This is a genomic window from Streptomyces sp. NPDC104381 (genome assembly GCF_055583745.1).
Map to the genome: position 1 here is coordinate 116,796 of NZ_JBVJNK010000003.1, position 112,257 is coordinate 229,052.

Here is a 112,257-nt window from a genome sequence, read left to right on the forward strand (position 1 = left end):
GATACCGGCGGCCGAGGCCCGGCGCAGGAACTCCTCCTGCGGGCCGAACCGTTCGGGCAGCCGGGCGATGATGTGCAGACCCGCGGCGATCCCACTGACCTCCGTCCCGGGGAAGTGCGCGTCCAGCGCCCCCGTCATCGCGTCGCGGCGCTCCCGGTACGCGCGCTGGCAGCGGCGCAGCTGCCGGTCGTAGCCGCCGCCGGTGACGAAATCCGCCAGCACCGCCTGGTCGACCGACGGATTGCCCAGGTCCATCGTGCGTTTGCGGGCGACGATGTCGTCGGTCATCGACGCCGGGGCGATGAGCCAGCCGAGCCGCAGCCCCGGAGCGAGGGACTTGCTGACCGAGCCGGTGTACACGACGCGCTCCGGGTCCAGACCCTGCAGCGCCCCGACCGGCGCCCGGTCGTAGCGGAAGTCGCCGTCGTAGTCGTCCTCCATGATCACCCCGGAGGTGCGCCGGGCCCAGTCGAGCAGTTCACCGCGCCGCTCGGAGGAGTACGCGATGCCGGTGGGGAACTGGTGGGCCGGGGTCGTGACCACGGCGCGCACGCCGGAGCGCAGCAGCGGTCCGACCGCCAGCCCCCCGTCGTCGAGCGGCAGCGGGACCGCCGTCAGGCCGGTGGAGGCGAACAGCGAGGCGTGCTCGGGGCTTCCGGGGTCCTCGACACCGACCGATTCGGCGCCACGCTCGCGCAGGACGAACCCCAGCAGCGTCGTCGCCTGGGCCACTCCCGAACACACCACCAGCCGCTCAGGATCCGCCACGACACCGCGGCGCCTGGTGAGGAGGGCGGCCAGCGCCACCCGCAGCTCAGGCAGACCGCGCGGATCCGGGTAACCGAGGGAGCTGTGCGGCAGCCGGTCCAGGACCGTCCGATGAGTCGCGGCCCAGGCGGTCCGGGGGAAGAGGGCGAGGTCCGGGGTGCCCGGACGGAAGTCCACCCGCGCCCCCGGCGCACGCGGTGACAGATCCCGTGCCCCCCGGGCGGCGGGACGTACCGCACCGCTCACCCAGGTGCCCGACCCCCGGTCGGCGCGGAGGTAACTCTCCGCCGTCAGCTGCTCGTACGCCTCCGTCACCAGGCCGCGTGACACCCCGAGATCGGCGGCGAGTTGCCGGCTGGCGGGCAGTCGGGTGCCGGCCGGCAGCCGGCCCGAACGCACGGCGTCGCGGAGCGCCGACCGGAGCGCGCGTCCTCGCCGGCGGGCGGGGGCGGAGGCGGCGGGAAGCAGCAGTTCCCAGGCGGCGGAGGCGTTGCCGTCCTGCGCGCTGCCGTCGCGCGAGGGCGGGCCGGATTGCGAGGTGGCCGGCGGGACGGGCGGAGGAACGGCCGGACCGGTCGGATTGGTCCCCGAAGACGTCATGGAAGTGGACCTTAAACGGGACCGGTCACCGGCCTAGCGTCGCCCTCATGAACGCAACTCCCTTGCGCGGGGCCCTCCTCGCGGCCTTCGCCTGCACCCTCGTGGGCGCCTCCTTCACGGCGAACAGCGTCCTCGGCGACTATCCGTACGCGGGCGGCCAGGCACTGCGGTACGGGCTGGCCGTCCTGCTCCTCCTGCCGCTCCTGCCCTCCGGCGGGCCCCGGCCCGCCGTCGCCCTGAAGGCCCTCACCCGAGGGCAGTGGGGCCGCCTGGCCGCCCTCGCCGCGATCGGGATGGTCGGCTTCAACCTGGCGGTCCTGGCCGCGGAACGCACGGCGGAACCCGCGGTACCGGGCGTGCTCGTCGGCTGCGCCCCCATCGTCGTCGGCGTCCTCGTGCCCGCCCTGGAAGGGCGCCGCCCCGCCCGGGCCGTCCTGTACGCGGCCGGTCTCGTGGCCGTCGGCGCGTTCACCGTCCAGGGCTGGGGCCGCACCGACCTGGCGGGTGTCCTCTACTCGGTGGGCGCCCTGGGCGGGGAGGTCGGCTTCGCGGTCCTCGCCGTGCCGGTGCTGCGCCCGCTCGGACCGAAACTCCTGTCGGCGACCGTGTGCGCCGTGGCCGCCGCGGAATCCGTGCTGCTCGGTGTCCTGCTCGACGGCGGCGGCTTCCTGCGGGTGCCCACGGCGGGGGAGGCCCTCGCGCTGCTCTGGCAGGCGGCCGTGGTCACCGTCATCGGCTTCGTGTGCTGGTACAGCGGGATGCGGCGGATCGGGGCCGAGCGCGCCACGCTCTTCTCCGGGCTGATCCCCGTCTCGGCCGCGCTGACCGCACCACTGGCCGGCACGGGGACGTACGGCGTGAGCCAGGGCGCGGGAAGCCTTCTGGTCGGCCTGGGGGTGGCGCTGGGCTCAGGCGTGCTGCGCCGGGGCGGAGGCAGCGGCAGGACGGCGGCTCGTGTCGAGGATGACGCGCGCCACGGCGGCGGGGTCGTCGTTCATCGGGACGTGGCCGCAGCCGGGAAGGCGCACGAGCCGCGCCCCCGGTATCGCCCGCTTGGCCCTGACGCCCTGCCGGGGTACGAGCAGACGGTCCTTGCTGCCCCAGGCGATGCTGACGGGAACGTCCGGTACGTCGTCGGTGAACTCCACGGCCCGGCCCGCGTCGAGAGTCTCCCGGAAACCCGTGGCCTCGCGCAGGGCGACCGTCTCCGACACGACCGCGCCCGGTGAACGGCGGCCGGGGCGCGCGTAGATGGTGCTGGTCAGCACCGTTCGTCCGGATGAGCTCCGGGAGAGCCGCTCGATCACCGGCATCGGCATCGAGAGCGCCGCCCCGCGCATCGCCCGCAGCACTCCGAAGGCGTAGCGGCGCTCGCTCCGCGTCCAGAACCCGGCGGGGGAGAGCGCCGTCACCGACCGTACGAGCCCCTCACGGCCCAACTCCAGTGCCAGCAGACCGCCCAGGGAATTGCCCGCCACATGCGGCCGTACGACGCCGAGCGCGTCGAAGAGCGCGCCGAGCACCGGGACCATGGTCCCCAGGTCATGCGTGAGCCCCTGGGGGAGCGCCGGTGACGCGCCGAATCCGGGCAGGTCCACCGCTATGACGTCCCGTTCGAGCGCCAGGATGCGCAGGACCGGATCCCACGCCTGACGGTGGTGGCCTATGCCGTGCAGCAGCACCAGCGGCTCGCCCGAACCGGACCGCTCGTACGACACATCGACCGTACGACGCCCTGCCGGAGAGCCGACTGCGAACGAAACCGTGGTGGCCATGCTGCTCCTCGGGACGGTCCTGCCGGGCGGCGAGGCGCGGACGGAACGAGACGCCTCGGCACGCCCCGTCAGCTCCCGCACCCATGATTACCGCCGGGTAGCCTGGAGTTCAAGGGCGAGCGCGATTCCCGCTGGACACCCTCGGGCGCGTCGGCTGGGATGGAAAAGTGACTGCCGACACCGTGACCGAGCTCTTCGAAGAACACCGGCCCTTCCTCACCGGGGTGGCCTACCGCATGCTCGGCCGCGTCGCCGACGCCGAGGACGTCGTGCAGGAGGCCTGGCTGCGCTGGTCGTCGGCGGAGCGGGAGGACGTGCGGGAGCCGAGGGCCTTCCTCGTACGGATCACCACGCGTCTGGCCATCGACCGGCTGCGCCACCTGAAGTCCCGGCGCGAGGCGTACGTGGGACCGTGGCTGCCCGAACCCGTGGTCACCGAATTCGGCCCGGCCGTCCCCGACTCAGCGGAGCGCGCGGTGCTCGCCGACTCCGTGTCCCTCGCCGTACTGGTCGTGCTGGAAAGCCTCTCTCCGCTGGAACGTGCCGTCTTCGTCCTGCGCGAGGCCTTCGGCTTCCCGTACGCGGAGATCGGTGCCGCCCTGGACCGGTCCGAGGCCGCGGTACGGCAGCTCGCCGGCCGGGCCAAGCGTCATGTGGAGGAGCGCAAGCCCCGGTACGACGTGGATCCGGCGGTGCAGCGCGATCTCACCGAGCGCTTTCTCGTCGCCGCTTCGGGCGGCGACCTGGAGCAACTGCTCGCCCTGCTGGCACCCGACGTGCGCCTCGTCAGCGACAGCGGAGGCAAGGCGAAGGCGCCGAGGCGGATCATCGAGACCGCCGACAAGGTCGGCCGCTTCCTCATCGCGGTGAGCGGTGAGCGGTCGCCCCGTACGGAGGTGCGGATCGCGGAGCTCAACGGCAGCCCCGCTCTGGTGTTCAGCGTGGACGGCGCGGTGGACGCCGTCTTCCAGGCGGAGGTCGGCGACGGCGTGATCCGCTGCGTCTACATCCACCGCAACCCGGACAAGCTGACCGGTCTGCACCTCGGTTAGGGCCTCCGGCCCACACCCCGCCCACGAGCCCCATGGTCGCCAACGGCCGTGGGGCTTCGTGTTGCCGTGGCTCACGGCCGCGCGAACGTCCCGTGAACGCTCTGCGGCAGGACGCCGTTCCGCTGCGTGACGGACGAGGATTGGTCTCGGGGATTGGTCTTGACCAAGGTGGTTCGCCGCCCTAAGGTCTGAACGATAAGGCAGGAACCTTTAATAAATAACGTCGCGGAAAACAAGCCACCGGCGGATGCGGAGGACAGGGTGGGGACCACGCAGCTGGAATCGGTGCAGGAGCCGAAGTACTGGCACCTCAAGACCGTGCTCAGTGAGGCACTCGACTCGGACTTCGCGGTCGGAGAGGTCCTGCCCAACGAGCGGGACCTCGCGGCGCGCTTCGGCGTCGCCCGGGCCACGCTCCGTCAGGCGCTGGAGCAGCTCGAACTCGAAGGAAGGCTCCAGCGACGGCGCGGTGTGGGCACGACCGTCGCCCCGCCCCGGGTGGGCGTGGCCGTCGCCACCGCACAGCACGGCTGGGCGGGAGGCGACACCGACGAGGCCTGGCAGCCCGTCGGGTGCACCGTCGACACCGCTCCCGCCGCGGTCGCCGCCATGCTCGGCACGGAGGCCGGGGAGTCCGTGCACGTGGTGCGACGCATCCGTGTCGCCCAGGGTCAGGCCGTCGCGGCGGAGCTGGTGTACGTACCGACGTCGTCCGTGCCCGAACTCTCCGCCATCGAGGCGGCGTCCGGGCCCGCCAGGGCGCGTGGGGTCCTGAGGGAACTGCACCGCCTCGACCTGGACGGGCAGGACCGCTCGGTCGAGCTCGGTTCGGCCCGCGCGGACGACGCCAAGGAACTCGACAGGCTCCCCGGGGCCCCGGTCCTCGTGGTCACCACCCGGTACCTGGCCGCCGCCGGCACCGCGGCGGTCTCCGTCGCCACGTACAGGGCCGACACCTGCCGGCTCACCTTCGGGGATTCCGGCGCGCTGGAGATCAGCCACGACGATCAGGAGCGCAAGGCCTCGTGAACGAACCCGCGCAGGCCTCGCTTTCCACGGCCTCGCGGACCCTCACACCCTGAGGCTCCCGCCTACCGGAGCCCTGCGGCCCGTCGCTCTCAGCGGCGGGCCGTCACCGTGCCGTCCACGGCGAAGAGCTGTTCCTCGACGTGGTCGAGCGCCAGCCGCAGCGCGCCGGTGGCGACGGCCGCCTCCCCGAGGAGCGACAGGGTCACCCGGGGCGGCCGCAGGCAGTATCGGGCGAGTTCGTCGCGGAGCGGATCGAGAACTCCGTCCAGTCCCGCCGCCCAGCCACCGATCACCACGAGCTCCGGATCGAGTGCCAGCACCAGCGCCGCGACATCGTGCACGAGCCGCTGGATGAACCGGGCGACGGCGGCCTGCGCCCCGGCGTCGCCATGCTTGGCCTTGGCGAAGACCGCGGCGACGGCGTGCTCGTCGAGGGGGTCGAGCGGGGTGTCCGTCGTGGAGAGCAGGTGTTCCGGTGTGACATCGCGGCCGAGGAGGTGCAGCGCGCCGATCTCCCCGGCGGCGCCGCCGAACCCACGGTGCAGCCGGCCGCCGATCAGCGACCCTGCACCGGGACTCAGGCCCGCCAGGACGAAGACGATGTCATCGGAATCGGTCGCGGCGCCCTTCCAATGTTCGGCGACGGCGGCGGCGTTGGCGTCGTTCTCCACCAGGACGGGGCACCGGAAGGAACGCCGGAGCCTTTCGCCCAGCGCGAGACCGGTCCAGTCCGGCAGCGCCGTGCCCAGCCGCACCGTGCCGTCGGCCTCCACGATGCCGGGGCTTCCGACCCCGACCGCCCGCAGGCTGCTCCGCTGTACCCCGGTGCGCCGCAGCACATCGGCGATCATGCCCCTGACCTGGTCGAGCCTGTCATCCGCGCAGGCGGTCTCGGAGACGTCCCGTGAACCCGCGCCGACGATCCGGCCGTCCAGTCCGGACAGCAGGGCCGAGACCCGGTGCGGCCCGATCTCGATGCCCAGCAGGTACCCGGCCTCCGCACGGAACCTGAACCGCCGGGCGGGCCGCCCCTGGCGCCGGGCCCCGCTGTCGTCGGGCAGAGTCTCCACCACCAGGCCCGCCCCGATGAGCCCCTCCACGACACCTTCGACCGTGGGACGCGACAGGCCGGTGATCCGGGTCAGGTCCGTGAGCGTGGGCGAATCCGCCCCTCGCAGGGCGTGCAGCACCACCGCGGAATTGATCCTCCGCAGCAGAGACGGGTCCCCACCGGTCAGCCGGCCCACCGTGTGTCCTCCCAGGTCGTGCCCATGTCTGCCGGATCGTACTCGCTGGCCCCGGCCTCGGCGACCGGCAACCGGAGACCGGCAACCGGAACCGTTTCCGGAGCGGACAGCGGCCCCGGTCAGCGTGGGGCGACGAAGCCGGACTCGTAGGCCGCGATCACCGCCTGTGTGCGATCCCTGGCCGCCAACTTCGCCAGCACCGAGCTGACATGTGTCTTCACGGTCTCCACCCCCACGACGAGCTCGGCGGCGATCTCCGCGTTGGAACGGCCCCGGGCCATCAGACGGAGTACCGCCGCTTCGCGGTCGGTGAGCGCCGCCCGGTCCATCGCCTCCCGCGCCTTGCTCGTCCCGTAGTTCGCGGCGAGCTGCCGGACCGCGGCGGGGAACAGCAGGGACTCGCCCTCCGCCACCAGCCTCACCGCGTGGACGATCTCCGCGGGCCGGGCCCGCTTGAGCAGAAAACCGTCCGCCCCGGCCCGCAGCGCCTCGTACACGTACTCGTCGTTCTCGAACGTGGTGACCACCAGGATCTTCGGCGGATCGGCAACAGTGCGCAGCACCACCCTGGTCGCCTCGATACCGTCCATCAGCGGCATACGCACGTCCATGGCCACGACATCGGGCCGGAGGCGATTGACGAGAGGGATCACTGCCGCACCGTCCGCGGCCTCGCCCACCACCTCGATGTCGTCCTGTGCTTCCAGGACCGCGCGGAGTCCTGCGCGCACCAGAGGTTCGTCGTCGACCAGAAGTACGGTAACCGGCATCCGGTCAGGGTATGCGGTCCAGCGGAAGGGTCGCCGACACGATCCATTCCCCTTCGTGGGGGCCGGTTCTGGCCCTGCCGCCCAGCAGAGCCGCCCGCTCCCGCACACCTCGCAGCCCGCTGCCGCTTCCCGGGCCACGGGAGGACGCCGCAAGAGGGTTGGTCACTTCGAGCTCCAGCCTTTCCTGCGCCACGGCGATCCTCACCCGTACGGGAACGGCGCCGGCGTGACGCAGCACATTGGTGAGCGACTCCTGCAGGATCCGGTAGCCCTCGCGGGACACCGGGCCGGGCACCAGGTCCAGTGGCCCGGTCATCTCGACGTCCAGCTTCACTCCGGAGCCGCGGGCCGAATCCAGCAGCCGGTCGGCCTCCACCAGGGTGGGGCGCGATCCGACGGGACGGTCGGGCGACTCCCTCAACACGCTCAGGACACGCTCCAGATCGTCCAGCGCGGTGCGCCCCGTCTCCTCGATGGCGGCGAGGGCACGTGCCGTGAACTCCGGGTTGCCCGCCGTCCTGGCGGCCCCCGCCTGCACCACCGCCACCGTCAGCGCGTGGCCGATCGAATCATGGAGCTCACGCGCTATCCGGTTACGCTCCAGCAGTTGTTCGGTGCGCTCCTCCAAGGTGGTCAACCGCTCGGTGGGTGACGGTCCCAGGAGCCCGCGCGCGGCAGCCGTGGCCACCTCACCGCACAGGATGACCCACCCGAGCAATAGGAGAATCGGCAGGGGTGCGAGCAGAGCACACAGCCACCGCACACCGAGGAAGTCCGTCAGCCAGTTCACGCTTGGATCCGCACCGGCCGCGACACCGATGAGGTCGAACGTGGTGGTCGGCAGCCACACGGTGGCGAAACCCGCCGCGACGGTGAGCAGCAGCCTGACCTCGAGCCAGGCCACGGTGCGCCAGCGGTCGGCCCATGTCTCCGCGGGGGTGGAGGAGATCGAGGGGTCCGGCCGGCCGCGTTCCCCGGGCGTGAGGAGAAGCTGCGCTTGTATCCCTTCCACGAGGCGGATCGAGGGCAGGAGCCCGGCCGGCACCGCGAACACGAAGGGCATCGGCACCCATGGTGTGTCGATGGCGATGAACATCCACACGCTGACGCCCGCCGCCGGAATGAGCAGATGCAGCCAGCGGCTGTACGTGACGGGCGCGGCCAACGGCCGCAGGAAGTGGCGCATGCCGCCATCGTCTCAGCGTGGGGCGGCTGGCGGCTCCCCCGAGCGAGGGAGACCAACCACCCTGCCGGGGGAGGCCACAGACGATGGCCGGGAGCCAGGCTTGGCCCATGACCAGTATCGACGTCCACGGACTGACCAAGGACTACGGGCCCACACGCGCCGTGGACCAGCTCACGTTCAGCGTGAGGCCGGGCCGCGTGACCGGCTTTCTCGGCCCCAACGGCGCGGGCAAGTCCACCACCATGCGACTCGTCCTCGGCCTGGACCGGCCCACGGCCGGCAGCGCCACCATCGGCGGAGTGCCGTACACCTCGCTGCGCAACCCGCTGCGCCGGGTCGGGGCTCTGCTCGATGCCCAAGCGGCTCACGGATCGCGCACCGCACGTGACCACTTGCTCGCGCTCGCGGTGAGCAACGGCATAGCCGGCACCAGGGCCGACGAGGTTCTGGAGGAGACGGGGCTGGCGGCGGTCGCGAGACGGAGGATCAAGACGTTCTCCCTCGGGATGCGGCAACGCCTCGGAATCGCGGCCGCGCTCCTCGGAGAGCCGGACGTGGTGATGCTCGACGAACCGTCGAACGGGCTGGATCCGGAAGGCATCATCTGGATCCGTGAGCTGATGCGCGGCATGGCACGCGAGGGCCGCACCGTCCTGGTCTCCAGCCACTTGATGAACGAGACCTCCTCGTTCGCCGACCACCTGATCGTCCTCGGGAGGGGACGGCTCCTCGCCGATCTGCCCATGCGGGAATTCCTCGACTCCCAGACCCGGCCCGGCGTCCGGTTCCGCACCAGCGAGGCCGCTCGGCTCTGCCAGGTCCTGATGCGCAGGGGATTCATGCCGGTGCAGGAGGACGACGGGGGCTGGATCGTCGACGGGGCCAAGGCGGAAGAAGTCGGAGCCGCAGCCGCTGCGTCCAACATCCCCCTGCTGGAACTCACCGATCTGCACACGACCTTGGAAGAGGCGTATCTCACCCTCACCACGGACGAGGCCCAGTTCGCAGCCGCTTCGTCGCCCACCGCACACCAGGAGGTCCGACCCGCGTGAACACGTCGACGACGGCGGTACTGCACTCCGAATGGATCAAGATCAGATCGGTGCGGTCCGTATCGTTCTCACTGATGGCGATATGCGCCGCCACGCTCGCCGTCACGGTGCTCGCGTTCGCCACCGTGGGGCAGGCGGAGGCCGACAGTCCCGACTACGAGCCCCTGTTCTCCGCCTTCTACGCGCTGAACTTCGGTCAGATCGCGGCCATATGCTTCGGGGCCACGGCTCTGTCCTCGGAGTTCCTGAACGGCGCTCTGCGCATATCCTTCTCGGCCGTCCCCCGACGGGGTCTCCTCTACGGAGCCAAGGTGTCGATGGTCGGTGGACTGGCGCTCGTCATGGGGCTGGTCACCAGCTTCGCCACCTTCCTGGTGGGGCAGATGTTCATGGGAGAGTACGCGATAGGTCTGGGGGACCCCGGAGCGCTCCGCGCCTCGTTCGGCGGTGGTGTCTACCTCGCGCTCATCGCCCTGTTCGCCGCAGGTCTGACGGCAGTGCTGCGCAGCGCCGTCGCCGTGCTCAGTACGCTCATTCCCTTCCTGCTGATCGTCTCCTTCGTCGTAGGGGACGTCGCTGGAGACATCGCCCGGTATCTGCCCGACCAGGCAGGCCAAGCAGTGCTCCATCAGAACCCGGAGGGCAGCCTCGGCCCGTGGACGGGCCTGGCGGTGACCGCCGGTTGGGCCGGGGCCGCCCTGCTCGCCGGCTGGTGGGCCCTCCGGACGAGGGACGCCTGAGCGGAGGGAGGGAAAGACCCGGCGAAACGCCATGTGTCAGTGCGGGGAGGTTTACTGACGGTATGACCACCGCACATCACCTCCGCCTCATCGACGGGATGCGCACCGAGGACTTTCCCCCGGAGCGCGGTCCGTCGGGCTCGGGAATCAGCGGACCTGGCTACCACACGGCGCTCCTCCTCGGCGAGGACGACCGCGAGGACGGAGACGAGGCGGACCGCCTCGAACTCCGGGCGCAACGCCTGGCGGAACACGACGCCCTGCTCGCGCTGCTCACGCTGCGCTGGGGGGAACCGCAGCTGGTCAGCCTGTGGAGCGCACAGGAACGGATGATGGCGGGGGAGGTGATCGCCGAACCATGGGCCGACCCCGTCGCGAGTTGCGGGCATCTTCAGCTCTGGCGGGCGGATGACAGGTGGATAGCAGTAGTGCTCTACCTGGAGGAGGACGGTCCGGGCTGCGAGTTGGGCGTGGTGGTCACGGTGATAGACCCGCCCTGAGAACGGCTCAGCGCGCGGCGCCGTTCGTACTGGCCGGAGACCGGACGCGGATCTATGTCCGGGCCTGTCGAGGGGCGGTCCCGTCGACCGCTGCCGACAGACGGGCGTACTCGTCCGCCATGGTGCTCACGGTCCAGTGCGCGTTCAGCCCACTCGGGTTGGGCAGCGCCCAGACGCGGGCGCCGCCGATCGTCCGCTCCTGCGGGCCGATCCGCGCGCGCCGGTCGCCGAAGGCGGTGCGATAGGCGGTGACCCCCACGACCGCCAGCCAGAGGGGGTTCAGTCGCTCCACCTTGGCCGACAGCACTTCTCCGCCCTCACGGAATTCCTCCGTGCTCAGCTCGTCCGCCCGTGCCGTGGCTCGGGCCACCACGTTGGTGATGCCCAGGCCGTACTCCAGGAGCTGGTCCTGCTCCGAGGGTTTCAGCTGCCGCGCGGTGAAGCCCGACCGGTGCAGCACCGGCCAGAACCGGTTGCCGGGGTGGGCGAAATGGTGCCCCGTGGCAGCGGTCATGAGGCTCGGGTTGATTCCGCAGAACAGCACACGCAGGCCGCCCGCGACCACGTCGGGGACGACGCGGTCGCGGGCGGCCAGTAGCTCTTCGGGGGTCATCCGGCGAGTGAGCCGGCCGTCAGAGGATGGAGCCGGGGGCGTACGCCGCGGCTTCCGGGTGCTGCTTGGCAATCTCCTCGATCCTGGACACCAGTACGGCGACCTGATCGCCCGCGGCACCGGTGAACGAGAGCTTGTCCGCCATCAGGGCATCGAGCTGGGCTCGGTCGAGCGGGATGCGCTCGTCGGCGGCCAGCTTGTCCAGCAGCTGGTTGCGCTCGGCACCCTGCTCCCGCATCGCGAGCGCCGAGGCGACCGCGTTCTCCTTGATGGCCTCGTGCGCGACCTCGCGGCCGACCCCGGCCCGTACCGCGCCCATCAGCACCTTCGTCGTGGCGAGGAAGGGGAGGTAACGGTCCAGCTCACGCGCCACGACCGCGGGGAACGCGCCGAACTCGTCGAGCACGGTGAGGAACGTCTCCAGCAGACCGTCGAACGCGAAGAAGGCGTCCGGCAGCGCCACCCGGCGGACCACGGAGCAGGACACATCACCCTCGTTCCACTGGTCACCCGCCAGCTCGCCCGTCATCGACGCGTAGCCGCGCAGGATCACCATCAGGCCGTTGACCCGCTCGCAGGAGCGCGTGTTCATCTTGTGCGGCATGGCGGACGAGCCGACCTGGCCCGGCTTGAAGCCCTCGGTCACCAGCTCGTGCCCGGCCATCAGCCGGATCGTCTTGGCGACCGACGAGGGCGCGGCGGCCAGCTGGACCAGCGCGGTGACGACGTCGTAGTCGAGGGAGCGGGGGTAGACCTGCCCGACGGAGGTGAAGGCGTGCGCGAAGCCGAGGTGCGTGGCGACACGCTGCTCCAGGTCGGCGAGCTTGTCCGCGTCGCCGCCGAGCAGGTCCAGCATGTCCTGCGCCGTGCCGACGGGTCCCTTGATGCCACGCAGCGGGTAGCGGCCCAGCAGGTCCTCCAGCCGGCCGTACGCCACGAGCAGTTCGTCCGCGGCGGTGGCGAAGCGCTTGCCCAGGGTCGTCGCCTGCGCGGCGACGTTGTGCGAACGGCCCGCCATGACCAGCTCGCCGTACTCCCCGGCCAGCTTGCCGAGCCGCGCCAGAACCGCCACCGTGCGGTCGCGCATCAGCTCCAGCGAGAGCCGGATCTGCAACTGCTCGACGTTCTCGGTGAGGTCCCGGGAGGTCATGCCCTTGTGGACCTGCTCATGGCCGGCGAGGGCGTTGAACTCCTCGATCCGGGCCTTCACATCGTGCCGGGTGACCTTCTCTCGCTCGGCGATCGAGGCGAGGTCGACCTGGTCGATCACGCGCTCGTAGTCGGCAAGCGCGGCGTCGGGCACCTCGATCCCGAGGTCCTTCTGAGCGCGCAGCACCGCCAGCCACAGCTGACGTTCCAGCTTCACCTTCTGCTCGGGGGACCAGAGGACGGCCAGCTCCGTAGAGGCATAGCGGCCGGCCAGGACATTGGGGATGCGAGGCTTCGCAGACACAGCAGTCACGTGTCCGAAGTTTACCGGGCGTCCCTACGGGTTCCGAACCGTCCACGGACTGTAGGAACCTCCAGGTCAGGGGATATGCGTCACCCCTCCGTCGTACCCCCTGTCACGCCCCCGCCGCACCGCTGCTGCCGGACTTCTCGTGCGGTCCGCCCGGAGGGGACACGACCGACTGCCCGCCTTGACCGGTACGGACAGGAAGCCCGCGAAGCAAGGTCTCGAGGAACGCCTCGAACGGCGGCTCTTCGGGTCCGCTCCCGGCGGCCGCCAGCCACCGCACCACCCCGACCCCGAACACCTGCCAGCTCAGCTCGGCGTCCTCCTGTCCCGCACCGGCAGCCCGGAACGCCGCGACGGCCCGCTCCCGCAGTCGCCCGAACGACTCCGGGTGGTGCCGGTGCGGGCGAGCGACATGAGCGGCGTACCCCGGTACGGTCAGGAACTCGTCCCGCATCGAACGGGCGAGCCGCGCCAGCCACTCCCGCCAGTCGCCGGGCCCCGGCTCTCCCTCGGGCAGCAGCCGCTCGACCATGACCTCACTCACCAGATCGAGCACGCCGTCCCGATCGGCCACCCACCGGTACAGCGACGAGTGCGACACCCCGAGGCGGGACGCCAGCTTCCGCATGGTGAGCGTCTCCATGTCACTCCGCAGCGCGGCCTCGACGATCAGTTCGCGACTGAGGCGCGCGGGCCGCCCGGGCCCGTTCGTGGCCGTGTTCTTCGCCTTCGTGGTCATCGCGGCAAGGCTATCGATTCGGGGAGCGATGGAACCGGGTCCTCGGCCGTGACGTGCAGGCCGTCTGTTCCACGCTGCGGCTCGCGTCTCCAGTGCCCGCCCGGTGACCCAAGCGGCCCGAAAAATCGTGGACCGTCCGACCCGTCTCGGCCATCATCCTGCCGTGACCGCCTACCTCGAGTCCGAGCGGCCTGATCCTGCGCCCCTTCGCCACCGCTGATGCGGACCTGCTGATCGAGCTGGACAGCGACCCGGCGGTGATGCGCTACCTGACCGGCGGTGCTTCGACCCCGCCGGAGGAGGTCCGCGACCTGGTCATCCCCAGCATGCTCGCCGGCTACGAGCGCTGGGATCACCAGCTCGGCCTGTTCGCCGCGTACGAGAAGGACGGCGGCGCGTTCATCGGCTGGTTCTGCCTGCGTCCACTGCGCAGCGGCCCGCGCGAGGAGGCCGAACTCGGCTACCGCCTGCGTCAGGCGGCCTGGGGCCGGGGCTACGCCACGGAGGTCTCGCAGGCGCTGCTGACCAAGGGGTTCGCCGCGCTCGGCATCCGCATGGTCTGGGCCGAGACGATGACCGTGAACGGCGCGTCGCGCAACGTGATGGAGAAGCTCGGCATGACGCTCGCGGAGAGCATCCCCACGCCCGACGACATGATGGCGGTGGAGGGTTCCGAGCACGGGGGTGTGCGGTACGAGATCACGAAGGAGCAGTGGGAAGGGCGGCAGGCCCAGGCGGTGCGAGGCGCGGCAGGAACCCGCGCTGTCGGCCCCGCCGCGCTCCAACCCGCCGCTTCTCGAGCCGTCTGCCGGTCATATTAGTGACCACTGGTCGCTAATTCCTCTACACTCGCCCCCATGGATGCACGAGAGGCACAGTCGCGTGTGACAGCGGTTCACGAGATCGATGTGGCCGCGCTGCCCATACCCGAGGCCCAGGATCTGATCCTGCGTGAACTGCGCACCCTCACCGAACAGGCCGCCCCGTTCGTCGCCGTCCTGGTGATGCCCTCGCCGGAGGAACGCCCCGCCGGCGCCCCCGCCACCGACCGCATCCGCGCCCTCAAGGAGCTCCGCCCCGGTCTGACGGCCCACTGCCGGGGCCTCGCCTTCGTGGCGCCGGCCGACATCCCGGAGGAACGGGCCAAGGCGATCCACAGCAGCGACACACTCTGGGGCTGTCCGACGACGGCCACCCAGGATGCGGAGGCAGCGCGCGCCTGGGCACGGAGCCGGTGACCCCGGCGGACGGCGCGCCACTGTCGGAACACGCACCAGCCCGAGGCCCCAAGGGCCCAGGGGCCGCGACTGGCCCGCCCCTGTCCTTCAGGGCTTGGCGGCCACGAAGCCCCACTGGTCCACGGGCTCGCCCGTCACAGGCTCCTCCGGGCGCCACAGGCTGATCGACCCGAATCCCGGTTCGACGAGATCGAGGCCGTCCGCGAAGGAGCGCACGGTCTGCCGGGGCCGCGAGATGTAGGGCATCGCGCCGCCGTCGGCGTACTCGTCGGAAGCCGCCGCGGTCTCCTCGGTCTCGATGGTGTCGCACAGCATCAGGTAACTCCCGGAGGGGACCGCGTCGAGGTAGCCGCGCAGCAGGGCGGCGGCCTCACCGTCGTCGGCGACATGTCCCAGAGTGGAGAGCACCATCAGCGCCACCGGCCGGTCGAGGTCCAGCGTCGAGGCGGCCGCCCGGAGCACGGTTCCGGTGTCGCGCAGATCCGCGTGTACGTAGTCCGTGGCGCCTTCGGGGCTGCTGGTCAGCAAGGCACGGGCGTGGGCCAGCACGATCGGGTCGTGGTCCACGTAGACGACGCGGGCCGTGGGGGCGACGGCCTGCGCGACCTCATGCGTCGCGTCCGCCGTCGGCAGGCCCGTGCCGAGGTCGAGGAACTGCCGGATCCCGGCCTCCTCGGCCAGATAGCGCACAGCCCTGGCCTGGAAGCGGCGGGAGGCGCGGGCGATGTCGATGATCTGCGGATAGAGCTCCGCCATCGTCGCGCCCAGCCGGCGGTCCGCGTCGTAGTTGTCCCTGCCGCCCAGCCAGTAGTTCCAGACCCTCGCCGAGTGCGGCGTGCTGGTGTCGAACGTCTCCGCCGGGCCTTGGACGTCAGATGCGCCGCTCATGGGAACTCCCCGTTCCGGTGCCCAGGGTGTCCCTGTGCGAGGGACACCCATCCTGTCGCATCAGCCCGACGTCCCACAGCGGAACTGTCGAAGCCGTCTCAACTCGCGCCGACCCGCAGGCGGGAGCAATCTCGGCCGTCCGGCCGACGCGAGCCGGTCAGGCGGTCAGGCGGTCAGCAGGATGGCCGCCCACGGAGCACGGCGCAGGCCCGTCAGCCGTCCAACCGGCGCCACCCGGTCACCGGACCGGGCTCCGCCACGTCCTCCGGTGTGATCCAGAACGCCTTCCCCAGCCCCGCGTCGAACTGCGCGCCGGCCCGGCCGTCGCCGGACGAACGCCCGGTCAGGCGCCGGCCGATCCAGGGCAGCAGATGCTGCCGGGCGAACCGGACGTCGTCGATCCGTCGCTGTGCCCATCGCGCCGGTGCCGACTCCGGCATCGGCTTCTGCCAGTCACTCTCCGCGGGCAGCCCCAGCGTCTGCCAGACCGCCTCCGCGACCCTGCGATGCCCCTCGGCCGTCAGGTGCAGCCGGTCCACGTCCCACATCCGGGGGTCTCCCAGCGACGCCGCCCCGTACAGGTCGGTCACCACCGCGCCATGGCGCTCGGCGAGATCACCGACCAGCGAGAACAGCTCCTCCATGCGCGGACGGAAGCGTTCCATCACCGGGCCGTTCCGGCCGGGGCTGCGCATCAGCACCAGCGTCTTGCAGGAGGGTGCGAGGCGTTCCACCGCCTCCTCCAGCCGGCCACGGACCATGCCCATGTCGCACTTCGGCCGCAGGGTGTCGTTGAGGCCGCCCACGAGCGTGATCACGTCCGGCTGCAGCGCCGCGGCGATCGGCACCTGCTCGTCCACGATCTGGCCGATGAGCTTTCCCCGTACGGCGAGATTGGCGTACCGGAAACCGGGTGCGCCGGGCCCACCCGGCGTACGGGCGGCGAGGCGGGCGGCGAGGACGTCCGCCCAGCCGCGGTAGGACCCGTCGGGCAGCAGATCCGACATGCCCTCGGTGAAGGAGTCGCCGACCGCGACGAAACTGGTGTAGGAGGCATTCAATTCCATGGCGTTGTTGATCGTACCGCGACGCACCCCGTCCGCAGCGGCCACCGGAGTGCGAGGGAGCGGTGCGACGGGGAGGCGCGAAGGAGGCACGAAGGAGGGGCGCGGCACCGGGCCGCGCCCCTCCCTCCGTACTCCCTGCGTCCCTGTCACCGGGAGCGTGCGTCAGCGGGCCTGCGGCCTGCCCACCAGCTCACGCAGGACGTCCTCCATCGTGATCATGCCCGCCAGCCGGCCGTCCTCGTCGAGTACGGCCGCCAGGTGCGTACGGCTGCGCCGCAGCGCCGTCAGTACGTCGTCCAGCGGTGTCGCCGCCCGCACCCGGGCGATCGGCCGCAGGGCCGTCACCGGGAACGGCACGTCGCGCGGCATGGCGTCCAGGGCGTCCTTCACATGGAGGTATCCGATGATGCGCTGCTCGCTGTCCATCACCGGGAACCGCGAGAAGCCGGACTCGTGCGAGAGCCGCTCCAACTCCTCCGGCGTCGTGCCGACCCGGGTGTACAGCACCCGGTCGACCGGAAGGAGCACGTCCCGGACCGGGCGGCGGCCCAGCTCCAGCGCGTGGCGCAGACGGTCCGCCGAACGGTCGTCGACGAGTCCCGAGTCCTCGGCGTCCTTGACGAGGCGTGCCAGTTCGTCGTCGGAGAAGGTCGCGGAGACCTCGTCCTTGGTCTCCACCCGCAACAGCTTGAGCAGCGTGTTCGCGAAGGCGTTGATCGCGAAGATCACCGGCTTCAGCGCCCTGGCGAGGGTCACCAGGGGCGGACCGAGCAGCAGGGCGGTACGCGCGGGCTCGGCCAGCGCGATGTTCTTCGGCACCATCTCGCCCAGCAGCATGTGCAGGTACGTCGCCACGGTCAGGGCGATGACGAAGGAGATCGGGTGCACCAGTCCGTGCGGCACCCCCACCCCGTCGAAGACGGGCTCCAGCAGATGGGCGATGGCGGGCTCGGCGACGATACCCAGGACCAGCGTGCAGAGGGTGATGCCCAGCTGCGCCGCCGCGAGGAGCGCCGACACGTGTTCGAGGCCCCAGATGACGCTGCGGGCCCGCCGGTTGCCGGCTTCGGCCTCGGGCTCGATCTGACTGCGGCGTACGGAGATCAGCGCGAACTCCGCGCCGACGAAGAACGCGTTGACGACCAGGGTCAGCAGGCCGATGAAGAGCTGGACGGCGATCATCGTTCGTCCTCCGCCGGCTCGTCGCTGCCGGGAAGCGGCGCGTGCAGCAGCGCACGCGCGGCGCGGTGCCCCGAGGCGTCGACCACGTCGATGCGCCACCCCGTGAGCTCCACGGAGTCGCCGACCACCGGGATGCGGCCGACCTCCGTGGCGATCAGACCGGCCAGCGTCTCGTAGGGCCCGTCCGGGACCCGCAGTCCGATGGTGCGGAGCTGGTCCGTGCGGGCCGCCCCGTCGGCGGACCACAGGGTGCGGCCGTCCGCGTCCTCGCCGGCCGCCGCCAGGTCGGGTGTCTCGTGCGGGTCGTGCTCGTCCCGCACCTCGCCGACGACTTCCTCCACGATGTCCTCCAGCGTCACGACTCCCGCCGTGCCGCCGTACTCGTCGATGACGACGGCCATGGCCAGCTTTCCGGAGAGCCTGTCCAGCAGGCGGTCCACGGTCAGCGTCTCGGGCACGAGCAGCGGCTCGCGCAGCATGTCCGACACCCGCTTGCGGGGCCGCTGGTCGGCGGGGATCGCCAGCACGTCCTTGATGTGCGCGACGCCGACGACCGTGTCCAGGCTGCCCCGGTAGACCGGGAACCGGGAGAGTCCGGTGGCCCGGGTGGCGTTCGCGACGTCCTCGGCGGTCGCCTGCACCTCGAGGGCGGTGACCTGGACGCGGGGGGTCATCACGTTCTCCGCGGTCAGTTCGGACAGGTTGAGCGTGCGTACGAAGAGCTCGGCGGTGTCCGCCTCGAGCGCGCCCTCCTTGGCGGAGTGGCGGGCCAGGGCGACCAGCTCCTGCGGGCTGCGCGCGGACGCCAGCTCCTCGGCCGGCTCCAGGCCGAAGCGGCGCACGATCCGGTTGGCGGTGTTGTTCAGGTGGCTGATGAAAGGCCGGAAGACGGCGGTGAACGCGCGCTGCGGCGCGGCGACCGTCCGGGCCACGGCCAGCGGGGAGGAGATCGCCCAGTTCTTCGGGACGAGCTCACCGACGACCATCAGGACCACCGTGGACAGCGCGGTGCCGATCACGAGGGCCAGTGAGGAGGACACGCCGGGCGACAGCCCGGTCGCCTCCACCGGGCCCCGGATCAGCTTGGAGATGGACGGCTCGGAGAGCATGCCCACGATCAGGTTGGTGACGGTGATGCCGAGCTGGGCGCCGGAGAGCTGGTAGGTGAGGCTGCGTACGGCCTTGAGAGCTCCCGCCGCACCCCGTTCACCCCGCTCGACGGCCCGTTCGAGGTCGCCGCGCTCCACCGTGGTCAGCGAGAACTCGGCCGCGACGAAGGCACCGCAGGCGAGGGCCAGCAGGAGCGCCACGAGGAGCAGGAGCACTTCGGTCATCGGTTCACCTCCGTCCCATGATCGGGCAGGGGCAGGAGGACCGCGCGATGTCGGCGGTATCGACTACTGGGGGGCTCGCCCATGGGCGGACGCTCACACCTTTCGGAAGGGTCGGACGGTCGAGGATCCATAGTAAAGGATCGGCAAAATGCCCTGGGTGGCGGACGGCTTGCGGAGGGTCATGGCCCTCTGGAGGCGCCGGAGGCGGTCACAAGGACTTGACCCAGCGCCGCCAGTGGTCCTCGCGATGGTAGCCAGCCGCGCCCCACGCGTGGTGGGCCCGCTCGTTGGACTCCAGGACCATGGCGTCGACCCGTCGCCCGCCGAGCGCTACGAATCGCCGCTCCGCCGCGTCCAGGAGCGCGGTCGCGATGCCCTGCCTGCGGCAGTCGGGGTGCACGGCGAGCCGGTACGCCGAGCATCGCCACCCGTCGAAGCCGGCTATGACGGTGCCGGTGATCAGTCCGCCGCGCTCCGCGAGGATCAGCGCCTCGGGGTCCCGTGAGATCAGCCGGGCCACCCCTTCGTGGTCGTCGGTGATGCTGGTGCCCTCCGCGGCCCGGCACCAGAAGTGCAGCACGGCGTCGATGTCGGCGGGGGTGGCGTGGCGGATGTCGAGATCGGTCATGTGCCGAGCCAATCAGAGCGCCCCGGCGAACGGCGAACCCCTTTCGCGCCGGTGCGCCCGCGCCGTCCCGCTCCCCTTGCGGGTGCTAGCGCACTCGCGCTAGCGTGAGGGCGTGCCCAAGACTCAGCTGAACGTCCGAGTGGATGAGGCCACCGCCGAGGCGGCGCGACAGCGCGCCCTGCAGCGGGGGATGAGCGTGAACCGCTACATAGAGGAGCTCGTCAAACGGGATGCGGGCGAGGTGGGACACACCTTCGTCGAAGCCGCGGCCGACTTCATGAAGCAGTACGAGTCGGTGTTCGCCGAGGAGTTCGGCCCGGAGCGCAAAGGCACCCGTTGAACCTGCAGATCGACCTTTCCTGGCTGCTCATGGTCGCCGAGCACAAGACGCCCGGTGATCCGCAGGTCGTCGACTGGGGTGCGCTCGTCGCCGCCGTCAGCCGGCACGAGGCGGAGATCTTCGGCAGCCCCGTCTACAGCGACCCGCACGCGCGGGCCGCCGCCCTGTTGCAGCTGCTGCTCCATGTGCCCGCGCTGGAGCACTCCAACGCGATGTTCGCCTCCGCCGTCGCCTACGGCTACCTCGTCGCCTCCGGGCTCAAGGTCATCACCTCTCCCGAGCAGGTGCGCGACCTCGCCCGGCTGGTCAAGGAGGGCAAGGCCGACGTCAGGACCATCGCCGACGAGCTGCGCCGCTGGAGCCTGTGACCCGCGCTCCTCAGCCGGCCTCCGCCGCACGGTCCACCACGGCGGACCTGCGGGCCACGCCGAGCACGCACGGGGAACTCGGCAGCCGCACGCCACGGGCCGGGATACGGAACCTGCGGTGGACCCCCAGCTCGAAGCCGGCCTCCTCGATCGCCGCGAGCGTGTCCCGCGCGGTGTGACAGCCCCCGAAGAGCAGCGGCCACACGGTGCGGTCCGCCGCCCGCTGCGCCGTCGCCAGCGCCCGGCCGGGAGCCAGGGTGTGCTCGAAGAAGCGCAGCTCACCGCCCGGCCTCAGCACCCGCTTGATCTCGGCCAGCGCCCGCGGCAGGTCCCGCACGGTGCACAGGACCAGCGAGGCCACCGCCGCGTCGAACGCCTCGCTCTTGACCGGCAGGGCCTCCGCCGTGCCGGGCACCACGTCGACCGGCACCTCCGCGTGGAGTCCCGCCCCGGCCGCCATCTGCCGCAGGCTGCGTTCGGGCTCGATCGCCACCACCTCCGACACGGATCCGGGGTAGTGCGCGAAGTTGAGACCGTTGCCCGCGCCGACCTCGATGACCCGGCCGGAGAGGCCGCTGAGAAGCTCGTCCCGACGGTCGGCCACACCCCCCTTGAGGTCGGCCGCCACGCTCATCCGGGCGTAGAAGCGGGCGAAGACCGGGTGGTGCACCGCGTCCCGGGGGACTGGTGCGCTGCGCCGAAGCATGATCGGACCTCCTCGGAGGGCACGTGAATACGGCTCTCCTCGGATTCTCCCCCGTACGGGCCCCGCTCAGCCGCTCAGCCGGCGGTTCGATTCCCGCCGAGCTCCGGTGCCAGCCAACCCGCCGCCCGGGCCCGGAAGTCGGCCGGGTCCAGCGCCCCCGCACCGGCCGGTACCGCGCCGAGCAGCGGGACGCCCGCGGAGACCGGAAGGTCGTCGACGTTGCACCGTGAGGCCAGGTCCGGCTCGGCGGGCATGCTCCCCACCACCACGCCGGGGCAGGCGAGCCCGCGCGCACGCAGCGCCTCGGTCGTCAGCGCCGTGGCGTTGAGCGTGCCCAGACCCGCCGGGGCCACCACGAGCACGGGCGCCGCCATCAGCCGCGCGGCGTCCGCGAGCGTGGCCCCCTCTGCGTCGTAGCGGACCAGCAGCCCGCCCGCGCCCTCGACCAGCACCAGGTCGTGCTCGGTCGCCAGCTTCTGGGCCGCCTCGGCGATCTCGTACGGACGTACGGGGGCGAGGCCCGCCCGCCGTGCCGCCGTCTCCGGGGCCAACGGCTCCGGGAAACGGGCCAGTTCGACCGCCGTCACATGGGAGCCGGCCAGCCGCGCCACCTCGGCGGCGTCCCCCGGTTCACCCGGCGCGAGGCCGGTCTGGGCGGGCTTGAGCACCGCGACCCTCAGGTCCCGGTGAGCCGCCGCCACCGCCGCGGTCACGATCGTCTTGCCGATCTCGGTGCCCGTACCGGTCACCACGAGGACCGTCATCTCATCCCTCCTTCGCCGCGGCGCACACGGCCCGGCAGATCCGTGCCACATCGTCGTCCCCGGTCACGTACGGCGGCATCGTGTACACGAGATCGCGGAACGGGCGCAGCCACACACCCTCGCGGACCGCGGCCCGGGTCGCGGCCTCCATGTCCACCTCGTGATCGAGCTGTACGACGCCGATCGCGCCCAGCACCCGGACGTCCCGTACACCGGGCAGACCGGCGGCCTCCGCCAGCCCCTGGCGCAGGCCCGCTCCGATCCGCTTCACCTCCAGCTCCCAGTCCTGGCCCAGCAGGAGGTCCACGGAGGCGCAGGCGACCGCGGCGGCGAGGGGATTGCCCATGAACGTCGGCCCGTGGGCCAGCACCGGCACGTCCCCGCTCGAAATGCCCTCCGCCACCCGCGAGGTGCACAGCGTGGCCGCCAGCGTCAGATAGCCGCCGGTCAGCGCCTTGCCGACACACATGACATCGGGTGACACCCCGGCGTGGCCGGCCGCGAACAACTGCCCGGTGCGGCCGAACCCCGTCGCGATCTCGTCGAACACCAGCAGTACGTCGTTCGCGTCGCACGCCTCGCGGAGCACGCGCAGATAGGCGGGGGAGTGGAAGCGCATCCCGCCCGCCCCCTGCACCACGGGCTCCACGATCACCGCGGCCAGCTCATCGGCATGGGCGGCCACCAGCTCGCGCAGATGGCGCGCGTACGCGTCGTCCGGCTCGGCGTCGAAGCCGTCCGGAGGGGCGTCCGCGAAGACCTGCCGGGGGAGCGAGCCCGACCACAGCTCGTGCATCCCGCCCTCGGGGTCGCACACCGACATCGGCTGCCAGGTGTCCCCGTGGTACCCGCCGCGCCAGGTCATCAGCCGCTGCTTGGCGGGCCGTCCCGCCGAACGCCAGTACTGCAGGCACATCTTCACCGCGACCTCGACGGAGACGGATCCCGAGTCGGCGAGGAAGACGTGCCGCAGCGGCTCCGGAGTGATCTCCACCAGCCGGGTCGCCAGCCGGACGGCGGGCTCATGGGTGAGCCCGCCGAACATCACATGGCTCATCCGGTCCAGCTGGCCGCGGGCGGCCTCGTTGAGCACCGGATGGTTGTAACCGTGGACCGCCGACCACCAGGACGACATGCCGTCCACCAACTCGCGTCGCCCGTGGGCGGGTTCGGCGAGCCGGAGACGCACCCCGGACGCGGACTCCACGACCAGCGGCTCCTGCCGGCCCGGCATCGGGCCGTAGGGGTGCCAGACATGGGCCCGGTCCAGGGCGCGGAGTTCGGCGGGGCCGAGCGGATCAGGCATTGGGCGCGAGGTCCGTCCCGGCACCGCGACGGCGCACCGCCACCAGATCCGTACGCGCAGTCAGGGCCTCCGACGGTTCCGCGGCGGCCACGGGAGCGACGGCCTCGGGCGCCGCCTCGGGGGCATCGCCGCACGGTCCGCAGGAGCCCTCGTGCGAGCCGCAGCCGCCGCCCGCCGGAGCCCGGTGCTCGGGAAGCGTCGTGGTGTCCGCCCCCTCCACCTCGAACCCGGCGTCCTTGATCATGTCGAGGTCGGACTGGCCCGACTGGCCCTCGGTGGTCAGATAGTCGCCCAGGAAGATCGAGTTGGCCAGGTTCAGGGCGAGCGGTTGCATCGAGCGCAGATGGACCTCGCGCCCGCCCGCGAGCCGTACCTCGACGTCCGGGCAGACGAACCGGACCATCGCCAGGATGCGCAGGCACCGCTGGGGGGTGAGGTGCCACTCCTTGGCGAGCGGGGTGCCCTCGATCGGGATCAGGAAGTTCACCGGCACCGAGTCGGGGTCCAGCGCGCGCAGCGAGAACACGACGTCCACCAGGTCGGCGTCGGTCTCACCCATCCCCGCGATCAGCCCCGAGCACGCCGAGAGCCCGGCGGCCTGGGCCTGCTGCACGGTGTCCACCCGGTCGGCGTACGTGTGGGTGGTCGTGATCTCCCCGTACGTCCCCTCCGACGTGTTGAGGTTGTGGTTGTACGCGTCGGCGCCCGCGGACCTCAGCCGGTCGGCCTGGCCCTGCGAGAGCAGCCCGAGGCACGCGCACACCTCGACGTCCTCGTGCTCCCCCTTGATCGCCTCGATCGTCCGCGACACCCGGTCGACGTCCCGGTCCGTCGGCCCCCGGCCGCTCGCCACCAGACAGACGCGCTTGGCGCCACCGGCGACCCCGGCGGCGGCGGCCTTCGTGGCCTCGTCCGGCTTCAGCCAGGTGTACTTGAGGATCCCCGCCTCGGAACCGAGCCGCTGCGAACAGTACGAGCAGTCCTCGGGGCAGAGCCCGGACTTCAGGTTCACCAGATAGTTCAGCTTCACGCGCCGCCCGAACCACTGGCGGCGTACCTTTCCGGCAGCCGCCACCACGTCGAGCAGTTCGTCGTCGGAGGTCGCCAGCACGGCGAGCGCTTCGTCACGGGTCGGCAGTTCGCGCCGCAGCCCCTTGTCCACCAGCGTATTCAGCAGGTCCATGGCGTTGATCCTGACGTACGGCACCGCCATCGGCCAAGGAGGAACCGGACAGTTAAGGCTGCCGATGCTGTGGGTATTGCCACACCCTGGCCTGTTGCGCACCCGGTTAGGGTCTGTGAGCTGCCTACAAAAAGGGACCCGCCCATGCCCTACGCCCCGTTCGACTGGATCGACGACGAGGCCCGGCGCCGCGCCGACGCCGGACTCGTCCGGACGCTCCGCCCCCGGCCCGCCGGGACGGAACTCCTGGACCTCGCGAGCAACGACTACCTGGGGCTGAGCCGGAACCCCGAGGTCACCGGCGCGGCCGCCGATGCGGCCCGGACCTGGGGCGCGGGGTCCACCGGCTCGCGGCTCGTCACCGGCTCCACCGCGCTGCACGCCGAACTGGAGCGGGAACTCGCGGCGTTCTGCGGGTTCGAAGCGGCACTGGTCTTCTCCTCCGGTTACGCGGCCAACCTCGCCGCGCTCACGGCGCTCACCGGACACGACGCGTTGATCGTGTCCGACGCCGGCAACCACGCCTCGATCGTGGACGGCTGCCGGCTCTCCAGGGCCGCCACCGCCGTCGTCCCGCACGCGGACCCCGAGGCCGTGCGCAAGGCGCTCCTCACCCACGACGGACCGGCTCTGACGGTGACCGACTCCGTCTTCTCGGTGGACGGCGACGCGGCCCCGCTCGCCGGACTCGCCGACGTCTGCCGCGAGGCGGGCGCGGCCCTTCTCGTCGACGACGCCCACGGGCTGGGCGTCCTGGGCGAGGGCGGGCGCGGCGCCCTCGCGGCGGCCGGACTGGCGGGCGACGAGGGCGTCGTCGCCACACTCACCCTCTCCAAGTCCCTCGGGAGCCAGGGCGGGGCGGTGCTCGGCCCCGCCCGCGTCATCCAGCATCTGGTCAACACGGCCCGTACGTTCATCTTCGACACCGGTCTCGCCCCGGCCGCCGTCGGCGCGGCGCTGGGCGCGCTGCGTCTGCTGCGCCGCGAACCGGACCGCGCGGCGAGGGCCGGGGCGGTCGCCGCCGAGCTGCACGGCCGGCTCACGGCGGCCGGGCTGACCGCGGTGCGCCCCGACGCCGCCGTGGTGTCGGTCCGCGCCCCCTCCGCGGAGTCGGCGGTGCGCTGGGCCGCCGACTGCCGCGCCGCGGGTCTCGCGGTGGGGTGCTTCCGCCCGCCGTCGGTGCCGGACGGGATCTCCCGGCTTCGGCTGACCGCCCGCGCCGACCTGACGCACGATCAGATCGCGGCCGCCGTGGGCACGGTCGTCGCGACGGCACCGCTGTCCGCCAGCTGAACGGGCGCTCGCCGAGGAGCGGAGCCGCGGTGGACCCGTGTCCCCTCCGGGCGTGAGGCCGGCGCGCGGGAGCGGGGACGGGGTTCACCGTAACGAGCGACAGATATATGCATATCTTGGTGGATCGCCGTCATCGCGGGCGGCATCGGTGGCACTCTGGCGCGAAGCACAATCCAGGCTCGGTCACAGGCCGGTCGGGCCGGGAAAGGGACGGCGTCGCCATGGCAGACCATCAGGAAGCATCCGTCACCCTGCCGAGCGATCCGGCCTCGGTCTCCACGGCCCGGAGACATGTGGCCCGGGTGCTCACCGAATGGGGCCTCGCCGAGGACGGCGACACCGCGGACACCGTCCGGCTGATCGTCTCCGAACTCGCCACCAACGCGGTCCAGCACACCTTCGGCCAGTCGCCCACCTTCACGGTGGACCTCCGTCTCGACCGGGACGTGGAGCTCTACCTCGGCGTGACGGACAGCCACCCGCGCCGGCCCCAGCGGCTGCCCGCCGCCGTACGCCAGGACAACGGGCGCGGCATGGTGATCATCCGGGCCCTGACGAAGGAGCACGGCGGCCGGCTGAGCGTCAGTCCCACCGCCGACGGGGGCAAGACCGTGGCGGTGGCCCTTCCCTGGCCGGTTCCCGCCCAGGCCTGACGCGGCGGACGCGTGCCGGCCGCGGGAGCGGGGCCCTGTGCGGAGCGGCTCCCGGATGGATCGGCCCCTGCGTGGAGCGGGCCGGTCCTCAGCCTGCGGAGGCCCGGCCGAAGCCGCTGCGCAGCAGCGCCATCAGCGTCGTCGCCGCCGGGGTGTTCCGGTCCCCGCGGTGCACCACGGAGATCGTCCGCCGGAATGCGGCGGGTTCCAGCCGCCGGACGGCGAGTGGCGCCGGGGACATCGCCGCCACCATCTCCGGCACCACCGCCACGCCGATCCCCGCACTGACCAGGGCGCAGACCAGGGCGTAGCCGGGCGACTCGCACACCACCGCCGGGGTGGCACCCGCCTCGGCCAGCGCCCGCTCCACCCCGCGCCGCGGCGGATGGTCGGGGGCGCTGCTGATCAGCGGACGGCCCGCGAGTTCGGCCACCGGCAGCGGGCCGCCGCCCTCGGACAGCATCTGCCCGAGCGCGGTGACCAGCACCAGCTCCTCGACGAGCAGCGGCTCGGCCGACAGCCCGGCCGGCAGCGGCTGGGGAGCCGCGGGCTCGTACGCATGGGTCAGCGCCAGGTCCACGTCACCCGCCGCCACCGCGGTGACCCCGGCGGGCGGCTCGTAGTCCGTGACGGCCAGCTCCACGTCGGGGTGGGCGCGCCGGAAGGCCGTGAGCACGGGCGGCAGCAGATGGATCCCGGCCGTCACGAACGTACCGACGCGCAGCCGGCCGCCCGACAGCCCCGCGAGCCCGGCCAGCTCGTGCCGCGCCTGCTCCATCTCGTCCAGCACGCGTCTGGCCCGCCCCGCCAGCAGCTCACCCGCCGCCGTCAGCCGTGCCCCACGGTGATGGCGGACCAGGAGCGCGGCCCCCGCCTCCCGCTCCAGCTTGGCCAGCTGCTGCGAGAGCGCGGGCGCGGTGTAACCCAGCCGCGCCGCCGCGCGCGTGATCGAGCCGGCCTCGGACACCGCCACCAGCGCGGCCAGCCGCGTCGGGTCGTACATTAAGCATTCCTTTCGGCAGACCCAGAATATTGCAAGTACATGCTAAAGGGCCTGAGCGGCCAAGGTGGACCCATGGACGCACAACTGCTCGCCTTCGTCGCCGTCGCCGCGGGAATGGTGGCCCTCCCCGGCGCCGACTTCACGGTCGTCGTACGCAACGCCCTCGCATCCCGGCGGTCCGGGCTCGCCACCGCGGTGGGGGTCGCCGGAGGGCTGCTGGTGCACACCGCGCTGGCCGCCGCCGGACTCGCCGCCGTCCTCGTGACGATGCCCGTCCTGTTCCGCACCGTGCAGCTGCTCGGCGGCGCGTACGTGCTCTACCTGGGGCTCAGCGGTCTGTACGCGATGTGGCGCCGGGCGGCCACCACCGGCGCGGGCGCCGAAGCCCAGGAGGAGGACCCGGGCCGGGCGCTGCCGGGACTCGGACGCTCGCTGCGCCAGGGCTTCCTGACCAACGCCCTCAACCCGAAGGCCCCCGTGCTCTTCCTCAGCCTGCTGCCCCAGTTCGTCCCCGAGGGGCGGTCGGCGCTTCCCAGGACCCTGCTGCTGGCCTCGGTGGTCGTCGTGCTCGCGCTCGTCTGGTTCTCCTCGGTGGCCCTGCTCGTGGCCCGGCTGGGGCGGTGGCTGCGCCGGCCGCGTGCCTCCCGCGCGATCGAGGGGGGCAGCGGCACGGCGCTCACCGCGTTGGGGCTCGTACTGGTGACGGGCCCCCTGCTGCGCTGAACCGGAAGGGGGAGGGTGTCAGGCGACCCTCCCGTACCAGACGTTGCCGGACCAGATCTTCTCCAGCCGGACCACGGCGCCTGTCTTCGGTGAGTGCCAGATCTTGCCGCTGCCGGCGTAGATGCCGACGTGGTACACACTGCTGCCCGCATGGAAAAAGACCAGGTCGCCGCGTTTCCGCTGCGACCTGGAGATATGGCGGGTCTTGTTGTACTGCTGCTGAGCCGTACGGGGGAGTTTCTTGCCGGCCTTCTTGAACGAGTAGAGCGTGAGACCGGAGCAGTCGAACCGATGGGGGCCGGTGGCTCCCCATCTGTAGGGCGACCCCTTCTTCGAGGCGGCGATCTTGAGCGCCTTCGTCGAATGGGTCGCGGCCTCGGCGTCGTTCACGAGACCGGGGGCCATCATGGTGGTGCCTACGGCGAATGTCAGAACCGAAGCCGTACCGACACGGGCGAACAGAGACGGGACATGAACCTGCGCAGTCATGCGCAACCCTTCGTCAGCCGCCTGTGAAGGATGACCTGTCGGGTTCGGGCTGGCGAAGTTGCCCGGCCGCGTGGTGCGGCTTCACCCCGAGGGCCGTCCGGTTGCCCGGCCGGCCCGTTGTGCTCGGGTCCTCCACTCCTGCCGATCCACTTCTGTCGACCAGGCATCCGGACGGCGGCAGGACTCGGCGTCCGCCCGGACCGCCCCGCCGCGGTGGCGGGGGCTTGTCGTCCCAGGGATCTTTACGCACGCACTGCCGGATTTCCTCGCTGAAGTGGCGATATGTGAGAGTCGTCACGACTGATCCGATCGGGTGGACGCGGCCACCCGGGAGCCGTGACGACCGGGCCGGACCAGCCGCGTACCAGCGGCGGAACAACGGATTCCGCTCAGCGTCCGCGCCCGTTGCGCAAGTTGGGCTGTCCCTCGGGCGGGGTAGCTTCTACGCCGATCGAGCGAGCAAAACTCATCGGCCCGCCGGGCGTGTCGAGAAGAGGCGCCGAAAGGCGGGTTCCGCGACCGGTGGTGAGGCGTTCAACTCGACGGCGCGGGTGGCACGGCGACCCGTGCGGCGCGACGCTCGCCGTCCAGCAGCCGCAGTGCCCTGGCCAAGGTGTCCGCGTGGATCTGCGATTCACCCCGCTCGTGCATCAACACCAGCGCGTCCCGGAGGGCGGCGGCCTTGGACGCGAGCGCCTGGGCCGCCCGGAGCGCCCCGTACGTGTCGCTGCCACGGGCGGGGTTGATGCGGCCGAGCTGGTCGAGCGCCTCCAGGTAGCGGTCGATGAACTCGGCCTCGGCGCGGGTCAGGGCGGGAAGCGGCGGGAACTGGGGTGGGAGCATCGGGCGTTCACCTCGCGGGTGCGGCGGCCGGGACGGTGCGCGGTTCTCCATGACGTGGTCCACCGGCCCGAACGCCGGGGCGGCCGGGGCGTCGAGGAAGGTGTCCCGTTCGATGTCGGCGCTGATCTCTTGTGGGGAGCGCCCGTGCGGTGGGCCGGCACGGCCGTGAGCGACAGGTGTTCGCGCGTCAACTCGCGGGCCCGGGTGCCGAGATCGGAGGGCAGGCCCCGCAGCGGCTCCTCGGGGCGGGTCGCTGAATGACTACCCGGGTGCCCGGCAGGGCATGTCGGCGGCCGGGGGCTCCTGCCCCGAGCCGCACCGCGGCGCGGGAGGGCGCGGCCGGCCCTGTTCGCGCACGATCGTGGCACGGCGGGAGCCGCGCCCCCGCCAGTCCGGCGAGGGCGCGGCTCGTCCGGGTGGTGTCCCGTCAGCCGGCGAGGGCGGGCTCGGGGTGCCCGGCGGAGGAGGGGGACGGAGCGTCCGGCTCCGGGCGCCGGCGGCCGCCGGCCAGTACGGCGGCCAGGCCGACGGCCGCCCACACGGCCAGGGTCAGCGCGCCGCCGCCCGCCGCCGCGCCGTCGAAGAACGCGACCGACCGCAGCAGCGAGCCGCCCGCCCCCGGCGGGAGCCACTGACCGATCGCGCCGACCGGTTCGGGCAGCAGCTGAGGGGCGCTCGTGACACCCGAGAAGGAGTTGCCGAGCAGCACCATCAGCAGCGCGCCCACACCGATGCCCTTCGGGCCGAGCAGGGTGGCGAGCCCTCCGACGGCCGAGGCGATGGCCAGCACGGTCAGCCCGATGGCGCCGGCCTCCGCCCACCAGTCACCCGCCACCACGCCCAGCCAGCTGTGGGCGATCGCGGTGGCCGCGACACCGACCAGGGCCGATGCCGCGACGAGGGTCACGGCCGCCCTGGCACCGCGCAGTCCCATGACGGTGACCAGCGCACCGGCGGCGACACCGGCCAGGGCCAGCGGGAGGATGCTCGCGCCGAGCGCGGCGCCGCGCGGATCGGCCTCGGGCGCCGCGACGACATCGGTGACCGGTATCGCCGTGCCGGCGGGGGCCGAGGCCTTGACCGCCTCGGCCAGCAGCTGGGCGACGACGGGGCTCGCCGCGGAGGCGGTCAGCAGCTGCGGGCCCTCTGCGGTGACGACGACGGCGCCGTATACGACCCGGTCCTCGATCGCGGCACGGGCCGCGGCCTCGTCGGCGTAACGGTGGATGTCGAAGGCGCCCTCGCGCTGTTCGAACCGGCTCTGCACCTGCTCGGCCGCCGGGGCGGTGCCCGCGACGCCCACGGGCAGGTCGCGTGGGGCGATCCGGGCGGCGGGCCAGGAGAACGCCCAGAGGCTGAGCGTCACGATCAGCGGGACGAGGAGGATGACCGCGAGCGCGCGGCGGTTGGGCGCAGCAGGCATGACGACTGCCTCAATTCAAAGAGAAGGATCGTTCGTTTTAGTTAAGGCGGCCACTGTCCCCCCGGGTCCGGACGCTTGTCAAGAAGGAACGTTCGTTTTAGATTGGGGCCATGGCACGCGTATCCCAGGAGCACCTCGACGCCCGCCGCCGGCAGATCCTCGTCGGTGCCGCGCACTGCTTCGCCCGTAACGGCTTCCACGGCACCTCGATGCAGGACGTGCTGAGGGAGGTCGGACTGTCCGCCGGGGCCGTCTACCGCTACTTCGCGGGCAAGGAGGACCTGATCGCCGCCATCGCCGACGAGGCGTTCGTCAGCATCCGGCGGGCCTTCGAGGAGGCCGCCGAGCTCACCCCGCCGCCCACCCCCGACATCCTGCTGGGCAGGGTGGTGCGCGGGGTCTTCGAGGACCAGGTGTACGGGATGGAGCGCCGCACGATCGCCGCGCTCATCGTCCAGGTGTGGGCCGAGACCATGCGCAACGAACGGCTGGCCAAGACCCTCGACGACGGCTACACCGGCATGCGCGCGGCCTGGGCGAAGCTGGTGGACGCCTACCGGGCGGCCGGGCTGATGCGCGCCGACGTTCCGGCCGACGACGTGGCCCGCACCCTGATCGCCACCGCCCAGGGATTCATCGCCCAGGAGGCGCTGTTCGGCGGGGTCGAGCCGGACGTCCTGGAGAACGGCCTGCGCGGCCTGATGTCCATGGATCCGTCAAGGATCAGTTAACGCGCCGGAAAAACTTCCGCCCTAACGTTCCATACCTGGTCGCGGAGCCCTCTTCACCGTTCAACAGAGTGTTGAAGGCGGGATAGGGTCCCGCTGCGCCCGGGGCAGGTACCGGGCGGGAGACGAAGAGGGTGGAAGCGTGCAACTGACTCCGCACGAACAGGAACGCCTGCTCATCCATGTGGCCGCCGACGTCGCCGAGAAGCGCCGGGCGCGCGGGCTGCGGCTGAACCACCCCGAGGCGGTCGCGCTGATCACGTCGCACCTCCTGGAGGGCGCCCGCGACGGCCGGACCGTGGCCGAACTGATGGCATCCGGCCGGAAGATCCTCACCCGCGAGGACGTCATGGACGGCATCCCGGAGATGATCCACGACGTCCAGGTCGAGGCCACCTTCCCGGACGGCACCAAGCTGGTCACCGTCCACGAACCGATCGTCTGACGGGGGAGCGGCCGATGATTCCCGGAGAGATCCTGTTCGCAGAGGGGCGGATCGCGCTCAACGACGGGCGCCCCGTCACCCGCCTCACCGTCCTCAACGCCGCGGACCGGCCCGTCCAGGTCGGCTCGCACTACCACTTCGCCGAGGCCAACCCCGGTCTGGACTTCGACCGCCACGCGGCCCACGGGCTGCGGCTGAACATCGCCGCGGGAACCGCTGTGCGCTTCGAGCCCGGCATCCCCGTCGACGTCGAACTCGTCCCGCTCGCAGGTCTGCGCACCGTCCCCGGCCTGCGCGGCGTCACCGGAGGTCCCCTCGATGCCTGAGCTCAGCCGTCCCGTGTACGCCGATCTCTTCGGGCCCACCACCGGCGACCGTATCCGGCTCGCCGACACCGACCTCGTCGTCGAGATCGAGGAGGACCGCTCCGGAGGCCCCGGACGGGCCGGCGACGAAGCCGTGTTCGGCGGCGGCAAGGTGATCCGTGAGTCGATGGGCCAGGCGCGGACCACCCGCGCCGAGGGCGCACCCGACACCGTCGTCACCGGCGCCGTCATCATCGACCACTGGGGCGTCGTCAAGGCCGACATCGGCATCCGCGACGGCCGGATCACCGGCATCGGGAAGGCCGGCAACCCCGACACGATGGACGGGGTCCACCCCGAGCTGGTCATCGGTCCCGAGACCGAGATCATCGTGGGGAACGGCAAGTTCATCACCGCCGGAGCCATCGACGCCCACGTCCACTTCATCTCGCCGACCCTCGTCGACCAGGCGCTCTCCTCCGGGATCACCACACTGGTCGGCGGCGGCACGGGACCGGCCGAAGGGACCAAGGCCACCACGATCACCCCCGGCCCCTGGCACCTCGCCCGGATGTTCGAAGCGCTCGAGGGCTACCCGGTCAACATCGGTCTGCTCGGCAAGGGCAACACGATGTCCCGCGAGGCCATGCACTCCCAACTGCGCGCCGGAGCGCTGGGATTCAAGATCCACGAGGACTGGGGCGCCACCCCCGCCGTCATCGACGCCTGCCTGGGCGTGTGCGAGGAGACCGGCGCCCAGCTGGCCATCCACACGGACACGCTCAACGAGGCGGGGTTCGTCGCCGACACCCTGGCCGCCATCGCCGGCCGGTCCATCCACGCGTACCACACGGAGGGCGCGGGCGGCGGGCACGCCCCCGACATCATCAGCGTGGTCTCGGAGCCCTACGTCCTGCCCAGCTCCACCAACCCGACCCGGCCGCACACCGTCAACACCATCGAGGAACACCTCGACATGCTGATGGTCTGTCACCACCTCAACCCGACCGTGCCGGAGGACCTCGCCTTCGCCGAGTCCCGGATCCGGCCCTCCACCATCGCGGCCGAGGACATCCTGCACGACCTCGGTGCCATCTCGATCATCTCCTCGGACTCCCAGGCGATGGGCCGTATCGGCGAGGTCGTCCTGCGGACCTGGCAGACCGCCCACGTGATGAAGCGGAGGCGCGGCGCCCTGCCGGGCGACGGCCCCGCCGACAACCACCGGGCACGTCGCTATGTCGCCAAATACACCATCAACCCGGCGGTGGCGCAGGGGCTGGACCGGGAGATCGGCTCCGTCGAGACCGGCAAGCTCGCCGACCTCGTGCTGTGGGACCCGGCGTTCTTCGGCGTCAAGCCGCAGACCGTCATCAAGGGCGGCCAGATCGCGTACGCGCAGATGGGCGACGCCAACGCCTCGATCCCCACCCCGCAACCGGTCATGCCCCGGCCGATGTTCGGCGCCGTGGGCCGGGCCCCCGCGGCCAACTCCCTCAACTTCGTGTCCGGGGCGGCCGTCGAGGCCGGGCTGCCCGAACGCCTCGGACTCGGCAAGGAGTTCGTGCCGATCACCAGCACCCGGGGCGTCACCAAGGCGGACATGCGGGAGAACGACGCCCTGCCCCGGGTCCAGGTCGATCCCGACAGCTTCGCCGTCACGATCGACGGCGACCCGGTCGAACCCGCGCCCGCCGCGGAACTCCCCATGGCCCAGCGTTACTTCCTCTTCTGAGGGCGGGACAGCACCTCATGACGACGCGCGCAGCCCTGCTCGTCCTCGCCGACGGCCGGTTCCCCGCCGGTGGCCACGCCCACTCCGGCGGCGCCGAACCGGCCGTCAAGGCGGGACGCATCCGCGACGCCCGGGACCTGGAGGAGTTCTGCCTGGGCCGGCTCCACACCACCGGGCTCACCTCCGCCGCCCTGGCCGCCGCGGCGGCCCAGGGCCTCGACCCGCTCGCCCTCGACGAGGCGGCCGACGCCCGGACCCCCTCGCCCGCCCTCAGGAACACCGCCCGCAAACTCGGCCGGCAGTTGATGAGAGCGGCCCGGGCCACCTGGCCGAGCGCCGAACTGGCCGCGCTCGCCGAAGCCCGGCCACGCGGCGCCCACCAGCCCGTCGTCCTCGGGCTCACGGCGCGCTCCGCCGGCCTGGAACCCGCCGACGCCGCACACTGCGTCGCGTACGAGACGGTCAGCGGCCCCGCCACCGCGGTGGTCCGCCTGCTGTCCCTGGACCCCTTCGAGGCCGCCGCCGTCCTCGCCCGGCTCGCCCCCGCCCTCGACCGGGTCGCCGGGCAGGCCGCCGAAGCCGCACGCCACGGCATCGACGCGCTGCCCGCCGCCTCCGCCCCGCTGCTCGACATCTCGGCCGAGGCCCACGCGGCCTGGCCGGTCCGCCTCTTCGCGTCCTGAACACGCGCCCCGCCCCACCGCCCTCACCAGGAGCCGCACCATGCACCTCGACCACACGCACACCGGTCCGGCCGCCGTCGGCGCCGACTCCACACGCCCCGACGGGACCCGCCGCGCACTGCGGATCGGCCTGGGAGGGCCGGTCGGATCCGGCAAGACGGCCACCGTCGCCGCCCTCTGCCGTGCCCTGCGCGACCGGATCTCCATCGCCGTCGTCACCAACGACATCTACACCCGCGAGGACGCCGCCTTCCTGCTCCGCAACGCCGTCCTGCCGCCCGAGCGCATCCAGGCCGTCGAGACCGGCGCCTGCCCGCACACCGCGATCCGCGACGACATCTCCGCCAACCTCGAAGCCGTCGAGGACCTGGAGGACTCCGTGGGCCCCCTCGACCTCATCCTCGTCGAATCGGGCGGCGACAACCTCACCGCGACCTTCTCCAAGGGGCTCGTCGACGCCCAGGTCTTCGTGATCGACGTCGCCGGCGGCGACGACATCCCCCGCAAGGGCGGCCCCGGTGTCACCACCGCCGACCTGCTCGTTGTCAACAAGACCGACCTCGCCCCCTACGTCGGCTCCGACCTGGGCCGGATGGCACGGGACGCAGCCGCACAGCGCGGTGACCTCCCCGTGGTCTTCACCTCGCTGACCGGCGCCGACGGTGTCGCACCGGTCGCCGACTGGGTCCGGGAGCGGCTCGCGGACTGGACCGCATGAGCGTCACGGCCACCGCCCGGATCACGGCCGCCGCCGACGGACGGGGATCCACCGCCCTCCCGGTCCTGGAGAGCGAGGGCCCGCTCGCACTGCGCCGGACCAGATCACCGGATCCCGCGTACGCCCGCGTCACCGTGGTCGGCGCGATGAGCGCCCCGCTGGGCGGCGACCGGCTCGCCGTCGAGGTCCTGGCCGGGGACGGCGCACGGCTGACCGTGGACTCCGCAGCCGCCACCGTGGCACTGCCGGGCGCCGGCCCGGACGCCGTACCCGCCTCGTACGACGTACGGCTCGGCGTGGGGGAGGGGGCCGAACTCCGCTGGCTCCCCGAACAGATCGTCTCCGCGTACGGCAGCGAACTCGACCTGACCACCCGGGCCGACCTCGCCGCCACCGCACGCCTGGTGCTGCGCGAGGAACAGGTCCTGGGCCGGCACGGTGAACGCACCGGCCGGCTCTCCACCCGCCTGACCGTCCGCAGGGCCGGGCGGCCACTGCTCGACCAGCAACTGGCGTACGGCCCGGGGGCCCCCGGAGGCTGGGACGGTGCGGCCGTCCTCGGCGGCCACCGTGCCGTCGGGCAGCTGCTCGTCGTCGACCCGGCCTTCGAGGACGGCCTCCCCGCGCCCAGGCCGCTCGGACCCCGCGCCGCCCTCACCCCGCTGGCCGGGCCCGCCGTCCTGGTGACCGCGCTCGCCGCGGACGCCCGGCTGCTGCGCGCCGTGCTGGACGAGGCGCTGGAGAGCCTGTTGAAGGAGACAGAACCGCTCCAGGAAGCGTGAGTTCGCTCAGCGGGACAGAGAGCACCGGTTATTGGTTCGGTAAAGAAACACGTGTACGCCCTGTTCTCAGCAACCTCACAGACGAAAGGATCCTCCTGGACTGATGAACCAACGCGCCGCCACCGTCGGCGCATCACGCAGGGGGAGGTTCCACTTGAGACGCACAGCGGTGCTCGGTTCGGCCGGCACTCTGATCGCGGGCACGCTCATAGCAGGGGCGATAGCCGCACCGGCCGCCGGTGCCGACAGCAGGCACCACGGCGACCAGGAGGCGCGCGGCGTCCAGATCGCGGCGGCCCGGGCAGCGAGGACCGGAATCGACTGGGCGGACTGCCCGGCGGACTGGGCGATCGCCGCACCCATCCAGTGCGGGTGGGTGAGCGTTCCGCTCGACTACGCCAAGCCGAACGGCAAGCAGGTCAAGCTCGCGGTCGACCGGCACGTCAGCACGGGCACGAAGAGCGAGCGCCAGGGCGCACTCGTCTACAACCCCGGCGGCCCCGGCGGCTCGGGCATGGCGTTCCCCAAGCGCATCGTCACCAAGAACCCGCTCTGGACGAAGACCGCGAAGGCGTACGACTTCGTGGGCTTCGACCCGCGCGGCGTCGGCCACTCGGCGCCGATCTCCTGCATCGACCCCCAGGAGTTCGTGAAGGCTCCGAAGGCCGATCCGGTGCCGGACAGCGAGGCCGACAAGCGGGCCCAGCGCAAGCTCGCGGCGGAGTACGCCGAGGGCTGCGCCGAGCGCAGCGGCGACATGCTGCCGCACATGACCACGCCCAACACCGCCCGCGACCTGGATGTCATCCGCGCCGCGCTCGGTGAGAAGAAGCTCAACTTCCTGGGCGTCTCCTACGGGACGTACCTGGGCGCGGTCTACGGCACGCTCTTCCCGTCGCACGTACGCCGCATGGTCGTCGACAGCGTGGTCAACCCGGCGAAGAGCAACATCTGGTACGAGGCCAACCTCAACCAGGACATCGCCTTCCAGACGCGCTGGAACGACTGGAAGGCCTGGGTCGCCAAGAACGACGCGGCCTACCACATCGGTGACACGCCCGAGAAGGTCGAGAAGGCGTGGCTGAAGCTGCGTGCCGAGGCCAAGAAGAAGCCGATCGGCGGGGTCCTCGGCCCGGCCGAGCTCATCGGCTTCTTCCAGAGCGCGCCGTACTACGACTCCGCCTGGGCGCCCACCGCCCAGACCTGGAGCGACTACCTGGGCGGCGACACCCAGGCGCTGATCGACGCGGCGGCACCCGACCTGTCGGACACCGCGGGCAACATCAGCGCCGAGAACGGCAACGCCGTCTACACGGCCGTCGAGTGCACGGACGCCAAGTGGCCCACCAGCTGGAAGAAGTGGGACCGCGACAACACACGGCTGCACCGGGACAACCCGTTCATGACATGGGCCAACGCCTGGATGAACCTGCCGTGTGCGACGTGGCCGGCGAAGCAGCAGACCCCGCTGGACGTCCGTACCGGCAAGGGCCTCCCGCCGGTGCTCATCGTGCAGTCCACGCGCGACGCCGCCACCCCGTACGAGGGCGCCGTCGAGCTGCACAAGCGGTTCAAGGGCTCCCGTCTCATCACCGAGAAGGGCGCCGGATCGCACGGTGTCACCGGTCTGGTCAACCCCTGCGTCAACGAGCGGGTGGACACCTACCTGCTCACCGGGAAGACCGACCGGCGCGATGTGACGTGCACCCCGCACGCCACGCCGACGCCGTGATCACCACCTGACGTGAGCGGGCGGCCGATGAAGTCCGGCGGCCGCCCGTTCACCCCCTCGGCCGGTGCGACGCGCGCTCACGCCTTCCCGTCGTACCGCTCCAGCCAGGCGTCCTCCGCCGCGTAGTCGAAGAGGCTCTCGCCGTAGCTCCGCAGCATCTTGGGGAAGGCCTCCCTCCAGTCCCGTCCGTCGAGCCGCGCGGCGAGCCACTCGACCGTCCGCGGCAGCGACTCGGCATACCCCGTCACCGGGCGGTAGCCCAACTCCCGTTCGGCGGAGGAGATGTCGAGGACCACGGGATGCGCGCCGCCCCACGGTGTCTCCCCGACGCCCCCCTCGGACGGCGGCCCCTCCATCAGTACGGTCCGGGTCTCCACACCCAGCACGGCGTCCACGGCCTCCGCCGTCCCGGCGACGGTCGGTGCCTGCGGATCCCCGGCGTTGAGGACCCGGGAAGCCGGCCGCCGGGCGGAGAGACGGATCAGCTCGGCGACGTTGGACACATGGACCGGGTGGAAGCGGCTCCGCCCGCCGTACGCCAGGACCCTGCGGCGGCGCCCGTCCAGCAGGCGCTTGACGAAGTACAGCTCGCGCGGGGTCCGGCAGTGCGGACCGTGCACCGCGCCCGCCCGGAGCAGTGTCACCGGCAGCGCGTCACCGGCCGCGAGCAGCTCCTGTTCCAGGGCGACCTTCCTCCTCCCGTACGTCGAGTCCCCGGGCACGACCGTGCGCTGGGTCTCCCGTATCGGCACGGGATACTCCGGGAAGCCGTCGGGCTCCTCCTGGGTGTCGAAACTCCGGCCCCGCTCGTCCTCGTACACTGCGGCGCTGGAGATGACCACGGCGGAACCCACCCGGCCGGCGAGACCGGTGAGCTGCGCGGCGTGTTCCCGGCCGAAGGCGACCATGTCGACGAGGACATCGCAGCCGTCGCCCAGCGCCGCCTCCAGCGCCCCCTTCTCCTCGCGGTCCAGCACGACGGAGCGGACGTCCGCGTCCCAGCCGTCGTCCCGGCCGCCTCCGCGCGAGACCGCGGTCACCTCCCAGCCGTCCTCGGCCAGGGCCCGCACCGCGGGCCGGCCCATCTGTCCCGTGGCGCCCAGTACGAAAGCTCGTCCTCTGCTCATACGGCAGACGCTACGGCGGCCTCACCGGCCGGACCAGGGTGATCGGCCCTCAGCAGATTCCCCGCTCAGCGTGGCCGGCGCGGGAACTTCCTGGACTCCTCGGCCTGTGCGGCCTTCTTCGCCTTGACCGCGTACTCGTCGACGTACTCCTGGCCGGAGAGGCCGAGGACGGCGTACATGATCTCGTCCGTGACCGCCCGGATCGCCGCCTTCTGGTTCTCCATGCCGGCGTAGCGGGAGAAGTCCAGCGGCTCCCCGAACCTGATCGTGACCCGCTTGATCTTCGGCACCTTCTGTCCGGGCGGCTGGATCTCGAACGTGCCGACCATCGCGCAGGGGATGACCGGGACGCCCGCCCTGATCGCCATCACGGCGACCCCCACCTTGCCCTTGTACAGCCGCCCGTCGTGCGAGCGGGTGCCTTCGGGATAGATGCCCAGCAGCTCGCCCTTCTCCAGCACCCCCAGGCCCTCGCGGATGGCCGCCTGCCCCGCCTCCTTGCCCGACCGGTCCACGGGGATCTGCCCGATGCTGTGGAAGAACGCCGCGGTCAGCTTGCCCTTGATCCCGGGGCCGGTGAAGTACTCGGCCTTCGCGAGGAACGTGATGCGGCGCTTGAGGATCGCCGGCATCAGGAAGTGGTCGGAGAAGGAGAGATGGTTGCCCGCGACGATGGCGGCACCGTCGTCGGGGATGTGCTCGAGCCCTTCGATGCGGGGCCGGAACAGCAGCCGGAGCAGAGGTCCCAGCACCGCGTATTTCAGGACGTAATAGAACACAGCTTCTCTCCTAGCCTTCCGGACCGGGCTGTTGGCCGCGTTCTGCCAGGTCGCGCACAGCGTGATGAACTCGTCGGCTCTTTCAGGTGATCGATCGTAGCCGTGTTACGGGTGTCTCCGGGAGGCCGTGTGCGGCGGGAGTCGGGCTCGCCGGCCTTCGCGGGGACGCTCCGTGCTGAAGGCTCATCCGAAACATCAGACGTCTGATCTTAGGTAGGGTCACCTCCAGGACCGTGAACCCAGGGGGCGAGATGGCCGTCGCGAGTCGGAGCAGTCACGGGGCGCCCGTGCCCGGCGACCTGCTGCCGACCGAGACCGAGCTCTTCCACGCGGCCGTCACGGCGCACTACGACCCCATCGGCAAGGCGCTCGGCGTGACGACGCCATGAATCGGAGACCCCACACACCATGCACACGGAACGACCGGTCGCCCTCGTGGGCGCGTACGCTGCGCTGCCCTCACGGCGCGCTGACCAGGAGCACTTCTACGAGGGCCTGGCCGGCCGGGGGCTCGCCGACGGGCTGGAACTCCCGTTCCGCGACGGCCTCGGTGCGGACGTGCGATGGCTGGCCGCACAGATGCGGGGCCGCTTCACCCGCTCGGTGATCACCCTGATTCCCGGCACGATGACGCGCGTCGGGGCCTCGGGCGCCTTCGGGCTCGCCTCGGGCGACCACGACGGCCGGCAGGCCGCGCTCGCCTTCGTCGGCGAAGCCCGGGCCGCCGCAGAGGAGTTGAACCAGCTCACCGGCGAGCGGTCGGTCTCCGCCCTGCACGTCCACACCGCGCCCTCGACGACCGCCGTGGGAGAGATGTTCGCCCGGTCCCTCGAAGAGATCGCGGCGAGCGCACCGGCCGGGGGCGCCTGGTCCACCCGGCTCGTCCTGGAACACTGCGACGTGTACACGCCGGCCTTCCCGGGCGAGAAGCGGTTCCTGTCGCTGGAGGAGGAGATCCCCCTCGCGCGTGAGGCCGGGATCGGCATCACCGTCAACTGGGGCCGCTCGGCGATCGAGGCGCGGGACCCGTCCCGGCCGCTCGCCCAGATCGTCGAGCTCGCCTCCGAAGGCCTGCTGGAGGGCGTCATGTTCTCCGGCGCCGGCCCCACCGCGAACCGGTACGGGGGACCGTGGGCGGACGCGCACCTGCCCCTCACCGAGGACGAGCCCACCTCCCTCATGGACGCCGAGGAGGTGCGCCGCTGTCTCCGCGCGGCCGGGGGCGCGCTCTCCTACGCGGGGGCGAAGATCCAGGCCCCCGGCGACGCCACGGTCGACGAGAGGCTCATGACGGTCGGCCATGTCATGCGGCTCCTGTCCGAACGTGGGACCGCCCCGGCGCCCGTACGGGGGTGATGGTCACCGTTTCGTGCGACCTGTCCCGTTCATCCGCCACACTGGGCCGAGGATCCGACGCCCCGACGCCGCCGCCGGCCGGACGATCGCGATCCAGGACCGGAGCCTCAGGAGACCGATGGCCGCAATGACCGCTCTCACCACGCTCTGCCCACCCCCGGGCAGAACCACGAACATCCACTGGGGGACCGTCGAGGCGAGCCTCGGCATGCCGCTGCCGCAGGACTACAAGGAGCTCGCCGACCGCTACGGGCCCGGAGCGTTCGGCGGCTTCGTCCACCTCTACCACCCGCACGGCGCGACGGAGTACACCGACCTCACCGGCCCCGTGCCCGGCCGGATCCGGGCGCGGCTGAGCAAGGACCGCGCCCAGGGCACGCACCCCGTTCCGTACGATCCCGAGACGCTCTTCGCGTGCGCCGTGACCGACAACGGCGAGTACCTCTTCTGGATCACGGACCCCGCGGCGGAACCCGACCGCTGGCGCATCGCGGTCAACCAGGCCCGTGGCCCGGACTGGTTCACGTACGACGGAACCCTGACCGCGTTCCTCGCCGCCGTCCTCGGCGGGCGGATCGAGGTTCCCCTGTTCCCGGCCGGCCTCCGCGGGAGTCCCGCCGGCTTCACACCGGCCCGCCCCGTCCCGCGGCAACCCGGCCCGCACCCCGCGCCCGTCCCCGACCACCGTCCCGTCGACACCGGGTCGATCCGCTCCTGGGCACGGGCCCTCGGTTACGACGTACCGCCTCGGGGGCGGATCCCGCTGGAGGTCAGGGAGGCCTGGGAACGCAGGAGCCCGAAGGGGTGAGGCCGGGACCGTGATCCCGCCTTGGCCTCGGCGCGGGTCAGTCCCGGCCGGACTCCGGACGCCGGGCGCGCCACACGAGGAGCCCGCCCGCGGTGCCGTACGCGAGAAGCACCGCGCCGGTCACCGCGTCCTCGCGCCGCTCCGACGACTGGACCCGCCGCTGCTGTTCGAAGGTGCGCGTGCCGAGCGGGACGTCGCCGTCGAGCACCGCGCACCGGGTGTCCCCGGGCCGCATGGGGCCCGGATGCTCCTCCCCGTCCGCGCGCACGTTCTCCCCCGGGCACACGATGTCGGTCGACGCCGTCAGCGCGCTTCCCAGGGTGGCCGCTCCCCAGAGGCCCGGCACGACGAAGAGGATCACCAGGACCACACTGTGCTTCACGGGACTCCTTCGCGCCGGATCCGGAACGGGAGGTCCGCGCCCCACCCCGACGCGACACCCCGGCTTACCGTACACACGTCCGAAACTTGACCTTGTCACCGTGGCAAGGTCTTCAGTGGGGCCGAGGAGGTGGTACCGATGACCCTGCCGACGCAGGACACGGATATGACGCGCGCCCTTCAGGGGCTGGAGGCCGACCGCCCGGCGGTGCGGCTGCGGGCGGCGATGGCGGTCGGCACGACGCCCGACCCCCGCTTCGTCGGAAAGCTCCTCGAACGCTGCGCGGCCGAACCCGACTTCCAGGTCCGCGAGATGCTCACCTGGGCGCTGACCCGCCACCCGGCCGCCGTGACGGTCCCCGCACTCGTCGGCGAGGTCCGCTCGGAGCATGACCAGGCGCGGAGCCAGGCCCTGCACACCCTGTCCAAGATCGGGGACCGGCGGGCGTGGCCGGTGATCACGCGGGCTCTGCTGTCCGACGCGGAGGACGAGGTGGCGCGGAGCGCCTGGCGGGCGGCGGTCGTCCTGGTGCCGCCCGGCGAGGAGGGCGAGCTCGCGGACACCCTGGCGACACAACTCGGCCGTGGCGGACGGGAGATGCAGCTGAGCCTCAGCCGGGCGCTGATCGCGCTCGGTGAAGCGATCCTGCCCGCCCTGCACACGGCGGCGGCGCACCCCGACCCCGGTGCACGCGCCCACGCCCTCGCCACGGAACAACTGCTGCGGGACCCGGACGCCGGTTTCGGCTTCGCGATCGAGGAGGCCAAGCGCGTGGTCGCCCTCGGCACGGACGGGGCTTTCGGTACGGACGGGGAGGACGGGGAGTAGAGCGTGCTGATCGGTGAGGTGGCGCGGCGGTCCGGGGTCAGCGCCCGCATGCTCCGGCACTACGAGTCGCTCGGGCTGCTGCGGCCGACGGGGAGGACCGGGGGCGGCTACCGGGAGTACACGCACGACGACATCGGCCGGATCTTCCACATCGAGAGCCTGCGGTCGCTCGGGCTGTCCCTGCGGGAGGTCGGCCGTGCGCTGGACGATCCCGGCTTCACACCCTCCGGGCTCGTCGAGGACCTGATCCGGGGGACCAGGGAGCGCATCGCGCAGGAGACGGAGCTGCTCACACGGCTCGGCAGGATCGGTGCCTCACGGCCCGCCGGCTGGGAGGACGTCCTGCGGACCGTGGCTCTTCTCCAGGGCCTGACGTCCGAGAGCGCGGGGCGCCGCCAGCGCGCCGCCCTGTCCTCGGTCGACGACGCCGTGCCGGTGGAAGCACTGGTCGAGGCGGCGTTGAACGAGGCGGACCCGCATGTGGCCGGTGCGTTCCGGTGGGCCCTGGCGCGATCGGGCGACGACGGACCGCGGCTGCTGGCGGAAGGACTCGCCTCACCGGTCGCCGACGTACGCAGGCGCGCCGTGCAGGCCCTCGCCGAGATCCCGGGGGACGAGGTGACCGTACTGCTGCGGAGCGCTCTCGCGAGCGAGGACCCCGCCGTCCGCGGACACGCGGCGCTGGCGCTCGGGGCGCGCGGGGAGGCCGAAGCGGTGCCGACGCTCCTCGACATGATCGTCGAGGAGATGCGGGACGTCGACGCGGCCGACGCGCTGAGCGCGCTGGCCGGTACGCCGGACCTGGCGGACCGGATCGCGGACGGCCTCGTCGGCCGACTCGCCCGTCCGGACGCCGGTCCGGCGGTACGCCGACGGCTCACCCAGGCACTGGCCGACATCCCGGGCGCAACGACGGAACGCGCCCTGGAGGAGCTGGCGCACGACGAGGACCGCGGGGTCGCGGTCACCGCGGCGTACCTCCTCGGGAGGCGCGCCGCGCGATGAGCGGCCCGCCCGCGCGCACCCGACTCCTCCCGGAAGGCCGGGACATGCCGCCGCGCCCCACCCGAAACCGGCGGGCCCGGAGTGTCCCGTGACGCCTCAGGTGTCGCGGGTGGCGACCATCCCCAGTGTGGCCAGCCCGAGGACCACCCAGCCGAACCAGAGCCAGCCGTTGCTCCCCAGCGCCACCGTGTACGCCGTCACCGCGACCAGCGCCCCGACGGTGAGCACTCCCATGGTTTTTGTGGATCCAGGCATGAGCGCACGCTCCTCACCCGGCCGCACGGCCGGTGAAGCCATGGTCACCCCTCGAGCGTGTCCGGCGCTACTGCCCGCGCGTCTGCAATGAGGCGAGATAGGCGTTGTACGCCTTCAGCTCCTGGTCGCCGTCCCGGTCGGCCGCACGGTCCGAGCGCTTCGCCGTGCGCTGGTCGGACCGGTACCACTGGAAGACCAGCGCGATCAGCACCAGTACCGAGGGGATCTCGCTGAACGCCCAGGCGATGCCGCCGGCCGCCGACTGGTCGCCCAGGGCATCGATGCCGAGCGAGGCCGGCGGATTCTCGTACGCCTTCACCATGGGCTGGCTCGCCATCATCAGGGCGATCCCGAAGAACGCGTGGAACGGCATGCCCGCGAAGAGCTCCAGCATCCGCATCACGTAACCGGGCCGGTGCGGCCCGGGGTCGACGCCCATGATCGGCCAGAAGAACACCAGCCCGACCGCCAGGAAGTGCACCATCATCGCGATGTGGCCCGTCTTCGACTCCATGAGGAAGTCGAACAGCGGGGTGAAGTAGAGCCCGTACAGGCTGGCGATGAACAGCGGGATCGTGAACACCGGATGCGTGATGATCTTCATGTAGCGGCTGTGGAGCAGCTTGAGGAGCAGCTCGCGCGGACCCGTCCGGTCCCGCCCCGCCACGGGCAGCGCCCGCAGGGCCAGCGTCACCGGGGCGCCCAGGAGCAACAGGATCGGCGACACCATGCTGATCATCATGTGCTGCACCATGTGCACGCTGAACATGACCATGCCGTAGTCGTTGAGACCCGTGCACATCACCAGGGCGATGGACAGCACACCGATGACGAACAGCACGATCCGGTTCACCGGCCAGCTGTCGCCCCGCCGGCGCAGCCGCACGACCCCGTACCCGTACAGGGCGAGCGCGACGGCGCAGCCGATCAGGAAGAACGGGTCCGCGGAGAACTCCAGTCCGCGCCCCAGCGTGAACGGCGGCAGATCCATGTTCATGCCGTGCCCGCCGTGATCCATCGCTTCACTCCCGCTGGGGTCGTCCCCGTTTCGTGCCGGTTGTCCGGTCCAGACTAGAACCGCCCCCGGCCGCGGGTGCGGCCGGGGGCGGTCCGGGGAATGTCGCGAGGGGTCAGAGCACGACCTGCGCCTCGGCGTAGCGCTCGGCCGGGACCGTCTTCAGGGTCTCCACGGCCGCCGCCAGCGGAACCATCGTGATGTCCGTGCCGCGCAGCGCCGTCATCATGCCGAACTCACCACGGTGGGCGGCCTCCACCGCGTGCCAGCCGAAGCGGGTGGCCAGGACACGGTCGTACGCCGTCGGGGTGCCGCCGCGCTGCACATGGCCGAGGATCACCGGTCGTGCCTCCTTGCCGAGGCGCCGCTCCAGCTCACCGGAGAGCTGCGTCGCCACACCGGCGAAGCGCTCGTGGCCGTAGATGTCCTTCGTGCCCTGGGCGAACTCCATGGAGCCCTCGCGGGGCTTGGCGCCCTCCGCCACGACGACGATCGCGAACTTCTTGCCGTCCGAGAAGCGCTTGCCGACCAGCGCGGTCAGCTCGTCGATGTCGAAGGGGCGCTCCGGTACGACGATGGCGTGCGCACCGGCGGCCATGCCCGAGTGCAGCGCGATCCAGCCGGTGTGCCGGCCCATGACCTCGACGATCAGCACCCGCTGGTGCGACTCGGCCGTCGTCTTCAGCCGGTCCAGCGCCTCCGTCGCGACGCCGACGGCCGTGTCGAAGCCGAAGGTCACATCGGTGGAGGCGATGTCGTTGTCGATGGTCTTGGGCACACCGACGATGGGCAGACCCGCCTCGGAGAGCAGATTGGCGGCCTTCAGCGTGCCCTCGCCGCCGATCGGGATGATCGCGTCCAGACCGAGGTCCGCGACATGGCCCCGTGCGCGCTCCACGCCGTCACGCAGGTGCGCGGGCTGGACCCGGGAGGAGCCGAGGATGGTGCCGCCACGGGCGAGGATGCCGCCGACCGCGTCGAGGTCGAGCTTGCGGTAGTCGCACTCGAGGAGGCCCTTCCAGCCGTCGTGGAAGCCGATGACCTCGTCGCCGTGGTCGACCACCGCACGGTGCACGACGGAACGGATGACGGCGTTGAGGCCGGGGCAGTCGCCGCCGGAGGTGAGCACACCAATTCGCATTGCCCGGGAAACCTTTGCAACGTGGGCCGACGCCGGACCACGTCGTCCGGTTGGATCCCCGCCACCCTACCGGCGCGGGGTGGCCGGACCGAACCCACTGTCCGACTGCTGGACGTCCACGGGATGTACACCCGCCACACACGTACGGACCGGCCCCCTCGCAGGGGCCGGTCCGTACGGGAGGGACACCTCAGGCGGGCTGCGTCGCCGCGGCGATCCGCTCGGCGCGCAGCGCCTCGTACCACCGGTCGTCGCTCGGCGGCAGGGCGTTCACGTCCAGGGCCAGCTTCAGCAGGTGGTCCGCGATCAGCGGGTTACGCGCCAGGACGGGCCCGTGCATGTAGGTGCCGAAGACCGTGTCGTTGTACGCGCCCTCCGTCCCGTCACCCGTGCCGTTGCCCCGGCCGAGACGCACCCGGGCGAACGGGCGGGCCGACGGACCGAGATGGGTGACGCCCTGGTGGTTCTCGAAACCGGTCAGCGGCGGCAGCCCCAGGTTCGGGTCGATGTTGCCGAGTACGTCGCCGACGCACCGCTCGCCCTCGCCCCGGGTCGAGATGACGTCGAGCAGACCGAGGCCGGGCTCGCGCTCGCCGAGGTCGTTGATGAACTCGTGGCCCAGGATCTGGTAGCCCGCGCAGACCGAGAAGATGATCGCGCCGTTCGCCGCGGCCCTGCTCAGCCCGCCGTCACGGCGCAGCCGCTCGGCGGCCAGACGCTGCGGCCGGTCCTCACCGCCGCCGATCAGGTAGATGTCGCCCGACGTCGGGATGGGCTGGTCGCTGCGCACGTCCACGCGCGACACGTCGAGACCGCGCTGGCGGGCCCGGCGCTCCACCACCAGGGCGTTGCCCTGGTCGCCGTAGGTGCTGAGGAGGTCGGGATAGACCCACACCAGCCGCAGGCTGTTGTTGCTCATGCTTCGTCCTCTCCGGGGGTTGCCCGCGCGGGGGTCAGTTGCCGACACGACGGCGCAGATCCTGGAAGGCGGTGTAGTTGGCGATGACCTCGATGCGACCGGGCGGGGCCATCTGGACGGCCTCGTCCAGCGTCTCGCAGACACGGAAGTCCAGTCCGGCCACCTCCAGCCGGACCGCGAGGTCCAGCTTGCGGTCACCGAGCACGAAGATCGGGTGACCGTAGAGCTGGGTGTAGTCGACGTCCCACAGCCAGGAGGTGTCCGTGCCGTCGGCGCCGCGCGCGTTGACCGAGAGGATCACCGGGGTGGGCGGCGGGTCGATCAGGGAAAACGTCTCGAGCCAGCCCGCCGGGTTCTTCGCCAGCAGGAGCCGGAGCTCACGGCCGAGGAAGGAGACCACGTCGTAGCGGCCCGCCACCGCCTGCACCTGGTACATGCGCTCCAGGGCGACCTGCGGCGGCACGCCGAAGACCGCGGCCACGGCGGCGGAGCTCGTGGCGTTGGCCTTGTTGGCCCGGCCCGGCAGCTGGAGGTGGATCGGCCACGCGGAACCGTGCGGGTCGAGGACGTAGTCGCCGTTCAGCGCCCAGCTGGGCGCGGGCCGGCGGAAACCGCACTCGCCGCAGAACCAGTCGTCACCGGGGCGCTGCATCACGCCGCCGCAGGACGGGCAGGACCAGGCGTCGTCCTTCCACGCCTGTCCCGCCGCCACCCACACCACGTTGGGGGAGGACGAGGCGGCCCACACGATCAGCGGGTCGTCGGCGTTGGCCACGATCACGGCCTTGGAGCCCGACAGGCCCTCACGCCACTTCTCGGCCAGCATCCGGGTCTCCGCCGCGCGGTCCAGCTGGTCGCGGGAGAGGTTGAGCAGCGCGATCACCTTCGGGGTGGTGTCGCGTGCCACACCCGCGAGGTACTTCTCGTCGACCTCGATCACGCCGTACCGTGCGTCCGAGCCGCCCGCCAGCGCGGAGGTGATCCCCGCGGGCATGTTGGCCCCGAGCGCGTTCGACACGACGGGCCCGGCGGCCCTGAGGGCCTCCGCGATCAGCCGGGTCGTGGTCGTCTTGCCGTTCGTCGCGGACACGAGGATCACGTCCAGGTGCTGCGCCAGCCGCCCGAGCAGGTCGGGGTCGAGCTTGAGCGCCACCCGGCCGCCGATCACCGATCCGCTGCCGCGCCCCGCAGCGCGCGACACCGCCGCCGCGGCCTTGCCCGCCGTCACGGCGAGCTTGGCCCGCGGCGACAACGGTTCCGTGTTGCCTGCCATCGTCCTAGATCCTCCTTGCGTAAGTCCGCGCCCAGCCTATCGATGTCCGGCGGGGCGACCGCACCTCGGCACCACGGGGAACGTGGAGGTCACGTGGAACGTACGCTTCTCCCCATGCGAAACCGCCCGATCCCCGGCAGTTCCGGACGCGTTCGTGCCATGAGTCTGCTCGGAGCCCCGGTCCTCCACAGCCCGTGCGACGACGTCACCGACTTCGGCCCGTCGCTCGCCCGCCTCGTGGAGGACATGTTCGCCACGATGTACGCGGCGAACGGGGTGGGGCTCGCCGCGAACCAGATCGGCGTCCCCCTCAGGGTGTTCGTCTTCGACTGTCCGGACGACGACGAGGTCCGGCACCTGGGCCACGTCGTCAACCCGGTCCTCGTCGAGGCCGACGGGATCACCGTACGCGGGGCGGAGGGCTGCCTCTCGCTCCCGGGCCTCGAAGCGGGCACCCCGCGCTTCGACCACGCCGTGGTCGAAGGCATGACCATGACGGGCGAGCCGCTCCGGATCACCGGCACCGGCTGGTTCGCCCGCTGCCTGCAGCACGAGTGCGACCATCTCGACGGCCGGGTCTACACCGACCGGCTGACGGGACTGCGCCGCTCCAGGGCGCTGCGTGCGGCCCGCAGGGCGCCGTGGGGACGTACGGCCGCGGACGGCTGACCCGGGACGGCTGCCGGGGGCGCTCAGAACCCCTGGCCGCCGGGCAGGTCGCGGGCCTCGGCCAGCCTGCCCCACAGCAGGTCGGCGAGGCTGCGTACGAGCTGTTCACGCGAGCACGGCCGGTCGCCCAGCCACCAGTCGCCCGCCGCGTGCATCATGCCGACGATGCCGTGACCCCAGATGCGGGCCATCTGCTCGCTGTCCGGCCCCAGGTCGACCCGCTCCGCGATGACCTTGCCCAGCTCCTCGCCGAGGCGGCGCAGCAGCGGAGCGGAGTGCCGGCCGACGTCGAAGCCCTGTTCGGGGGCGGGGGCCGCGTCGTCGGACGGGTGCATCAGGAAGCGGTAGACCTGCGGGCGCGCCTCGATCGCCGCGAGGTAGGTGTCCAGCGTCGCCTCGACCCGTTCGCGCCGCTCGGAGGGGGCGTCGAGCGCGGCCCGCAGGGCGCTCAGCAGGGCGTCGGTGTGGCGTTTGGCGAGCGCCCGGTAGAGGCCGCCCTTGTCGCCGAAGTGCCGGTAGAGGATGGGCTTGGTGATCCCGGCCTCCGCGGCGATCGCGTTCATCGACGCCTTCGGCCCGTCCCTGAGCACCACCCGGTCCGCGGCTTCCAGCAGCTCCCGGCGGCGCCGTTCGGCCGCCGTCCGCTGCCGTTCGGCCCCTCTTGCGGTCTCCATGTCGTTCTCTCCCGCCCCACCCAGCTGTCCTGCGATCTCGTCACGCCCGGGCAACGTAACACCCTGGTCCGCGCGGCGCGGAGAGGCGGGCTGAGCGGTTGACAGAGGCTACTTGCTGGTAACAGACTGTTGTTACCGCTAGTAACGGGTTTTCCGGAAGTGCATGGAGGGAACATGGCCGAGTTCACGCTCGAGCTCAACGACGACCAGAAGCAGGTCCGTGACTGGCTGCACGGATTCGCCGCCGAAGTGATCAGGCCGGCCGCTTCGGAGTGGGACGAGCGTGAGGAAACGCCCTGGCCCGTCATCCAGGAGGCGGCCAAGGTCGGGATCTACTCCCTCGACTTCTACGCCCAGCAGTTCTTCGACCCCACGGGCCTCGGCATCCCCATGGCCATGGAGGAGCTCTTCTGGGGCGACGCGGGCATCGCCCTGTCGATCGTCGGTACGGGCCTGGCGGCCGTCGGCGTCCTCGCCAACGGCACCGAGGAGCAGATCGGCACCTGGATCCCCCAGATGTACGGGGACGCGGACGACGTCAAGGTCGCGGCCTTCTGCTCCTCCGAGCCTGACGCCGGATCGGACGTCGCCTCGATGCGCACCCGCGCGGTCTACGACGAGGCCAAGGACGAGTGGGTGCTCAACGGCACCAAGACCTGGGCGACCAACGGCGGCATCGCCAACGTCCACGTCGTCGTCGCCGTGGTCGACCCGGAGCTGGGCTCGAAGGGCCACGCCTCCTTCATCGTCCCTCCGGCCACCCCCGGTCTCTCGCAGGGGCAGAAGTTCAAGAAGCACGGCATCCGCGCCTCGCACACCGCCGAGGTCGTCCTGGAGGACGTCCGCGTCCCGGGCCACTGCCTGCTCGGCGGCAAGGAGAAGCTCGACGAGCGCCTGGCCCGGGCCCGCGAGCGCGCCAGGTCCGGCGGCGAGCGCGTCAAGAACGCGGCCATGGCGACCTTCGAGGCATCCCGCCCCGCCGTCGGCGCCATGGCGGTCGGCACCGCGCGCGCCGCCTACGAGGTCGCCCTCGACTACGCGAAGACGCGTACCCAGTTCGGCCGCCCCATCATCGACAACCAGGGCATCGCCTTCCAGCTCGCCGACATGCGTACGCAGATCGACGCGGCCCGGCTGCTCGTCTGGCGTGCCTCCTGGATGGCGAGCGCCGGCAAGCCGTTCACCGCGGCCGAGGGCTCGATGTCGAAGCTCTACGCGAGCGAGACGGCGAAGTCGGTCACCGCCCAGGCCGTACAGATCCTCGGCGGCAACGGATTCACCCGCGAGTACCCGGTCGAGCGCATGCACCGGGACGCCGCGATCTACACCATCTTCGAGGGCACCAGCGAGATCCAGCGCCTGGTGATCGCCCGCACCCTGTCGGGGATGCCGATCCGCTAGTCACGGACAGCGGCGGGGCCGGACCGTACGCACGGTCCGGCCCCGCCGCCGTGCCGCTACCTCGGCAGCTGCGCCTCGATGGCCGCGACGACCTCGGGGGCGTCCGGCTCGGTGCGGGGGCGGATCCGGGCGACCGGCTCGCCGTCGGGGGAGATGAGGAACTTCTCGAAGTTCCACTGGACGTCCCCGGCCGTGCCCTCGGCGTCCTCCAGCTTCGTCAGCTCCGCGTACAGGGGGTGCCGGTTCTCGCCGTTGACGTCGGTCTTCTCCAGCAGCGGGAAGCTGACCCCGTACGTCGTCGAGCAGAACGTCCGGATCTCCTCCGCGGTGCCCGGCTCCTGGCCCGCGAACTGGTTGCAGGGCACGCCGAGCACGGTGAAGCCGCGGTCCGCGTACTCCTTCTGCAGCTTCTCCAGACCGGCGTACTGCGGCGTGAGCCCGCACCGGGAAGCGACGTTCACCAGCAGGACCGCCGAACCCTTGTGGGCACCCAGGGTGGTCGGTTCGCCGGTGAGCGTGCGGAGCGGGATGTCGTGCAGCGTCATGGGATGTCTCCTCGGTCGCGTGGCGTCCCCCTCATTGTGACGGCCCCTGCGACGGCGCCTGCCGCGGGTCCAGCGCCCGGTAGTAGAACGTCGTCGCCCTGAGCGCGCCGTACGGGTCCGCCGCGTAGTCCGGTACGGAGCCGCAGGGTGTCCACCCCGCCGCGCGGTAGAGCCGCTCGGCGTCGCTCCCCGTCTCGGTGTCCAGGACCAGCAGCGACAGCCCCTCGGCGGCGGCGGACCGTTCGACCTCGGTGAGCAGGGCCCGGCCGACGCCCCGGCCCCGGGCGGAGGGCCTGACCACGAGCTTGGAGACCTCCGCGCGGTGGCGTGCGTTGGGCATGGGCGCTCTGACCAGGCCGATCGTGCCGGCCAGCCGCTCGTCGTCCCGGGCGATCCAGACCTGGTGGCTCCCCGCCTCGACCGCGGCCGCCCGCTCCCGCCACCAGACGGCCGCGGCCTCCCGGTCCAGCGGGGCGAGGAACCCGACCGAGGCCCCGCCCTCCACGGACTCGACCAGCAGGGCGGCGAGCTCATCGGCGTACGTGATCAGTTCGGGGCCGGACACGGGGGCGATCTCGGTCATGAAGCGGGTCCTTTCACGTTCACGGCAGGACGATCATCAGTACGTAGCGGACCCGCGCCGGGCCCGGACAGCGGAAGTGCGAGGGGCCGCGCAGCCGGAAGCGCAGGCAGTCGCCCTCGTGCACGGTGTGCGCGGTCCCCCCGACGGTGATCTCGACGGTGCCCTCCAGCACCCAGATGTGCTGCTCGACGCCGGGCACCGGTGCGTTCTCGTACGACAGGGCGGCGCCGGCGTCGAGTGTTCCCTCGACGACCTCGGCGCGCAGGCCCGGGTGGGGCGGCGAGACGGAGCGCCGGACGAACCCGGCCCGCTCGTCCCGCCACACCGGCTGCCGCGCGGCCGGGACCAGCTCCGGGGGCTCGGCCTCCACCTCCGTCAGCAGCCGCGACATCGTGCGCCCGTACACCGTGCACAGCCGGCCGAGCACGGCTGTGGTGGGGCTCAGCTCCCCGCGCTCCAGCCGCGACAGGGTCGAGCGGCTCACACCGGCGTGGCGGGACAGCTCGTCCAGCGACCAGCCGTGCTCGGCGCGGAGCGCGCCCAGCCGTGCCGCGAGGCGGTCGTCCACGCTGTCGGGCGGAGCTGGCTCTCTCATATGCGGGATGGTATCTCTGTTTCGAGAAGGGTGCCGATCGGGTGATGCCGTGTCAGGCTGATAAACGGAACATAAGCCGTGAAGCGCCTCGGTCGAGCCGCTCATCGGCTGGACCCGAGGAGGCCGGCATGGCTGGAAGTGCGAGCGATACGAAGGCGGGGTACGACACCGGCCGAGGGAGCGCGGCCCAGTCGGGGTGGACCGTCTTCGCGGCGGTGATGATGATCTTCGGTGGGGCGATGGCCATCCTCGAAGGCATCGCCGCCATCGCCAAGGACGACCTGTTCGTCTCCACGCGCAACTACGTGTTCCAGTTCAGCCTCACGGGCTGGGGCTGGGTGCACCTCATCCTGGGCATCGTCGTCGTCCTCGCCGGCTTCGCCCTCTTCAGCGGCGCCCTGTGGGCGCGTGCCGTCGGTGTGGTGCTCGCCGGGCTCCTGGTGGTCGCCCACTTCCTGTGGCTCCCGTACTACCCGTTCTGGTCGCTGGTGCTCATCGCCATCAACATCTTCGTCATCTGGGCGCTGTGCGTGGGTCCGCAGAAGAGCGTTCGAGCCTGAGCACGAGCACGTAGGAGACCACCACCGCCACGATGACCAGCGGCATCACGGTGATCCCCTCGGAGCCCAGCAGCAGTGTGGCCAGCAGCACCGAAGTCATCGGCAGCCTCAGCATCGCCACGCACATGGCCCCGATGCCCATCGCGAAGCCCGACGTGGGGTCGAGTCCGGGCAGGTGCGAGAGCGCCAGCCCGCCCGCCGCCCCGATGAACATCGACGGGAAGATCGGCCCGCCCCGGAAGCTGCTCAGCGACGCGCAGTACGCGAGCCCTTTGCAGACGGCCAGGATCAGCAGGGTGGCGACCGACAGCCCCGCGTCCGAGGAGAGCAGCGGTCCGAGCGCGTCCTGGCCCGAGAAGAGCACCTGGGACGCCTCGTGGCCGGTGCTCTCCGCGTACAGGAGGGCGAGGACCCCGACGGCCAGGCCCATCACGACGGCGGACGACACCGTACGCCGTCCGGTGCGTTCCTGGAGCAGCAGGGCCAGCCGCTTGATCCCGGTCCCGGCGAGGGCGGCCGCGACCCCCAGCACGACCGCCCAGCCGAACGCGGCCAGGGTGGGATCGTCGGCGTGCGGGACACCGGGCAGTTTCAGGGAGTACGTCCCCAGCCCGGTCCACGAGCCCAGCCCGATGAAGATGAGTGAACCGATGCCGGAGGCCAGCAGCCCCGGGACGAGCACCAGGCCGAGCGTCATCCCGGCGAGCCCGGATGCCTCCATCAGCAGGAACGCGCCGAGCAGCGGAGAGCCCAGCAGGGTGCTGACGGCGGCGAAGCTCCCCGCCGCCGCCACCATCGCGGCCGCGCTCTGCTCGATGCGGGGCCTCACCAGGCGCACCGCGCAGACGGCCAGCCCGCCGCCCAGCGCGATGAGCGGTGCCTCGGGTCCGAGCGCCGCGCCCAGGGCCAGCGACGTCAGCGCGGCGAGCGCGATCCCCGGGAGTTCGACCGCCGCCGGCGCTCCCGCGTGCGACATGCCCTCGGCCGGGTTGCTCCCGCCCCGCCCAGGGAGCAGGCGGATGGTCAGGCCGGTCAGCAGACCCGCCAGGGCGAGCAGGGGCACCGGCCACCACGACGGTGTGCCGTCGAACCCCAGGGCCCGGGGCAGATCGTCGTAGGTCAGCGACTGGAGCTCATGGACGAGCGCCAGGAAGCCGAACGCGGCCGCTGAGATGGGGACTCCGAGCAGCGCGACCATGACCAGGAGGACCAGGTACTGCCGGGTGCGCACCACGGCGAGAGGGTCCGGGTGCCCGGTCCCGGGCGCTGCCCCGGCTTCGGCAGGCATCGTCATGGTCTCCTCGGTGTCGGATCCCGCCCGGGACAGGCCGTCCCGTCGTGATCCTCACGGTGATACCACGATGTTGCGTTCTGTCCGTGATGTACCCGCTGGTGGCGAGGCGGTGAATCCGGCCCCGCTAGGGCCTCTCGTTTGGATCATGCCGGGCTCGCGGGGTCTGGCACGCACATCTGCGGCGTTGTCGTCAGTCGGCAACGCTCCGCGTTGACTCCCTCCTCCGCCTTGCAGCTGCACGCACCAGACCCCGCTCCCTGATCCGGCCTGATCCAAACGAAAGACCCTAGCTCCCGCCCTCACCGGCCGCGGGAAGGCGGCCGGCGGCCACCGCGTCGACGAGTGCCCGGTGATCCCTCTCGTTCTGGTCGGCGTACCGCTCGGCGAACGCCTCCAGCGCCCGGTCGAATACCTCGCCGTGGCCGAGATAGGCCGCGATGGCGATGCGGTCGCCGGACCGCGCGTGCGCACGGGCCAACGTCGCCCCGCACAGCTCCCCGAAGGCACCCATGCCACGCGGCACCATCAGCTCCGGTTCCACCACGCCCTTCCAGTCGCGCAGTTGGCGTACGTAGAAGTCGCGGCGCTCTCCGTCGAACCCCTCGACCCGTTCCCAGCCCAGGAAGATGTCACCCGCGGCCTGCATCAGCCGCTGCCCCGCCACCACCCGCTCGCCCTGGTTCCGGTACGCACTCGCCCCGGCGTAGGGGGCGAGCACCGAGGAGTCCGCCTCCTTGGCCTGGAGGAAGAGCGGGTCCCCGCCGTCCCTGCCCAGCAGGAGGAAGATCCAGCAACGGGTCCCCACACTGCCCACGCCGACGACCTTGCGGGCCATGTCCACCGGCTGGAAGTCGGCGAGCAGGGACCGCCGGTCCGAGGGCAGACTCCGGCCGTAGCGTCGGAGCAGCTTGCGGAACTGCCTCTCCGTCGCGAGGCGTTCCGCATCGGGCAGCAGATCCGCGACGGGCACCACCAGCGGCGGATCCGGCGCGATGCGCACCCGCCCGCCGCGCACCTCGGTGAGCTTCGCGAACGCCTGCAGACTGTCCCGGGTACGGGCCCTCGCCGTCGCGCCCGCCACACGCTTCCGGCCCCTGGCGGCCAGCCTGCCCGCGGCCATGGCCTTGAGGCGGTCCTCGTCGGTCTTCGCGTACCAGACGTCGAGGTTGCGCATGTCCGCGAACCGGATCATGGACTCCCGGTACGCCCGTACGGTCGCCCGTACGACGCGCGCCCGCTCCTTGCCCGAGAAGCCGTTGGCGCGCCCCGCGATGACGAGACTGGCCGCCAGCCGTTTGACGTCCCACTCCCACGGCCCCGGCAGCGTCTCGTCGAAGTCGTTGATGTCGAACAGCAGATGACGTTCGGGGGAGGCCAGCAGCCTGAAGTTCATGAGGTGGGCGTCACCGCACAGCTGGGCCCTGATGCCGGAGACCGGAGTGTGTGCCAGGTCGGAGGCCATGACCGCCGCCGCGCCCCGGTAGAAGCGGAACGGTGACTCCGTCATCCGCCCGTACCGGAGGGGGACGAGCTCCCGCACCCTGGTCGCCGACTGCGCCTCCAGGAGGGCCAGCGGGTCCGGCCGGCCGGCGGGTGGCTCGTACGCGTCATGGCTGGACCTCGGGACCCGTTTGCGGGCCGCCCTGCCGAGCGCGGCCCGTTCCTCCGGCGTGGCGCCCCGTACGGCACGGAGCTGTGCGGCGCGTTCCTGGGGCATGGGGCGGCCCTCCTGACTGCGTCCGGGGCCGTGCGGCCCTCGTCTCCCATCATCCCGGGCGGGCGGCGTTCCGGCCGCTCGGCGACGGCCGCGCGCCCGGTCCGGCGGCGGGCGGCCCCCGGCCCTCAGGTCTGTCCGCCGCCCCGGCCCTGCCTCAGGCCCACGCGCCGCCAGATCGCCCGCTGGGCTCTGAGCGCGAGGGCCCCCACGACGATCAGCACGACGATGTTGACCAGGAGCTGGACGAGGGAACCCCATGCCTCCGGCCAGCCGGCGAAGGCCGTGGAGACGCTGATGGCGGCAGCCGCCGGGATGGTCGTCACCGAGATGAAGACCCCGAGCAGGGCGCTCGTACGGGCCTCGGTGAGCGACACGATGCCGACGACACCGGCCAGGGCGGCGACGGCGAAGGAGAAGAAGTTGGGGGTGTTGATCAGGTTGGAGACGGGCCGCAGCCCCCGGTCGAACGCCTCCGACTGGAGGCCGAAGCCGCGGATGAGCAGAGCGAAGAGAAGCGTGACCGCGATCGTCAGCAGGAAGCCCCTGAACAGGGCGGACAGTCCGGCGCGGACCATGCTCCGGTCCCTCCGGTCGAGCCCCAGGGCCACGGCGACGATCGCCCCGTACTCGGGGCCGACGACCATCGCGCCGACGATCAGGATCTGCGAGTTGGTCACGATGCCGACCGAGCCGATCAGGCCCGCGATGACCAGATAGAGGTAGAAGCTCGGCGCGTACCTCCCCCCGGACCTGATGCGTGCCTCCACCTGCTCCCAGACCGGCGTGCCGGTGAGAGCCCCGAGCCTTCTCGCCGCGCCTTCCGAGGCCCGCCCCGGAAAGACCATGTCGACCGGCTCGACGACCACGGACCCGAGGAGGTCGACCCGCAGGTCCCGCAGGCCGCGCAGGACCTCGTTCGCGGCCCCCGTCAGCACGTCGCACGCGACGGAGTCACCGTCGGGGTGGCGCGCGGCACCCCGACGCACGATCAGGTTCAGGACGTACGGATCGCTCGCCAGGAACTCCTCGACCCGCTCGGTGAGGTCCGGCGGGCTCACGGCACGGACATGGATCATGTCCACGCGGCACCTCCGCGAGGCCGGGAGATGCCGGAAGAGCGGTGCGTTTCAAGGGGGTATGACAGGGAACGGGCGGTCATGGACCGATACCTTCCCACAGCGGCACACGGTCCGGCGGGCGACCTGCGCACGGGGGCGCCGGTGTCGCGGGAGGAGCGGCCGACCGGTTCACCGCCCGGCTTGAGAGGATCTCCGTGTGGAGAACCCTGAGCCCTTTTCCGGCTTCCCCGAACCGCCGGCCGAGCCGGACCGGCCGGCGGTCCGCCGCCCCGTGCGCTGCGCCCTGTGCGGGCGCCCCCTCACCGGCACGGAGTCACGCCGGGCCGGGCTCGGCCCCGCCTGCGACGCCAAACTGCATCCGGCGGGCCCGGACATCCGGACCCGCCGTCATGAGGTCGACCAGGACCCGCTGCCCGGCACCTGAACGGCCCCGGGCGAGCGGGCTACACGCCGTCGAGGCGGCGGAACAGCCCCTCCTGCACCACGGACACCAGCAGCTGCCCCTGACGGTCGTAGATCCGCCCCCTGGCCAGCCCACGGCCACCCGTGGCGATCGGCGACTCCTGGTCGTACAGGAACCACTCGTCCGCCCGGAACGGCCGGTGGAACCACATGGCGTGGTCCAGCGAGGCCATGTCGAAGCCGCGCGGGCCCCACAGCGGCTCGACCGGGATCCGTACGGCGTCCAGCAGCGTCATGTCGCTCGCGTACGTCAGCGCACAGGTGTGCACCAGGGGGTCGTCGCCCAGCGGGCCGACCGCGCGCATCCACACCGCGCTCCGCGGATCCGCGTCCTTGATCTCCTCACGCGTCCAGCGCAGCCGGTCGACGTAACGGATGTCGAAGGGCTGGCGCCGGGCCATCCGCTCCAGGGCCTCCGGCAGACCGCCCAGGTGCTCGCGGACCTCGTCGGCGACCGTCGGCAGCTCCTCCGGACCGGGCACGACCCGGGCCGGCGGCAGCTGGTGCTCGAAGCCCGCCTCCTCGGGACGGTGGAACGACGCCGTCAGATTGAAGATCGTCCGGCCCTGCTGCACGGCCGTGACCCGGCGCGTGGTGAACGACCGGCCGTCCCGCACCCGCTCCACGTCGTAGACGATCGGCACTCCGGGACGGCCCGGACGCAGGAAGTACGCGTGCAGGGAGTGCACCGGACGGTCGCCGTCCGTGGTGCGGCCGGCCGCGACCAGCGCCTGGCCCGCGACCTGCCCGCCGAAGACCCGTTGCAGGGACTCCTCGGGGCTCCGGCCACGGAAGATGTTGACCTCGATCCGCTCCAGGTCGAGCAGGTCGACCAGGCTGTCGGCGGGGTTCGTCATGCGGTTCTTCTCCACTCTTCGGGCCGGTGCGGGCGGTTCGCCGTCACAGCTGGCCCACGGCCGTGACCCGGACGACCGCCCGGCCCTCCTCGTCGGAGGCCGCGAGATCGACCTCCGCACGGATTCCCCAGTCGTGGTCGCCCGCGGGGTCGGCGAAGGCCTGCCACACCCGCCACAGACCGTGCTCCTGGTCCTCGTCGATCTTCAGCAGCTTCGGGCCGCGCGCGTCCGGACCCGTGCCCAGGTCCTCGTGCGCGTCCCAGTAGGCGTCCATGGCCTCGCCCCAGGCGTCCTCGTCCCAGCCGGAGTCCGCGTCCAGCTCACCCAGGTCACGGACCCGGTCCAGCGCGGCCAGCTCCACCCGGCGGAACATCGCGTTGCGCACCAGCACCCGGAAGGCACGGGCGTTGGCCGTCACCGGCTTGACCTCGTCGGCCCGCTCCTGCGCCTGCTCGGCCGTCTCCACCTCCGGGTTGGCCAGCTGCTCCCACTCGTCCAGCAGACTGGAGTCGACCTGCCGCACCATCTCGCCCAGCCAGGCGATCAGATCCTCCAGGTCCTCGGACTTCAGGTCGTCCGGGATGGTGTGCTCCAGCGCCTTGTACGCGCTCGCCAGATAGCGCAGCACGATGCCCTCGGTGCGCGCCAGCTCGTAGTTCGACGTGAACTCCGTGAACGTCATGGCCCGTTCGTACATGTCCCGGATCACCGACTTCGGCGACACGGGGTGGTCACCGACCCACGGGTGGCTCGTGCGGTACACGTCGTACGCGTGCCAGAGCAGCTCGCTCAGCGGCTTGGGGTAGGTGACCTCCTGGAGCCGCTCCATCCGCTCCTCGTACTCGACCCCGTCCGCCTTCATCTGCCCGACGGCCTCCCCCCGCGCCTTGTTCTGCTGCGCGGCCAGGATCTGCCGCGGGTCGTCGAGCGTCGACTCGACGACGGAGACCATGTCCAGGGCGTACGACGGGGATTCGGCGTCCAGCAGGTCGAACGCGGCCAGCGCGAACGTCGACAGCGGCTGGTTGAGCGCGAAGTCCTGCTGGAGATCGACGGTCAGCCGCACGATCCGGCCCTCCGCGTCGGGCTTCTCCAGCTGCTCCACCACACCGCCGTCGAGCAGCGAGCGGTAGATCGCGATGGCCCGGCGGATGTGCCGCAGCTGCGCCCTGCGCGGCTCGTGGTTGTCCTCCAGCAGATGCCGCATCGCCTCGAAGGCGTTGCCCGGGCGGGCGATGACCGACAGCAGCATCGTGTGCGTGACCCGGAAACGGGAGGTCAGCGGCTCGGGCTCGGACTGGATCAGCTTGTCGAAGGTGGTCTCCGACCAGGCGACGAAGCCCTCGGGCGCCTTCTTGCGGACCACCTTGCGCTTCTTCTTGGGATCGTCGCCCGCCTTCTTGACGGCCTTCTCGTTCTCGATGACGTGCTCGGGGGCCTGCGCGACCACGAAGCCCGCCGTGTCGAAGCCTGCCCGGCCCGCACGGCCCGCGATCTGGTGGAACTCACGGGCGCGCAGGGTGCGCACCCGGGTGCCGTCGTACTTGGTGAGGGCGGTGAACAGCACCGTACGGATGGGGACGTTGACCCCGACGCCCAGCGTGTCCGTGCCGCAGATGACCTTCAGCAGACCCGCCTGGGCGAGCTTCTCCACGAGACGCCGGTACTTGGGGAGCATCCCCGCGTGGTGCACCCCGATGCCGTGGCGTACGTAGCGGGAGAGGTTCTGGCCGAACTTGGTGGTGAAGCGGAAGTTGCCGATCAGGTCGGCGATCTTCTCCTTCTCCTCCTTGGTGCACATGTTGATGCTCATCAGCGACTGCGCCCGCTCCACGGCCGCGGCCTGCGTGAAGTGCACGATGTAGACCGGCGACTGCCGGGTGTCCAGCAGCTCGGTGAGCGTCTCCGTGATCGGCGTCAGCCGGTACTCGTAGCTCAGCGGCACCGGACGCGTCGCGGAGCGCACCACCGAGGTGGGGCGGCCGGTGCGGCGGGTCAGGTCCTCCTCGAACATCTTGACGTCGCCGAGGGTGGCCGACATCAGGACGAACTGGGCCTGCGGAAGCTCCAGCAACGGGATCTGCCAGGCCCAGCCGCGGTCGGGCTCCGCGTAGAAGTGGAACTCGTCCATCACGACCTGGCCGATGTCCGCGTACCTGCCGTCACGCAGCGCGATCGAGGCGAGCACCTCGGCGGTACAGGCGATGACCGGGGCGTCGGCGTTGACCGAGGCGTCGCCGGTCAGCATGCCCACGTTCTCCGTGCCGAAGAGCTTGCACAGGTCGAAGAACTTCTCCGAGACCAGCGCCTTGATCGGAGCCGTGTAGAACGTGACCTTGTCCTGGGCCAGCGCCGTGAAGTGCGCACCCGCCGCGACCAGGCTCTTTCCGGAGCCGGTGGGGGTGGAAAGGATCACGTTGGCCCCGGAGACCACCTCGATCAGCGCCTCCTCCTGAGCCGGATAGAGGGTGATGCCCTGTGATTCGGTCCATGACGAGAAGGCCTCGAAGAGGGCGTCCGGGTCGGCGGTCGGGGGCAGCTGATCGATAAGGGTCACGCCCCCATCTTGCCTGTCTCCGGCCCGGATGAGGGAACCGGACGATCCGGCGAAGATCACGGACGATACGCTTCCCACTCAACTCGGCTGCCTCGCACAGGCAATGGCGGCCCGGCCTGGACACACGGCCGAATCACGATGGGGGCGGGAACAGCCATGATGGGACCGGCACACTCACTGTCCGGGGCAGCGGCCTGGCTGGGGGTGGGTGCCGCCGCCGCGGCCGCGGGCCACACCATGCCCTGGCCCGTCCTGGTCGTGGGAGCCCTGATCACCGCGGGCGCCGCGCTCGCCCCGGACCTCGACCACAAGTCGGCCACCATCTCGCGGGCCTTCGGACCGATCTCCAAGGGCCTCTGCGAGATAGTCGACAAACTCTCGTACGCCGTCTACAAGGCGACCCGGGGGCCCGGCGACCCGCGCAGGAACGGCGGCCACCGCACCCTCACCCACACCTGGCTCTGGGCGGTACTGATCGGCGCCGGAGCCTCGGCCGCGGCCGTCTTCGGCGGCCGGTGGGCGGTCCTGGGCATCCTCTTCGTCCACCTCGTCCTCGCCGTCGAGGGACTGCTGTGGCGGGCGGCCAGGGTCTCCAGCGACGTCCTCGTCTGGCTGCTCGGCGCGACCAGCGCATGGATCCTCGCGGGCGTCCTCGACCAACCGGGCAACGGTTCCACCTGGCTGTTCGAGGCACCCGGCCAGGAGTACCTCTGGCTCGGGCTGCCGATCGTGCTCGGCGCGCTCGTCCACGACATCGGCGACGCCCTGACCGTCTCGGGCTGCCCGATCCTGTGGCCGATACCGCTGGGCCGTAAGCGCTGGTACCCCCTCGGGCCCCCGAAGGCCATGCGGTTCCGGGCCGGCAGCTGGGTGGAGCTCAAGGTGCTGATGCCCGCCTTCATGATCCTCGGGGGACTGGGCGGCGCGGCGGCGCTCAACGTCATCTGACACACCCGGGCCGCCCGCCCGGGGGCGGTGCGCCCGTCGGCGTAGCACCATGGCGGCATGCTGCTCGCCAGGCTCGCCCATGTGTCCCTGGAGGTCGCCGCGACCTCGGCCCGTACCCGGAAGACCGCCCTGCTGGCCGGACTCTTCCGGGAGGCGGGCCCCGACGACGTCCCGGTCGTCATCCCGTACCTCGCCGGCCGGCTCCCGCAGGGGCGGCTCGGGATCGGATGGAGCGCCCTGCGGCACGAGGTGACGCCCGCCGAGGTGCCCACGCTGACCGTGACGGACACCGACGCCGAACTGACGGCGATCGGAGCCCTCACCGGACCTGGCTCCCAGGCCGCCCGCAAGGAGCGCCTGGCCGGGCTGCTGGGCGCGGCCACCGCCGACGAACAGCGCTTCCTGCGCGCCCTGCTCACCGGCGAGGTACGGCAGGGAGCCCTGGACGCCGTCGCCGTCGACGCCCTGGCCGACGCCGCCGGGGCACCACCCGCGGAGGTGCGGCGCGCCGTCATGCTCGCCGGGTCGCTCGGCCCCGTCGCCCGCACACTGCTCGCCGAGGGCCCCGGTGGCCTCGCGTCCTTCCGGCTCACCGTCGGAAGACCGGTCCAGCCCATGCTGGCGCACACCGCCCGCTCCGTGACCGAGGCGATCGGCCGGCTGGGCCCCTGCGCCGTCGAGGAGAAGCTGGACGGCATTCGCGTCCAGGTGCACCGGGACGGGACGCGGGTGAGCCTCTACACCCGCACGCTCGACGACATCACCGACCGGCTCCCGGAACTGGCCGCCGCGGTGACCGCCTTCCGCGCGGACCGGTTCATCCTCGACGGCGAGGTGATCTCGCTCGGGGCCGACGGCAGGCCCCGGCCGTTCCAGGAGACCGCCGGCCGGGTGGGCTCCCGGCGCGACGTCGCCACCGCGGCGGGCGCCGTCCCCGTGGTCCCCGTCTTCTTCGACGTGCTGTCCGTCGACGGCCGTGACCTCCTCGACCTCCCCTCGACCGAGCGCCACCGGGAGCTGGCCGCGCTGGTTCCCGAACCGATGCGCGTACGACGTGTCGTCGTGGACGACCCCGCCGACGAGGCGCAGCGCGAGGCCGCGGAGGCGTTCTTCGAGGAGACGCTCGCCCGTGGGCACGAGGGCGTCGTCGTCAAGGGCGGCACAGCCGCGTACAGCGCCGGCCGCCGGGGCGCCTCCTGGCTGAAGGTCAAGCCCGTGCACACCCTGGACCTCGTGGTGCTCGCCGCCGAATGGGGTCACGGCAGACGCACCGGGAAGCTCTCCAACCTGCATCTGGGGGCGCGCCGGGAGGACGGCACGTTCGCCATGCTGGGCAAGACCTTCAAGGGGCTCACCGACGCGCTGCTCGCCTGGCAGACCGAGCGCCTGGGGGAGCTGGCCACCGGCGACGACGGGCACGTGGTGACCGTACGCCCGGAACTCGTCGTGGAGATCGCCTACGACGGGCTCCAGAGCTCCACCCGCTACCCGGCCGGCGTCACGCTGCGGTTCGCCCGCGTCCTGCGCTACCGCGAGGACAAGCGGGCCGATGAGGCGGACACGGTCGACACCGTCCTCTCCCGCCGGACATGACCCCGGCCCCCGCCCGCGCGGCGGAGGCCGGGGGAGGGGGCCGGAACACGCGGGTCAGCGGTGGGCGTCCGCGCCGGCGGTGTGCGCGCGGAGCTCCTCCGGCGTGAGATAGGCGTCGGTGTACTCGAAGTCGCGCAGGGTGGCCTGCTTACGGGCCTGGAACCCCGTCCGTACGAAATCGTCGCCGGCGATCGCGTTGAGCAGCCAGTTGGTCATCACCCGGGTCTTCGCGACGTTCGTCCGCAGCGCCGCCCAGTGGTAGCCGCGCGCCGCCGCCTGGGCCGGCAGGCCCTTCAGCTCGATGCCCAGCGGCTTGGACACCGCGTCCCGGCCACCCAGGTCCACGACCAGCCCGAGGTCCTTGTGCACGTACGGCTGGAGCGCGCGCCCGCGCAGCGAGGCGATGATGTTGTCCGCCAGCCTGCGGCCCTGGCGCATGGCGTGCTGCGCGGTGGGCGGGCAGATCGCCCCGTCGCCCTTGGCCAGGTCCGGCACCGCCGCCGCGTCGCCGAGCGCGAACACGCCGTCCCGGCCGGGCAGCGTCATCTCCGGGGTCACGGCGAGCCGCCCGCGCACCGTCTCCGCGTCGAGGGTCGCGATGAGCGGGCTCGCCGCGACACCTGCGGTCCAGATCAGCGTGCGGCACGGCAGCACCCGGCCGTCCGTGAACGTCACCTTGTCCGGCCCCGCCTCCGCCACGGAGACACCGAGCGAGACCTCGATCCCGCGCTTGCGCAGGACCTCCAGGGCGCTGAGGCCGAGCTTGTCACCGAGCTCGGGCATGAGCTTCGGCGCGATGTCGATCAGATGCCACTTGATCAGCTTCGGGTCCAGCCGGGGGTAGTGCTTGACGGCGTTGCTGGTGAGCAGCTGCAGGCAGGCGGCCGTCTCCGTACCGGCGTACCCGCCGCCCACCACCACGAACTGCAGCCGCGACGCCCGCTCCTCCTCGTCGTGACTGGCGTCGGCCAGATCGAGCTGGGAGATGACGTGGTCCCGGATGTAGGCGGCCTCGGCCAGGGTCTTCATGCCCCGGGCGTTCTCGACCAGGCCCGGGATGTCGAAGGTCCGGGTCACGCTGCCCGCCGCCAGCACGATGTAGTCGTACGGCTCGTTCACGATCTCGTCCGTGATCTTGCGGACCACGCAGACCTTCGCCTTCGTGTCCACCCCGATGGCCCCGCCCGGCACGATCCGGGTGCGGTGGCGCCGGCTGCGGCGCAGGGAGACGGCGACCGACTGGGGGGTGAGCACCCCGGACGCGACCTGAGGGAGCAACGGCAGGTAGAGCTGGTACGAGAACGGGGTGACGAGCGCGATGTCCGCCTCGCCGGGCGCGAGGGTGCGCTCCAGCCGGCGCACGCACTCGACCCCCGCAAAGCCGGCGCCGACAACGAGAATCCTGGGTCGTGCCACGGTGTGCGTCCCTTCTCGGGTTTACGCGGTCATCGCTCGCCTGCCCCGGATCCGGGGCCAGTCACTCCTCATCCTTACCGGAGGGGACCGAGTTCGCCTCTCGTGGCCCGGAGTGCCGCTGTCCGGGCGGGGCGGGTGAGACGCGGGTGTGACGCTCCGTCGAGGACGCTCGGGCGGAATCCGGCCGCTTCGCCGCGGACAGCCTGTACTGCCCCGGCGTCATACCGAATTCCCGGCTGAACGCGTGGGAGAGGGCGTACGGGGTGCCGTAGCCGACCCGGCGGGCGACGGTGGCCAGTGGGTCGCCGGTGTCGCGGAGCAGTGTGGCGGCGAACGTCAGCCGCCACCAGGTGAGGTACGCCATCGGAGGGCGGCCCACCAGGGTGGTGAAGCGGCGTGCCAGGGTGGCGCGGGAGACGCCGGCTTCGGCCGCCAGACGGTCGGCGGTCCACGGGGCGGCCAGGTCGGAGTGGAGCGCCCGCAGGGCCGCGGACGTGACCGGGTCGCCCAGAACGGCGGGCCAGGTGCCCGTTCCCTCGGCCGCCCAGGACCGGATCATGTAGACGAGAAGCAGGTCCAGCAGGCTGGGCACCGCGACGCAGGCGCCAGGCCCCCGGGTGCCCAGCTCGTGGCCGAGCAGATCCACGGCGGAGCGCAGCTCGCCGTGGGCGCCCACGCGGTTCGGCAGGTGGACGGCCTCCGGCATCTCCGCCAGGAGCGGGTGCATGTGGACGCGGTCGAGCCGGTACTTGCCGCACAGCATCTCCACCGTGCCGGAGGCAGCCGACGGCCGGCCCGGCGTACGACCGGCGGACCACTCCTCGAACGAGGTGGCCCGCCGCACGGTCGCCTCGTCGGCGGGGGAGTCGGCGATCACATGGCCCGTCCCGTGCGGCAGCAGCACCACGTCACCCGGGCCGAGCCGGACGGGAGAGCCGCCGTCGGGCAGCAGCCAGCAACTGCCCTTCAGCACCACGTGGAAGCCCGCGCCGTCGTACGGGTCGAGCCGCGCGCACCAGCTGCCGCTCACCCGCACCCGGTTGGACGAGGGGCGGCCGATACGTATGGCCGAGACCGCGTCGCTCACCACATCCATCGAGGCAGGATACCCACACCCTCATGAGTGAGACGTCTGCGTATCCGAGTGAGCCGAACAGGCATTGATCGGCTCACCCGCTCTTCCTAGGGTCGGATCCATGACGAATAGGCACAGCAGGCAGAGCATCGTGCTCGGAGACGTCGAGATCGTCCGGGTCATCGAGTGGCAGCAGGCGTTCGCCCCCGCACGCGACCTCGTTCCGCAGTCCGGCGAGGACATCTGGAAGGGCAACGCGGAGTGGCTGGCGCCCGATCACTGGGAGCCGGACAGCGACAGGGCGGTGCTGGCGCTGCAGAGCTGGGTGCTGCGCAGTGGTGGACGGACCGTCCTCGTCGACACGGGTGTGGGCAATGGGCGCGAGCGGCCCGGCTCGGCGCACTTCCACGACAGACAGGGCGACTTCCTCGGTCTGCTCGACCGGGCCGGATTCCGTCCGGAGGACATCGACGTCGTCGTCAACACCCACGTCCACGCGGATCACGTCGGCTGGAACACCCAGGGCGTGGACGGGGGGTGGGAGCCGACGTTCCCCAACGCCCGGTACCTCGTCCCGGCCGCGGACGACTTCTACTTCGGCCCGGACAACGCCTACGGAAACGGCCGCAGTCAGGACGACCGGCTGGTCTACGAGGACAGCATCGCGCCCGTCCACCGATCCGGACAGGCCGTCCTCTGGGAGGGCACCCACCGCATCGACGAACACCTCACCCTGGAGTCCGCGCCGGGCCACACGCCGGGTTCCTCCGTGCTGAGGCTCGCGTCCGGAGGCGACCGGGCGGTCTTCGTCGGCGATCTCCTGCACAGCCCCGTGCAGATCCTCGCCCCGTCCCGCAGCAGCTGCTTCTGCCTGGACCCGGCACGCGCGGCGGCCACCCGGCACCGGATCCTCGGACGGGCCGCATCGGAGAAGGAGTTGGTGGTGCCCGCGCACTTCGGTGGTGCGGGAGCCGTGGAAGTCCGCAGAGAGGGGGACGGGTTCGCCCTCGGACGGTGGGCGGCCTACGGCACGCGGTAGGCCGCGTCACCGTGGCCGGCGCCCCCGCCCCCTCACCCTCCGGGGAAGGGGGTGGGCGCCCCGCCTCAGCCGTGCCAGGAACGCCACAGGGCGGCGTAGGCGCCGCCCGCGGTGACCAGCTCGTCGTGGCTGCCCAGTTCGGTGATGCGGCCGTTCTCCACGACCGCGATCACATCCGCGTCGTGCGCCGTGTGCAGCCGGTGGGCGATGGCGATCACCGTACGGCCGTCCAGCACCCGGGCCAGGGAACGCTCCAGGTGCCGGGCCGCCCGCGGGTCGAGCAGCGAGGTGGCCTCGTCCAGCACCAGCGTGTGCGGGTCCGCCAGCACCAGCCGGGCCAGGGCGATCTGCTGCGCCTGCGCCGGGGTCAGCGAGAGCCGGCCCGAGCCGACCTCGGTGTCCAGGCCGTCGTCCAGGGCCCTGGACCAGCCGTCCGCGTCGACCGCCGCGAGCGAGGCCCACAGCTGGGCGTCGTCGGCGTCCGTACGGGCGAGCAGGAGGTTGTCCCGGAGCGAGCCCACGAACACGTGGTGCTCCTGGTTGACCAGCGCCACATGGTCACGCACCCGTTCGGCCGTCATCCGGGACAGTTCGGCCCCGCCGAGCGTGACCTCGCCGCTGCGGGGCGCGTAGATCCCGGCCAGCAGCCGGCCCAGTGTGGACTTGCCCGCCCCGGACGGCCCGACCAGCGCCAGCCGCGTACCGGGGGCGACGTCGAGCGACACCTCGTGCAGGACGTCGACGCCCGCGCGGTAGCCGAAGCGCACCTCGTCGGCGCGCACGTCCCGGCCGTCAGGACCCACCCGGTCGTCCCCGGCGTCCGGCTCGATCTCCCGTACGCCGACGAGCCGGGCCAGCGACACCTGGGCGACCTGGAGCTCGTCGTACCAGCGCAGGATCAGCCCGATGGGGTCCACCATCATCTGCGCCAGCAGCGCCCCCGTCGTCAGCTGCCCGACGGTGAGCCAGCCCTCGATCACGAACCAGCCGCCCAGCAGCAGCACCGCGCCCAGGATCGTGACGTACGTGGCGTTGATGACGGGGAAGAGCACCGACCGGAGGAACAGCGTGTACCGCTCCCACGCCGTCCACTCCCGGACCCGCCGGTCCGACCGCTCGACCCGGCCGGCCCCCAGGCGGTGGGACTCCACGGTCCGCCCGGCGTCCACCGTCTCGGCCAGCATCGCGGCGACCGCCGCGTACCCGGCCGCCTCCGACCGGTACGCCGACGGCGCCCGCCGGAAGTACCAGCGGCAGCCGACCAGCAGCACCGGCAGCGCGACCAGCACCGCCAGGGCCAGCGGCGGGGCGGTGACGGTGAGCGCGCCGACCAGCAGCCCCACCCACACCACACCGATCGCCAGCTGCGGCACGGCCTCCCGCATCGCGTTGGCCAGCCGGTCGATGTCCGTCGTGATCCTGGACAGCAGATCACCGGTACCGGCCCGCTCCAGGACACCGGGCGGCAGCCCGACCGACCGTACGAGGAAGTCCTCGCGCAGATCGGCGAGCATCTCCTCACCGAGCATCGCCCCGCGCAGCCGCATCGTCCGCGTGAACACGGTCTGCACGACCAGTGCCAGGGCGAACACCGCGGCGGTGCGCTCCAGATGGAGGTCGGTGACTCCGTTCGAGAGATCCTCGACGAGCCCGCCGAGCAGGTAGGGGCCCGTGATCGACGCGATCACGGCGACCGCGTTGGTCCCGATCAGCACCGCGAACGGTCTGCGGTGACGCCGCAGCAGGGAACGTACGTACGTCCGTACGGTCGTCGGCGTACCGACCGGCAGAGTCGTCGCCGACGTCGGTGCGGCCGGGTCGTACTCCGGTGGTGCCAGGCCGATCATGCTCGCTCCTCGATTTCCTCGACCGCACGGGCCGGCCGCAGGCCGTCGATCGCGGTGGTCCCGTCCTGTGCCATGGCCTCGGCCTCGTCTTCGGGCTCACGGGTGACGACCGCCCGGTACCGCGGTTCGTCCCGCAGCAGTTCCCGGTGGGTGCCCGCCGCCACGACCGTGTCCCCGTGCAGGAGCACGACGCGGTCGGCGAGATCCAGCAGCAGGGGGGACGACGAGAACGCCACCGTCGTCCGGCCCTCCCGGAGCCGCCTCACACCGGCGGCGACACGGGCCTCGGTGTGCGAGTCCACGGCGGACGTCGGCTCGTCCAGCACCAGGGCCTCCGGGTCGGTCACCAGGGAGCGCGCCAGCGCCAGCCGCTGCCGCTGGCCACCGGAGAGGGAACGGCCGCGCTCGGTGATCCGGGTGTTCATGGGATCGCCGTCCGCGTCGACCGACGCCTGCGCCAGGGCGTCCAGCACATCGGCGCACTGCGCGGCGGCCAGGGCGTCGTCGGCGGTCACCGCCCCCGACGAGGGCACGTCCAGCAGCTCGCGCAGCGTCCCCGAGAGCAGCACCGGGTCCTTGTCCTGCACGAGCACCGCGGTCCGGGCCGAGTCGAGCGGCAGTTCGTCCAGGGCCACACCGCCGAGCAGCACCGAGGGGGCGGGACCGGAGGCGTCCTCGTCCGGTTCGGCGTGGCCGCCGAGCCGGTCCGCGAGCCTGCCCGCCTCGTCGGGGTCGCCGCAGACCACGGCGGTGAACAGGCCCCGGGGCGCCAGCAGTCCGGTCACCGGGTCGTAGAGGTCGCCCTCCGGGACCCGGGCCTCCAGCGTGGACGCCTGGTCGCTGCGCTTCAGCGACAGCACCCGGACGGCGCGCTGCGCGGACGGCCGGGAGAAGGAGTACGCCATGGCGATCTCCTCGAAGTGCCGCAGCGGGAAGAGCATCAGCGTCGCCGCGCTGTAGACGGTGACGAGCTGACCGACCTCGACCCGGCCGTCGTGGACCAGGGCGGCCCCGTACCAGACCAGTGCGATCAGCAGTACGCCCGGCAGGAGCACCTGGATCGCCGAGATGAGGGCCCACATCCGCGCGCTGCGCACGGCGGCCTCGCGGACCTCCTGGGAGGCGCGCCGGTAGCGGCCGAGGAACAGTTCCTCGCCGCCGATCCCGCGCAGCACCCGCAGGCCCGCCACCGTGTCGGAGGCCAGCTCGGTGGCGTGGCCCGCCTTCTCGCGCTGGACGTCGGCCCGCCGGGTGGCCCGGGGGAGGAGCGGCAGGACGGCGAGGGCGAGGGCGGGCACGGCGACCGCGACCAGCAGACCCAGCGAGGGCAGGTAGAGGACCAGGCCGACGCAGATCAGGACGAGGGCGAGTGCGGCGGCCGCGAAACGCGACAGCGCCTCGACGAACCAGCCGATCTTCTCGACGTCGCCGGTGGAGACCGCGACGACCTCACCGGCCGCGACCCGACGCGTCAGCGCCGACCCCAACTCGGCTGTCCTACGGGCCAGCAGCTGCTGCACCCGGGCCGCCGCGGTGATCCAGTTGGTGACCGCCGTCCGGTGGAGCATGGTGTCGCCCACCGCGATGAGGACGCCGAGCGCGACGATGAGCACCCCGGCGAACGCGAGGTCGCGGCCGGAGCGTTCGACGACGGCCTGCACCGCGAGCCCCACACCGAGCGGGAGCCCGGCGATCGCGCACTGGTGCATCAGCCCCCAGGAGAGGGACTTGAGCTGGCCGGTGAGCTGACCGAGACCCAGCCAGAGGAGGAAACGTGGGCCCGACCTGACATCGGGGTCGCCGGGATCCGAGTACGGAAGATCGCGAATCTGCATGACGTCCCAAGGATCGGAAGGAGCGGAGACCCGTAGGGATCTCGTGGAACAGGAGGGAGCAAACCGTGCAAGGTTCGCTTCCCGCCCCTCTCCGAGGCAAGCGATTTAATCGGCGCGACGGCCGGTCCGCCGGTGGGACCGTGCCCGTGCTTTCCCTGCCCGCCGCCGGTTCCGTTCCGGGGCCGGGCCCCGCCGCCGGGCGGACGGCGGGGCACCGGACGCGCCTACTCCGCGGGCTCGGTGGAGTCCACGCCCGAGCGGGCCTTCTTCCACTCACCACGGGTGAAGTCGGGAATCGGCTGCGGTGCGCCCTTGGCCTTGATGGAGAGATGGCTCAGCGGTACCGGCGCGGTCCAGGTGGCGGCGTCGTACACGTCGAAGTCGGGGGCGAGCCCGAGACGCATGCACTGCATCAGCCGGAAGACCAGCATGTAGTCCATGCCCCCGTGGCCGCCGGGCGGATCGGCGTACTTCTTCCACAGCCAGTGGTCCCACTCGGCGTACGCGCCGAAGTCCGCCCACTCGTCGTTGGAATGGTCCGGTTCGAGGTAGATCCGCTCGGGGTAGTCCTCGAACACCCCCTTCGTACCGCCGAGGCTGTTGATCCGTGAGTAGGGGTGAGGCGTCGACACGTCGTGCTCCAGGCGGATCACACGGCCCTTGGCGGTCTGGACGAGACTGATCGTCCGGTCGCTCTCGATGTACGTCTCCTTCCAGCTCGGGTCACCGGCCGGCATGTGCTCCTTGCGGTAGGCGGCGAGGCCGAGCGAGGGAGAGCCGACACTCGTGATGCTGACCGCGCGGTCGCCCCGGTTGACGTCCATGTAGTTGGCGACCGGGCCGAAGCCGTGGTTGGGGTACAGATCGCCGCGGAGCCGGGTGTGCCACAGCCGCCGCCAGGGCCCCTCGTAGTAGTCAGGGTCGAACATCAGGCCGCGCAGGTCGTGGTTGTACGCGCCCGCGCCGTGCAGCAGATCGCCGAAGAGTCCCGCGTGCGCCATCCGCAGGACCCGCATCTCGTTGCGGCCGTAACAGCAGTTCTCCAGCTGCATGCAGTGGCGCCGGGTCCGCTCGGAGAGGTCGACCAGCTCCCAGAGCTGGTCCAGCCGCAGGGCGATCGGACACTCGACGCCGACGTGCTTGCCGTGGAGCATGGCCGTCTTCGCCATCTCGAAGTGGAAGTCCCACGGGGTCGCCACATAGACGAAGTCGATGTCTCCGCGTGCGCAGAGATTCTCGTAGTCGTCCTCCCCCTTCGTGTAGACGGCGGGCGCCGGCTGACCCGCCGCCGTCACCTTCGCGGCGGCCCGTTCGGCCTTGTCCTTCACCGGGTCGCAGACGGCGACGACCCGCACCCCGTCGACGGCGAGGAAGAGGTCGATCATGCTGCCGCCTCGGTTGCCGAGGCCCACGATGCCCACGCGTACGGTCGAACGCCGGTCGAAGCGGACTCCCGCCATGGTGGCGCCCTTGCGCGCCGGAACGGCCTGGGGGTCGGCGGCAGCGGCGTGTTCGGCGGCCGAGGCCGGGCCTGCGCCGAGCGCGCCGAGTCCGAGTCCGGCGCTCGCGGCTCCCACCGCGCCGGCTGTGGTGCGAAGAACGGAACGACGGCTCAGCGAGCCGTCGTCCATGGTCTGCGGATCCTGCCCCTGGGGGTTCTGGTCCTGTGGTGCGTCGTCATTCATCGGGCCTCCAGAGAGGGGGATTTGACGGTGCGCGTACGGATCCCGGGGTCCGCCTGGTCATGGCGGACCCCCGAACCTCGGTAAGGACCCTGGACGGTGGGGCTGTTCCTACGCAAGGGACGCGATTGGACTCCTGTGTCTAAACCATGGACTTCCATGAGCTCGCCGCATGGCCGGGTGCGGTCACTCGGCCATGCGGGCGCGCCAGGAGACGGCAGGGCGGGGAAAGCGTGGGAAGGCGGGGCCGGGCCCCGTGTCAGAGCACCGGGCGGGTGGCCCACTCCAGCTCGATCAGCGCCGAGCGGTAGCGGTGGCCCGTCGCCCGGTCCATCCCGATCTCGCACGTCCGGTTGGCCGACAGATAGGCGTCGTACGTACGGGTGTCGACCTCCGCCGCCTCCTTGGCGGTCGCCGAGTCGGTGAGTTCCTTGTGGAGCAGGCCGCGGTCGCCCGCGAACCCGCAGCAGCCCGCGTCGTCCGGCACGACGACCTCCTCCGCACAGGCCCCCGCCACCGTGCGCAGATGCGCCACATCGCCCAGATGCTCCATCGAGCAGGTGGGGTGCAGGACGGCGGAATCGGCCCGGCGGAACACCGTCAGATGCGGGAGCAGCTCGTCGGCGGCCCAGACGAGGGAGTCGACGAACGTCATCTCCCGGTGCAACGCCCGGTTGTCCTCGGTGAGATACGGAACCACCTCGTGCGCCAGACCCAGCGTGCACGACGACGCGTCGACGACCAGCGGGAGCGTGCCGCCGGCCGTCCAGCCCCAGGCCGCCTCCACGACGCGGTTCGCCATGACCGCGTTGGCGGTGTCGTAGCCCTTGGAGTGCCAGATCGTCGCGCAGCAGGTCCCGGCGACGTCCTCGGGGATCCAGACCGGTTTGCCCGCCCGCGCCGACAGGGAGACGACCGAGTCGGCGAGCGGCAGCGTCCCCTCGTCGTCCGGCCCGGCGAAGATGCGGTTCACACAGGCCGGGTAGTAGACGGCGCTCGCCCCCGCCCGTGAGGTGGGCGGCAGCCTGCGGGGGGCCGCGCCGGGGATCTCGGGCAGCCACTCCGGCAGCAGATCCGGACGTACGGCCTTGCGGGCGAGCCGGGTCACGGTTTGCAGCACCCGGTCCCCGGCATGGCGGGTGACGGCGTCGGCCAGGCTCAGGGCGACCCGCGCCGACGCCTCCACGACCTTGAAGTGCTGTGCGGTCAGAGCCGCGACCCGCTCCTCGCGGGGGGAGTGCCGGTGATGGCGGAAGTCCTTCATCATCGCCCCGGTGTCGATGCCGACCGGGCACGCCAGCTTGCACGTGGAGTCGCCGGCGCAGGTGTCCACGGCGTCGTAACCGTAGGCGTCGAGCAGCCCGGACTCCACCGGGGACCCACTCGGCTGCCGCATCATCTCCCGGCGCAGCACGATCCTCTGACGCGGCGTCGTGGTCAGGTCCTCGCTGGGGCAGGTCGGCTCGCAGAACCCGCACTCGATGCACGGGTCCGCGACCGGCTCGACCTTGGGAATGGTCTTGAGCCCCCGCAGATGGGCCTTCGGATCCCGGTCGAGGACGATCCGGGGCGCCAGCACCCCGTCCGGGTCGATGGCCTGCTTCGTACGCCACATGAGCTCGGTCGCGGCCGGGCCCCACTCCCGCTCCAGGAAGGGTGCGATGTTGCGGCCGGTGGCGTGCTCCGCCTTCAGCGAACCGTCGAAGCGGTCGACGACGAGCGTGCAGAACGCGTCCATGAACGCGGCGTACCGGTCGACGTCGGCCGGTTTCGCGGCGTCGAAGGCGAGCAGGAAGTGCAGGTTCCCGTGCGCCGCGTGACCCGCCACGGCGGCGTCGAAGCCATGGACGGCCTGGAGCGTGAGCAGTGCCTCGCAGGCCTCCGAGAGCCGGGACGGCGGGACGGCGAAGTCCTCGGTGATCAGCGTCGTGCCGGAGGGGCGTGAGCCGCCGACGGCGGTGACGAACGCCTTGCGCGCCTTCCAGTACCCCGAGACCGTGGCGGCGTCCCGGGTGAACTCGTTGGTGACGGAGACGGCCGGCGTCACCAGATCGAGGTCCGCGACGACCGCGGCCGCCGCCCGCTCGCAGGCGGCGAGCGCGCTCTCGTCCGGGGCGCGGAACTCCACCAGCAGGGCCGTCGTCCCCTGCGGCAGCCCGGCCCAGTCGGACGGGACGCCCTCGACGCGCACCGAGGCGCGCAGGGTGTTGCCGTCCATGAGCTCCACCGCGATCGCACCCGCCTCGTTGAACCTGGGCACCGCCGCCGCGGCCGCCGTCAGCGAGGGGAAGAACAGCAGCGCGGAGGAGACATGGCGGTCCAGCGGCAAGGTGTCGAAGACGACCTCGGAGATGAACCCGAACGTGCCCTCGGAGCCGACCATCAGGCCCCGCAGGATCTCCACGGGCGTCGATCCGTCCAGGAACGCGTCCAGGCGGTAGCCGTTGGTGTTCTTGATCTCGTACTTGGCGCGGATCCGGGCGGTGAGCCGCTCGTCGGCCTCGATCTCCGCCTTGAGGGCCAGCAAGGCGTCGCACAGGCGCGGCTCCGCGTGGCGCAGCAGCTCGTCGGCGCCGTCCTCGGCCGTGTCGACCACCGTGCCGCTCGGCAGGACGAAGGTCATCGAGGAGACCGTGCGGTAGGAGTTCCTGGTGGTCCCCGCGGTCATCCCCGAGGCGTTGTTCGCCACGACTCCGCCCACGGTGCAGGCGATGGCGCTGGCAGGGTCGGGACCCAGGATCCGGCCGTGCCGGGCGAGCGTGGCGTTGGCCCGCATGACGGTGGTCCCGGGCCGGATCCGGGCCCGGGCCCCGCCGTCCAGGACCTCGATCCCCGTCCAGTGGCGTCGTACGTCGACGAGGATGTCCTCGCCCTGCGCCTGGCCGTTGAGACTGGTGCCCGCGGCGCGGAAGACGACCCCGCGGCCGTTGCCGTGCGCGTACGAGAGGATCGCCGAGACGTCGTCCAGGTCCTCGGGGACCAGCACCACCTGGGGCAGGAAGCGGTACGGGCTGGCATCGGAGGCGTACCGCACCAGGTCGGAGACCTTCCACAGCACCTTCTCCGGGCCGAGCAGAGCGGTCAGGCCGGCCCGCAGCTCCGCCGGAGTCCCGGACGCCTTCCAGCCGGGCACCCGATCGGGCGACGGCGCGCGTCCCGCACGAGGACGCAGGGCTTCCGGCTTCGGCTCCAGCAGCGGCATGTCAGGGTCCCCTCGACGGTGCGGTGCGGTGGCCGCACCACGTGCCTCAGCAGCGGCGGCGCTCCGGCATCCCGTCGACCAGAGCGGTGAGCAGCCCGCCGAGCACCTCGCGCTGCTCGGTGGTCAATGGAGCCAGGATCTCCTCCGCGGCGGCCTTGCGCGCGTCGCGCATCGAACGGAGCACCGCCCTGCCCTCCTCGGTGATCTCGATACGGATCACGCGGCGGTTCTCCGGATCCGGGGCACGCCGCACCCGGCCGCTCGCCTCCAGGCCGTCCACCAGGGTGGTCACCGCGCGCGGGACGACGTCCAGACGCTCGGCGAGATCGGCCATCCGGGGCGGGCCGTCGTAATGCGCGGTCGTGCGCAGCAGGCGGAACTGGGCCGGCGTGATGCCTATCGGCTCCAGCTGTCGGCTCTGGATGCGCTGGAGACGGCGTGTGAGCCGCAGCAACTGCTCGGCGAGCATGCCGTCGGAGTCGGGGGAGTCCATGAGGGAACAATATCAGGAGCTTGTTCATTGTGAATAGAGGTAACAGTGAGCTAAGCTCTCGAAGCAGACTCTTCACGTCACTCTCTCGAAGTCCGTCTTTCTCCGCACGCTCTCGAAGGAGCCCATGAAACCCGACGAACCCACCTGGACACCTCCGGCCGCGGACGCGGCCCAGCCGCCCGCCGAGCTGCGTCGCATCTTCCGGCTCTTCCGGCCCTACCGGGGCAGACTCACCGTGGTGGGCCTGCTGGTCGGCGCCTCCTCGCTGGTGTCGGTCGCCTCCCCGTTCCTGCTCCGCGAGATCCTGGACACCGCGATCCCGCAGGGGTGCACGGGGCTGCTCACCCTCCTCGCGCTCGGCATGATCCTCACCGCCGTGATGAACAGCGTCTTCGGTGTCCTGCAGACCCTCATCTCCACGACGGTCGGCCAGCGCGTCATGCACGATCTGCGCACCGCCGTCTACACCCAGCTGCAGCGGATGCCGCTCGCCTTCTTCACGCGCACCCGCACGGGCGAGGTCCAGTCCCGCATCGCCAACGACATCGGCGGGATGCAGGCCACGGTCACCTCCACCGCGACCTCCCTGGTCTCCAACCTCACCGCCGTCATCGCCACCGTGGTCGCCATGCTGGCGCTCGACTGGCGGCTCACCGTCGTCTCGCTGCTCCTGCTGCCCGTCTTCGTCTGGATCAGCCGCCGTGTCGGCCGCGAGCGCAAGAGGATCACCACCCAGCGCCAGAAGCAGATGGCCGCGATGGCGGCCACGGTCACCGAGTCGCTCTCGGTCAGCGGCATCCTGCTCGGCCGGACCATGGGCCGCTCGGACTCCCTCACCCGGGCCTTCTCCGAGGAATCGGAGCGCCTGGTCGATCTCGAAGTGCGCTCCAGCATGGCCGGACGCTGGAGGATGTCGACCATCGGCATCGTGATGGCCGCCATGCCCGCCGTCATCTACTGGGCAGCCGGCCTCACGCTCCGGTCCGGTGTCACGGCCGTCTCCATCGGCACGCTGGTCGCCTTCGTCTCGCTCCAGCAGGGGCTGTTCCGGCCCGCGGTCAGCCTGCTCTCCACCGGTGTGCAGATGCAGACGTCCCTCGCCCTGTTCGCGCGCATCTTCGAGTACCTCGACCTCGAGGTGGACATCACCGAGCCGGCGAAGCCCGTCAGGCTGGAGAAGGTCCGCGGCGAGATCGCCTTCGAGGACGTCACCTTCAGCTATGACGAGAAGGGCGGCCCGACGCTGAGCGGCATCGATGTGACCGTGCCCGCCGGGAACAGCCTGGCCGTCGTCGGTCCCACCGGCTCGGGCAAGTCCACGCTCAGCTATCTCGTGCCGCGGCTGTACGACGTCACGGGAGGACGGGTCACCATCGACGGCGTCGACGTCCGCGACCTGGACTTCGACACCCTCGCCCGGGCCGTCGGCGTGGTCTCCCAGGAGACCTACCTCTTCCACGCCTCGGTCGCCGAGAACCTCCGCTTCGCCAAGCCGGACGCCACCGACGAGCAGATCGAGAGCGCCGCCCGCACCGCGCAGATCCACGACCACATCGCCGGGCTGCCCGACGGGTACGACACCCTCGTCGGCGAACGTGGCTACCGCTTCTCGGGCGGTGAGAAGCAGCGGCTGGCGATCGCCCGTACGATCCTCCGGGATCCGCCCGTGCTGATCCTCGACGAGGCGACCAGCGCCCTCGACACCCGCACGGAACACGCCGTGCAGCAAGCCATCGACGCACTGTCGAAGGGCCGCACCACACTCACCATCGCCCACCGGCTCTCCACCGTCCGGGACGCGGACCAGATCGTCGTCCTGGACGAAGGCCGGGTGGCCGAGCGCGGCACGCACGAGGAGCTGCTCGCGCAGGACGGACGCTATGCCGCCCTGGTCCGCCGCGACAGCAGCCCGGCCCCCGCGCCCGTCTGATGCGCCCGGGCCGGAGGGGGCGGGCACACGGCAGCGCCGCCGCTCCCGTGGGACGGGAAGCGGCGGCGCCGTTGTGCAGAGACGGTCAGACGAGCCAACCCACGAAGTGGACGACGCCGGCAAGCAGGTTGGTCAGGAAGTTCATCTGGTAGTTCTCCTTGTGCGTGGTGCATCTCTGGGACATGCGCAGTCGCGGTCTGCAGCCCGTCGTGTGCGCTCAGTAATCATCAGCCGCAGTGCGCTCGTTGAGCAACAAATCCCGGAACGACCACGCGTTCGAGCGAACATCCGCTCCCGTGTTCGTGTGTTCTCGTGTCGCCCTGGCCGCTGACGCCCGGTCAGGCCGGCACGCTGTCCAGCAGCCGGGTGACCGAACGGACGGCCGCCCGGCCGGCCCGGTTGGCCCCGATCGTGCTGGCGGACGGCCCGTAACCGACGAGATGGACCCGCGGATCCCGCACGGCCCGGGTGTTCTCGACGCGGATGCCACCGCCCGGCTCCCGGAGTCTCAGGGGGGCCAGATGGTCCACGGCGGCACGGAATCCGGTCGCCCAGAGGATGACATCGGCTTCCACGGTGCGGCCGTCGGCCCAGGCCACCCCGCTCGGCGTGATCCGCTCGAACATGGGGAGCCGGTCGAGGACGCCCTGCTCGCGCGCGCGACGGACGGCGTCGTTGAGCGGCAGCCCGGTCACACTCACCACGCTCTGCGGCGGGAGCCCGAGACGCACACGCTCCTCCACCATGGCCACCGCGGCCCGCCCCTGCTCCTCGCCGAACGGCCCCTCCCGGAACACTGGCGGGCGCCGCGTCACCCAGTACGTCTCGGCCGCGACCTCGGCGATCTCCATCAGGTGCTGAGTGCCCGACGCGCCCCCGCCGACCACGATCACCCGCAGCCCGGCGAACTCCGCGGGCCCGGGGTAGCCGGCGGTGTGCAACTGGCGCCCGCGAAAGGTCTCCTGACCCGGATAACGCGGCCAGAAGGGCCGGTCCCAGGTGCCGGTGGCGTTGATCAGCGCACGCGTGGCGTACGTACCCTCGGAGGTCTCGACGCTCAGCCGGCCGCCCTCGCCCTCACGCACGGCGCTCACCTCGACCGGCCGGTGCACCCGCAGACCGAAGCGCCGCTCGTACGCGTCGAAGTACGCGCTGATCACCTCGGACGAAGGGCGGCTGTCGTCCGCGCCCGTCAGCTCCATCCCGGGCAGCGCGTGCATGCCGTGCACCTTGCCGTACGTGAGCGAGGGCCAGCGGAACTGCCAGGCACCACCGGGCCCGGGCGCGTGATCCAGAACGACGAAGTCCCGGTCGGGCTCCAGGCCGGCGCGCGCCAGGTGATACGCGGCGGACAGCCCGGCCTGCCCGGCGCCGATGACGACGACGGCCGGTTCACTCACTCCGAAGTTGTTCACGCTTCTACCAACCCTGGGTGCGCCCCGGATCTTCCCGGTGGGCGCGGTCCGCCCCGGCGGCGGGAGAATGGAGCCATGTCCGACACCTTTGCCACGCACGTGCTGACCCTCACCACGGGACGGACCGAAACGGTCATGGACCTGACGGAGGACTGCACGCAGTTTCTCGACCGCACCGCTCACGGGCGGGACGGCCTGCTCAACGTCTTCGTCCCGCACGCCACGGCCGGGATCGCGATCCTGGAGACCGGAGCCGGCAGCGACGACGACCTCCTCACGACCCTGCAGACCCTCCTCCCCGCCGACGACCGCTGGCGCCACCGCCACGGCAGCCCCGGCCACGGCCGAGACCACGTACTCCCGGCCCTGGTGCCACCGCACGCCACCCTGCCGGTGATCGGGGGGAGGCTGGAACTGGGGACATGGCAGTCGGTGTGCCTGGTCGACACGAACGTCGACAACAGGGACCGGCAGGTGCGGCTGAGCTTCTACGGATAGCGGAGCAGCGGGCTCAGCCCCGGAGGGATCTCAGGAGCGCGTCGTGGACGGACGTCCCGTTTCCAGGAGGTCAGCCATTGCCGACACCATGGGCAGACCCGTCTCCGCCTGAAGCCACGCCCATTGACCCGACGGGTTGCATTCCAGGAACCACCAGGCGCCGTGGCGGTCGATCGCGAAGTCGAAGGCACCGAAGACCAGCCGGAACTGCGACAGGTAGGCGTGGAGGGCTTCGCGGATTCCCGGTGGCGGCTCGACCACCGCATAGGACAGCCGGTCGTAGCCGGTGCGCCAGTCCAGCAGGCCGGAGTCGATCCGCACGCAGAACACACGGCTCCCGATGACGGTCACCCGTACGTCGGCGATCTTGTCCACACGCTGCTGGAAGAGGTGCGCCGTAGCGCTTACGGCGTCATCGATCTCGTCCACCGTGACGTCGGCGACGTTCACCGTACGGGAGGATCCGTCGGGGCTGTCCGGAGGCGCGGACAGGGGTTTGTACAGCACCGGGCCGTGCCGGCCGATGAACTCCCTCGCGGCGTCCGGGGAGGAAGTGATCAGCGAGGGCGGTACGGCCAGCCCGACGCCGACGGCTGTGGCGAGCCCGGACGGTTTGAACTCCGCGTCCCCGATGCGGTGCGGATGGTTCACGTACAGACAGCCGGGCAGCGAGGCCAGGACTCCGCCGAGTCCGTAACGGGCCTCGGTGACCGCGAATCGGGCGGCCCGTGCGTCCAGTCCCGGGAAGGTGAACCCGGACGGCCGTCGGTAGTACAGCGCGCGCACCGAGGCCAGGTCTGCGACACGGCTCGGTGTGGACAGCGTGCCGCTCAGCCCGTCGCCCGTGATCGTCACCGCGACCGCCGACGTGGTGGGAAAGTCCCCGGGGTCGAACCGCACGACCGGGACGCCCCGGTCGTGCAGCTCGGCGATCACGAGGTCGGCCGTCGGGTCGTCGATGCTGGTGACGACCAGCACCGAACCGGTGCTGTTCACTGATCGCCGTGAGCACCGGGATCGACGTCGTCGCCGTTGGCCGAACCGCGCACACTCATCGCGACGGGTCCGCCGTCGGCATCCGAATAGCGTGCGCTCTGGGAGGCCGGGTCCAGTTCGACGCGGGCGTACCCGGGTGCGACGGCCGGGGTCACGGTCATACGTCGCAGCCCCCACGGGGTTACCGCTGCGTCATTCCGAGAGCGTGTTGCACTACCGGTCGGGAACCGGTTCGAATGAACGTACATGGGTGGGTGGTTTCCCTTTCGCTTTCTGCCAACCGGACTCGGTGGCGCCTCATTTCGAGGTTCTCACCGGCCCCGGCGAAGCCACATTCTCCTGATGCTAGGGGTTCTCGAGAGCTCTTCGATACTCCCGCAGGCGTTCCTGACCCTTCCGCGTCCACGGATGGGTCGGGCCCAGCACCTGGGACCGGCCCACCGCTGCCAGTTCGGCCTGTCCGACGGCCTCGTCGTAACGGCCGGTCTCCGCGAGGATGACGCTGAGCTGTGTGCGGGCCGCCAGCGTGTACGGGTGCGCCGGTCCGTAGTGCGACTCGTTCGACACGACGTTCTCCCGAGCCAGCGGAAGTGCCTCGCCGGTTCGTCCGGCGCGGCGGAGAAGGTCAGCCTGATTGAGCTCGGCCGTCAAGGTGATGGAGTTCCGCCTGCCGAGAGCCTGCCGGCATTCGGAGACCAACTCGTGTCCGACGGGGATCTCTTGGTCGAATTCATGCTCGGCAGCCACCTCCAGGACATACGTGCGTGCCAGAAGCGTCAGCGGATGCAGGGGGCCGAGAACCTCGGTCCGACCCGCCACGGCTCGTCGGATGAGCGGAAGTGCCTCGGATCCGCGGCCGAGTTGCCAGAGGGGAAGAGCCAGACCCAGACAGCTCTCCCATGTGTCCACGTGCTCAGCGCCGAATACGCGTTCGCAGTCGCCGAGCACCTGCCGGGCCAGGGACTCGGCCTCCTCGAACTGCCCGAGTCGGTAGACGGCCCTGCCGGCGCGCTGACGCAACCTGAGAAGCTGCGGGTGGTCCGCGCCCGGACTGCGTTGCGCGAGTGCCGCGGCCGTGGTCGCCGCCGCGAGAGCCGAGGCGTAGTCACCGAGACGGTCCAGCAGGTCCACGAGCCGCCAGGCACACTCGGTGGCCGAGGCCGCGACACCCTGAGAGACGTCCCAGTCCACCGTCCGGCGCAGCAGGGCCAGGACGTGCGGGGCGAGCAGAGCGATGTCGTCACTCGGCGCCCCGTGGTCGTCGGGGTCGGGCAGCAGAGCCATCAGGAGCCGGACACCGGTCCCGGTGAGTGCCTCCCGCTGGTCCTCGGGCGTGGCTCGCGCCACGCTGCTGAGCAGCACGCCGTGCGTGCGCAGGCAGCGCACGCCGCCCGGCAGCAGTTCGGTCAGCGAGTGTTCGAGCAGCCCGCGCAGAGCCGATTCGACCCGGTCAGCGGGGAGATCGCCGCCGACTTCCGCGCCGGACAGGAGTTGGAGGGGCAGCGGGTCACCGGCCCAGCAGGCGAGCAGACGCAGAAGCGGAGTGGACTCCGGCAGCCCACGGGTGTGAAGCGCGTCCAGCGAGAGCTGCCAGGTACGGCTGACCAGGTGGCGGGAGTCGCTGCTGCTCGACAAGGCGCCCTGGTCGATCAGCTCGATGGCGTCGACGGAGGGGGTGCTGTCGAGCTTGTCGCGGTAGTCGTCGAGTGTCCAGGGAGCGATCACCTGATGGGCCAGGAATCCCCCGGCGAGGGTCAGCGCCAGAGGTAACCGGCCGAGACGGTCGGCCACTTCGGCCGCGTCCTCGACCGACCCGGCGTGTGGTGCGAGGTCATGGAGGACCTTCGCGGCATCGGCACGGGGGAGTACGCCGAAGTGGACGAGGTCGGCACCCGGCCACCAGTGTCCGGCCGGCTGCCGGGTGGTGACGACGACAGTGCCGGACGGACTGGTGCGCAGCCATCCGCCCTGAAGAACAGAGGGGTCGTCCGCGTTGTCGAGGACCAGCAGCCAGGGCTCTTCGGAGTGATCGAGGTAATGCCACACCAGGTCGGCGGCGGGCCGGAGCCCACTGCGCGCGCCGATCAGTTCGCCGTCGGAGGCACCTCGGTCGGCTGCGACAGCGAGCATGCCGGCGCGCAGGGAGGCGAGATCGGAAGCGTTGACCCAGAGACCGACGCGGCCGGCCTGACCGGTTGCGTGCTGGAACAGGGCGTACGCGACAGCCGTCTTGCCGCAGCCGCCCATGCCATGGAGGACATGGACGCTGTTGCCTGCCCCGGGTTCGACAGCCGCGCGCAGCCGGGCCATCTCCGCGGTCCGGTCGCGCAACACCAGAGGGGGGCGTCCGACAGCGGGCCGACGGACCGAGTCGGGACCCGACCAGTCCGGCGCGTGATGGTGATGCTCGACGATGTGCTGGTCGCCGGAGGCTTGATAGATCCGGCTCCGGCCCTCGGCCCGTGCGTTCTGTTCGCTCAACGTTGTACGAAGGTCTGGTTGTTTCCGGCCTGATAGATCCGGGAGTCTCCGGAGGCCGTGGCCTGCTGGTTCACCGACGGGGGCAGGGGCACCGACGGATCCAGCCGGCCGATCAGCTCCCGCAGCGCATCGGTCTCCTCGGGGTGTGCCACGAGCAGTCGCCGGATGCGGCCCTGCCACTCGGCCCCCAGCTCGTCCCTGGTGTCAGGATCACCATCGGCCTGCGCGGCAAGCAGATCGCTGCGAGTCGTATCCAGCTCGGCCGATATGGCGTCGACGCGCTCCGGCTGGGCCCGGCGCCACAACGAACAGAATCCGTTCCTGGCTTGCTGCCACGTCTCCGTCGTCAACAGCCCCACCAGGGTCGTCCCTGCGGTACCCGCCAACAAAGCCAACTCCGGATCCACGAGCCCGCCCCCCCTTCGTCCACCACTTCGCTGCTCCAGATTAGTGGAGCCTGCCTTCGCTCGTGGGCACCTTGGAACTTGGCGTACCCCTCGTCCCGGTGCCGGAGTCGTCCGGGCTCCGGTGAGGCCAGGCACCGGCGGCCTACCGGGCGTCGCGCCGCCGGCGGGCGCGCTCGAACTCGGCGACGTCCGATATCCAGGGGCCGTGCTGTTCGAGTGCGGCACAGCCGCCGCGCACGAAGGCGCCGACCAGGGTCCGGTACCCGCCGATCCCGTCGACCAGGCTGTACTCGACCCGGTACTCCGGATCCGCCCCGCCCTCGCCCTCGCGCACCGTCGTGATCCGGGCGATGGAATCCGCGTAGAAGTGGAGCTGGATCCCTTCGCCCATCTTCTCGTCCTCGATGGTGAACACCTCGTTGTCCCCGGCGGAGCGGTCGCCGACGAACTCCCAGAACACCGCGGTGGCGGTCCGAGGGCCGCCGGCGCGCCACTTCTTCTCGGCGCCCTTGTCGTCGGTGAACGACAGGATCGTCTTCCTCGCACTCCCGCCGACGCCGGAGGGGCCGCCGGCAGTCTCCTCGTCGTCCTCCATGGGCGTGTTCCTGGAGCGGTCCGCGGCCTCCGAGCACATCAGGAAGCTCACCGTACGTACCGCGTCGTCGACGAGCCCGGGGTGTTCACGGCGCACGGCCGCGTCGACCGTCGTGGCCATCCGCTCCCAGTCGCGCTTGTCCGTGGCGCGCTTTCCCCGTCGTGGATCGCGGCCGATGCGCATCCCGGCGCACGCCTGCTCCGCGGTGGCGATCACCCGCATGACCTGCGGAAGCAGGGCGGCGTCGACAGCGTCGGGCGACCGCCTCGGAACCGTCGCGCCGTGCAGGTACTGGCCCGTGTACCGCAGAAGCGCGGCGTCCAGGGGGCCCAGCACCGTTCCGCGTGCGGCGCGACGTCGGTTCGCGGCGTACTCCTGAGCGCGTTTCCCGTCGGACGTCTCCGTCGCCGCGCGCATCGCCGCGCAGACCTGACCGCGCTCGAGCAGACCGATGTCGGCCCCATGGGAGATGAGCTGCCCCCTGTCCCACCGGATGCGCCGGAAGAGCGCGTCGACGTCCGGGGGCGCGGAGAGAAGGACCGGGTCCAGGAGCGCCACGGCGGCGTTCTCGTCGAGGCGGCCCCGGGTTCCGGCGGCGTCGCACAGCGGAAGGACCGCGCTCCACAGCAGCAGGTGTCTGGCCAGGTCCTCCTGGATCACCGCGAGATGGGCCTCGTCGATCGGGAACGTGAAGGTGCGGGGCTCGTGGTTGGCGTCGGCCCCGGCACCGAGCATCAGCTTCAGCTCACCGTCCTCGCGGATCACGTTCGGGATCCAGCTGCTCGCGCGTGTGAAGACGATGTCTCTCATGGGCTCAGTCTTCCCCATCGGGCGGGACGAGTGAGCCGGGCCCGTACCGATCCGACCGGGGAGCGGTACCCGCAGGCGTGCCCCGTCGTCCCCCGGCGTGTGCTGGGCGCTGTCGGTGGTGTCGTGCGTTTTGATCTGTGGGGGAGTGGGCCGCCCCGTCAGCGTGCGGCCGGGCGGCAGATCGTCGAGGGAGTGCTCGGTATGGCTGAGGCGGAGTCAGGTGTCACCCACTGGCTGTTCGGCGATCAGCTCGGTCCCCATTTCGTCGATCCGGCGCGGGGCGGGCCGGGCCGGGGTACACCGCTGTTGATGATCGAGGCCCGCAGTGTCTTCCGGCGGCGACGGTTCCATCGGGCGAAGGCCCATCTGGTCCTGTCCGCGATGCGGCACCGGGCCGCCGAGCTGGGTGACCGTGTGCGGTACGTCAAGGCGGACACCTACCGTCAGGGCTTGCGCGAGGCGGTGGGGGACGGTCCGGTGACCGTGCACCACCCCACGTCCCACGCGGCCCACGCCTTCGTACGGTCGCTGCCGTCCGTGAGCGTACTGCCGGCGCGCGGTTTCCTCGTCACGCACGACGAGTTCACGCGCTGGGCCGACGGCCACGGCGAGAAGCACCTGCGGCAGGAGGACTTCTACCGCTGGGTCCGTACCACGCACGACCTGCTGATGGAGGGCGACCGTCCCGTCGGCGGCCGGTGGAACCTGGACCACGACAACCGGCAGCCACCGCCGCGCGGCGCGGGTGACCTGGGCGTTCCGGCGCCCTACCGGCCCCGGGAGAGCGACATCGACGCCGAGGTGCGTTCCGACCTCGACCGCTGGTCGCGTGACGGGGACGTCGAGTTCGTCGGCGAGGACGCGCCGCGCGGATTCCCCGCCACCCGCAGGGAGGCGCTGGCCGCGCTCCGCCGTTTCGTGGAGCACCGGCTCGCCACGTTCGGCGCGTACGAGGACGCGGTTCTCGCCGGGGACGCGACGATGAGCCACAGCCTGCTCTCCTCGTCGCTCAACCTCGGTCTGCTGGACCCCGCGGAGTGCGTCGAACGGGCGGAGGCGCAATGGCGATCCGGTGAGGTGCCGCTCAACAGCGCCGAGGGATTCGTGCGGCAGATCGCCGGATGGCGTGAGTTCGTCTGGCACGTCTACTGGTACTTCGGTCCGCGATACCGGGAGGGCAACACCCTGGGCCACCACGAACCGCTGCCGGACTGGTTCAGTGAACTGTCCCCGGACGGCACGGAGGCGAACTGCCTCAGCCACGTCCTGGAACAGGTCAGGACGACCGGCTGGACCCACCACATTCCACGCCTGATGATCCTGGGCAGCTTCGCCCTGCAGCGGGGGTGGGATCCCGGGGCCGTCACCGACTGGTTCCACCGCAGCTTCGTCGACGGCTACGACTGGGTCATGGTCCCGAACGTGGTGGGCATGTCGCAGTACGCGGACGGCGGCCGGATGACCACCAAGCCCTACACGTCCGGAGGCGCCTACATCGACCGGATGAGCGACTTCTGCGGCTCCTGCCGGTACAAGCCGTCCGTACGGGTCGGTGAGGACGCCTGTCCCTTCACCGCCGGATACTGGAACCTTCTGCACCGCCACCGCGACCGGTTCGAGCACAACGCGCGGATGGTCCGGGCGGTGCGGGGGCTGGACCGGCTCCGCGATCTCGACGCCCTGCTGGACCAGGAGCGCGGCCGCCACGAGTGACGGCCCTTCGGTATGAAGCAGTCAGGGAGAGGAGAGGGACGTGCCGCAGCCGCCACCCGGAGCCGCCCCGGGAGAGCCTGAGCAGCAAGCGCTCTTCGGGTGGTCGGACATCGCGGGGGAGCCGGACACGCACCTCGGCTTCCGGGACGGCCCGGAAGCCCGCCGCATGCTCGACGTGAGGGAGGTCTACGCGGAGCCCGCCGCGCTCGACTCCCCGCGCGGCCGACAGATCATGGCCCGGCTGCCGGACGTGCGCGTGACCGAGGTCGCGAGCCACTGGCGCATCCCCTCCCTCCACGGCAACGACGGCAACATCGCCCGCTGGGTCCGTATCAAGTCCGGGACGCTCGTCCTCGGGACGAAGCAGACACTCCGCACACGCCCCAACGGCAGGTCGGCCGACTGGATCGCTCCTGGCCCCTCCAACGGATGCGCGATGGCCTGCGCCTACTGCTACGTCCCCCGTCGCAAGGGCTACGCCAACCCCATCACGCTGTTCACCAACATCGAGGCGATCGTGGCCCACGTCCGCCGCCACGTACGGGCCCAAGGCCCCAAGACCGAGCCCAACCAGTGTGACCCCCAGGCGTGGGTCTACGACATCGGTGAGAACGGTGACTGCTCGGTCGACGCCCTGATCTGCGACAACACGGCAGACCTGGTGGCCGCCTTCCGGGGCATGCCGACGGCCAAGGCGTCCTTCGCGACGAAGTTCGTCAACCCCGACCTGCTCGCACTCGACCCCCGGGGGCGCACCCGGGTGCGCTTCTCCCTCATGCCGGCCGACGACGCCCGGCTGCTGGACATCCGGACCAGCCCGGTCGACCGGCGCATCGCCGCGGCCGCCGACTTCCTCGACGCCGGCTACGAGGTCCACTTCAATCTCTCACCCGTCGTCCTGCGCCCGGGATGGCAGCGGGACTGGGCCGACCTGCTCGCCCACCTCGACGACGTCCTGCCCGCCCGCGTGAAGCAGCAGGCCGCCGCCGAGATCATCATGCTGACCCACAACGAGTCGCTCCACGAGGTCAACCTGGGCTGGCACCCACGCGCCGAGGAGGTGCTGTGGCAGCCGGCCGCCCAGGAGACCAAGCGCTCGCAGAACGGAGCCCTCAACGTCCGCTACTCGGCTGACGTCAAACGGCAGTCACTGACGCACCTCCGGCAACTGATCGCCACGCACGCACCATGGCTGCGTGTCCGGTACGCCTTCTGAGGGCGGGCCCGCGCGCCGTCGTCCTCCACCTGAGCCCTCCTACGCGGCCTACCGCCCCCAGTCGAGGCGGAGCACGGCGAGGTCGTCGGAGTGGCGTCCGGCGTTCAGCTCGCCGGTCTCCTTGATGAGGAGGTCGACGTGGCGGGCCGGGTCCGCCGGCGGCAGGTTCTCGATCAGGGTGAGCAGTCCTTCGACGCCGAGCCGTTCGCTCGACGCCCCGTTGTGCCCTTCGGTGAGGCCGTCGGTGTAGAGGGTGAGTGCCCCGGCGGCGGGGAGCGGGACGACGGTGGAGGGCCAGCTGCGCAGCTCGGGCACGATGCCGAGTGCGATGCCGTGCGCGGCGGTCAGCTCCCGGGTCCCCTCGGCCGTGGTGAGGAGGGGTTCGTGGTGGCCGGCGAGGTGGAGGGTGGCGGTGGCGGCGTCCTGGTCGATGGTGAGGAGGGTGCAGGTGGCGAACAGATGGTGGCTGCCGCGTTCGGCGATCAGGATGCGTTCCATCAGGTGCAGCAGGTCCTCGCCGCGGTGCCCGCCCAGTACGAGCGAGCGCCAGGCGATGCGCAGGCAGACACCGAGCGCCGCCGCGTCGGGGCCGTGCCCGCTGACATCGCCGACGACGGCGTGCAGGAGCCCGTCGTCCCCCTCCACCACGTCGAGGAAGTCCCCGCCGAGCAGGGCCATCGCGGCCCCCGGCAGATAGCGGGAGGTCACCTTCACCGAGGAGGTGTCGAGCATCGGCCGGGGCAGCAGGCCCCGCTCCAGGCGAGCGTTCTCCTCCGCCCGGACCTGGGCGACCTGGGCCAGGGCGCTCGCGCGTTCGGTCCGGCTGCGGTAGACGGCGTAACGCACCGTGCGGTGCAGCAGGTCCGCCTCGACCTTGCCCTTGACCAGGTAGTCCTGCGCTCCCGCGGCCATCGCCTCCGTACCCGCACGGGCCTCGGACAGTCCGGTCAGGACGATGACCGCGGTGTTCGGCGCCAGGACCCGGACCGCGGCGACCGCCTCTATGCCCGAGACGTCGGGCAGGTGCAGATCGAGGAGGATGCAGTCGATCGGGGCGAGAGCCAGCTCGGCGCGGGCCTCGGCCAGGGTGGTCCTGGTGGTCAGCTCGAACCGCAGGCCGGTGTCGTGCAGGAGTTCCTCGACCAGGAGGGCGTCCCCCTCGTCGTCCTCGATCAGCAGGATGCGGTACATCGGCTCGTCGGCCGCCGCCTCCGCGGCGGCCGTCATCGCTGTGGTCAACTCGTCCGCTCCGCGCCCGGGCGGATGGCCTCCGGCACGGTGGACAGGCCAGGATTCTCCGGTGGCTCCGGCGCCAGGGTGAAGGTGATGCGCGTGCCTTCCTGGTACGCCGTGTCGACGGAGATGGTGCCGCCGTGGAACTCCACGACCTTCTTGCACATCGCGAGGCCGATGCCGCTGCCGGAGTAGACATCCTTGGTGTGCAGCCGCTGGAAGATCACGAAGACCTTGTCGGCGTACTCCGGTGCGATGCCGATGCCGTTGTCGGTGACGGTGAACCGCCACAGATCGTCTTCCCTGGCCGCCGTGACATGGATCTTCGGCGTCTCGCCCGGGCGGCGGAACTTGACGGCGTTGCCGATCAGGTTCTGCCAGAGCATGCCCATCTGGGTGGGGTCGGCGACCAGCGTCGGCAGCGGGTCGTGGGTGATCGACGCGCCGGTCTCCTCGATGCCGACGCTCAGGACGGACAGCGTCCGCTCCAGCGATTTGCCCAGGTCGAGGCTCTGGTGCGTGTGGTTCACCCGTCCGACCCGCGAGAATTCGAGCAGGTCGTTGATGAGGGTCTGCATGCGGTTCGCCCCGTCGACCGCGAAGTCGATGTACTGGTCGGCCCGTTCGTCGAGCTGGCCGCCGTAGCGCCGTCGGAGGAGCTGGGTGAAGCTGGAGACCTTGCGCAGCGGCTCCTGGAGGTCGTGGGAGGCCACGTACGCGAACTGCTCCAGCTCGGCGTTCGAGCGCTGGAGGTTCGCGGCCTGCGCGTCGAGCCGCTGACGTGCGTCCTCGCTGAAGGCCAGTTCCCGCACGAGACGGCGGCGCATGAAGTCGATCTCGCTGCTCAGGTGCCTCAGGTCGGCGGGCCCGGTCGGGACGATGGGGTGGTCGAAGTCACCGCCGGCGATGATCCGGGCGTCCGTGCCGAGCTGTTCCAGCGGCCGGTTGATGCCGCGCCGCAGTCCTTCGAAGACGAAGACCGTCAGGACGACCATCAGGATCGCGATGGCGCTGAAGACCCCGTTGCGCAAGGCCATCGTGGCCTTGAGGTCGTCCTTCACCCGGACGACCTCCGAGCGCAGCCGGTCCTGCTGCCTGCTCACGGCCGCGCGTACCCCGTCGAAGGTCTGCTTGCCCTCCGCCGCCCGCTGGGTCGCCAGCGGTGAGGGCGAGCCGACGGGTGCCGCGGCGATCGGCCGTGCGATTCTCTCCTGCCACGTGGCCGTGGCGTCCTGCACGGCGTCGAGGTCGTCGAGGCCGGCCCGGTCGTCGCGCAACAGCCCGGTGAGCTCCGCGACGACGGCCTTCTGCTCGGCGAGGCCCTCCTCGTAGGGAGTGATGAACTCCCGCGAGCCGGTGAGCCCGTAGCCCCGGATGCCCGTCTCCTGGTTGAGCAGGGCCGATTCCAGGCGGATCGCCTGTGCCAGTGCGGGGGACCGCACATCCACGAGCTCGCTGCTGATCGACGCGCTCCGTGCCAGAACCCATGCCCCGGTCGTGCCGAGGAGCGCCAGCACGGCGAGGGAGACAGCCGCCCCCGCACGGAGCCACCGCCGGGTCGTCCACGTGGAAAACCACCGCGTACGCGGTGGTTTCGTATTCCCGGTCATTCTCGGTGGACTCCTCGCTGCGGCGGCCGCCCGGACGAGCGGCCAGCACACTCTAATAGGTGACAACGATTGTTGTCACCGAGAGCTCCGAGGCCCTAGAGTGCCGGACATGCCAGGCAAGAACTTCGAACTGCGGACCACGCCGGAGGAGACGGCCGTCATCGCGGACGCAGAGGTCGACAGTCTTGCGCAGCGCCTTGCTCGCCGTTTGTCGGACACCTCACCGCGTTCGGTGTCGGACGACCCGGCGCCGGCTCTGGCTCTGCTACACGTGCTGGAACACCTCCAGCAGGCAGCTGAGCGGCTCCAGCGGGAGGCAGCCGTGGCTGCCGCCCGCGCGGGTGCCGGGTACCCCCAGCTCGGTGCCGCCTGCGGGATGAGCCGGCAGGGCGCACGGCGCCGCTGGCCGGGCCTCTTCCAGCACTCCGACGAGAAACCCACGGAGCATCCGATGATAAGCACCACCCCCTCCCGTCCGTTCGACGTTCTGCTCGTCGAGGACGACATCGCCGACGCCATGCTCATCGAGGAAGCCCTCGCCGAGCGCGGGGCCCGCAATCTGGTCCAGGTCACCGACGGTGTCGCCGCTCTGGAGCACCTGCGCGCCCCGGGCAACTCGCGCCCCGACCTCATCGTCCTCGACCTGAACATGCCGCGGATGAACGGCCGTGAGCTGCTGAAGGTCCTGAAGAACGACGAGGACCTGCACACCATCCCGGTGGTCGTCCTCACCACGTCCACCGCCCCGGACGACGTGACCGGCGCGTACAGCAGCCACGCCAACGCGTACGTGACCAAGCCGGTGAACCTGCAGGAGTTCGAGCAGGCCGTCCAGAGCATCGACGCCTTCTACCTCGACACCGCGACGCGGCCGCGCCCCTGAACCACAGCCGTCGGGGCCCGGACCGCGTCACGCGGTCCGGGCCCCGACGCGTGCCGTGTCAGCTCCGTGCGGTGTCGTCGGCCGGTGCCGAGCCCGTCTTCTCGCGCATCTTGCGCACCAGCTCCGCCTTCTGGTCGGCGGCGCCCCGGCGGTCGAGGTTGCGGTGCGGGCCGTTGTTCTGCCGTTCCTCGCGGGACAGCCTCTTGCGCTTGCCGCCGCCCATGCCCACGGGGTTGTTGATGTTCTTGCTCACGGTCATGGGTTCTCCCGGTGCTGAGGTGAAGTGATCTGCGGATTCGTCCGGTGGGGGACCGGCTCCCGCTGACGTCGAAGGACGTACGCGGCGGCCCGTCGCGCTCTCACTCGTTGGTCGACGCCCGGAAGAACATGCCGAAGACGTTACCCGGTCCCGTCGGCCCCGCACACCAGCCCGACCGGGGCCCTCAGGCCGCGGGAACGGCGGGCACCTCCACGTTCACCTCGCCGCAGCCGACGCGCTCCGCCTCCGCCTTCACGTACGACGGCAGAACGGCGAGGGCGAGCGGCCTGTCGTCGTACGCTCCGTCGTCCGTCCCCGGCTCCTGCGCCACGAACGCGACCCGGCCGGACCGGCAGTCCGCCGTCCAGACGCTCAGGCCGCCCGCGTAGGCTCCCTGCCCGTCGCCGCCGAGAGGCACCGCACGGTTGTCGAGCACCCGAGAGACGACGGCGGCCAGCTCCGGTTCCGCCACGGTCATCAGCCGGAGCCTGTTCGGCCCGAAGGGCTGCCGCACGTCGCAGGCCCGGACCGCGTCCGCCCCCGGTGCTCCCGGCTTCGTGCCCGGCGTGGTGCGCACGGCCTCGGCCCCGGACCCGCGAGCCCACCCGGGCAGCCGGAGACCCTGGATGCCGCAGAGCCGGTCGGCGTCGACGGCCGGCAGCGCGTTGCCCTCCGGGGCGATGGGGAGCCTCGGCGGGTCGTCGTACCGGCTCCCGCAGCCGTACCGTTCCATCACGCCGTTGGCCAGCCGCACGACCGCGCGGGACATCGCGTCGAGGCCGCGCCGCGCGTCGACCTCGTTCTGGCCGTCCGGGTCGGCCTCGTCCGAGGCGAGGGTGACCACACGCAACGGCGGCTTCTCACCCGGCTCGTACGACCGCTCCTCACAGCTCGCGGGGAGCGCCACCCAGGCGCGTGTGGAGGACGCCATGCCGACGACGCCGTCGCCGAGCGGTGTCATACGTGAGGAGAGGTACTCCTCCGTCCAACTCCACGCCCGCGCGCCCCGCAACCCGCCCAGCGTCCGCACCGACGCCGTGACCTCCGACTCCAGCTCGTCGGCCCCGAACCCCTGCATGCTGCACTCCGTGTGCATGTGGTCCTCCGTGGCCCGGCGCAACGGCAGCTCACGGCTGCGTACGTCGGTGTCCGTGAACAGGGCGTGCGCGACGTCGGGCGAGAGCGAACCCCAGCACACGTCCCGCTCCACGAACGGCAGTTCGTCGGAGCGCCACGCCATGACGCCCCATCCCAGCAGCGCCCCGACGAGCGCGCCCACGAGGGCGACCCCGATCCGGCCACGGAGCCCGTCCGGCATCTCGTCCTTCCCCTCCGGGGGTGCCCCGGTCACCTCGCCCGGTGCCCCGGCCCGGCAACTCCCCACTCCCCGCTCGTCATCGACAGTCCGAGGAGGCTATCTTCCGTGCCGGCCGCCGTCGGCCGTGGGGGCCACCGGCTGAGCCTGAGCGATCAGCAGCGCGACATCGTCGTGGTCGCCCGGGTGCCGCAACTGCTCCAGGAGGCGCCGGCAGGTCGCTTCGAGAGGGCGGGGTGGTTCGTCCAGCGCCTGGAGCAGGGCGCCGAGCCGCACGTCGATGGGCTGGTCGCGCGTCTCGACGAGGCCGTCGGTGTAGAGGAGGAGCCGGTCCCCGGGCAGCAGGTCGAAGCCGGTGGTGTCGAACCGGACCCCGCCCACGCCGAGGGGCGCCCCGGCCTGGAGGTCCAGGAGCTCGGGGCTCCGGCCCGGGCGCGCCAGGACCGGTGGCAGGTGCCCGGCGTTGGCCACGTGGCAGCGGTGCCGGTGCGGGTCGTAGACGGCGTACAGACAGGTGGCGATGGACTGCCCGAGCCCGGCGGTGAGCTTGTCGAGGTGGCGCAGGACCTCGTCGGGCTCCAGGTCGAGGTCGGCGTAGGCGCGGGTGGCGGTGAGCAGGCGCCCCATCGTCGCAGCGGCGTCGATCCCGTTGCCCATCACGTCGCCGACCACCAGGGCGGAGTTGTCGCCGGACAGGGGGATGACGTCGTACCAGTCCCCGCCGATCTCGCTCGACGCCTGCGCCGGCTGGTACAGCGAGGCGACCTCCAGGCCGGTGAGCCGGGGAGCGTGGGTGGGGAGCACACTGCGCTGGAGGCTCTCGGCGGAGTCGCGCACGCTCTGGAACCAGCGGGCGTTGTCGATGGCGACGGCGGCCCGGGCCGCCAGCTCCCTGACCAGCAGGAGATCGTCCTCGTCGAAGGGAGCCTGGTTACGCGCCCGGATGAGGTCGAACGCACCGAGGACCTGGTCGCGGGCGATCAGCGGCACGGCGAGATAGGAGTGGACGCCGGCCCGTGCCAACGCCGCGGCGGCGTCCTGGTCACGTGCGATGCGCAGCAGGTCCTCGGGGCCGGTGCGGGCTACGAGGACCGGCCGGGCCGTGTGCACGCACCGGGTGATCAGCCGGTCCGGGCCGTACGAGGCGACGCTGCCGACCGCGTCCGCGGCGCCGGTGGCCTCGTTGGGGTAGGCGGCGGCGACCGCGAGCGCGCGGAACAGCTCGGGGCCGTCACGGTGGTCGTCGGTCCGGCGGCAGGCCAGGACACTGTCGAGGACGTCGACCGCCACGACGTCCGCCAGCTCCGGTACGGCGATCTCCGCCAGCTCCCGCGCGGTGCGCTCCACCTCCAGCGTGGTCCCGACGCGTGCGGAGGCGTCCGCGATCAGTGCCAGCCTGTGCCGGGCCCGGTCCGCCTCCGCCGCCGCCCGGTGGCGCTCGGTGACGTCGACGACGGAGTTCGCCACACCGACCACCCGCCCGTCGGGCCCGTGGAGCCGGTAGTACGACACCGACCACGCGTGGTCGGTGTCGGGATCCGCGGGGGTGCGGCCCACGAGGTACTGGTCGATCATCGGCGTACCGGTGGCCAGGACCTCACGCATCACGTCCTCGACGGCGCCGACCGCGGGGGAGCTGTGGATGTCGTGGGGGTGCCGCCCCAGGTGGTCGGCGGCGGGGACGCCGTTGATGCGTTCCAGCGCCGGGTTCACCATGAGATAGCGCAGATCGGTGTCCAGCAGGGCGATGCCGACGGGTGCCTGGGCCACCAGCTGCTCCGACAGCGCCAGCTTGTTCTCCACCTGCTCCAGTACGCGCTGGTCGGCGGCGATGCCCAGGGCGTACACATCGCCTCGGTCGTCCTGCAGCCGCACGTTGCGGAACTCCACCAGCTGGGTGCTGCCGTCCTTCCGCAGCACGGGAAACGCACCGGCCCAGCTCTCCCCCGATCGCATCACCTCGGCGAACAGCCCTGTCGCCAGGTCACGGTCCTCCTCGCGCAGCAGGAGCCGAGCGGCGTACCTGCCCAGCGCTTCCTCCGAGGAGTAGCCGAAGACGTCACCGGCCTGCGGGCTCCAGAACACGATCCGGCCGGTGCCGTCCAGCACGATCGCCGACACACCGAGCAGATCGAGCAGCCCTCCTGCCGACGACGACCAGGCCTCGGGGAGTCCGGGCCCCGGTCCCCGGTCCTCGGGGGATGCGCGGCTGCTCATGCTCCGGGCCCCTTCCTGCGGTGACCCCTGATGGTCCGCGTCAGCGGCTCATCCCTCCATGGTGCTCTCGGCACCGCTCCGGCACGAACCGGGCCCCGCGGCGCCCGCCGGCTCCACTGCCACCTCCACCGTGGTGCCGTCGAGAAAGGCCAGCGTGACCGGTCCGTCGCCGTCGGCCCGCACGGAGACCGCGTGGCGCAGCGCCTCCGGATGCAGCGTGTCGCGGGACAGCGCGACGAGGGACACCAGAAGGCTCCGGCCGCCCCGACGGCCTTCCAGCCGCAGCCCGGGCGTCGCCGAATGCGGTCCGTACGCGTTGGACTCCACGTCCCGGGCCACCCGCGCCGTCGACCCGTCCCAGCCGTGCAGCGCCACCACCGCGCTGCTCAGCCCCTCGGCCGTACGTGCCATGGCCCAGCCGGGTCCGGACGTCGCCTCCGGGCGGAGCGTGTGCGCCACCGTGTACCCGCCCTCCTGGACCGCCGCCCCGTCCGGCGCGTCGATCCGGTGGACACGGATCTCCCACGGGCCGTGCAGCACACTCGTCGTCCCGATCCGGAAGACCCGGTCGTCTCCCGGCAGCCTCGCCGCGTACCAGGAGCCCGCCGTACGGCCCGCACAGTGCGTCCTGTGGATGCGGCCGCGCCGGGTGGGTGTCCCGTCCGGCGCCAGCAGCGCCAGGTGGTTGTCGATCCCGCGGGCCGCCGCGTGCGGGGCGGATTCGGGGGCCGTCGCCGTCGAGTAGGCGAACCTCGCGTAGTGCGGGTCGTCCTCCCCGTCGGGCCGGCCGGCGCCGGGGTCCTCGGGCGGGTTGTGGTCGCTGCCGTGGTTCACCAGCCGGACGATGCCGTCGTGCCGGGTCCCGTGCAGCAGCCAGCCCGGCGCCGGCAGCGCCGTGTACCGGTCGCCCTCCTCGACCGGCAGCGGGAGCTCCCGCTCCGTCCACACCGGGTGGTCCGGCGGGAGCAGCAGGCCGAGGAATCCCTTGCTGGCCCAGTACGGGGAGGCGGGACCGGAGTACGGCTGGGTGGCCGGCAGGAAGGTGTCGTACCAGCCCAGGGTCAGCAGCCCCCTCCCGTCCGGCACCCCGCGCTCGGCGAAGTGCCGCATCGTGCCCGAGGCGAGCCGGCGGGTCAGGCCGGGGGCCAGCGGCGTGCAGTCCGCCAGCGCCCCCATCCACACCGGGGCCAGGGCCGCGAAGCGGTACGTCAGCGAGCGCCCCTGGTGGACCGGGGCCCCGTCGGAGCCGAAGAAGTGCGGATAGTCCTCCAGGAACCGGCTGAGCCGCTCCCGGTAGGCGGCGGTGCGGCCCCCGTCGTCGGGACCGGCGATGCGCGACCACAGCAGCGGGTACAGGTGCATCGCCCAGCCGATGTAGTAGTCGAAGTTCTGGCCGTCGCCGTCCGTGTACCAGCCGTCACCGACGTACCAGTCCTCGATCCGGTCGAGCCCGGACTCGATGTCCGCACGGTTGTACGGGGCCCCGACCGAGGCCAGGAACTGTTCGGACACCACCTGGAACAGCCGCCAGTTGTTGTCCCAGGTGCGCCCGCCGACGAACCCGGAGAACCACTCCACCACCCGCTCCCGCACCCCGGTGTCCAGCCGGTCCCAGATCCACGGCCGCGTCTCGTGCAGGGCCACGGCGATCGAGGCCGCCTCGACCATCTGCTGCGAGCAGTCCGTGATCCTCGGCCACGCCTCGGCGCCGTCCGGGTCCGTGCCGGCCGCCAGGCCCGCCGCGTACCGCTCGGTCAGCGCGGGCTCCACGGCCCCGCCCGCGCCCGCGATCCGGAAGGCGGCCAGCAGGAACGACCGGGCGAACCCCTCCAGCCCGTCGCACACGATCCCCGACCAGCTGGACCGGCCGGGCAACCGGTACTGGGCGAAGCCGGGGGTCGCGTACGGCACCAGCGCGTCCAGCATCCGGTCGGCCGTCACCTCCCAGTGGTCCCGGGTCCACCCGGTACGGGAGGAGAGCAGCCGGTCGGGCGGCGGGAGACGCAGATACGGGGCGACGGACATGGCGGGTGCTCCTGGGCGATCGGGCTACTGGACGAGTTCTGCGCGATGGGTGTGGCCGCGGGAACCACCGACCGCGACGGTCAGCAGCGTCCGGCGGCCCGGTGCCACGCTCACCGTGTCGTCGGCCCGGCTCACGGTCCGTACGCGGAACGGGAGCTCCACGGTGAGCGAGGCCTGGGTCCGGCCGGGGTCCGCCACGGCCACCGAGACACGGGGCCCGTCGCGCCGCACCAGCACCGAGCAGGCCCCCGAGGCCGTGATCCCGCCGACGCTTCCCCCGGCCCAGAAGTTCACCGCGGTCAGCCCCTGCCGGCGGGCCTCCACCGCGTGGGCGCCGGCGTCGTGGGCCAGCACGCGGACCGGCTGCGAGAGGGACCAGAGGGCCGTCGCGGCGGCCGACGCGCCGGGCAGCAGCACATAGGCGTAGCCCGCGTCGGTGGGGGAGACACCGTGATCGACCCAGAGGGTGAGGTAGCGGCGGGTCAGCTCGACGGAGGAACCACCCGTGTCCGCACCGGTGTTGACGGAACGCCAGGTGCCCGTGCGCTCCTCACGCACCGTGCGCAGCGTGCTCCTGTCGAGCAGGACGTAGCCGCTCACGCCCTCGACATGCGCCCAGCGGGCCCGCTCGAAGCGTGCCGACCACCCCTGGACGACGGGCTGCGGGAAGCCGTCCACGGTCAGCCGGTGCCGCCCGCCGGTGCCGAGGTTGCGGTTCTCCAGCACGGTCTCGACCCCGTACCCGTCGGCCGAGGTGATGCCCGACCCCAGCGCGATCACCGCGTTGTCGAGCAGGAACCAGGACTTACGGGCGCGCAGGGTCGTGCCGGGCGCTCCGGTCAGCTCCATCGCCGCGGAGGTGTAGCGGCCCTGGAGGACGGCCCCGCCCGCGACCGCGTTGGCCGGCCGGTAGGTGGAGGTGCCGCCACCGGTGCCGAGATCGGCGCGACGGCGGGTGTCGACGGTGGTGCCGGGCAGCCGGTACGGGTCGACCGTGGGCCAGAAGCCGTCGTTGAACTGCCCGAGGTCGTCGGCGTCGTAGAGGTACGTCATCCCGTCGCCGGTGTACCAGCCGTGCAGGTTCTCCCCGTTGCCCGCCTCGTACGCCGAGATCCGCCTCGACGACATCGACAGGGTGCAGGCCCAGCCGGGCCGGCGGTGCACCACGCGGTCCATGTCCGCGAACACCGCCGAACCCGTGGTGCGCGGCTCGGCGTGGACCGCCGGGTCGCCGAGCACCTCCTTGGCCAGGGCGATCTGGGGGAGGGTGGCGAGGGACGTGAACGGGGTGGTGCGGTTACGGGTCAGCCAGCCCTTGACCACCGCACGCCAGCGGTCCGCGTACGCGGCCGGTGCGCCCGTCGCCAGCAGCAGGATCGCGGCGACCGCCGCGGCCCCGTCCCGGTGGTCGCCGGCCCGCTCCCGGGAGACGGCGCGGCCGCGCACCGCGTCCATCATCAGCCCGTCGAAGACCACCGGGACGAAGGAGCGCTCGACGGCCTCGTACATCACCGAGACCTTCGGATCGGTGACCGCCCACGGCGAACCGGCCAGCAGCGCCAGCAGATACGCCGCCCCGCCGAGCAGCACCGTGCCGTACGAGCCGGTGTACGCGACCACGTCGTGCTGGACGAAGGAGCCGTCCTCGTAGAATCCGTCGCCCGAAGTGGCGTACCGGAACAGGCTGTTGCGGCCCCCGTCGCGTACGTCGGAGAGCGCGTCCCTCGCCGAGGCGAGCTTCGCCGTGTCCTGGCCGAGCAGTCCCCGCAGGGCGACGGTCACCGCCTTGTCCGTACGGTTCGCGCCGGTCTCGGCCAGAGCGGGGGAGTTGGTGCGGCGGTCCGCGTCCGGGCAGAACCGGTCGACGACCGCGAGGTAGGCGGCCAGATCGGCGGCGGGCAGCCGGTCGCGCAGCAGCACACAGCAGTCCATCAGGGCCCGTGGCGCGCCGATCTCCCAGAACCACCAGTTGCCCGCCTCCGGCAGCCCGGGGTGATAGGCGGTGTCGTGGACGAAGCGCAGGGCCGCCACGAGTGCGTCCGCCACGTCCGGGGCGGCGGCGAGCGGAGTGCCGGGGGTCGCCCAGGCGAGGGCGAGGGTCCGCAGCCGTGTGTAGCTCTGGCCGAAGTTGCCCGCGTCGGTGACCGGTGCCAGATCGGCCCAGAGCGCGGTCCGGCCGGCGTCGCGGTCCAGCGTGTCCCACAGGCCGCGCGCGGTGTCGCCGAGTGCGGCGAGGGCCTGGGCGAAGTCCGGGTCGGCGGGATCGAACGCGCCGCCCGTCAGCAGGGTTCCGGCACGTTCGAGGAGGGCGGCGGTATCGGCGGCCGGCGGTGCGCCGGGTGTGGTGTCCGCCGGCCGCGGGGCCGCCGACACCGGACCCGTCGTGGCGACGAGGGCGGTGGCGGCCGTGGCGCCGGTGGCGGCGAGGAGGGATCTCCTGCTCATGTCCATGGGGGCTCCGTCGCGTCGGGTCAGTCGGTCAGGGTGCTCGGGTCGACGGGCGGCTTCGGAAGACCGAGCGCGGCCAGCTCGGCCCTCCCGACGGCGTCGATCGGGAAGGCCCAGGTCCCGATGAAGAAGTCGCCGAGGTCATGGCCCGCGACCCGGCTGGAGTACGTCGCCAGCGCCCGGTAGCGCTTGGCGTCCTCGGTGGCGCCGGACTGCGGGTTCTCCTCGCGCACCAGCCGGTGCAGCCGGGGCCAGAAGTCGTCGCCGAAGGCCAGCTCCAGCTGGCGGAGCGGGACGAGCTTCTCGTAGGCGCCGAAGGACTTCTCGTACGTCAGCCCCGCCGTCCCGAACTTGGCCTGCGCGCTTCGGAACGGGTTCAGGCCGGTCGCGGGGTCGACGGTGAGGAGGTTGGAGGGCTGTCCCAGGGCGCGCTGCGCGGCCAGGGAGTAGATGTTCACCGTGACCTCGGTGAGGCCGCCGGGCTTGTACGCCATCTGCTGGTGGAGGTGACCGAGCTCGTGGTAGAGCCCCCACCCACGGGTGCGCAGCCCCTCCACGGTGGTGGCCCGGTCGAGGTAGGCGCGCGGGAAACCGTTGTAACCGTGTGTGGCGTAGGCGCCGACACCCGTGGGCACCTTGCTGACCTCGGTGAAGTGGTACGGGCCCGCCTTGCGGCGGTGGACCGGCCTCGAACCGTCGAGACCGCTGATCGCGGCCGCCGAGTCGATGATCTGCTCGACCAGGCGCAGCAGCGCGGCGTGGTCCTCGTCGCGGTGGAGCAGCGCCCCTTCGCGGGTGAGCGTCATGATCGTGCGCGGGGCATGGAGTTCGACGTACGGGACGTCGGGGGAGGTGTCCAGCATCCGCTGGTACGCGGCCTCCGTGGTGCCGTCCAGGGTGAAGACCGGCATGGCGGCCGAGCCGGACCGGAGGACCACCTCCGCACGCTCGCCGGCCCCCGCCAGGGTGAGGTACGCCGGACCGCCGTGCGGGTCGGTGACGGTGTTGTCCCCGGCCGTGAGGGGGTAGCGGCGCGGCTCGGTGACTTCCCCGTAGTAGTCCCAGGCGCCGATCCACAGTGTGGGCAGCGGGCCGTCGTACGACCGGACCGTGAGGACCAGCGGGGTGTTCGGCGGGACGTACCGGCCGGTGGGCTGGAACTCGCTGCCGCGCAGCGCCTGGGCCAGCCGCAGCCGTTCCGCCTCGGCGGCGGGACGGGCGACGACCGGGACCGTCACCTCGCCGGCGCGGGTGGCCGGGGTGCGCGCGGGGGCGAGGGCGGCGGCCGGGGTGGCGGCGGTGCCGAGAGCGGCCAGGGCGCCGGCGCCCACCGTGGCGGCGAGGACGGAGCGACGGGCGACCGGGACGGAACCACGGGCGGTGGGCGGGGGATCGACGTGCGGAGTGGCGTCCGGAGCTGCTGGGGCCTCCGAGGCGGAGAAGCGCATGCGGAACTCTCCCTGCGGAATCGAGTGAGGGGCACGAGCGGCGGAACCTGCCCGCCAGCATGTAAGCGGTTGCTATCGAACCGCAAGGGGATCACGGAAGTTACTACGATTTACTATGACGGCAGCGGGCCGCCGCACAGGAACCGCTTACGCCCGGCCGCCGCGCACGGACCTCGGCGCCACGGAATCGCGTACCACGATGTGGGTGCCCAGCCGCAGCGCGCCCGTCGTCGGTTCGCGCCAGTCGTCCTCGTCCCCGCCGGAGACGGCCAGCCGCACGGCCTGCCGGCCCATCTCCTCCAGCGGAACGTGCACCGTGGTCAGCCGGGGGCGCAGTTCCTGGGCGACGGGGATGTCGTCGTAGCCGACCAGCGAGATGTCCTGCGGCACCCGGATCCCCGCCTCCTCCAGGGCCTGCGCGGCGCCCGCCGCCACCATGTCGTTGGCGGCGAAGACAGCCGTGAACTCCAGCCCCTGGCGCAGGAGTTCGGTGAGCTTCAGATAGCCGAAACCGCGGCTGAAGGCGCCCGGCTGCGTGAGATCCGGGTCATGGGCCACCCCTCGCAGCTCCAGGGCCCGCACGTGCCCGGCCAGCCGGTCGCGGGTGGTGGAGAGCCTGGGCGGGCCACCGAGGTACAGGATCCGCTCGTGCCCCCGCGTCAGCAGGTGGTCCGTGATGGCGAAGGCGCCTCCCTCGTTGTCGTACTCCACCGCCATCGTCGGCGCGGGTTCGCCGAGCGGGGGTCTGCCGCACAGCACGAGCTTGGAGCCGCCGGCGTCCAGTTCGCGGGCCCTGCGGGCGAGTTCGGAGGTGTAGCCGCGGTCGGCGATGCTGCCGCCGACCACGACGACCGCGTCGGCGCGGCGCTCGTGCATCAGGTCGATGAAGGCCAGTTCGCGCTGGGGGTCGCCCTGGGTGCAGCACACCAGGCACAGACGGCCGCCGAGGGCCGCCTCGCGCTCCACACCCCGGGCGATGTAGGCGTAGAACGGGTCGACCACCTCGTTGACGATGATGCCGACGGTACGGGCGGAGACCCCGGCCAGCGCGCGGGCGTGGGCGTTCACCACGTAGCCCAGCTCCCGCATGGCGGACTCGACCCGCTCCCGGGTGGCCTCCGCCACGGGGTAGTTGCGGTTGAGGACGCGCGAGACGGTGGCGGTGGAGACCCCCGCGTGGCGGGCCACATCGGTGACCGTCGCACGCCGTTGCCCGTCCGTGGCGCTGGTCTGCCGGCGCATCCGGCTCACCCCCTGCTGGCTGATGTGTGATGCCGAGCCTAGAGCCTGTGGGGCGGCCGGGTTCACGCGATCCGCTCCAGGTCGGACCGGTGCACCGGGTGCGCGAAGGGCGACCCCGCCGCGTAGCGCGCCAGCTCGTCCGCGGCGAGCGCGCCCAGGCGTCCCACCTCGTTGCCCTGCGCCCCCGCCAGGTGCGGGGTGATCAGGACGTTGGGCAGGTCCCACAAGGGGTGGCCGGGCGGGAGCGGTTCGGGTGACGTCACGTCGAGGACCGCGTCCAGCCGCCCGCTGACCAGGTGCCCGGTCAGCGCCTGGGTGTCCACCAGCGCGCCGCGCGCGGTGTTGACCAGCAGGGTCCCGGGACGCATGAGGCCAATCCTGCGGGCGTCGATCAGCCCTCTGGTCCGCGGGGTGTCCGGGGCGTGCACGGTGACCACGTCACTGGTCGCCACCAGGGTGTCCAGATCGACCGGGGTGACGCCGAGGAGCTCGGCCTCGGCCGCGTCGACGTACGGGTCGTACAACAGCACATCGGCGTCCAGCACCCGCAGCAGCTCGATGACGCGGCGGCCGACACGGGAGGCGCCCACCACACCGATGGTCAGCCCGTGCGCACCGATCCAGTGCTGCCGGTCCAGGTCCGCGCCCGTGCGGTGGGTGCGCCGGGTGCGGAACAGGCCGGCCAGCGGGAAGACCCGCTTGGCGCCCATGATGATGGCGGCCAGCGTGTACTCCGCCACGGGGACGGCGTTGGCCGCCGCCGCCGAGGAGACGACGACGCCCCGGTCGAAGACCTCCGGCGACAGGAACGTCTTCACCGTCCCGGCCGCGTGGATCACCGCGCGGAGCCGGGGCGCCCGTTCCAGCAGTGCCGCGTCGACGGGCGGGCAGCCCCAGCCGGTCAGCAGGACCTCGGCCTCGGCCAGTGCGGCCGACGCCCCGGGCGAGTCGAACTCGCTGATGACCGACGGATGCCGGAAGTCCGCCGCCTCCTCGATCCGGGCCCTCACGGGAGGAGGGAAGACATCGTCCAGCAGCCCGGGACGCATCACCAGGACCGTGCGCGGCCGCTCGGGGGCCGGTGTCGGGGTGTCGGCCCCGGACCGAGCCGGTGCCTCTTCGGTGGTTCGCACCCTGCCTCCGGACAGTAATCGTGTTCTACGGAATGACCGGCACGCTAAGGAGCTGAACCGTCGAGCGTCAAGCGGGTAGGGGCCCCAATTCGCCTTTCACGAGCCATTTTTGCCGTTCTGGCGCCATGGATTGGCGTCGTGGGAGCTCTCTGTGAGGCAGTCATTTTCCTGGATCCCTTGACCGTGGGGTTAACCGCTTACTAACTTGCCGCCGCAGAAGGCTCACCATGCGCCACCCAGCCGAACAGGACGCACTATGGCTGACACAGCACGCCCGCTGCCGCGGGAAAAGCGGTCGAAACGCCGGAAGGGGGTCGATGAATCCACGCCGGCGAGCGCCTCGCCGCACCGCCCGGCGGCGAGCGGCCACCACCTGACGTTCCGTCAGCGTCTCAAGCGCGACCGGGTGATGCTCCTGCTGACCCTGCCCGGCCTGGTGTACTTCGTCGTCTTCCACTACGTCCCGCTGCTGGGATACGTCGTGGCGTTCCAGGACTACCAGCCCTACCTGGGCTACATGCACAGCGTCTGGGTCGGCCTCGCCAACTTCACGGCGGCGTTCGGTGACGCGGCCTTCTGGTCCGCGACCTTCAACACCCTGGAGATCGCCCTCGTCCAGCTGGTCTTCTTCTTCCCCGTGCCGATCGCGCTGGCCCTGCTCCTCAACAGCATCGTCAGCGAACGGCTGCGCCGCTTCGTGCAGAGCGTCGTCTACCTGCCGCACTTCATCGGCTGGGTCATCATCGTCTCGATCTTCCAGCAGATCCTGGGCGGCGCCGGTCTCCTGCCCGACGTCCTCGGCGGTCTGGGACTGCCGCGCTACGACATGATGAGCGACCCGGACGCCTTCCCCTGGCTGCTGACCCTCCAAGTGGCCTGGAAGGACGCGGGCTGGGGCACGATCATCATCCTCGCCGCGCTGCTGAACATCGACAAGCAGCAGTACGAGGCCGCCGCGATCGACGGAGCGGGGCCCCGGCGCCGGCTGTGGCACGTCACCCTGCCCGGGATCGCCCCGGTGCTGATCCTGCTGCTCATCCTCAACCTCGGGCAGATCCTGTCCGTCGGCTTCGAACAGATCCTGCTCCAGCGCGACGCGGTCGGCCCCGACGCCGGCGAGGTCCTGGACACCTACGTCTACTACCACGGCATCAAGGACAACGACTGGGGCGTCGCCGCAGCCGTCGGACTCGTCAAGGCGGTCATCGGCACCGCACTCGTCCTGGGCGCGAACAAGCTCGCCCACCGCCTCGGCCACGAAGGGGTGTACCGCGGTGCTGACCGCTGAGAAGCCGCCCGCCACGTCCGTCCCCACGGCACCGGCGAAGAAGAAGAGGACCCGCGCCGACCGCACCCCACGGTCCGACGGGCGCCCGCCGTGGATGGAACGGTCCACACCCCTCGGCCGGTCCGCCAAGGGACTCGCCCTCGTCGTCGTGGTCGCCGCCGTCGCCTACCCGCTGCTCGGGGTCATCGGCACGAGCTTCGCCTCGCAGTCCGACATCATCCGCTCGACCGGCCTGGTGCTGTGGCCCGACCACCCCACGCTCGACGCGTACCGCACGATCTTCACCGGCGGGGTCGTCACCCGGGCCCTGTTCGTCAGCATCGGCATCACGCTCGTCGGGACCCTGGCCAGTCTGCTGGTGACCGTGGGCATGGCCTACGGGCTCTCCCGCCGGGATGTCACCGGGGCGCGCCCCATCCTGATGATCGCCCTGTTCACCATGCTCTTCAACGCGGGCATCATCCCCAACTTCCTGCTCGTCAAGGGCCTCGGTCTGTACGACACCTACGCGGCGCTCGTCATGCCCACCCTGGTCAGCGCCTTCAACCTGGTCGTCCTGCGGTCGTTCTTCATGAACCTGCCGGAGGAGCTGTACGACGCCGCGAAGGTCGACGGGGCCGGCGACTTCCGCATTCTCGTGCGCATCGTCCTGCCGCTGTCCAAGGCCGTCCTCGCCGTCATCAGCCTCTTCTACGCGGTGACGTACTGGAACGCCTTCTTCAACGCCCTGCTGTACCTCAACGACTCCGACAAGTGGCCGCTGCCCATGGTGCTGCGCACCTACGTCCTCCAGGGCCAGAGCCTCAACAGCGCCTCCGCGGGCGAGGTGCTCGCGCCGCAGCAGGCCGTCCAGATGGCGGTCCTCGTGATCGCCGTCGTGCCGATCCTCGTCGTCTACCCCTTCCTCCAGCGCTACTTCACCAAGGGCGTGCTCACCGGCGCCATCAAGGGCTGAGCGCCCCGCCCCGGCCTGTCGGCCCCTTCTCCCAAGGAGATCCAGTGTCGAGCACCACCCCCATCAACCGCCGGTCACTGTTCCGCATGGGCGCGGGTCTCGGTCTCGGGCTGGCCGCCGCGCCCCTGCTCGCCGCCTGCGGCGACGGCGGCACCGCAGCCCGGGCGGAGGCCAAGAGCGCCTCGCTCCTGCCGGACACCGCCGTCCGCAACATCGGTCTCAGGCCCGACCTGGCCGGGACCGCCACGGGAGTGCCGCAGGGCTTCTTCGGCTACCCGGCGAAGCCGCTGCGGGCCACGGGGAACACCCCGCTCAAGGGCGCGGCCCCGATCACCGCCACCATGGAGACCTTCTCGCCGCCCCCGCCCCGCCGGGGCAGGAACGCGGCCTGGAAGCGGATCGAGAGCCTCCTGGGCGCCCGGGTCGACATCACCGCCGTGCCCGCCGACGACTACGGCACCAAGTTCTCCACGATGGTGGCCAGCGACAGCCTTCCCGACCTCTTCATGTACCCCGAGGTCGGCGGCGTCGACAACAAGGCCTCCTTCCTCCAGGCCACCTGCGCCGACCTCACCCCGTACCTCGCCGGGGACAAGGTCAAGGACTACCCGAACCTCGCCGCCATCCCGAAGGCCGCCTGGCAGGCCGCCATCTTCGGCGGCAAGCTCTACGGCATCCCGATCGCCCGCACCGGGACCGGCGGCGCCGGCTTCTACCGCCACGACCTGTTCGAGGAGGTCGGCGTCACGAGCCTCGACCAGATCGACGGCCTCGACCGGTTCGTCGAGGTGTGCAAGGAGCTGACGCGGCCCGCGAAGGACCGGTACGCGATCATCGCGGGCGCCACCAGCATGCTCGCCATGTCCGCGGGGGCGCCGTACTACTGGCGCCTCGACCCCGCGACCGGAAAGTTCACCATCGACCTGGAGACCCCCGAGTACCGCACGGCCGTCGAGACCGCCCGCGCGCTGTACAAGGCCGGATGCTTCTACCCCGGCACCCTCCAGATGTCCGGGGCGCAGAAGGCCCAGTACACGGACATGTTCAAGAACGGAAAGGGGGCGTACGTCTACGACGGCGTGCCCACCTACCTCGCGCCCGGCGTCGGCTACGTCGCCGCCATGAAGGCCATCGACCCGGCGTACGACCCGCGCCCCTTCGTCCCGGTCGGCAAGGGTGCCGTCTCCTGGACGGACAACGTCAAGCTGGAGAACACCCATGTGAAGAAGGCGTCCGGGGAGCGGGTCCGGCAGATCCTCGCCCTGGCCGACTTCGCCGCCTCGCCCTTCGGCAGCGAGGAGTACACCCTGATCAACTACGGCGTCGAGGGAACCGACTTCACCCGTGACGACAAGGGCAACCCCGCCCTGACCGAGCAGGGCACCCAGGACGTCACCGTGCCGTGGAAGTTCATGGCCTCCGCCGTCCCCGCGATCTACAGCGCCGACTCCGAGGACGGCGTCCGCCACGTCCACGAGGCGTTCACGAAGATGATCCCGATGATGGAGCAGGACCCCACGCTCCAGTACTCCTCGCCCACGTGGGACTCCAAGGGGTCCGGCAGCCTCTACGCCCTCAAGCAGGACGCCCTCAAGGACATCATCGCGGGCCGCAAGCCCATGTCCGCGTACGACCAGCTCGTCAAGGACTACCTGGCCAAGGGCGGCGAGCAGGCCCGCGGCGAGTTCGAAGAGGCCTTCCAGAAGGGGAAGAAGTGACCACCAGACGCACCGTCCTGCGCCTCGGCGCGGCCGCCGCCACCGCCTCGGCCACCGTACCCGCACTCGCCGCCCCCGCCACCGCCCGCCCGCACCGCTTCGACCCCGCACCCGGCTCGGACGGCGTCGGCGACCCGCTCTTCCCGACCCTCGGCAACGGCGGCTACCAGGTCCTCCACTACGACCTGACCTTCGACTTCACCCCGGTGACCTACGACTTCACCGGCGCCGTCACGATGCGGGCCCGAGCCACCCAGGACCTGTCCGCGTTCAACCTGGACACCGACGGCCACACCATCGAGGCCGTCACCGTCCAGGGGCGCGCCGCCACCTGGCAGCTGACCCCGGGCCGGAGCGGACAGGAACTCACCGTCACCCCCGCCCGCCCCCTGCGCGACGGCCAGGCCTTCACCGTCGCCGTACGCTACCGGGGCAACGGCAAGGCGCCCCGGCTCGGTCTCACCGGCTGGAACTTCGGCACCGACGGCGGATTCGCCTCCGCCGCCCAGTCCTCCCGCGCCGACACCTTCCTGCCCTGCAACGACACCCCGTCCGACAAGGCCACCTGGACCTTCCACATCAGCGCCCCCGAGGGGTACGTCGCCACCGCCAACGGCGAACTCCTGCACCGGACGCGGCGCCCCGACGGCTCCACCGTCCAGCACTTCGCACTCCGCGAGCGGATGGCGACCGAACTGATCGGCATCGCCGTCGTCAAGGGCACCTACCTGTACGGAACCGGCCCCCGCGGGCTGCCGCTGCGCCACATCGTCCCCCAGGGCCAGGAGGACACGTACGCCCCGATCGCCGCCCGCACCGCCGACCACCTCGCGTGGTGCGAAGCGCGGTTCGGCCGCTACCCGTTCTCCGTCTACGGCGTGCACATCTACGACGGCTACACCGACGCCCTGGAGAACCAGACGCTCTCCCTGTTCTCCACCAACTGGTTCAAGCCCCGCCCCGACGGCCGCCCCGCCCACGAGACCACCATGGTCCACGAACTGGTCCACCAGTGGTTCGGCGACAGCGTCACCCCCGCCGACTGGCAGCAGGCCTGGCTGAACGAGGGGCCCGCCGTCTACTACGCCGCCGTCTACGCCGAGGAGCGCGGCTGGTCCGTCCTCACCGACAAGATGAAGACCGCGTACGAGAAGCTCGACGCGGTCCGGGCCGAGGACGGCCCGCCCGGACGGCCCAAGGCGCTCGGCGGCACCAACATCTACGACGGCGGCGCCCTCGTCCTGTACGCCCTGCGCCGGCGGACCGGCGACCGGAGCTTCGACCGGGTGATGCGGCTGTGGCCCGAGCGGTTCAAGGACGGCAACGCCTCCAGCGAGGACTTCATCCGCCACACCGTCGACGTCACCGGCGACACGTCGCTCGACCCGTTCCTGCGCGACTGGCTCTTCGGAGCCGTGAACCCTCCCATGCCCGGTCACCCCGACTGGAAGGCCAGCACGTGAACCGCACCGCGAACGCCCTCCGCGCCGCCGCCGCAGCCGTCACCACCACCTTCCTGGCCGCCCTCCTCGCCGCACCCGCCGCCCAGGCCGCACCGGCGGCCCGCACCCTGTACACCGCCCCCAACGGCCGCGGTCACTCCTGCACGGCGGCCCGGCCCTGCGGCGTACAGGAGGCCCGGGACCTCGCCCGGACCGAACACCACCGCGACGTACGGGTGCTCCTCACCGGCGGTACGTACCGGCTCGACGCACCGCTCACGCTGGACGCGCGGGACTCCGGGGGAGACGGCCGCACCGTCACCTGGACCGCCGCCCCCGGCGCCCGGCCGGTGCTCTCCGGCGGCCGCGACCTCACCGGCTGGAAGCGCGGCGCCGAAGGCACCTGGACCGCTTCCGTGCCCGCCGGTGTCACCCCGCGCCAGCTGTTCGTGGACGGCGAGCGGGCCGTCATGGCCCGGGGCGAGGCGTGCCCGGCAGCTGTCTGCGACGCCACCGCGACCGGGATGACCGGTGCGACGGCGACCGGGATCAGCCGCTGGCAGCGCCCCACCGACGCCGAGGCCGTGATCAGGATCCGCTGGCGCAACTACCACTGCCGGATCGCCGGCGTCGACGGCGACACCGTGACCTTCGTCCAGCCCTGCTGGGCCAACTCCGCGGCCGGAACCGGCCGCACCGGGCCCTCCTGGGACTCCACCACCGTCGACTCCGCGCGCTACGCCGGTGTCGCCTTCTTCGAGAACGCACGCGAACTACTGGACCAGCCGGGCGAGTTCACCTGGGACTCGGCCGCGCGCACCGTCACCTACCTGCCGCGCCCCGGCGAGGACATGCACCGCGCGCGCGTGGTCACCCCGCACACCGAACAGCTCCTGGTCCTGGACGCGGTCCACGACGTCACGGTCCGAGGCATCGGCTTCGCGTACGCCGCCTACCGGCAGCCCGGCACCGACGAGGGGTACGCCGGGACACAGGCGGGGCTCACCCTGACCGGGGCGAGCGGGCCGGTGGACCAGGCGGGCCGGCACTACACCAAGCCGGCCGCCGCCGTCACCGTGCGCGCGGGCCGGCACGTCACCGTCGACCGCGCGGCGTTCAGCCACCTCGGCGGGGCCGGAGCGGTCCTCGAAGCCGGCACCAAGGACACCTCCGTGACCCGTTCCTCCTTCACCGACCTGTCCTCGGGCGCGGTGTACGCCGGGGACACCGAGCCGATGCCCGTGGCCGCACTCCGAGGGGAGCGCAACACCGTCGCGTACAACACGATCCGCCGCACGGGCGTCGAATACACCGACGCGGTGGGCATCTGGGCCGGTTACGAAGCCGGTCTGACCGTCGACCACAACACCCTGGAGCACCTGCCCTACTCGGGCATCTCCGTCGGCTGGGGATGGAACCAGCCCGAGGCCCGCACCTCCGTCCTGCGCGACAACAAGGTGACGGGCAACCGGATCACCGACGTCATGGAGGTCGCGAGCGAACAGCACGACGGCGGCGCGATCTACACCCAGGGCTCCCAGCCCGGCACCGTCCTGTCCGGGAACTACATCAACCGCTCCGCCTACGGGAACACCGAGCGCGACGGCAACGGCATCTACCTCGACGAGCAGTCCTCCCACATCCTCGTCGAGAAGAACGTCATCACCCGCATCGGCTACAAGTGGGTCTCCAACTGGGCCGACTACGGGATCGCCAACACCGCGCGCGGCAACTGGACCGACACCGCCGCCCCCGCCCTCGGCGGCACCGGCTCCGTCATGACGGACAACCTCACCGGACTCGACCGGCTGCCCGCCGCCGCCCTCGCCGTCGCCTCCCGGGCCGGCGCCCACGGCGGACCGGTCGAACGACTGCGGACC

General features: G+C 71.8%; 103 protein-coding genes, 1 pseudogene and 1 riboswitch (2 of these 105 running past the window's edge). Of the genes and pseudogenes, 43 read left to right on the forward strand and 61 right to left on the reverse strand.

Features of this window, described 5'->3' with window-relative positions; translation table 11 throughout:
* Positions 1-1,368, reverse strand: the 5' portion of a protein-coding gene (pdxR, locus tag ACZ607_RS10055) for a MocR-like pyridoxine biosynthesis transcription factor PdxR (protein ID WP_469733642.1). Its footprint begins 156 nt before the window's first position; only the first 1,368 of its 1,524 coding nucleotides appear in the window; it begins with the start codon at positions 1,366-1,368; its stop codon lies off the left edge, out of view.
* A 293-nt stretch (positions 1,369-1,661) separates the two neighbouring features.
* Between pdxR and ACZ607_RS10060 the strand changes: the two are divergent.
* A pseudogene (locus tag ACZ607_RS10060) lies at positions 1,662-2,261 on the forward strand (EamA family transporter); the annotation flags it as partial.
* Positions 2,262-2,276: 15 nt separating this feature from the next.
* On the opposite strand, the gene ACZ607_RS10065 reads toward ACZ607_RS10060, so the two are convergent.
* Positions 2,277-3,143 (reverse strand): alpha/beta fold hydrolase, encoded by an 867-nt coding sequence (locus tag ACZ607_RS10065; protein ID WP_469733644.1) that lies wholly within the window; start codon positions 3,141-3,143, stop codon positions 2,277-2,279.
* A 167-nt stretch (positions 3,144-3,310) separates the two neighbouring features.
* Between ACZ607_RS10065 and ACZ607_RS10070 the strand changes: the two genes are divergently transcribed.
* Positions 3,311-4,195 carry an RNA polymerase sigma-70 factor gene (locus tag ACZ607_RS10070; protein WP_469733646.1) on the forward strand — a complete coding sequence of 295 codons (885 nt, stop codon included), beginning with the start codon at positions 3,311-3,313 and terminating at the stop codon, positions 4,193-4,195.
* Between the two features lie 261 nt (positions 4,196-4,456).
* The gene (locus ACZ607_RS10075) at positions 4,457-5,224 is read left to right on the forward strand and encodes a GntR family transcriptional regulator (RefSeq protein WP_469733648.1); all 768 of its coding nucleotides are present in this window, start codon (positions 4,457-4,459) and stop codon (positions 5,222-5,224) included.
* A gap of 89 nt (positions 5,225-5,313) precedes the next feature.
* Here ACZ607_RS10075 and ACZ607_RS10080 read toward each other — a convergent pair whose 3' ends face one another.
* From ACZ607_RS10080 to ACZ607_RS10090, 3 genes are all read right to left on the reverse strand, one after another.
* Positions 5,314-6,471 carry an ROK family transcriptional regulator gene (locus ACZ607_RS10080; protein WP_469733650.1) on the reverse strand — a complete coding sequence of 386 codons (1,158 nt, stop codon included), beginning with the start codon at positions 6,469-6,471 and terminating at the stop codon, positions 5,314-5,316.
* 119 nt (positions 6,472-6,590) lie between these two features.
* Positions 6,591-7,241 (reverse strand): response regulator transcription factor, encoded by a 651-nt coding sequence (locus ACZ607_RS10085; RefSeq protein WP_469733652.1) that lies wholly within the window; start codon positions 7,239-7,241, stop codon positions 6,591-6,593.
* A 4-nt stretch (positions 7,242-7,245) separates the two neighbouring features.
* Positions 7,246-8,427 carry a sensor histidine kinase gene (locus ACZ607_RS10090; protein WP_469733654.1) on the reverse strand — a complete coding sequence of 394 codons (1,182 nt, stop codon included), beginning with the start codon at positions 8,425-8,427 and terminating at the stop codon, positions 7,246-7,248.
* Between the two features lie 107 nt (positions 8,428-8,534).
* Here ACZ607_RS10090 and ACZ607_RS10095 point away from each other — a divergent pair, with 107 nt between their 5' ends.
* The 3 genes from ACZ607_RS10095 to ACZ607_RS10105 all read left to right on the forward strand — a co-directional run bounded on the left by ACZ607_RS10095 (position 8,535) and on the right by ACZ607_RS10105 (position 10,719).
* Positions 8,535-9,479, forward strand: a complete 945-nt coding sequence (locus ACZ607_RS10095) for an ABC transporter ATP-binding protein (RefSeq protein WP_469733656.1) — start codon at positions 8,535-8,537, stop codon at positions 9,477-9,479.
* Positions 9,476-10,219 carry an ABC transporter permease gene (locus ACZ607_RS10100; protein ID WP_469733658.1) on the forward strand — a complete coding sequence of 248 codons (744 nt, stop codon included), beginning with the start codon at positions 9,476-9,478 and terminating at the stop codon, positions 10,217-10,219. Before ACZ607_RS10095 ends, ACZ607_RS10100 begins: the two co-directional genes overlap by 4 nt.
* A gap of 62 nt (positions 10,220-10,281) precedes the next feature.
* Positions 10,282-10,719 (forward strand): hypothetical protein, encoded by a 438-nt coding sequence (locus ACZ607_RS10105; RefSeq protein ID WP_469733660.1) that lies wholly within the window; start codon positions 10,282-10,284, stop codon positions 10,717-10,719.
* A gap of 52 nt (positions 10,720-10,771) precedes the next feature.
* Here ACZ607_RS10105 and mug read toward each other — a convergent pair whose 3' ends face one another.
* From mug to ACZ607_RS10120, 3 genes are all read right to left on the reverse strand, one after another.
* Entirely contained in the window at positions 10,772-11,332 is a 561-nt protein-coding gene (gene mug / locus ACZ607_RS10110) for a G/U mismatch-specific DNA glycosylase (RefSeq protein WP_469733662.1), read from the reverse strand.
* Positions 11,333-11,351: 19 nt separating this feature from the next.
* Positions 11,352-12,794, reverse strand: coding sequence for an adenylosuccinate lyase (gene purB, locus ACZ607_RS10115; protein ID WP_469733663.1), 1,443 nt, complete (start codon positions 12,792-12,794; stop codon positions 11,352-11,354).
* Between the two features lie 103 nt (positions 12,795-12,897).
* Positions 12,898-13,530, reverse strand: a complete 633-nt coding sequence (locus ACZ607_RS10120; protein ID WP_469733665.1) for a TetR/AcrR family transcriptional regulator — start codon at positions 13,528-13,530, stop codon at positions 12,898-12,900.
* 197 nt (positions 13,531-13,727) lie between these two features.
* On the opposite strand from ACZ607_RS10120, the gene ACZ607_RS10125 reads away from it, so the two are divergent.
* Both ACZ607_RS10125 and ACZ607_RS10130 read left to right on the forward strand, forming a co-directional pair.
* Entirely contained in the window at positions 13,728-14,351 is a 624-nt protein-coding gene (locus tag ACZ607_RS10125; RefSeq protein WP_469734903.1) for a GNAT family N-acetyltransferase, read from the forward strand.
* A gap of 36 nt (positions 14,352-14,387) precedes the next feature.
* Positions 14,388-14,768, forward strand: a complete 381-nt coding sequence (locus ACZ607_RS10130) for a hypothetical protein (protein WP_469733667.1) — start codon at positions 14,388-14,390, stop codon at positions 14,766-14,768.
* Between the two features lie 87 nt (positions 14,769-14,855).
* Here ACZ607_RS10130 and ACZ607_RS10135 read toward each other — a convergent pair whose 3' ends face one another.
* From ACZ607_RS10135 to ACZ607_RS10155, 5 genes are all read right to left on the reverse strand, one after another.
* Positions 14,856-15,656, reverse strand: coding sequence for an SAM-dependent methyltransferase (locus ACZ607_RS10135; RefSeq protein ID WP_469733669.1), 801 nt, complete (start codon positions 15,654-15,656; stop codon positions 14,856-14,858).
* 212 nt (positions 15,657-15,868) lie between these two features.
* Positions 15,869-16,723 (reverse strand): SGNH/GDSL hydrolase family protein, encoded by an 855-nt coding sequence (locus ACZ607_RS10140; RefSeq protein ID WP_469733671.1) that lies wholly within the window; start codon positions 16,721-16,723, stop codon positions 15,869-15,871.
* A 162-nt stretch (positions 16,724-16,885) separates the two neighbouring features.
* Complete coding sequence (locus ACZ607_RS10145; protein WP_469733673.1) at positions 16,886-17,905, reverse strand: hemolysin family protein; 1,020 nt, start codon at positions 17,903-17,905, stop codon at positions 16,886-16,888.
* The gene (locus tag ACZ607_RS10150) at positions 17,902-19,239 is read right to left on the reverse strand and encodes a hemolysin family protein (RefSeq protein ID WP_469733675.1); all 1,338 of its coding nucleotides are present in this window, start codon (positions 19,237-19,239) and stop codon (positions 17,902-17,904) included. The genes ACZ607_RS10145 and ACZ607_RS10150 overlap by 4 nt, the downstream gene beginning before the upstream one ends.
* Before the next feature lie 208 nt (positions 19,240-19,447).
* Positions 19,448-19,867 carry a GNAT family N-acetyltransferase gene (locus ACZ607_RS10155; protein ID WP_469733677.1) on the reverse strand — a complete coding sequence of 140 codons (420 nt, stop codon included), beginning with the start codon at positions 19,865-19,867 and terminating at the stop codon, positions 19,448-19,450.
* A gap of 112 nt (positions 19,868-19,979) precedes the next feature.
* Between ACZ607_RS10155 and ACZ607_RS10160 the strand changes: the two genes are divergently transcribed.
* Together ACZ607_RS10160 and ACZ607_RS10165 are read left to right on the forward strand one after the other, a co-directional pair.
* The gene (locus ACZ607_RS10160) at positions 19,980-20,207 is read left to right on the forward strand and encodes an antitoxin (RefSeq protein ID WP_099172088.1); all 228 of its coding nucleotides are present in this window, start codon (positions 19,980-19,982) and stop codon (positions 20,205-20,207) included.
* Positions 20,204-20,575 carry a fic family toxin-antitoxin system, toxin component gene (locus ACZ607_RS10165; RefSeq protein ID WP_403995064.1) on the forward strand — a complete coding sequence of 124 codons (372 nt, stop codon included), beginning with the start codon at positions 20,204-20,206 and terminating at the stop codon, positions 20,573-20,575. The genes ACZ607_RS10160 and ACZ607_RS10165 overlap by 4 nt, the downstream gene beginning before the upstream one ends.
* A gap of 10 nt (positions 20,576-20,585) precedes the next feature.
* Here ACZ607_RS10165 and ACZ607_RS10170 read toward each other — a convergent pair whose 3' ends face one another.
* The 4 genes from ACZ607_RS10170 to bioB form a co-directional block, all read right to left on the reverse strand.
* Positions 20,586-21,281 (reverse strand): class I SAM-dependent methyltransferase, encoded by a 696-nt coding sequence (locus ACZ607_RS10170; protein WP_469733680.1) that lies wholly within the window; start codon positions 21,279-21,281, stop codon positions 20,586-20,588.
* Positions 21,282-21,355: 74 nt separating this feature from the next.
* Positions 21,356-22,045: a dethiobiotin synthase gene (gene bioD, locus ACZ607_RS10175; protein WP_469733682.1), complete on the reverse strand. Its 690-nt coding sequence runs from the start codon at positions 22,043-22,045 to the stop codon at positions 21,356-21,358.
* A 1-nt stretch (position 22,046) separates the two neighbouring features.
* Positions 22,047-23,351, reverse strand: coding sequence for an adenosylmethionine--8-amino-7-oxononanoate transaminase (locus tag ACZ607_RS10180; protein WP_469733684.1), 1,305 nt, complete (start codon positions 23,349-23,351; stop codon positions 22,047-22,049).
* Positions 23,344-24,534, reverse strand: a complete 1,191-nt coding sequence (gene bioB, locus ACZ607_RS10185; protein WP_469733686.1) for a biotin synthase BioB — start codon at positions 24,532-24,534, stop codon at positions 23,344-23,346. The genes ACZ607_RS10180 and bioB overlap by 8 nt, the downstream gene beginning before the upstream one ends.
* Before the next feature lie 144 nt (positions 24,535-24,678).
* Between bioB and ACZ607_RS10190 the strand changes: the two genes are divergently transcribed.
* Both ACZ607_RS10190 and ACZ607_RS10195 read left to right on the forward strand, forming a co-directional pair.
* The gene (locus tag ACZ607_RS10190; protein WP_469733688.1) at positions 24,679-25,827 is read left to right on the forward strand and encodes an 8-amino-7-oxononanoate synthase; all 1,149 of its coding nucleotides are present in this window, start codon (positions 24,679-24,681) and stop codon (positions 25,825-25,827) included.
* A gap of 221 nt (positions 25,828-26,048) precedes the next feature.
* Positions 26,049-26,480: an ATP-binding protein gene (locus ACZ607_RS10195; RefSeq protein ID WP_469733690.1), complete on the forward strand. Its 432-nt coding sequence runs from the start codon at positions 26,049-26,051 to the stop codon at positions 26,478-26,480.
* 88 nt (positions 26,481-26,568) lie between these two features.
* Here ACZ607_RS10195 and ACZ607_RS10200 read toward each other — a convergent pair whose 3' ends face one another.
* Positions 26,569-27,483 carry a LysR family transcriptional regulator gene (locus tag ACZ607_RS10200; protein WP_469733692.1) on the reverse strand — a complete coding sequence of 305 codons (915 nt, stop codon included), beginning with the start codon at positions 27,481-27,483 and terminating at the stop codon, positions 26,569-26,571.
* Between the two features lie 72 nt (positions 27,484-27,555).
* On the opposite strand from ACZ607_RS10200, the gene ACZ607_RS10205 reads away from it, so the two are divergent.
* The gene (locus tag ACZ607_RS10205) at positions 27,556-28,206 is read left to right on the forward strand and encodes a LysE family translocator (protein ID WP_469733694.1); all 651 of its coding nucleotides are present in this window, start codon (positions 27,556-27,558) and stop codon (positions 28,204-28,206) included.
* 18 nt (positions 28,207-28,224) lie between these two features.
* On the opposite strand, the gene ACZ607_RS10210 is transcribed toward ACZ607_RS10205, so the two are convergent.
* The 3 genes from ACZ607_RS10210 to ACZ607_RS10220 form a co-directional block, all read right to left on the reverse strand.
* The gene (locus ACZ607_RS10210; protein WP_469733696.1) at positions 28,225-28,695 is read right to left on the reverse strand and encodes a C40 family peptidase; all 471 of its coding nucleotides are present in this window, start codon (positions 28,693-28,695) and stop codon (positions 28,225-28,227) included.
* A 3-nt stretch (positions 28,696-28,698) separates the two neighbouring features.
* Positions 28,699-28,871, reverse strand: a riboswitch (cyclic di-AMP (ydaO/yuaA leader).
* Positions 28,872-29,229: 358 nt separating this feature from the next.
* Positions 29,230-29,538, reverse strand: a complete 309-nt coding sequence (locus ACZ607_RS10215; RefSeq protein WP_469733698.1) for a hypothetical protein — start codon at positions 29,536-29,538, stop codon at positions 29,230-29,232.
* A gap of 427 nt (positions 29,539-29,965) precedes the next feature.
* Positions 29,966-30,961 carry an ABC transporter permease gene (locus ACZ607_RS10220; protein ID WP_469733700.1) on the reverse strand — a complete coding sequence of 332 codons (996 nt, stop codon included), beginning with the start codon at positions 30,959-30,961 and terminating at the stop codon, positions 29,966-29,968.
* 110 nt (positions 30,962-31,071) lie between these two features.
* Here ACZ607_RS10220 and ACZ607_RS10225 point away from each other — a divergent pair, with 110 nt between their 5' ends.
* The 8 genes from ACZ607_RS10225 to ACZ607_RS10260 all read left to right on the forward strand — a co-directional run bounded on the left by ACZ607_RS10225 (position 31,072) and on the right by ACZ607_RS10260 (position 38,089).
* Positions 31,072-31,692, forward strand: a complete 621-nt coding sequence (locus ACZ607_RS10225) for a TetR/AcrR family transcriptional regulator (protein WP_469733703.1) — start codon at positions 31,072-31,074, stop codon at positions 31,690-31,692.
* A gap of 139 nt (positions 31,693-31,831) precedes the next feature.
* Positions 31,832-32,134: an urease subunit gamma gene (locus tag ACZ607_RS10230; RefSeq protein ID WP_469733705.1), complete on the forward strand. Its 303-nt coding sequence runs from the start codon at positions 31,832-31,834 to the stop codon at positions 32,132-32,134.
* 14 nt (positions 32,135-32,148) lie between these two features.
* Positions 32,149-32,460: an urease subunit beta gene (locus ACZ607_RS10235; protein ID WP_469733707.1), complete on the forward strand. Its 312-nt coding sequence runs from the start codon at positions 32,149-32,151 to the stop codon at positions 32,458-32,460.
* Positions 32,453-34,174 (forward strand): urease subunit alpha, encoded by a 1,722-nt coding sequence (locus ACZ607_RS10240; RefSeq protein WP_469733709.1) that lies wholly within the window; start codon positions 32,453-32,455, stop codon positions 34,172-34,174. Before ACZ607_RS10235 ends, ACZ607_RS10240 begins: the two co-directional genes overlap by 8 nt.
* Before the next feature lie 17 nt (positions 34,175-34,191).
* Entirely contained in the window at positions 34,192-34,857 is a 666-nt protein-coding gene (locus ACZ607_RS10245; protein WP_469733711.1) for an urease accessory protein UreF, read from the forward strand.
* 40 nt (positions 34,858-34,897) lie between these two features.
* A complete protein-coding gene (ureG, locus tag ACZ607_RS10250; protein ID WP_469733713.1) occupies positions 34,898-35,575 on the forward strand; it encodes an urease accessory protein UreG in 678 nt (225 codons plus the stop codon).
* On the forward strand, positions 35,572-36,357 hold the full coding sequence (locus ACZ607_RS10255; RefSeq protein ID WP_469733715.1) for an urease accessory protein UreD: 786 nt from the start codon (positions 35,572-35,574) through the stop codon (positions 36,355-36,357). The genes ureG and ACZ607_RS10255 overlap by 4 nt, the downstream gene beginning before the upstream one ends.
* Before the next feature lie 154 nt (positions 36,358-36,511).
* Entirely contained in the window at positions 36,512-38,089 is a 1,578-nt protein-coding gene (locus ACZ607_RS10260) for an alpha/beta hydrolase (RefSeq protein ID WP_469733717.1), read from the forward strand.
* A gap of 77 nt (positions 38,090-38,166) precedes the next feature.
* Here the strand turns inward: ACZ607_RS10260 and ACZ607_RS10265 are convergent, their stop codons facing one another.
* Both ACZ607_RS10265 and ACZ607_RS10270 read right to left on the reverse strand, forming a co-directional pair.
* On the reverse strand, positions 38,167-39,216 hold the full coding sequence (locus ACZ607_RS10265) for an NAD-dependent epimerase/dehydratase family protein (protein ID WP_469733720.1): 1,050 nt from the start codon (positions 39,214-39,216) through the stop codon (positions 38,167-38,169).
* Between the two features lie 65 nt (positions 39,217-39,281).
* The gene (locus tag ACZ607_RS10270) at positions 39,282-39,995 is read right to left on the reverse strand and encodes a lysophospholipid acyltransferase family protein (RefSeq protein ID WP_469733722.1); all 714 of its coding nucleotides are present in this window, start codon (positions 39,993-39,995) and stop codon (positions 39,282-39,284) included.
* A gap of 251 nt (positions 39,996-40,246) precedes the next feature.
* On the opposite strand from ACZ607_RS10270, the gene ACZ607_RS10275 reads away from it, so the two are divergent.
* From ACZ607_RS10275 to ACZ607_RS10285, 3 genes are all read left to right on the forward strand, one after another.
* The gene (locus ACZ607_RS10275; protein WP_469733724.1) at positions 40,247-40,384 is read left to right on the forward strand and encodes a hypothetical protein; all 138 of its coding nucleotides are present in this window, start codon (positions 40,247-40,249) and stop codon (positions 40,382-40,384) included.
* A 19-nt stretch (positions 40,385-40,403) separates the two neighbouring features.
* Entirely contained in the window at positions 40,404-41,351 is a 948-nt protein-coding gene (locus ACZ607_RS10280) for a DUF4862 family protein (RefSeq protein ID WP_469733725.1), read from the forward strand.
* Positions 41,352-41,469: 118 nt separating this feature from the next.
* On the forward strand, positions 41,470-42,159 hold the full coding sequence (locus tag ACZ607_RS10285; RefSeq protein ID WP_469733727.1) for an Lsr2 family DNA-binding protein: 690 nt from the start codon (positions 41,470-41,472) through the stop codon (positions 42,157-42,159).
* A 37-nt stretch (positions 42,160-42,196) separates the two neighbouring features.
* Here the strand turns inward: ACZ607_RS10285 and ACZ607_RS10290 are convergent, their stop codons facing one another.
* Positions 42,197-42,541: a hypothetical protein gene (locus ACZ607_RS10290; protein WP_469733729.1), complete on the reverse strand. Its 345-nt coding sequence runs from the start codon at positions 42,539-42,541 to the stop codon at positions 42,197-42,199.
* Positions 42,542-42,679: 138 nt separating this feature from the next.
* Between ACZ607_RS10290 and ACZ607_RS10295 the strand changes: the two genes are divergently transcribed.
* Positions 42,680-43,369, forward strand: a complete 690-nt coding sequence (locus ACZ607_RS10295; protein WP_469733732.1) for a HEAT repeat domain-containing protein — start codon at positions 42,680-42,682, stop codon at positions 43,367-43,369.
* Positions 43,370-43,372: 3 nt separating this feature from the next.
* A complete protein-coding gene (locus ACZ607_RS10300; protein WP_469733734.1) occupies positions 43,373-44,374 on the forward strand; it encodes a HEAT repeat domain-containing protein in 1,002 nt (333 codons plus the stop codon).
* Positions 44,375-44,470: 96 nt separating this feature from the next.
* Here the strand turns inward: ACZ607_RS10300 and ACZ607_RS10305 are convergent, their stop codons facing one another.
* From ACZ607_RS10305 to ACZ607_RS10325, 5 genes are all read right to left on the reverse strand, one after another.
* Positions 44,471-44,629 carry a hypothetical protein gene (locus tag ACZ607_RS10305; RefSeq protein ID WP_164493765.1) on the reverse strand — a complete coding sequence of 53 codons (159 nt, stop codon included), beginning with the start codon at positions 44,627-44,629 and terminating at the stop codon, positions 44,471-44,473.
* 67 nt (positions 44,630-44,696) lie between these two features.
* The gene (locus ACZ607_RS10310) at positions 44,697-45,647 is read right to left on the reverse strand and encodes a cytochrome c oxidase assembly protein (protein ID WP_469733736.1); all 951 of its coding nucleotides are present in this window, start codon (positions 45,645-45,647) and stop codon (positions 44,697-44,699) included.
* 112 nt (positions 45,648-45,759) lie between these two features.
* Positions 45,760-46,785: a 6-phosphofructokinase gene (locus ACZ607_RS10315; protein WP_469733738.1), complete on the reverse strand. Its 1,026-nt coding sequence runs from the start codon at positions 46,783-46,785 to the stop codon at positions 45,760-45,762.
* A gap of 190 nt (positions 46,786-46,975) precedes the next feature.
* Positions 46,976-47,704: a type 1 glutamine amidotransferase gene (locus tag ACZ607_RS10320; protein WP_469733740.1), complete on the reverse strand. Its 729-nt coding sequence runs from the start codon at positions 47,702-47,704 to the stop codon at positions 46,976-46,978.
* A gap of 34 nt (positions 47,705-47,738) precedes the next feature.
* Positions 47,739-48,977, reverse strand: coding sequence for a Mur ligase family protein (locus tag ACZ607_RS10325; protein ID WP_014157625.1), 1,239 nt, complete (start codon positions 48,975-48,977; stop codon positions 47,739-47,741).
* A gap of 114 nt (positions 48,978-49,091) precedes the next feature.
* On the opposite strand from ACZ607_RS10325, the gene def reads away from it, so the two are divergent.
* The gene (gene def, locus ACZ607_RS10330) at positions 49,092-49,646 is read left to right on the forward strand and encodes a peptide deformylase (RefSeq protein ID WP_469733742.1); all 555 of its coding nucleotides are present in this window, start codon (positions 49,092-49,094) and stop codon (positions 49,644-49,646) included.
* A gap of 23 nt (positions 49,647-49,669) precedes the next feature.
* On the opposite strand, the gene ACZ607_RS10335 is transcribed toward def, so the two are convergent.
* Positions 49,670-50,320 carry a TetR/AcrR family transcriptional regulator gene (locus tag ACZ607_RS10335; protein WP_469733744.1) on the reverse strand — a complete coding sequence of 217 codons (651 nt, stop codon included), beginning with the start codon at positions 50,318-50,320 and terminating at the stop codon, positions 49,670-49,672.
* Positions 50,321-50,494: 174 nt separating this feature from the next.
* On the opposite strand from ACZ607_RS10335, the gene ACZ607_RS10340 reads away from it, so the two are divergent.
* Positions 50,495-51,721, forward strand: coding sequence for an acyl-CoA dehydrogenase family protein (locus tag ACZ607_RS10340; protein WP_469733746.1), 1,227 nt, complete (start codon positions 50,495-50,497; stop codon positions 51,719-51,721).
* Between the two features lie 56 nt (positions 51,722-51,777).
* On the opposite strand, the gene ACZ607_RS10345 is transcribed toward ACZ607_RS10340, so the two are convergent.
* From ACZ607_RS10345 to ACZ607_RS10355, 3 genes are read right to left on the reverse strand one after another with little or no spacing between them, the layout of a single operon-like run.
* On the reverse strand, positions 51,778-52,266 hold the full coding sequence (locus ACZ607_RS10345; RefSeq protein ID WP_469733748.1) for a glutathione peroxidase: 489 nt from the start codon (positions 52,264-52,266) through the stop codon (positions 51,778-51,780).
* A gap of 31 nt (positions 52,267-52,297) precedes the next feature.
* Entirely contained in the window at positions 52,298-52,849 is a 552-nt protein-coding gene (locus tag ACZ607_RS10350) for a GNAT family N-acetyltransferase (protein ID WP_469733750.1), read from the reverse strand.
* A gap of 19 nt (positions 52,850-52,868) precedes the next feature.
* Positions 52,869-53,444, reverse strand: coding sequence for a helix-turn-helix domain-containing protein (locus ACZ607_RS10355; RefSeq protein ID WP_469733752.1), 576 nt, complete (start codon positions 53,442-53,444; stop codon positions 52,869-52,871).
* 128 nt (positions 53,445-53,572) lie between these two features.
* Between ACZ607_RS10355 and ACZ607_RS10360 the strand changes: the two genes are divergently transcribed.
* On the forward strand, positions 53,573-54,004 hold the full coding sequence (locus tag ACZ607_RS10360) for a DUF7144 family membrane protein (RefSeq protein ID WP_469733754.1): 432 nt from the start codon (positions 53,573-53,575) through the stop codon (positions 54,002-54,004).
* Here the strand turns inward: ACZ607_RS10360 and ACZ607_RS10365 are convergent.
* The 3 genes from ACZ607_RS10365 to ACZ607_RS10375 form a co-directional block, all read right to left on the reverse strand.
* Complete coding sequence (locus tag ACZ607_RS10365; RefSeq protein WP_469733756.1) at positions 53,958-55,292, reverse strand: chloride channel protein; 1,335 nt, start codon at positions 55,290-55,292, stop codon at positions 53,958-53,960. The two genes, ACZ607_RS10360 and ACZ607_RS10365, sit on opposite strands and share 47 nt — an antisense overlap.
* A gap of 292 nt (positions 55,293-55,584) precedes the next feature.
* Positions 55,585-57,015 (reverse strand): DUF2252 domain-containing protein, encoded by a 1,431-nt coding sequence (locus ACZ607_RS10370; RefSeq protein ID WP_469733758.1) that lies wholly within the window; start codon positions 57,013-57,015, stop codon positions 55,585-55,587.
* A 125-nt stretch (positions 57,016-57,140) separates the two neighbouring features.
* On the reverse strand, positions 57,141-58,097 hold the full coding sequence (locus ACZ607_RS10375; protein WP_469733760.1) for a DUF389 domain-containing protein: 957 nt from the start codon (positions 58,095-58,097) through the stop codon (positions 57,141-57,143).
* A 193-nt stretch (positions 58,098-58,290) separates the two neighbouring features.
* Between ACZ607_RS10375 and ACZ607_RS10380 the strand changes: the two genes are divergently transcribed.
* Entirely contained in the window at positions 58,291-58,518 is a 228-nt protein-coding gene (locus ACZ607_RS10380) for a DUF6011 domain-containing protein (protein WP_469733762.1), read from the forward strand.
* A gap of 19 nt (positions 58,519-58,537) precedes the next feature.
* Here the strand turns inward: ACZ607_RS10380 and ACZ607_RS10385 are convergent, their stop codons facing one another.
* Positions 58,538-59,413 (reverse strand): acyl-CoA thioesterase, encoded by an 876-nt coding sequence (locus tag ACZ607_RS10385; RefSeq protein ID WP_469733764.1) that lies wholly within the window; start codon positions 59,411-59,413, stop codon positions 58,538-58,540.
* Positions 59,414-59,456: 43 nt separating this feature from the next.
* On the reverse strand, positions 59,457-61,970 hold the full coding sequence (locus ACZ607_RS10390; protein WP_469733766.1) for a DEAD/DEAH box helicase: 2,514 nt from the start codon (positions 61,968-61,970) through the stop codon (positions 59,457-59,459).
* 156 nt (positions 61,971-62,126) lie between these two features.
* On the opposite strand from ACZ607_RS10390, the gene ACZ607_RS10395 reads away from it, so the two are divergent.
* Positions 62,127-62,918 carry a metal-dependent hydrolase gene (locus ACZ607_RS10395; protein ID WP_469733768.1) on the forward strand — a complete coding sequence of 264 codons (792 nt, stop codon included), beginning with the start codon at positions 62,127-62,129 and terminating at the stop codon, positions 62,916-62,918.
* Positions 62,919-62,975: 57 nt separating this feature from the next.
* Complete coding sequence (locus tag ACZ607_RS10400) at positions 62,976-64,511, forward strand: ATP-dependent DNA ligase (RefSeq protein WP_469733770.1); 1,536 nt, start codon at positions 62,976-62,978, stop codon at positions 64,509-64,511.
* Between the two features lie 54 nt (positions 64,512-64,565).
* Here the strand turns inward: ACZ607_RS10400 and ACZ607_RS10405 are convergent, their stop codons facing one another.
* Both ACZ607_RS10405 and ACZ607_RS10410 read right to left on the reverse strand, forming a co-directional pair.
* Positions 64,566-65,927, reverse strand: coding sequence for an NAD(P)/FAD-dependent oxidoreductase (locus tag ACZ607_RS10405; RefSeq protein WP_469733772.1), 1,362 nt, complete (start codon positions 65,925-65,927; stop codon positions 64,566-64,568).
* Positions 65,928-65,988: 61 nt separating this feature from the next.
* The gene (locus ACZ607_RS10410) at positions 65,989-67,023 is read right to left on the reverse strand and encodes an AraC family transcriptional regulator (RefSeq protein WP_469733774.1); all 1,035 of its coding nucleotides are present in this window, start codon (positions 67,021-67,023) and stop codon (positions 65,989-65,991) included.
* A 100-nt stretch (positions 67,024-67,123) separates the two neighbouring features.
* Between ACZ607_RS10410 and ACZ607_RS10415 the strand changes: the two genes are divergently transcribed.
* Positions 67,124-68,041, forward strand: a complete 918-nt coding sequence (locus ACZ607_RS10415) for an MBL fold metallo-hydrolase (protein ID WP_469733776.1) — start codon at positions 67,124-67,126, stop codon at positions 68,039-68,041.
* Between the two features lie 65 nt (positions 68,042-68,106).
* On the opposite strand, the gene ACZ607_RS10420 is transcribed toward ACZ607_RS10415, so the two are convergent.
* The 5 genes from ACZ607_RS10420 to ACZ607_RS10440 all read right to left on the reverse strand — a co-directional run bounded on the left by ACZ607_RS10420 (position 68,107) and on the right by ACZ607_RS10440 (position 77,100).
* Positions 68,107-69,888: an ABC transporter ATP-binding protein gene (locus tag ACZ607_RS10420; RefSeq protein WP_469733778.1), complete on the reverse strand. Its 1,782-nt coding sequence runs from the start codon at positions 69,886-69,888 to the stop codon at positions 68,107-68,109.
* The gene (locus ACZ607_RS10425; protein WP_469733780.1) at positions 69,885-71,723 is read right to left on the reverse strand and encodes an ABC transporter transmembrane domain-containing protein; all 1,839 of its coding nucleotides are present in this window, start codon (positions 71,721-71,723) and stop codon (positions 69,885-69,887) included. Before ACZ607_RS10425 ends, ACZ607_RS10420 begins: the two co-directional genes overlap by 4 nt.
* Positions 71,724-71,947: 224 nt before the next feature.
* Positions 71,948-73,408: a Gfo/Idh/MocA family protein gene (locus ACZ607_RS10430; protein ID WP_469733782.1), complete on the reverse strand. Its 1,461-nt coding sequence runs from the start codon at positions 73,406-73,408 to the stop codon at positions 71,948-71,950.
* Positions 73,409-73,664: 256 nt separating this feature from the next.
* A complete protein-coding gene (locus ACZ607_RS10435; protein ID WP_469733785.1) occupies positions 73,665-76,607 on the reverse strand; it encodes an FAD-binding and (Fe-S)-binding domain-containing protein in 2,943 nt (980 codons plus the stop codon).
* 46 nt (positions 76,608-76,653) lie between these two features.
* Positions 76,654-77,100, reverse strand: coding sequence for a MarR family winged helix-turn-helix transcriptional regulator (locus tag ACZ607_RS10440; RefSeq protein WP_469733793.1), 447 nt, complete (start codon positions 77,098-77,100; stop codon positions 76,654-76,656).
* A gap of 124 nt (positions 77,101-77,224) precedes the next feature.
* Between ACZ607_RS10440 and ACZ607_RS10445 the strand changes: the two genes are divergently transcribed.
* A complete protein-coding gene (locus ACZ607_RS10445) occupies positions 77,225-79,030 on the forward strand; it encodes an ABC transporter ATP-binding protein (protein WP_469733795.1) in 1,806 nt (601 codons plus the stop codon).
* 338 nt (positions 79,031-79,368) lie between these two features.
* On the opposite strand, the gene ACZ607_RS10450 is transcribed toward ACZ607_RS10445, so the two are convergent.
* Complete coding sequence (locus ACZ607_RS10450; protein ID WP_469733797.1) at positions 79,369-80,430, reverse strand: NAD(P)-binding domain-containing protein; 1,062 nt, start codon at positions 80,428-80,430, stop codon at positions 79,369-79,371.
* 90 nt (positions 80,431-80,520) lie between these two features.
* Between ACZ607_RS10450 and ACZ607_RS10455 the strand changes: the two genes are divergently transcribed.
* Positions 80,521-80,943: a secondary thiamine-phosphate synthase enzyme YjbQ gene (locus ACZ607_RS10455; RefSeq protein WP_469733799.1), complete on the forward strand. Its 423-nt coding sequence runs from the start codon at positions 80,521-80,523 to the stop codon at positions 80,941-80,943.
* Between the two features lie 30 nt (positions 80,944-80,973).
* Here ACZ607_RS10455 and tgmB read toward each other — a convergent pair whose 3' ends face one another.
* The 5 genes from tgmB to ACZ607_RS10480 all read right to left on the reverse strand — a co-directional run bounded on the left by tgmB (position 80,974) and on the right by ACZ607_RS10480 (position 86,232).
* Positions 80,974-81,939: an ATP-grasp ribosomal peptide maturase gene (gene tgmB / locus ACZ607_RS10460; protein ID WP_469733800.1), complete on the reverse strand. Its 966-nt coding sequence runs from the start codon at positions 81,937-81,939 to the stop codon at positions 80,974-80,976.
* Positions 81,936-82,187, reverse strand: coding sequence for a putative ATP-grasp-modified RiPP (gene tgmA, locus ACZ607_RS10465; RefSeq protein ID WP_469733802.1), 252 nt, complete (start codon positions 82,185-82,187; stop codon positions 81,936-81,938). Before tgmA ends, tgmB begins: the two co-directional genes overlap by 4 nt.
* 97 nt (positions 82,188-82,284) lie before the next feature.
* A complete protein-coding gene (locus ACZ607_RS10470) occupies positions 82,285-84,186 on the reverse strand; it encodes a tetratricopeptide repeat protein (RefSeq protein WP_469734904.1) in 1,902 nt (633 codons plus the stop codon).
* A 230-nt stretch (positions 84,187-84,416) separates the two neighbouring features.
* Positions 84,417-84,827, reverse strand: coding sequence for a hypothetical protein (locus tag ACZ607_RS10475; protein ID WP_469733804.1), 411 nt, complete (start codon positions 84,825-84,827; stop codon positions 84,417-84,419).
* 142 nt (positions 84,828-84,969) lie between these two features.
* Positions 84,970-86,232, reverse strand: coding sequence for a DUF6357 family protein (locus tag ACZ607_RS10480; RefSeq protein WP_469733806.1), 1,263 nt, complete (start codon positions 86,230-86,232; stop codon positions 84,970-84,972).
* A gap of 201 nt (positions 86,233-86,433) precedes the next feature.
* Here ACZ607_RS10480 and ACZ607_RS10485 point away from each other — a divergent pair, with 201 nt between their 5' ends.
* Together ACZ607_RS10485 and ACZ607_RS10490 are read left to right on the forward strand one after the other, a co-directional pair.
* Positions 86,434-87,945, forward strand: a complete 1,512-nt coding sequence (locus ACZ607_RS10485) for a cryptochrome/photolyase family protein (protein WP_469733808.1) — start codon at positions 86,434-86,436, stop codon at positions 87,943-87,945.
* A 40-nt stretch (positions 87,946-87,985) separates the two neighbouring features.
* Positions 87,986-89,161, forward strand: coding sequence for a spore photoproduct lyase family protein (locus tag ACZ607_RS10490; protein ID WP_469733809.1), 1,176 nt, complete (start codon positions 87,986-87,988; stop codon positions 89,159-89,161).
* 48 nt (positions 89,162-89,209) lie between these two features.
* Here ACZ607_RS10490 and ACZ607_RS10495 read toward each other — a convergent pair whose 3' ends face one another.
* Both ACZ607_RS10495 and ACZ607_RS10500 read right to left on the reverse strand, forming a co-directional pair.
* On the reverse strand, positions 89,210-90,388 hold the full coding sequence (locus ACZ607_RS10495) for a PP2C family protein-serine/threonine phosphatase (protein WP_469734905.1): 1,179 nt from the start codon (positions 90,386-90,388) through the stop codon (positions 89,210-89,212).
* Between the two features lie 8 nt (positions 90,389-90,396).
* On the reverse strand, positions 90,397-92,004 hold the full coding sequence (locus ACZ607_RS10500; protein ID WP_469733811.1) for a sensor histidine kinase: 1,608 nt from the start codon (positions 92,002-92,004) through the stop codon (positions 90,397-90,399).
* A gap of 109 nt (positions 92,005-92,113) precedes the next feature.
* Between ACZ607_RS10500 and ACZ607_RS10505 the strand changes: the two genes are divergently transcribed.
* A complete protein-coding gene (locus ACZ607_RS10505; RefSeq protein WP_469733813.1) occupies positions 92,114-92,887 on the forward strand; it encodes a response regulator in 774 nt (257 codons plus the stop codon).
* A gap of 58 nt (positions 92,888-92,945) precedes the next feature.
* Here the strand turns inward: ACZ607_RS10505 and ACZ607_RS10510 are convergent, their stop codons facing one another.
* The 8 genes from ACZ607_RS10510 to ACZ607_RS10545 all read right to left on the reverse strand — a co-directional run bounded on the left by ACZ607_RS10510 (position 92,946) and on the right by ACZ607_RS10545 (position 104,890).
* Entirely contained in the window at positions 92,946-93,146 is a 201-nt protein-coding gene (locus ACZ607_RS10510; protein WP_469733815.1) for a DUF6243 family protein, read from the reverse strand.
* A gap of 184 nt (positions 93,147-93,330) precedes the next feature.
* Positions 93,331-94,464 carry a hypothetical protein gene (locus tag ACZ607_RS10515; protein ID WP_469733817.1) on the reverse strand — a complete coding sequence of 378 codons (1,134 nt, stop codon included), beginning with the start codon at positions 94,462-94,464 and terminating at the stop codon, positions 93,331-93,333.
* 96 nt (positions 94,465-94,560) lie between these two features.
* A complete protein-coding gene (locus tag ACZ607_RS10520; protein WP_469733818.1) occupies positions 94,561-96,678 on the reverse strand; it encodes a SpoIIE family protein phosphatase in 2,118 nt (705 codons plus the stop codon).
* A 48-nt stretch (positions 96,679-96,726) separates the two neighbouring features.
* A complete protein-coding gene (locus ACZ607_RS10525; RefSeq protein ID WP_469733819.1) occupies positions 96,727-98,703 on the reverse strand; it encodes a DUF2264 domain-containing protein in 1,977 nt (658 codons plus the stop codon).
* Positions 98,704-98,727: 24 nt separating this feature from the next.
* Complete coding sequence (locus tag ACZ607_RS10530; protein WP_469733821.1) at positions 98,728-101,154, reverse strand: polysaccharide lyase 8 family protein; 2,427 nt, start codon at positions 101,152-101,154, stop codon at positions 98,728-98,730.
* Positions 101,155-101,174: 20 nt separating this feature from the next.
* Positions 101,175-102,599 carry a M60 family metallopeptidase gene (locus ACZ607_RS10535; RefSeq protein WP_469733823.1) on the reverse strand — a complete coding sequence of 475 codons (1,425 nt, stop codon included), beginning with the start codon at positions 102,597-102,599 and terminating at the stop codon, positions 101,175-101,177.
* Positions 102,600-102,746: 147 nt separating this feature from the next.
* Positions 102,747-103,841 (reverse strand): LacI family DNA-binding transcriptional regulator, encoded by a 1,095-nt coding sequence (locus ACZ607_RS10540; RefSeq protein WP_469733825.1) that lies wholly within the window; start codon positions 103,839-103,841, stop codon positions 102,747-102,749.
* Between the two features lie 62 nt (positions 103,842-103,903).
* Positions 103,904-104,890: a hydroxyacid dehydrogenase gene (locus ACZ607_RS10545; RefSeq protein ID WP_469734906.1), complete on the reverse strand. Its 987-nt coding sequence runs from the start codon at positions 104,888-104,890 to the stop codon at positions 103,904-103,906.
* A 340-nt stretch (positions 104,891-105,230) separates the two neighbouring features.
* Between ACZ607_RS10545 and ACZ607_RS10550 the strand changes: the two genes are divergently transcribed.
* From ACZ607_RS10550 to ACZ607_RS10570, 5 genes are all read left to right on the forward strand, one after another.
* Positions 105,231-106,262: an ABC transporter permease gene (locus tag ACZ607_RS10550; RefSeq protein ID WP_469733827.1), complete on the forward strand. Its 1,032-nt coding sequence runs from the start codon at positions 105,231-105,233 to the stop codon at positions 106,260-106,262.
* Positions 106,263-106,356: 94 nt separating this feature from the next.
* Positions 106,357-107,217, forward strand: coding sequence for a carbohydrate ABC transporter permease (locus ACZ607_RS10555; RefSeq protein WP_469734907.1), 861 nt, complete (start codon positions 106,357-106,359; stop codon positions 107,215-107,217).
* A gap of 44 nt (positions 107,218-107,261) precedes the next feature.
* Positions 107,262-108,935: a type 2 periplasmic-binding domain-containing protein gene (locus tag ACZ607_RS10560; RefSeq protein ID WP_469733828.1), complete on the forward strand. Its 1,674-nt coding sequence runs from the start codon at positions 107,262-107,264 to the stop codon at positions 108,933-108,935.
* Positions 108,932-110,398 carry a M1 family metallopeptidase gene (locus tag ACZ607_RS10565; protein WP_469733829.1) on the forward strand — a complete coding sequence of 489 codons (1,467 nt, stop codon included), beginning with the start codon at positions 108,932-108,934 and terminating at the stop codon, positions 110,396-110,398. The genes ACZ607_RS10560 and ACZ607_RS10565 overlap by 4 nt, the downstream gene beginning before the upstream one ends.
* Positions 110,395-112,257, forward strand: partial view of a right-handed parallel beta-helix repeat-containing protein gene (locus ACZ607_RS10570; protein ID WP_469733831.1) — the 5' portion only. It continues 351 nt past the right edge of the window; the window shows 1,863 of its 2,214 coding nt (coding positions 1-1,863); its start codon is at positions 110,395-110,397; its stop codon lies beyond the right edge, outside the window. Before ACZ607_RS10565 ends, ACZ607_RS10570 begins: the two co-directional genes overlap by 4 nt.

What these genes read in the sequence shown, in the direction of transcription:
- ACZ607_RS10200 (WP_469733692.1), bottom strand. Translation starts at nt 27,483, where the DNA reads ATGTACGACCCGACGCGGCTGGCCGCGCTGGTGGCGGTGTCCGAGGCC.
- ACZ607_RS10355 (WP_469733752.1), bottom strand. Translation starts at nt 53,444, where the DNA reads ATGAGAGAGCCAGCTCCGCCCGACAGCGTGGACGACCGCCTCGCGGCA.
- ACZ607_RS10340 (WP_469733746.1), top strand. Translation starts at nt 50,495, where the DNA reads ATGGCCGAGTTCACGCTCGAGCTCAACGACGACCAGAAGCAGGTCCGT.
- ACZ607_RS10420 (WP_469733778.1), bottom strand. Translation starts at nt 69,888, where the DNA reads ATGATCGGCCTGGCACCACCGGAGTACGACCCGGCCGCACCGACGTCG.
- ACZ607_RS10305 (WP_164493765.1), bottom strand. Translation starts at nt 44,629, where the DNA reads ATGCCTGGATCCACAAAAACCATGGGAGTGCTCACCGTCGGGGCGCTG.
- ACZ607_RS10485 (WP_469733808.1), top strand. Translation starts at nt 86,434, where the DNA reads ATGGCTGAGGCGGAGTCAGGTGTCACCCACTGGCTGTTCGGCGATCAG.
- ACZ607_RS10105 (WP_469733660.1), top strand. Translation starts at nt 10,282, where the DNA reads ATGACCACCGCACATCACCTCCGCCTCATCGACGGGATGCGCACCGAG.
- ACZ607_RS10140 (WP_469733671.1), bottom strand. Translation starts at nt 16,723, where the DNA reads ATGGAATTGAATGCCTCCTACACCAGTTTCGTCGCGGTCGGCGACTCC.
- ACZ607_RS10505 (WP_469733813.1), top strand. Translation starts at nt 92,114, where the DNA reads ATGCCAGGCAAGAACTTCGAACTGCGGACCACGCCGGAGGAGACGGCC.
- ureG (WP_469733713.1), top strand. Translation starts at nt 34,898, where the DNA reads ATGCACCTCGACCACACGCACACCGGTCCGGCCGCCGTCGGCGCCGAC.
- ACZ607_RS10320 (WP_469733740.1), bottom strand. Translation starts at nt 47,704, where the DNA reads ATGAGCAACAACAGCCTGCGGCTGGTGTGGGTCTATCCCGACCTCCTC.
- ACZ607_RS10150 (WP_469733675.1), bottom strand. Translation starts at nt 19,239, where the DNA reads ATGACCGAAGTGCTCCTGCTCCTCGTGGCGCTCCTGCTGGCCCTCGCC.
- bioB (WP_469733686.1), bottom strand. Translation starts at nt 24,534, where the DNA reads ATGGACCTGCTGAATACGCTGGTGGACAAGGGGCTGCGGCGCGAACTG.
- ACZ607_RS10540 (WP_469733825.1), bottom strand. Translation starts at nt 103,841, where the DNA reads ATGCGCCGGCAGACCAGCGCCACGGACGGGCAACGGCGTGCGACGGTC.
- ACZ607_RS10235 (WP_469733707.1), top strand. Translation starts at nt 32,149, where the DNA reads ATGATTCCCGGAGAGATCCTGTTCGCAGAGGGGCGGATCGCGCTCAAC.
- ACZ607_RS10350 (WP_469733750.1), bottom strand. Translation starts at nt 52,849, where the DNA reads ATGACCGAGATCGCCCCCGTGTCCGGCCCCGAACTGATCACGTACGCC.
- ACZ607_RS10495 (WP_469734905.1), bottom strand. Translation starts at nt 90,388, where the DNA reads ATGACGGCCGCCGCGGAGGCGGCGGCCGACGAGCCGATGTACCGCATC.
- ACZ607_RS10180 (WP_469733684.1), bottom strand. Translation starts at nt 23,351, where the DNA reads ATGCCTGATCCGCTCGGCCCCGCCGAACTCCGCGCCCTGGACCGGGCC.
- ACZ607_RS10285 (WP_469733727.1), top strand. Translation starts at nt 41,470, where the DNA reads ATGGCCGCAATGACCGCTCTCACCACGCTCTGCCCACCCCCGGGCAGA.
- ACZ607_RS10205 (WP_469733694.1), top strand. Translation starts at nt 27,556, where the DNA reads ATGGACGCACAACTGCTCGCCTTCGTCGCCGTCGCCGCGGGAATGGTG.
- ACZ607_RS10360 (WP_469733754.1), top strand. Translation starts at nt 53,573, where the DNA reads ATGGCTGGAAGTGCGAGCGATACGAAGGCGGGGTACGACACCGGCCGA.
- ACZ607_RS10085 (WP_469733652.1), bottom strand. Translation starts at nt 7,241, where the DNA reads ATGCCGGTTACCGTACTTCTGGTCGACGACGAACCTCTGGTGCGCGCA.
- ACZ607_RS10550 (WP_469733827.1), top strand. Translation starts at nt 105,231, where the DNA reads ATGGCTGACACAGCACGCCCGCTGCCGCGGGAAAAGCGGTCGAAACGC.
- ACZ607_RS10310 (WP_469733736.1), bottom strand. Translation starts at nt 45,647, where the DNA reads ATGGATCACGGCGGGCACGGCATGAACATGGATCTGCCGCCGTTCACG.
- ACZ607_RS10520 (WP_469733818.1), bottom strand. Translation starts at nt 96,678, where the DNA reads ATGAGCAGCCGCGCATCCCCCGAGGACCGGGGACCGGGGCCCGGACTC.
- ACZ607_RS10470 (WP_469734904.1), bottom strand. Translation starts at nt 84,186, where the DNA reads ATGGGCGGCTGCGGCAAGACGGCTGTCGCGTACGCCCTGTTCCAGCAC.
- ACZ607_RS10170 (WP_469733680.1), bottom strand. Translation starts at nt 21,281, where the DNA reads ATGCTTCGGCGCAGCGCACCAGTCCCCCGGGACGCGGTGCACCACCCG.
- ACZ607_RS10215 (WP_469733698.1), bottom strand. Translation starts at nt 29,538, where the DNA reads ATGCTCCCACCCCAGTTCCCGCCGCTTCCCGCCCTGACCCGCGCCGAG.
- ACZ607_RS10275 (WP_469733724.1), top strand. Translation starts at nt 40,247, where the DNA reads ATGGCCGTCGCGAGTCGGAGCAGTCACGGGGCGCCCGTGCCCGGCGAC.
- ACZ607_RS10265 (WP_469733720.1), bottom strand. Translation starts at nt 39,216, where the DNA reads ATGAGCAGAGGACGAGCTTTCGTACTGGGCGCCACGGGACAGATGGGC.
- ACZ607_RS10545 (WP_469734906.1), bottom strand. Translation starts at nt 104,890, where the DNA reads ATGCGTCCCGGGCTGCTGGACGATGTCTTCCCTCCTCCCGTGAGGGCC.
- ACZ607_RS10335 (WP_469733744.1), bottom strand. Translation starts at nt 50,320, where the DNA reads ATGGAGACCGCAAGAGGGGCCGAACGGCAGCGGACGGCGGCCGAACGG.
- ACZ607_RS10525 (WP_469733819.1), bottom strand. Translation starts at nt 98,703, where the DNA reads ATGTCCGTCGCCCCGTATCTGCGTCTCCCGCCGCCCGACCGGCTGCTC.
- ACZ607_RS10445 (WP_469733795.1), top strand. Translation starts at nt 77,225, where the DNA reads ATGAAACCCGACGAACCCACCTGGACACCTCCGGCCGCGGACGCGGCC.
- ACZ607_RS10145 (WP_469733673.1), bottom strand. Translation starts at nt 17,905, where the DNA reads ATGATCGCCGTCCAGCTCTTCATCGGCCTGCTGACCCTGGTCGTCAAC.
- ACZ607_RS10280 (WP_469733725.1), top strand. Translation starts at nt 40,404, where the DNA reads ATGCACACGGAACGACCGGTCGCCCTCGTGGGCGCGTACGCTGCGCTG.
- ACZ607_RS10415 (WP_469733776.1), top strand. Translation starts at nt 67,124, where the DNA reads ATGACGAATAGGCACAGCAGGCAGAGCATCGTGCTCGGAGACGTCGAG.
- ACZ607_RS10555 (WP_469734907.1), top strand. Translation starts at nt 106,357, where the DNA reads ATGGAACGGTCCACACCCCTCGGCCGGTCCGCCAAGGGACTCGCCCTC.
- ACZ607_RS10120 (WP_469733665.1), bottom strand. Translation starts at nt 13,530, where the DNA reads ATGACCACGAAGGCGAAGAACACGGCCACGAACGGGCCCGGGCGGCCC.
- ACZ607_RS10130 (WP_469733667.1), top strand. Translation starts at nt 14,388, where the DNA reads ATGGATGCACGAGAGGCACAGTCGCGTGTGACAGCGGTTCACGAGATC.
- ACZ607_RS10135 (WP_469733669.1), bottom strand. Translation starts at nt 15,656, where the DNA reads ATGAGCGGCGCATCTGACGTCCAAGGCCCGGCGGAGACGTTCGACACC.
- tgmA (WP_469733802.1), bottom strand. Translation starts at nt 82,187, where the DNA reads ATGTACGTTCATTCGAACCGGTTCCCGACCGGTAGTGCAACACGCTCT.
- ACZ607_RS10065 (WP_469733644.1), bottom strand. Translation starts at nt 3,143, where the DNA reads ATGGCCACCACGGTTTCGTTCGCAGTCGGCTCTCCGGCAGGGCGTCGT.
- ACZ607_RS10240 (WP_469733709.1), top strand. Translation starts at nt 32,453, where the DNA reads ATGCCTGAGCTCAGCCGTCCCGTGTACGCCGATCTCTTCGGGCCCACC.
- ACZ607_RS10255 (WP_469733715.1), top strand. Translation starts at nt 35,572, where the DNA reads ATGAGCGTCACGGCCACCGCCCGGATCACGGCCGCCGCCGACGGACGG.
- ACZ607_RS10315 (WP_469733738.1), bottom strand. Translation starts at nt 46,785, where the DNA reads ATGCGAATTGGTGTGCTCACCTCCGGCGGCGACTGCCCCGGCCTCAAC.
- ACZ607_RS10455 (WP_469733799.1), top strand. Translation starts at nt 80,521, where the DNA reads ATGTCCGACACCTTTGCCACGCACGTGCTGACCCTCACCACGGGACGG.
- ACZ607_RS10245 (WP_469733711.1), top strand. Translation starts at nt 34,192, where the DNA reads ATGACGACGCGCGCAGCCCTGCTCGTCCTCGCCGACGGCCGGTTCCCC.
- ACZ607_RS10510 (WP_469733815.1), bottom strand. Translation starts at nt 93,146, where the DNA reads ATGACCGTGAGCAAGAACATCAACAACCCCGTGGGCATGGGCGGCGGC.
- ACZ607_RS10480 (WP_469733806.1), bottom strand. Translation starts at nt 86,232, where the DNA reads ATGAGAGACATCGTCTTCACACGCGCGAGCAGCTGGATCCCGAACGTG.
- ACZ607_RS10440 (WP_469733793.1), bottom strand. Translation starts at nt 77,100, where the DNA reads ATGGACTCCCCCGACTCCGACGGCATGCTCGCCGAGCAGTTGCTGCGG.
- ACZ607_RS10195 (WP_469733690.1), top strand. Translation starts at nt 26,049, where the DNA reads ATGGCAGACCATCAGGAAGCATCCGTCACCCTGCCGAGCGATCCGGCC.
- ACZ607_RS10515 (WP_469733817.1), bottom strand. Translation starts at nt 94,464, where the DNA reads ATGCCGGACGGGCTCCGTGGCCGGATCGGGGTCGCCCTCGTGGGCGCG.
- ACZ607_RS10430 (WP_469733782.1), bottom strand. Translation starts at nt 73,408, where the DNA reads ATGAATGACGACGCACCACAGGACCAGAACCCCCAGGGGCAGGATCCG.
- ACZ607_RS10325 (WP_014157625.1), bottom strand. Translation starts at nt 48,977, where the DNA reads ATGGCAGGCAACACGGAACCGTTGTCGCCGCGGGCCAAGCTCGCCGTG.
- ACZ607_RS10210 (WP_469733696.1), bottom strand. Translation starts at nt 28,695, where the DNA reads ATGACTGCGCAGGTTCATGTCCCGTCTCTGTTCGCCCGTGTCGGTACG.
- ACZ607_RS10095 (WP_469733656.1), top strand. Translation starts at nt 8,535, where the DNA reads ATGACCAGTATCGACGTCCACGGACTGACCAAGGACTACGGGCCCACA.
- ACZ607_RS10370 (WP_469733758.1), bottom strand. Translation starts at nt 57,015, where the DNA reads ATGCCCCAGGAACGCGCCGCACAGCTCCGTGCCGTACGGGGCGCCACG.
- ACZ607_RS10220 (WP_469733700.1), bottom strand. Translation starts at nt 30,961, where the DNA reads ATGCCTGCTGCGCCCAACCGCCGCGCGCTCGCGGTCATCCTCCTCGTC.
- ACZ607_RS10345 (WP_469733748.1), bottom strand. Translation starts at nt 52,266, where the DNA reads ATGACGCTGCACGACATCCCGCTCCGCACGCTCACCGGCGAACCGACC.
- ACZ607_RS10425 (WP_469733780.1), bottom strand. Translation starts at nt 71,723, where the DNA reads ATGCAGATTCGCGATCTTCCGTACTCGGATCCCGGCGACCCCGATGTC.
- ACZ607_RS10500 (WP_469733811.1), bottom strand. Translation starts at nt 92,004, where the DNA reads ATGACCGGGAATACGAAACCACCGCGTACGCGGTGGTTTTCCACGTGG.
- ACZ607_RS10535 (WP_469733823.1), bottom strand. Translation starts at nt 102,599, where the DNA reads ATGCGCTTCTCCGCCTCGGAGGCCCCAGCAGCTCCGGACGCCACTCCG.
- ACZ607_RS10090 (WP_469733654.1), bottom strand. Translation starts at nt 8,427, where the DNA reads ATGCGCCACTTCCTGCGGCCGTTGGCCGCGCCCGTCACGTACAGCCGC.
- ACZ607_RS10435 (WP_469733785.1), bottom strand. Translation starts at nt 76,607, where the DNA reads ATGCCGCTGCTGGAGCCGAAGCCGGAAGCCCTGCGTCCTCGTGCGGGA.
- ACZ607_RS10225 (WP_469733703.1), top strand. Translation starts at nt 31,072, where the DNA reads ATGGCACGCGTATCCCAGGAGCACCTCGACGCCCGCCGCCGGCAGATC.
- ACZ607_RS10400 (WP_469733770.1), top strand. Translation starts at nt 62,976, where the DNA reads ATGCTGCTCGCCAGGCTCGCCCATGTGTCCCTGGAGGTCGCCGCGACC.
- ACZ607_RS10530 (WP_469733821.1), bottom strand. Translation starts at nt 101,154, where the DNA reads ATGGACATGAGCAGGAGATCCCTCCTCGCCGCCACCGGCGCCACGGCC.
- def (WP_469733742.1), top strand. Translation starts at nt 49,092, where the DNA reads ATGCGAAACCGCCCGATCCCCGGCAGTTCCGGACGCGTTCGTGCCATG.
- ACZ607_RS10190 (WP_469733688.1), top strand. Translation starts at nt 24,679, where the DNA reads ATGCCCTACGCCCCGTTCGACTGGATCGACGACGAGGCCCGGCGCCGC.
- bioD (WP_469733682.1), bottom strand. Translation starts at nt 22,045, where the DNA reads ATGACGGTCCTCGTGGTGACCGGTACGGGCACCGAGATCGGCAAGACG.
- ACZ607_RS10395 (WP_469733768.1), top strand. Translation starts at nt 62,127, where the DNA reads ATGATGGGACCGGCACACTCACTGTCCGGGGCAGCGGCCTGGCTGGGG.
- mug (WP_469733662.1), bottom strand. Translation starts at nt 11,332, where the DNA reads ATGACCCCCGAAGAGCTACTGGCCGCCCGCGACCGCGTCGTCCCCGAC.
- ACZ607_RS10365 (WP_469733756.1), bottom strand. Translation starts at nt 55,292, where the DNA reads ATGCCTGCCGAAGCCGGGGCAGCGCCCGGGACCGGGCACCCGGACCCT.
- ACZ607_RS10410 (WP_469733774.1), bottom strand. Translation starts at nt 67,023, where the DNA reads ATGGATGTGGTGAGCGACGCGGTCTCGGCCATACGTATCGGCCGCCCC.
- ACZ607_RS10295 (WP_469733732.1), top strand. Translation starts at nt 42,680, where the DNA reads ATGACCCTGCCGACGCAGGACACGGATATGACGCGCGCCCTTCAGGGG.
- ACZ607_RS10155 (WP_469733677.1), bottom strand. Translation starts at nt 19,867, where the DNA reads ATGACCGATCTCGACATCCGCCACGCCACCCCCGCCGACATCGACGCC.
- ACZ607_RS10385 (WP_469733764.1), bottom strand. Translation starts at nt 59,413, where the DNA reads ATGACGAACCCCGCCGACAGCCTGGTCGACCTGCTCGACCTGGAGCGG.